This is a genomic window from Aminobacterium sp. (genome assembly GCF_034926885.1).
In the GTDB taxonomy this organism is placed as follows: domain Bacteria; phylum Synergistota; class Synergistia; order Synergistales; family Aminobacteriaceae; genus Aminobacterium.
The window spans coordinates 172,259-258,781 of sequence record NZ_JAYFQR010000004.1; the positions used below are offsets into that span (position 1 = coordinate 172,259).

Annotated in this window: 76 protein-coding genes and 9 tRNA genes (1 of these 85 running past the window's edge); 68 read left to right on the forward strand and 17 right to left on the reverse strand. The window is 40.1% G+C overall.

Going from position 1 to position 86,523, the window contains the following annotated elements; genetic code table 11:
- From VB083_RS03425 to ribF, 21 genes are all read left to right on the forward strand, one after another.
- Nucleotides 1-198, forward strand: the final stretch of a protein-coding gene (locus VB083_RS03425; protein ID WP_213695628.1) for a V-type ATP synthase subunit A. It extends 1,569 nt beyond the left edge of the window; 198 of the gene's 1,767 nt are visible here — the last part of the coding sequence; its start codon lies beyond the left edge, outside the window; the stop codon is at nucleotides 196-198.
- Entirely contained in the window at nucleotides 195-1,574 is a 1,380-nt protein-coding gene (locus tag VB083_RS03430) for a V-type ATP synthase subunit B (protein WP_213690136.1), read from the forward strand. Before VB083_RS03425 ends, VB083_RS03430 begins: the two co-directional genes overlap by 4 nt.
- Entirely contained in the window at nucleotides 1,567-2,220 is a 654-nt protein-coding gene (locus VB083_RS03435; protein WP_307880032.1) for a V-type ATP synthase subunit D, read from the forward strand. The genes VB083_RS03430 and VB083_RS03435 overlap by 8 nt, the downstream gene beginning before the upstream one ends.
- Nucleotides 2,221-2,225: 5 nt before the next feature.
- Nucleotides 2,226-2,690, forward strand: a complete 465-nt coding sequence (locus VB083_RS03440) for a 23S rRNA (pseudouridine(1915)-N(3))-methyltransferase RlmH (protein ID WP_213690135.1) — start codon at nucleotides 2,226-2,228, stop codon at nucleotides 2,688-2,690.
- On the forward strand, nucleotides 2,665-3,027 hold the full coding sequence (locus tag VB083_RS03445; protein WP_213690134.1) for a YbaB/EbfC family nucleoid-associated protein: 363 nt from the start codon (nucleotides 2,665-2,667) through the stop codon (nucleotides 3,025-3,027). Before VB083_RS03440 ends, VB083_RS03445 begins: the two co-directional genes overlap by 26 nt.
- A 1-nt stretch (nucleotide 3,028) precedes the next feature.
- The gene (recR, locus tag VB083_RS03450) at nucleotides 3,029-3,649 is read left to right on the forward strand and encodes a recombination mediator RecR (RefSeq protein ID WP_213690133.1); all 621 of its coding nucleotides are present in this window, start codon (nucleotides 3,029-3,031) and stop codon (nucleotides 3,647-3,649) included.
- Between the two features lie 8 nt (nucleotides 3,650-3,657).
- Nucleotides 3,658-4,830, forward strand: coding sequence for a PIN/TRAM domain-containing protein (locus tag VB083_RS03455; RefSeq protein WP_213695627.1), 1,173 nt, complete (start codon nucleotides 3,658-3,660; stop codon nucleotides 4,828-4,830).
- Nucleotides 4,827-6,032, forward strand: a complete 1,206-nt coding sequence (gene ispF, locus VB083_RS03460; RefSeq protein WP_213695626.1) for a 2-C-methyl-D-erythritol 2,4-cyclodiphosphate synthase — start codon at nucleotides 4,827-4,829, stop codon at nucleotides 6,030-6,032. The genes VB083_RS03455 and ispF overlap by 4 nt, the downstream gene beginning before the upstream one ends.
- Nucleotides 6,032-7,441, forward strand: coding sequence for a glutamate--tRNA ligase (gene gltX / locus VB083_RS03465; protein ID WP_213695625.1), 1,410 nt, complete (start codon nucleotides 6,032-6,034; stop codon nucleotides 7,439-7,441). The genes ispF and gltX overlap by 1 nt, the downstream gene beginning before the upstream one ends.
- Before the next feature lie 25 nt (nucleotides 7,442-7,466).
- Complete coding sequence (guaB, locus tag VB083_RS03470; protein ID WP_213695624.1) at nucleotides 7,467-8,942, forward strand: IMP dehydrogenase; 1,476 nt, start codon at nucleotides 7,467-7,469, stop codon at nucleotides 8,940-8,942.
- Between the two features lie 12 nt (nucleotides 8,943-8,954).
- A complete protein-coding gene (locus VB083_RS03475) occupies nucleotides 8,955-9,143 on the forward strand; it encodes a hypothetical protein (protein ID WP_213690128.1) in 189 nt (62 codons plus the stop codon).
- 149 nt (nucleotides 9,144-9,292) lie between these two features.
- Complete coding sequence (rimP, locus tag VB083_RS03480) at nucleotides 9,293-9,775, forward strand: ribosome maturation factor RimP (RefSeq protein ID WP_213690127.1); 483 nt, start codon at nucleotides 9,293-9,295, stop codon at nucleotides 9,773-9,775.
- A gap of 43 nt (nucleotides 9,776-9,818) precedes the next feature.
- Nucleotides 9,819-10,907: a transcription termination factor NusA gene (gene nusA, locus VB083_RS03485; protein WP_213690126.1), complete on the forward strand. Its 1,089-nt coding sequence runs from the start codon at nucleotides 9,819-9,821 to the stop codon at nucleotides 10,905-10,907.
- Nucleotides 10,908-10,922: 15 nt separating this feature from the next.
- Nucleotides 10,923-11,198, forward strand: coding sequence for an RNase P modulator RnpM (gene rnpM, locus VB083_RS03490; RefSeq protein ID WP_213690125.1), 276 nt, complete (start codon nucleotides 10,923-10,925; stop codon nucleotides 11,196-11,198).
- Nucleotides 11,195-11,527 carry a L7Ae/L30e/S12e/Gadd45 family ribosomal protein gene (locus VB083_RS03495; protein WP_213690124.1) on the forward strand — a complete coding sequence of 111 codons (333 nt, stop codon included), beginning with the start codon at nucleotides 11,195-11,197 and terminating at the stop codon, nucleotides 11,525-11,527. The genes rnpM and VB083_RS03495 overlap by 4 nt, the downstream gene beginning before the upstream one ends.
- Nucleotides 11,514-13,514, forward strand: a complete 2,001-nt coding sequence (gene infB, locus VB083_RS03500) for a translation initiation factor IF-2 (RefSeq protein ID WP_307880033.1) — start codon at nucleotides 11,514-11,516, stop codon at nucleotides 13,512-13,514. Before VB083_RS03495 ends, infB begins: the two co-directional genes overlap by 14 nt.
- Nucleotides 13,514-13,861, forward strand: a complete 348-nt coding sequence (locus VB083_RS03505; protein WP_213690122.1) for a DUF503 domain-containing protein — start codon at nucleotides 13,514-13,516, stop codon at nucleotides 13,859-13,861. Before infB ends, VB083_RS03505 begins: the two co-directional genes overlap by 1 nt.
- Entirely contained in the window at nucleotides 13,830-14,210 is a 381-nt protein-coding gene (rbfA, locus tag VB083_RS03510) for a 30S ribosome-binding factor RbfA (RefSeq protein ID WP_213690121.1), read from the forward strand. The genes VB083_RS03505 and rbfA overlap by 32 nt, the downstream gene beginning before the upstream one ends.
- Nucleotides 14,194-15,183: a bifunctional oligoribonuclease/PAP phosphatase NrnA gene (locus tag VB083_RS03515; protein ID WP_323401740.1), complete on the forward strand. Its 990-nt coding sequence runs from the start codon at nucleotides 14,194-14,196 to the stop codon at nucleotides 15,181-15,183. Before rbfA ends, VB083_RS03515 begins: the two co-directional genes overlap by 17 nt.
- Nucleotides 15,180-16,097: a tRNA pseudouridine(55) synthase TruB gene (gene truB / locus VB083_RS03520; RefSeq protein WP_323401741.1), complete on the forward strand. Its 918-nt coding sequence runs from the start codon at nucleotides 15,180-15,182 to the stop codon at nucleotides 16,095-16,097. Before VB083_RS03515 ends, truB begins: the two co-directional genes overlap by 4 nt.
- Nucleotides 16,098-16,115: 18 nt before the next feature.
- The gene (gene ribF, locus VB083_RS03525; protein WP_213690118.1) at nucleotides 16,116-17,039 is read left to right on the forward strand and encodes a riboflavin biosynthesis protein RibF; all 924 of its coding nucleotides are present in this window, start codon (nucleotides 16,116-16,118) and stop codon (nucleotides 17,037-17,039) included.
- Here the strand turns inward: ribF and VB083_RS03530 are convergent.
- The 3 genes from VB083_RS03530 to VB083_RS03540 are packed head-to-tail and all read right to left on the reverse strand — an operon-like array spanning nucleotide 17,023 to nucleotide 19,313.
- A complete protein-coding gene (locus VB083_RS03530) occupies nucleotides 17,023-18,312 on the reverse strand; it encodes a Y-family DNA polymerase (protein ID WP_213690117.1) in 1,290 nt (429 codons plus the stop codon). The genes ribF and VB083_RS03530 overlap by 17 nt on opposite strands.
- Entirely contained in the window at nucleotides 18,290-18,580 is a 291-nt protein-coding gene (locus VB083_RS03535) for a hypothetical protein (protein WP_213690116.1), read from the reverse strand. The genes VB083_RS03530 and VB083_RS03535 overlap by 23 nt, the downstream gene beginning before the upstream one ends.
- Before the next feature lie 25 nt (nucleotides 18,581-18,605).
- Nucleotides 18,606-19,313: a LexA family protein gene (locus VB083_RS03540; protein WP_213699363.1), complete on the reverse strand. Its 708-nt coding sequence runs from the start codon at nucleotides 19,311-19,313 to the stop codon at nucleotides 18,606-18,608.
- A gap of 121 nt (nucleotides 19,314-19,434) precedes the next feature.
- Between VB083_RS03540 and VB083_RS03545 the strand changes: the two genes are divergently transcribed.
- From VB083_RS03545 to VB083_RS03565, 5 genes are all read left to right on the forward strand, one after another.
- Nucleotides 19,435-19,510: transfer RNA gene (locus VB083_RS03545), tRNA-Arg, on the forward strand.
- A 195-nt stretch (nucleotides 19,511-19,705) separates the two neighbouring features.
- Entirely contained in the window at nucleotides 19,706-20,119 is a 414-nt protein-coding gene (locus VB083_RS03550) for a DUF1850 domain-containing protein (protein ID WP_213690114.1), read from the forward strand.
- 31 nt (nucleotides 20,120-20,150) lie between these two features.
- Entirely contained in the window at nucleotides 20,151-22,121 is a 1,971-nt protein-coding gene (locus VB083_RS03555) for a TRAP transporter permease (RefSeq protein ID WP_213690113.1), read from the forward strand.
- A gap of 103 nt (nucleotides 22,122-22,224) precedes the next feature.
- On the forward strand, nucleotides 22,225-25,005 hold the full coding sequence (ileS, locus tag VB083_RS03560; RefSeq protein WP_213690112.1) for an isoleucine--tRNA ligase: 2,781 nt from the start codon (nucleotides 22,225-22,227) through the stop codon (nucleotides 25,003-25,005).
- Nucleotides 25,006-25,075: 70 nt separating this feature from the next.
- Entirely contained in the window at nucleotides 25,076-26,077 is a 1,002-nt protein-coding gene (locus tag VB083_RS03565; RefSeq protein WP_213690111.1) for an RluA family pseudouridine synthase, read from the forward strand.
- Here VB083_RS03565 and VB083_RS03570 read toward each other — a convergent pair.
- The gene (locus VB083_RS03570) at nucleotides 26,007-27,719 is read right to left on the reverse strand and encodes an Rqc2 family fibronectin-binding protein (protein WP_213699607.1); all 1,713 of its coding nucleotides are present in this window, start codon (nucleotides 27,717-27,719) and stop codon (nucleotides 26,007-26,009) included. The genes VB083_RS03565 and VB083_RS03570 overlap by 71 nt on opposite strands.
- Before the next feature lie 151 nt (nucleotides 27,720-27,870).
- Between VB083_RS03570 and VB083_RS03575 the strand changes: the two genes are divergently transcribed.
- From VB083_RS03575 to VB083_RS03605, 7 genes are all read left to right on the forward strand, one after another.
- Nucleotides 27,871-27,945 (forward strand) — tRNA-Ala (locus VB083_RS03575).
- 10 nt (nucleotides 27,946-27,955) lie between these two features.
- Nucleotides 27,956-28,033 (forward strand) — tRNA-Pro (locus tag VB083_RS03580).
- 12 nt (nucleotides 28,034-28,045) lie between these two features.
- A tRNA-Gly gene (locus tag VB083_RS03585) sits at nucleotides 28,046-28,122 on the forward strand.
- Between the two features lie 21 nt (nucleotides 28,123-28,143).
- A tRNA-Arg gene (locus VB083_RS03590) sits at nucleotides 28,144-28,220 on the forward strand.
- Between the two features lie 22 nt (nucleotides 28,221-28,242).
- Nucleotides 28,243-28,319, forward strand: a tRNA-His gene (locus tag VB083_RS03595).
- An 18-nt stretch (nucleotides 28,320-28,337) separates the two neighbouring features.
- Nucleotides 28,338-28,414, forward strand: a tRNA-Arg gene (locus tag VB083_RS03600).
- A 36-nt stretch (nucleotides 28,415-28,450) separates the two neighbouring features.
- Nucleotides 28,451-28,526: transfer RNA gene (locus VB083_RS03605), tRNA-Lys, on the forward strand.
- On the opposite strand, the gene VB083_RS03610 is transcribed toward VB083_RS03605, so the two are convergent.
- Both VB083_RS03610 and cls read right to left on the reverse strand, forming a co-directional pair.
- Nucleotides 28,497-29,657, reverse strand: coding sequence for a metallophosphoesterase (locus VB083_RS03610; protein ID WP_323401742.1), 1,161 nt, complete (start codon nucleotides 29,655-29,657; stop codon nucleotides 28,497-28,499). The two genes, VB083_RS03605 and VB083_RS03610, sit on opposite strands and share 30 nt — an antisense overlap.
- A 12-nt stretch (nucleotides 29,658-29,669) precedes the next feature.
- A complete protein-coding gene (cls, locus tag VB083_RS03615; RefSeq protein ID WP_213701096.1) occupies nucleotides 29,670-31,256 on the reverse strand; it encodes a cardiolipin synthase in 1,587 nt (528 codons plus the stop codon).
- A gap of 147 nt (nucleotides 31,257-31,403) precedes the next feature.
- On the opposite strand from cls, the gene VB083_RS03620 reads away from it, so the two are divergent.
- Nucleotides 31,404-31,488, forward strand: a tRNA-Leu gene (locus tag VB083_RS03620).
- 74 nt (nucleotides 31,489-31,562) lie between these two features.
- On the opposite strand, the gene VB083_RS03625 is transcribed toward VB083_RS03620, so the two are convergent.
- Both VB083_RS03625 and VB083_RS03630 read right to left on the reverse strand, forming a co-directional pair.
- Entirely contained in the window at nucleotides 31,563-33,437 is a 1,875-nt protein-coding gene (locus tag VB083_RS03625) for a TRAP transporter fused permease subunit (RefSeq protein WP_323401743.1), read from the reverse strand.
- Nucleotides 33,438-33,574: 137 nt separating this feature from the next.
- Nucleotides 33,575-34,561 (reverse strand): TAXI family TRAP transporter solute-binding subunit, encoded by a 987-nt coding sequence (locus tag VB083_RS03630; protein ID WP_213691082.1) that lies wholly within the window; start codon nucleotides 34,559-34,561, stop codon nucleotides 33,575-33,577.
- A gap of 450 nt (nucleotides 34,562-35,011) precedes the next feature.
- On the opposite strand from VB083_RS03630, the gene VB083_RS03635 reads away from it, so the two are divergent.
- The 6 genes from VB083_RS03635 (at nucleotide 35,012) to VB083_RS03660 (ending at nucleotide 40,114) form a co-directional block, all read left to right on the forward strand.
- Nucleotides 35,012-35,671 carry a GntR family transcriptional regulator gene (locus VB083_RS03635; RefSeq protein WP_213699611.1) on the forward strand — a complete coding sequence of 220 codons (660 nt, stop codon included), beginning with the start codon at nucleotides 35,012-35,014 and terminating at the stop codon, nucleotides 35,669-35,671.
- A gap of 40 nt (nucleotides 35,672-35,711) precedes the next feature.
- Nucleotides 35,712-36,407 carry a DUF2848 family protein gene (locus tag VB083_RS03640; protein WP_213699612.1) on the forward strand — a complete coding sequence of 232 codons (696 nt, stop codon included), beginning with the start codon at nucleotides 35,712-35,714 and terminating at the stop codon, nucleotides 36,405-36,407.
- Between the two features lie 13 nt (nucleotides 36,408-36,420).
- The gene (locus tag VB083_RS03645) at nucleotides 36,421-37,221 is read left to right on the forward strand and encodes a carbon-nitrogen family hydrolase (protein ID WP_213699613.1); all 801 of its coding nucleotides are present in this window, start codon (nucleotides 36,421-36,423) and stop codon (nucleotides 37,219-37,221) included.
- A 61-nt stretch (nucleotides 37,222-37,282) separates the two neighbouring features.
- Nucleotides 37,283-38,269 carry a DctP family TRAP transporter solute-binding subunit gene (locus tag VB083_RS03650; protein WP_323401744.1) on the forward strand — a complete coding sequence of 329 codons (987 nt, stop codon included), beginning with the start codon at nucleotides 37,283-37,285 and terminating at the stop codon, nucleotides 38,267-38,269.
- Between the two features lie 88 nt (nucleotides 38,270-38,357).
- Nucleotides 38,358-38,831: a TRAP transporter small permease gene (locus tag VB083_RS03655; protein ID WP_213699615.1), complete on the forward strand. Its 474-nt coding sequence runs from the start codon at nucleotides 38,358-38,360 to the stop codon at nucleotides 38,829-38,831.
- A gap of 11 nt (nucleotides 38,832-38,842) precedes the next feature.
- Nucleotides 38,843-40,114 (forward strand): TRAP transporter large permease, encoded by a 1,272-nt coding sequence (locus VB083_RS03660; RefSeq protein WP_213699616.1) that lies wholly within the window; start codon nucleotides 38,843-38,845, stop codon nucleotides 40,112-40,114.
- A 270-nt stretch (nucleotides 40,115-40,384) separates the two neighbouring features.
- Here VB083_RS03660 and VB083_RS03665 read toward each other — a convergent pair whose 3' ends face one another.
- From VB083_RS03665 to VB083_RS03690, 6 genes are all read right to left on the reverse strand, one after another.
- Nucleotides 40,385-41,890 (reverse strand): glutamate synthase-related protein, encoded by a 1,506-nt coding sequence (locus VB083_RS03665; RefSeq protein ID WP_323401745.1) that lies wholly within the window; start codon nucleotides 41,888-41,890, stop codon nucleotides 40,385-40,387.
- A gap of 108 nt (nucleotides 41,891-41,998) precedes the next feature.
- Complete coding sequence (gene pgsW / locus VB083_RS03670; RefSeq protein WP_213690732.1) at nucleotides 41,999-42,964, reverse strand: poly-gamma-glutamate system protein; 966 nt, start codon at nucleotides 42,962-42,964, stop codon at nucleotides 41,999-42,001.
- Between the two features lie 106 nt (nucleotides 42,965-43,070).
- Nucleotides 43,071-44,648: a dipeptidase gene (locus VB083_RS03675; protein ID WP_213690731.1), complete on the reverse strand. Its 1,578-nt coding sequence runs from the start codon at nucleotides 44,646-44,648 to the stop codon at nucleotides 43,071-43,073.
- A gap of 44 nt (nucleotides 44,649-44,692) precedes the next feature.
- Nucleotides 44,693-45,901 carry a deacylase gene (locus VB083_RS03680; RefSeq protein WP_307880044.1) on the reverse strand — a complete coding sequence of 403 codons (1,209 nt, stop codon included), beginning with the start codon at nucleotides 45,899-45,901 and terminating at the stop codon, nucleotides 44,693-44,695.
- Nucleotides 45,902-46,099: 198 nt separating this feature from the next.
- Nucleotides 46,100-47,401 (reverse strand): citrate transporter, encoded by a 1,302-nt coding sequence (locus tag VB083_RS03685; RefSeq protein ID WP_323401746.1) that lies wholly within the window; start codon nucleotides 47,399-47,401, stop codon nucleotides 46,100-46,102.
- A gap of 21 nt (nucleotides 47,402-47,422) precedes the next feature.
- Entirely contained in the window at nucleotides 47,423-48,013 is a 591-nt protein-coding gene (locus VB083_RS03690) for a DUF6305 family protein (protein WP_323401747.1), read from the reverse strand.
- A 230-nt stretch (nucleotides 48,014-48,243) separates the two neighbouring features.
- Here VB083_RS03690 and VB083_RS03695 point away from each other — a divergent pair, with 230 nt between their 5' ends.
- From VB083_RS03695 to VB083_RS03705, 3 genes are read left to right on the forward strand one after another with little or no spacing between them, the layout of a single operon-like run.
- Nucleotides 48,244-49,257 (forward strand): ABC transporter substrate-binding protein, encoded by a 1,014-nt coding sequence (locus VB083_RS03695; RefSeq protein WP_213690729.1) that lies wholly within the window; start codon nucleotides 48,244-48,246, stop codon nucleotides 49,255-49,257.
- Nucleotides 49,241-50,911 (forward strand): iron ABC transporter permease, encoded by a 1,671-nt coding sequence (locus tag VB083_RS03700; protein WP_323401748.1) that lies wholly within the window; start codon nucleotides 49,241-49,243, stop codon nucleotides 50,909-50,911. Before VB083_RS03695 ends, VB083_RS03700 begins: the two co-directional genes overlap by 17 nt.
- A gap of 14 nt (nucleotides 50,912-50,925) precedes the next feature.
- Nucleotides 50,926-52,008 carry an ABC transporter ATP-binding protein gene (locus VB083_RS03705; RefSeq protein WP_213690727.1) on the forward strand — a complete coding sequence of 361 codons (1,083 nt, stop codon included), beginning with the start codon at nucleotides 50,926-50,928 and terminating at the stop codon, nucleotides 52,006-52,008.
- A 75-nt stretch (nucleotides 52,009-52,083) separates the two neighbouring features.
- Here VB083_RS03705 and VB083_RS03710 read toward each other — a convergent pair whose 3' ends face one another.
- Nucleotides 52,084-52,980 carry a LysR family transcriptional regulator gene (locus VB083_RS03710; protein WP_323401749.1) on the reverse strand — a complete coding sequence of 299 codons (897 nt, stop codon included), beginning with the start codon at nucleotides 52,978-52,980 and terminating at the stop codon, nucleotides 52,084-52,086.
- 132 nt (nucleotides 52,981-53,112) lie between these two features.
- Between VB083_RS03710 and speB the strand changes: the two genes are divergently transcribed.
- On the forward strand, nucleotides 53,113-54,063 hold the full coding sequence (gene speB, locus VB083_RS03715) for an agmatinase (RefSeq protein ID WP_213690714.1): 951 nt from the start codon (nucleotides 53,113-53,115) through the stop codon (nucleotides 54,061-54,063).
- 59 nt (nucleotides 54,064-54,122) lie between these two features.
- On the opposite strand, the gene VB083_RS03720 is transcribed toward speB, so the two are convergent.
- Nucleotides 54,123-56,135, reverse strand: coding sequence for a DUF2207 domain-containing protein (locus VB083_RS03720; RefSeq protein ID WP_323401750.1), 2,013 nt, complete (start codon nucleotides 56,133-56,135; stop codon nucleotides 54,123-54,125).
- Nucleotides 56,089-56,637 (reverse strand): LemA family protein, encoded by a 549-nt coding sequence (locus VB083_RS03725; protein WP_213690712.1) that lies wholly within the window; start codon nucleotides 56,635-56,637, stop codon nucleotides 56,089-56,091. The genes VB083_RS03720 and VB083_RS03725 overlap by 47 nt, the downstream gene beginning before the upstream one ends.
- 172 nt (nucleotides 56,638-56,809) lie before the next feature.
- On the opposite strand from VB083_RS03725, the gene VB083_RS03730 reads away from it, so the two are divergent.
- The 24 genes from VB083_RS03730 to meaB all read left to right on the forward strand — a co-directional run bounded on the left by VB083_RS03730 (nucleotide 56,810) and on the right by meaB (nucleotide 86,322).
- Nucleotides 56,810-57,910 carry a DVU_1551 family NTP transferase gene (locus VB083_RS03730; protein WP_323401751.1) on the forward strand — a complete coding sequence of 367 codons (1,101 nt, stop codon included), beginning with the start codon at nucleotides 56,810-56,812 and terminating at the stop codon, nucleotides 57,908-57,910.
- Nucleotides 57,911-57,913: 3 nt separating this feature from the next.
- Nucleotides 57,914-58,747 (forward strand): XdhC family protein, encoded by an 834-nt coding sequence (locus tag VB083_RS03735; protein ID WP_323401752.1) that lies wholly within the window; start codon nucleotides 57,914-57,916, stop codon nucleotides 58,745-58,747.
- 8 nt (nucleotides 58,748-58,755) lie between these two features.
- A complete protein-coding gene (locus VB083_RS03740; protein ID WP_213701108.1) occupies nucleotides 58,756-59,568 on the forward strand; it encodes an FAD binding domain-containing protein in 813 nt (270 codons plus the stop codon).
- A complete protein-coding gene (locus VB083_RS03745; RefSeq protein WP_213690708.1) occupies nucleotides 59,565-60,032 on the forward strand; it encodes a (2Fe-2S)-binding protein in 468 nt (155 codons plus the stop codon). The genes VB083_RS03740 and VB083_RS03745 overlap by 4 nt, the downstream gene beginning before the upstream one ends.
- Nucleotides 60,025-62,352, forward strand: coding sequence for a xanthine dehydrogenase family protein molybdopterin-binding subunit (locus VB083_RS03750; RefSeq protein ID WP_323401753.1), 2,328 nt, complete (start codon nucleotides 60,025-60,027; stop codon nucleotides 62,350-62,352). The genes VB083_RS03745 and VB083_RS03750 overlap by 8 nt, the downstream gene beginning before the upstream one ends.
- 4 nt (nucleotides 62,353-62,356) lie before the next feature.
- Nucleotides 62,357-63,679, forward strand: a complete 1,323-nt coding sequence (locus VB083_RS03755; protein ID WP_323401754.1) for an amidohydrolase family protein — start codon at nucleotides 62,357-62,359, stop codon at nucleotides 63,677-63,679.
- Complete coding sequence (locus VB083_RS03760) at nucleotides 63,667-64,575, forward strand: diguanylate cyclase (protein WP_323401755.1); 909 nt, start codon at nucleotides 63,667-63,669, stop codon at nucleotides 64,573-64,575. Before VB083_RS03755 ends, VB083_RS03760 begins: the two co-directional genes overlap by 13 nt.
- A gap of 16 nt (nucleotides 64,576-64,591) precedes the next feature.
- The gene (locus VB083_RS03765) at nucleotides 64,592-66,892 is read left to right on the forward strand and encodes a xanthine dehydrogenase family protein molybdopterin-binding subunit (RefSeq protein ID WP_323401756.1); all 2,301 of its coding nucleotides are present in this window, start codon (nucleotides 64,592-64,594) and stop codon (nucleotides 66,890-66,892) included.
- Complete coding sequence (locus VB083_RS03770) at nucleotides 66,882-68,249, forward strand: FAD binding domain-containing protein (RefSeq protein ID WP_213691377.1); 1,368 nt, start codon at nucleotides 66,882-66,884, stop codon at nucleotides 68,247-68,249. The genes VB083_RS03765 and VB083_RS03770 overlap by 11 nt, the downstream gene beginning before the upstream one ends.
- A 105-nt stretch (nucleotides 68,250-68,354) precedes the next feature.
- The gene (locus VB083_RS03775; RefSeq protein ID WP_323401757.1) at nucleotides 68,355-68,558 is read left to right on the forward strand and encodes a cold-shock protein; all 204 of its coding nucleotides are present in this window, start codon (nucleotides 68,355-68,357) and stop codon (nucleotides 68,556-68,558) included.
- Between the two features lie 237 nt (nucleotides 68,559-68,795).
- Nucleotides 68,796-70,151: a trigger factor gene (gene tig, locus VB083_RS03780; protein ID WP_213691830.1), complete on the forward strand. Its 1,356-nt coding sequence runs from the start codon at nucleotides 68,796-68,798 to the stop codon at nucleotides 70,149-70,151.
- A gap of 49 nt (nucleotides 70,152-70,200) precedes the next feature.
- Nucleotides 70,201-70,782 (forward strand): ATP-dependent Clp endopeptidase proteolytic subunit ClpP, encoded by a 582-nt coding sequence (gene clpP, locus VB083_RS03785; protein ID WP_213691831.1) that lies wholly within the window; start codon nucleotides 70,201-70,203, stop codon nucleotides 70,780-70,782.
- A gap of 101 nt (nucleotides 70,783-70,883) precedes the next feature.
- Nucleotides 70,884-72,173, forward strand: a complete 1,290-nt coding sequence (gene clpX / locus VB083_RS03790) for an ATP-dependent Clp protease ATP-binding subunit ClpX (protein ID WP_213691832.1) — start codon at nucleotides 70,884-70,886, stop codon at nucleotides 72,171-72,173.
- Nucleotides 72,174-74,513 carry an endopeptidase La gene (lon, locus tag VB083_RS03795; protein WP_213691833.1) on the forward strand — a complete coding sequence of 780 codons (2,340 nt, stop codon included), beginning with the start codon at nucleotides 72,174-72,176 and terminating at the stop codon, nucleotides 74,511-74,513.
- A 2-nt stretch (nucleotides 74,514-74,515) separates the two neighbouring features.
- Nucleotides 74,516-75,109: a ribosome biogenesis GTP-binding protein YihA/YsxC gene (gene yihA / locus VB083_RS03800; protein WP_213691834.1), complete on the forward strand. Its 594-nt coding sequence runs from the start codon at nucleotides 74,516-74,518 to the stop codon at nucleotides 75,107-75,109.
- A gap of 49 nt (nucleotides 75,110-75,158) precedes the next feature.
- On the forward strand, nucleotides 75,159-77,825 hold the full coding sequence (locus VB083_RS03805) for a valine--tRNA ligase (RefSeq protein ID WP_213699629.1): 2,667 nt from the start codon (nucleotides 75,159-75,161) through the stop codon (nucleotides 77,823-77,825).
- Nucleotides 77,826-77,827: 2 nt separating this feature from the next.
- Entirely contained in the window at nucleotides 77,828-79,168 is a 1,341-nt protein-coding gene (locus VB083_RS03810; RefSeq protein ID WP_213691836.1) for a bifunctional folylpolyglutamate synthase/dihydrofolate synthase, read from the forward strand.
- Complete coding sequence (locus tag VB083_RS03815) at nucleotides 79,158-79,979, forward strand: polyphenol oxidase family protein (RefSeq protein ID WP_323401758.1); 822 nt, start codon at nucleotides 79,158-79,160, stop codon at nucleotides 79,977-79,979. Before VB083_RS03810 ends, VB083_RS03815 begins: the two co-directional genes overlap by 11 nt.
- 36 nt (nucleotides 79,980-80,015) lie before the next feature.
- Entirely contained in the window at nucleotides 80,016-80,984 is a 969-nt protein-coding gene (locus VB083_RS03820) for a Gfo/Idh/MocA family protein (RefSeq protein ID WP_213696140.1), read from the forward strand.
- Between the two features lie 187 nt (nucleotides 80,985-81,171).
- Complete coding sequence (locus VB083_RS03825) at nucleotides 81,172-81,372, forward strand: flagellar biosynthesis protein FliR (RefSeq protein WP_213690895.1); 201 nt, start codon at nucleotides 81,172-81,174, stop codon at nucleotides 81,370-81,372.
- A gap of 4 nt (nucleotides 81,373-81,376) precedes the next feature.
- Nucleotides 81,377-83,194, forward strand: a complete 1,818-nt coding sequence (locus VB083_RS03830) for a hypothetical protein (RefSeq protein WP_213690894.1) — start codon at nucleotides 81,377-81,379, stop codon at nucleotides 83,192-83,194.
- 93 nt (nucleotides 83,195-83,287) lie between these two features.
- Complete coding sequence (locus VB083_RS03835) at nucleotides 83,288-84,940, forward strand: acyl-CoA mutase large subunit family protein (protein ID WP_213690897.1); 1,653 nt, start codon at nucleotides 83,288-83,290, stop codon at nucleotides 84,938-84,940.
- A gap of 15 nt (nucleotides 84,941-84,955) precedes the next feature.
- Entirely contained in the window at nucleotides 84,956-85,375 is a 420-nt protein-coding gene (locus tag VB083_RS03840; RefSeq protein ID WP_213690893.1) for a cobalamin B12-binding domain-containing protein, read from the forward strand.
- A gap of 2 nt (nucleotides 85,376-85,377) precedes the next feature.
- Nucleotides 85,378-86,322 (forward strand): methylmalonyl Co-A mutase-associated GTPase MeaB, encoded by a 945-nt coding sequence (gene meaB, locus VB083_RS03845; RefSeq protein WP_213690892.1) that lies wholly within the window; start codon nucleotides 85,378-85,380, stop codon nucleotides 86,320-86,322.
- The last annotated feature ends 201 nt before the right edge of the window (nucleotides 86,323-86,523 follow it).

An 86,523-nucleotide genomic window follows, 5' to 3' on the forward strand; every position in this document is an offset into this window, starting at 1 on the left:
TTATTACACAGTCTTGATGATATGGTTCAAGGGAGAATAGAATCAGGTTTGCTCTATGATCAAATAACAGATTTTCCCTTGAGAGTAGAACTTTTACGATTGCGAGAAGTTTCTGAAAAAGATATGGAACAACGATATGAATTATGGTTGAAAAACTTTGATGCAAAGCTCAATAGTTTGGTGGTGGTTCCTGAATGAAGCTCTTTTTAGAAGGTTATCGTTCCATTTCAGAAATAGCAGGACCGCTTATTTTTGTCTCTGGCATACGTGAAGCAGGTTATGCTGAACTTGTTCGTATAGAAACACCAACAGGTGTTCGATCTGGCCAAATATTACAAATACAAGATGATATTTGTGTTGTTCAGGTTTTTGATGGGACAATGGGACTCAATGCAGGACAAACTACAGTATGGCTTGATCGTGATGTTGTTAAAATGCCAGTGGGACTATCGCTTATCGGGCAAGTCCTTAACGGGAGAGGTCGTCCTATGGATGGCACATCTCTTACATTCGTCGACAAAGAACTCCCCATAACAGGTATGCCTATTAATCCCGTTCGCAGAACAAGTCCGAATGCTTATGTTGAAACAGGCATATCGACAATAGATATTATGAACACGTTAGTGAGAGGACAAAAGTTGCCAATTTTCTCTGGTTCGGGACTTCCTGCCAATGAGATTGCTGCTCAAATTGTGCAACAAGCACGTGTTCCCGGACGCGAATCTGAATTTCTTGTTATCTTTGCAGCAATGGGAATCACAAGAAGAGAAGCACGTTACTTTATAGATACTTTTGAAGCAACTGGCGCCATAAATAATGGTATTTTCTTTATGAACCTTGCAAGTGACTCAGCTGTTGAAAGATTATTGACGCCTCGTATGGCCTTAACAGCCGCTGAATATTTTGCTTTTGAAAAAGGCTACGATGTTCTCGTTGTTATGACAGATATGCTGTATTATTGCGAATCTCTTCGAGAAATAAGTGCTGCGCGAGAAGAAGTTCCTGGACGACGCGGTTACCCAGGATATATGTACTCAGATTTGGCTGAAATTTATGAAAGAGCCGGCTGTGTTGAAAATTGTTCGGGAAGTGTTACGCAAATTCCTATTATTACGATGCCTGATGATGATATGACCCATCCTGTTGTTGACCTGTCAGGCTATATAACAGAAGGACAGATTGTTCTTGATAGAGGACTTCATGACAGAGGTGCATATCCTCCCATCAATGTTCTTCCCAGTTTGAGTCGATTAATGAATAAAGGGATTGGTAAGGGAAAGACATTCGATTATCATAGATCTCTTGCAGATCAGTTATACGCTTCATATGCCAAGGCACAAGAGCTTTCGCGCCTTCGATTAATAGTAGGCGACGACGGACTTACTGAAACAGAACACCTCTATTTGAAATTTGGAGAAAAATTTGAGAAAAGTTTTGTCGATCAGAGGGTGACCCATCGGACAATAGCAGAATCAGTTGAAATAGCTTGGCAATGTCTTGCTGAACTGCCTCCAAGGGAACTCTATCGACTTCCAGAACACTATATAACAGAAAAGCTGGGAACCCATGAGTAAGGGGATTCGACCACCAACAAGAGAACAGTTGCTGGATATTCGTCGTCAAATGACTACGGTTCAATATGGGAAGCAGCTTTTAGAGAAAAAAAGAGATGCATTGCTACGTGCTTTAGAAGAAGATCGTCGAAATTTTAAAAAGCTTGATGCCCTTTTCAGAGAACATATAAAGCGTATTTCCTTTGTTTATACTTTAGTCCGAATGTACGAGGGGCAATCTGTTATGCAACTGTTGAAACCTGATGTTGGAAGTTTGAGAGTAACTTCAGAGCGGCATACTCTCATGGGATGCCGTTTTGCTCAATTTAAGCGAATTGAAGACCGTCGTTTTTCCTTATCAGGCTTAACATATGATCCGGCGATGACATCTCTCTATCTTGACGAACTTCTCGACGAAATGAAAAAAGTAGAAAATAAAATATGGACATACATTAATTTAAAGGCTAAACTAACTTCTTTAGAAAAAGAACTATCTAAAACTATGATGAAGATAAATACTCTTCAATACAATCTGCTTCCTGAACTGCAAGAAGAAGAGAGCAGAATTCGTGATATTTTGTCAGAAAGAGAACGCCAAGAGCGTTATGCAATAAAAAAATTATCTAAAAAGAAAAAAAATAAAGTTTATTCTCTTCCACAGAAGTGATTCAAATGAAAGTTGTTATAATAGTGGTGAGCCAACCAAAAAACCGGAACATTGCAGATTTAATATCCGGATATATGAAGCGTTGTCGTCCGTATATTCCTCTGGAGCTAGAATATGTACCAGAGGCTCGTGGTGTCTCTTTGGCAGAGAAAGCTAGAGAACAGGAATCAGATGCTCTTTTAAAACGGATAAAAGAACGCGACTATCTTGTCTTATTAGATGAAAAAGGGCAAGAGTTTACCAGTCCCACCTTTTCTCAATGGTTCTATAAACGAGTAGGGGAAGTAAGGGGGAGACTGGTATTTGTTATTGGCGGTGCATATGGAGTGTCAGAGAGAGTGAAAGAACGTAGCCAAGAGAAAATATCACTTTCTCAATTGACGTTTCCTCATGAATTGTGTTTACTTTTTCTTACGGAACAGGTATATCGGGCTATCGCTATTCATGAGAGAATGTCGTATCATCATTAATCATTTTGATAAAGGGGAGTTATGTGTTATGAAAATGGATAAAATTATGAAGCAAGCTCAGAAAATGCAGGCTCAAATGATGAGAATACAAGAAGAACTTGCCCAGGAAAGAGTAGAAGGTAATGCAGGGGGCGGAATGGTCACAGTAGTCGCCAATGGGCAAGGGGATATTGTCTCTGTAAAAATTGAAAAGGAAGTTGTCAATCCTGATGATATTGAGATGCTTGAAGATCTTGTTCTTGCGGCAGTTTCTGATGCTCTTAAAAATAGCAGAGAGTTAGCAAACGCAAGGATGGGGCAAGTATCTGGTGCACTTGGAGCATTGGGGTTAATGTAACGTGGCACTTCCAGAGTCACTGTTACAACTTGTTACGCTTTTAAAACGCTTGCCGGGAGTTGGAGAAAAAAGTGCCCGGAGGATGGCTTTTTATATTATTCAGCAGCCAGCTTCTTTCTCTGAGGAACTGGCTGCTTCTCTCCATGGTTTAAAAGACCGCTTATATGAGTGTTCCCAGTGTGGAAATATTACTGACGTCGACCCGTGCGCTATTTGTACAGATCCGTTTCGTGAAAAAAATATTCTCTGCGTAGTTGAATCTGCTGAAGATTTGTTAAGTATGGAGCAAGCTGGAATTTACAATGGTTTATACCATGTATTAAGAGGGAAGATATCTCCTCTTGACGGAGAAGACTTACCCCCTTCGGAGTATGAACGTTTAAGAGAGCGTATTATACGTACTCGAGTTCAAGAAGTCATAATAGCAACTAACCCTCGAGTTGAAGGTGATTTGACATTCTATTCCCTTCTCTCGGAACTTGAAAATCTTGACATTAAAATCAGTCGCTTAGCCTATGGACTTCCCGTAGGCGGCAGTATAGAATTTGCCGACAGGATTACATTGCATGCAGCCTTTGAATCTCGTGTGGATGTGAAGAAGAGTATAAATAAGAGGAGGTGAGAGGATTCATGGCTGATGGTTTTGGAAGTGTTATACGAAGAGCATGTAGAATTCTTGTAATGTTGTTTTTTGGGATAGCTGGATATCAACTTGCAATGTTATTTATCCCATTTATTCCAGCACCCTTATCTGAGTCTGTTCGTGCATGGCTACCAGTTTGGCTAGCAAAACAGATGTTTTTCGTTATGGGGTGTGTCGCAGTATTTGCCCTCATAGGATGGGCTATTACGCCTTTACTTCTTAAAGGACTTGGCTTTATAGGGGCCTTATTTGAATTTCACCTTAAAAATTTGAGTTGGCAAGATATTTCTTCTGCTATTTTAGGCCTTATCGTCGGTTTGCTGATCGCAAATCTCATAGCGGTTCCTTTTTTTGATCTGCCTGTAGGAAGTTATATCGCTGTGGTTCTCAATATTGTTCTTGGATATCTTGGAGCAAGAATTTTTTGGAAGAGGCAAGAAGATATCCGAGGTGTTTTTAATTTAGGAGCCCTTAAGGAGCGCCTTTCAACTAAGAAATTTCGTAATAAAAAAGGGTTACCAACTGAAGAAATTGAAGAAGAATGGTGCGCTCCGAGAAAAATACTCGATACAAGTGTCATTATTGATGGGCGAATTCTCGACATTGCAAGAACAGGATTTATGGAAGGAGTCCTAGTTTTACCGCGTTTTGTACTGTTAGAGCTTCAAGCCGTTGCAGACTCCACAGATCCAGCTCGTAGAACTCGTGGGCGAAGAGGACTAGATGTGGTAAATGAATTGCAAAAACTTTCTACCCTTGAAGTAGAGATAATGGAAACTACTTTAAAACAATTAAAGGTTGATACCGTAGATAGTGGCCTTGTTGCGTTAGCCCAGCAAATAAGCGGAGAAATCTTAACAACGGATTATAACCTTAATAAGATTGCTCAGATTCAGGGAGTAATCGTTTTGAACGTCAATGATCTCGCGAATGCCTTAAAACCGATGCTTTTACCAGGCGAATCCATTATTGTCGATGTAATTAGAGAAGGGAAAGAGCCTCATCAAGGAGTCGGCTATCTTGACGATGGAACAATGCTTGTTGTTGAAGATGGAGAAGATTATGTTGGTAAACGTGTAGAAGTTGTTGTTACTTCTATGCTTCAGACGTCTGCAGGACGTATGGTCTTTGGACGAATACGCCGTGAGGTTCGGGCATGAGCGCAATAAAAGAGAAAAAAATAAAACGATTTTCTTTTATTATAGCGGCAGCAGGTTTGGGAGAGCGCATGGGTGGCTCTCCCAAACAATTTCGTAATCTTGGAGAAAAACCTCTTTGGCAATGGAGCCTTTCCGTTACAGAAGAACTTTTAGAAGAGAAAAAAATAAATGAAGTTATTGTTGTTGTTCCTGGTTTTGCCGTAGAAAGAGTAAAAAAAGAAGTAGCAAAAATTACTCGGTTCCCGTTATGTTATGTTGTAATAGCCGGAGGAACAACACGAACAGAATCTGTTAAAAAAGCCTTGAAATCGGCTCATGAAGAGTTTGTTCTTATACATGATGCTGCAAGACCCTTTCTATCCGTCAAATTATGCGAAAGAATAATGGACACTGTTTCTTCAGAACATGGTGTCATTCCGGTTCTTCCTGTAACAGATGCTCTGAAAAAAATAGAGAGACTTGAAAAAAATATTATGGTATCTTCTGTATCTAGAGATAAAATGTATCGGACACAAACCCCTCAAGCCTTTCCTCGAGCGACTTTACTGGAAATGTTGAAAGACAATGTGTCATATAAAGATGAAGCTGAGGTGTGGGTAAAGTCAAAGTGTTTGTTAGAAACAGTGGAAGGTGATTCACTGAATATGAAAATGACATATCCTGATGATTTTAAAATTGCAGAAATTCTTGTTGAAAGAAAAAAAGAATACCGAACAGGTCATGGTTTTGACATCCATCCTCTCGTGCCTTCAAGAATTTTGATTTTAGGAGGGGTTCCTATTGATTCTCCTTTAGGGCTTGACGGATATTCTGATGGGGATGTTTTAACTCATACAGTAATGGATGCTTTATTAGGTGCAGCTGGACTTCCTGATATAGGCAGAATCTTCCCTGCAAATGATCCTATATATAAAGATGCTTATTCGTTTGAGCTGCTCCAAGAAGTTCTCGCCCTTCTTCAAAAAGAAAACTGGAAAATTGAATGGATAGACGTTACCCTACAAGCCCAAGTTCCACATTTAGCTCCGTATATTGACGTCATTATCCAGAAACTTGAAAGTGCTTTTGCGCAAATTCAAGAACAAAAGAATATAATACATATCAAAATAAAATCAGGAGAACATATTGGGCCGGTTGGACGCGCTGAATGTATGATGTGTTCGGCAGTTGCAACTCTTTCTCGTAACGGGAGGTTACATTAATGATTCGAACTCGATTTGCACCTTCTCCGACAGGATTACTCCATATAGGGGGAGCAAGAACAGCTCTCTTTAATTGGTTGTTTGCGAAAAAAAATGGAGGAGAATTTATTTTACGAATAGAAGATACTGACCAAGAACGATCTCGGCAAGAATATACCGATATGATTTATGAAGATATGTCATGGTTGGGATTAGTTCCTGACGAAAGCCCCTGGAATGGCGGCGAATGTGGGCCTTATATTCAAAGTGAACGAAGAGATATTTATGAACATTATCTTGCAATCTTAAAAGAAACTGGAGCTGTATATCCCTGTTTCTGCTCCCCGGAACAACTGGAAGAGGATCGTAAGATACAGCTGCAAAATGGAAACCCTCCTCGATATAATGGCCGTTGCAGATCTCTTACAACAGAAGAAATTGACAAGAGAATTTCTAGTGGAGAGCGCCCGTGTTGGCGTTTCGCTGTTCCTGATTCAGGAACTTTTATTTTAAAAGATATAGTTCATGGTGACATTTCCTTTAACTATTCCGAAATAGGTGATTTTATAGTAGAAAGGTCAGATGGTTGGCCTACATATCTTTTTACAGCAGCTCTAGATGACGCCCTTATGCATATTACTCATGTCATACGGGGCGACGAACATATAAAAAATGCTGTTCTTCAGACGCTGATACAAGAAAATTTAGGGTTGGGTTCTCCATTATATGGACATGTTCCGATGATAATAAGCATTGATAGACAAAAGTTAAGTAAACGAACTGGAGCCCAATCTGTTAGAGAGTTTAGAGAAAAAGGTTTTTTACCAGAAGCACTCATTGCCTATCTTTCTACTCTGAGTTGGTCTGCAGATGCTTCCGTAAATCTTCTATCGCAAAAAGAAATAATTGATGCATTCTCTATAGATCATGTTTCATCATCTTCGCCAGTTCATGATGAAACACATTTAAACTATTGGCAAACTGAAGCTTTGCGTGCAAGAGGAGCACAGTGGATGTTTAATGAACTTGTAAGATTAAACCCTTCAATTCCTTCTCTTGTTGAAGGAATGAATAAAAATTTCGTTATTTTGTTGCTTGAAGATATTTCTGGGGGTTGCCTTACGCCTCATGACGTTTTAGAATCTTCCAAATGGCTTTTTGCCTCGCCAGATTCGTTTCATGAGAATAAAAGTATTTCACCTGATTGGATGCCAGAGATTATTAATGTCCTTCGCGAAATAACTGAATGGGAACCAAGTGTCCTCGATAAAACTCTTAGAAGCTGGCAAAAAGAAAAGGGGCTAAAAGGGAAAGAATTTTTCCATCCATTGAGACTTCTTCTCTCAGGAGAAGAAAAGGGGCCAGCTATCCCCTTGGAAATGGCAGCGTTGGGTAAAGAGAATACTATCCAACGACTAGGAAAAGCATAGAGAAATAGAAAGAGGAGGTTCTTTAATGTCTATTGAAACCAAATTTGTACCCTATGAGGGTTTTACTTTTGATGATGTGTTGCTTGTCCCTGGATATAGTGAAGTCGTTCCTGCTAACGTAGATGTAAAATCATACATCACGCCGGATATCCAGGTTAATGCTCCTATTTGTAGTGCTGCTATGGACACAGTTACAGATGGTAGGCTTGCTATAGCTATAGCACGTGAAGGTGGCGTAGGTATTGTTCATAGAAATATGCCCTTTGATAGGCAGGCAAAAGAAGTAGACATGGTCAAAAGATCAGAAGCAGGAGTTATTGTTGATCCTTTCTTTCTTCACCCAGAGGATAAAGTCAAAGAAGCATTGGAATTGATGGAGCATTATCACATTTCTGGAGTTCCAATAGTAGACAATAACCAAAAGCTCGTAGGAATTATCACAAACAGAGACCTCCGTTTCGTAACAAATTATGAACAGGATATTTCTGCTATCATGACTCATGAGCATTTAGTAACAGCTCCCGAAGGAACCACTCTTGAAGAAGCTAAAGATATTCTTATGAAACATAAAATTGAGAAATTACCCCTCGTCGATAAAGAACAGAAATTAAAAGGACTCATCACAATAAAAGATATCCAAAAGGTAAAGGATTTTCCAAACGCATGTAAAGATCTTCACGGACGTCTTCGTGTAGGAGCAGCTGTAGGTTCCAGCAGAGATGTTTTCGATAGGGTAGAAGCTCTCGTTAGAAGTGGAGTAGATATTATCGTTGTTGATACAGCGCACGGACATTCTTCAAAAGTTCTTCAGACAGTAAGAGATATACGAAAAAAATATAAAGACTTGCCTCTTATCGGTGGTAACATTGCTACTGCAGAAGCAGCAGAAGCTTTAATTGACGCTGGAGTTGATGCAGTAAAGGTTGGAGTAGGACCTGGTTCCATATGTACCACCCGTGTTATTGCTGGCATTGGTGTTCCACAGCTTTCTGCTGTCTTTAACGTTTCTCAGGTAGCCCACGCCCGAGGAAGAAAAGTAATAGCAGATGGTGGAATTCGTTATTCAGGAGACATTGTAAAAGCTTTAGCTGGTGGCGCAGATACTGTAATGATAGGATCTCTGTTTGCAGGAACAGAGGAAAGCCCCGGCGAGGTTGTAATTTATAGAGGACGCTCATTTAAAGGCTATCGCGGAATGGGATCATTGGGTGCAATGAAAAATGGATGCAGCAAAGATCGCTATTTCCAAGAATCAGCAACAAGTGAGAAGCTGGTTCCAGAAGGAATTGAAGGTCTTGCCCCTCATAAAGGTCCTATAGCTGGCGTTGTTTACCAACTTGTTGGTGGATTGCGTGCCGGAATGGGATATGTTGGAGCAAAAACAATAGAGGATTTACATAAAATTGCTCGATTTGTTAAAATAACACCAGCGGCTGTAAAAGAAAGCCACCCTCACGATGTAGTCGTGACCAAGGAGGCCCCTAATTACTGGATTGAATAGAAGGTGTCTATTATGTATGTTTGCAGGATTTTAGATCGTGATAAGAAAGCTTTAACTACATATTGGGAAGGTGTTCTTGAGCTTCCAAATTTGATCGAAGAAGTCCTTGCAGATAGACTGCTAAAAGATAACAACATTGAAGAATATGAAGCTTCCCTCCCTGATTGGTGGGGAACATTCATAGGCGAAAATTATTTATAGAGTTGTAAGAAAACCATAAAACATGTTATACTAAGCAGGAGTACATGGTGAGAGGGAAGTTATGCGTGGTTATTACCAAAGAGTGGGTTTGTCCCACTCTTTGTTTTTTGTGTAACTCTCGGCCTCTAGCTCTAAAAGGAGGAAAGGTTATGGCAGAGCCTGCGTTTAAAAAAGAAGATTTATCCATTTCTCTTCGCCATATTGTAGAAAATCTAGGATATGAATGCGTCGGCATTGTTTTCGCAAAAGAATCAAATAATCTTTACATCAAAGTCTATCTCGACGTTCTCGGTGGAATAACGGTAAAAGATTGTGAAACAGTTTCTCGTAGTCTAAGCCACTTTCTTGATGAACATGATTCTGCTCTTCCTAATCGTTATTTCTTAGAAGTGGGTTCAGCAGGTTTAGACAGGCCGCTTTTCACACTCGACGACTACGCGCGTTTTGAAGGGAAAAAAGCAAAAATTCGTTGCCTTCCAATAAAAGAAGGGCGAAAGCGCTTTAAGGGAATAATAAGTTCCGTAAACAAGGAGAAACAGAGTATATTGATCCAACTTGATGATTCAACAGAAGAAGAGGAAATACAGTTTGATCTTATTCAAAAAGGGAACCTTGTTTACGAAGGAGAGTAATAAATAACAACAGATGGGGAATTGTTAGAGGAGGAGGAGAAATATGCAGCTTGGGCGTGATTTCGTCCGTGCATTAAAACAGCTAACTGCGGAACGGGGATTGACTGCTGAGGTAATAGCATCTAGCCTCGAAGCAGCACTTATTTCTGCGTACAAAAAATATCAGGGCGGAGACCAAAATGTCGAGGTTCATATAGACCTTGATAGCGGAAACGTTTCCATCTGTGAAGTACGGCTCATAGTTGACGATGTCGTTAATCCTGACACCGAAATATCAATTGAAAAAGTTCGTGAACTTGGTTATACAGATGTAGAAGTTAACGAATATATTAGAATCGAAAGAAATCCCGAGAATTTTGGCCGCATAGCTGCCCAAACGGCACGGCAGGTAATCATACAAAAATTAAAAGACGCAGAACGTCAGATTATTTTCGAAGAATTTTCTGGCAAGGTTGGAGATCTTGTTAACGGAATTATTTTTAAATCGGAAAATGATCAGGTACTTGTTCGTCTTAATGATCGCACAGAAGCTATTTTACCGCGCGAAGAGCGCATTATAAACGAACGCTATATACCTGGCGAACGACTTAAATTTTACCTGCTTGATGTTAGACAGACAACTCGTGGACCGAGAATAGTAGTTTCACGAACACACCCGGGGTTGCTCAGAACATTACTCGAACTTGAAGTGCCTGAAATACAGGAAGGCATTATTGAAATTAAGGGTATTGTACGGGAAGCAGGTACGAGAGCTAAAGTGGCAGTTCAAACGCTTGATAGCAATGTCGATCCTGTGGGCGCATGTGTCGGGAGCAATGGTGCTCGAATCAAGTCTATCAGTCAGGAGCTTTCAGGTGAAAAGATTGATGTTATTATATGGAACAGCGATCCGTTAATCTTCATACGTAATTCGCTTTCACCTGCAAAAATAGTCAAGATTGAGCCTGTTCTTGAGCAGGATAAGGCAGTTACAGTCTATGCTCGACCTGATCAACTCTCTCTTGCTATTGGAAAAGCTGGCCAAAATGTTCGGTTAGCAGCACGATTAACAAGCTGGAAAATCGATATTAAGGCACTTGAACCGGAACGTATGCCTACGCTTCAAGATATTTTTCAGGATATTATAGATTAAGAGGTGTTGCCCTTAATGACTGAAGCGAAGCGCAAGAGACCGAGAACTTGTATTGGATGTCACTCTGAAAGTCCTAAGAGAACTCTTGTTCGTGTTGTCCGTTCTCCAGATGGTATAGTTACTATCGATCAAAGTGGGAAAAAACCTGGCCGAGGGGCCTACCTCTGTTTAAACAGAGAGTGTATAGAACTAGCTCGAAAAAAGAAGGCACTATCGAGAGCTTTACGGTGTGAAGTGGATGAAAAAATCTACGATGAACTGCTCTCGTTGATTTTGGAGCAAGAACTATGATAGAGGAGAAGATCTCTTCTTTTTTAGGCCTAGCTCGTCGGTCAGGGCAGCTTGTAATAGGAGCAGACGAGATTAACAAAAAACTAAAAGGAAATAAAGAGGGGCTACTCGTTCTTTTGGCGTCAGATGCTTCCGTTGCAGTAAGGCGAAGCGTCATAGCGAAAGCTAAGCGGGGGCAATGTGATTTGAGAGACATACCCCTCACTTGCGGAGAGGTATCAAGGGCCATAGGAACCACAAGTACGCAAGTTGTGGCTTTGCCACTACATAGCGGCCTTGGGGAGAAAATACAAGCCCTGCTAGCGGAAGGGGGAAATGTGCTTGAGTAAAATAAGAGTATATGAATTAGCCAAGATGTTAGGAATAAGTAATAAAGATTTGTTGACAATGCTAGAGGATCTTGGCATTGAAGCTAAAACACATATGAGCTCTATTGATAACGATGTTGCTCAACTTATTGAAGAAGCGATTCACGACAAAAAAACTCAACAACCACCTATAGCAGAGAAAGAGGAAACAAAGGTGAAGGAAAAACTGATCATAAGCGTTCGAGAGACCGCAACAGTAAAAGATGTAGCAACACAGATGGGTATTCCTGTAGCAGAAGCTGTCAAAGCTTTAGTAGATGAAGGTATTATGGCTCCCGCAGGGACTCAAGTTAACGAGTCTATTCTCGTTGTACTCGGCGAAGCTTACGATGTAGATTTTGAGTTTGAGGAAAGCACTTCAACATCGAAAGAAACAGCGGCTGAAGAAGGTCAGAGTGTTTCTCGTGGTAAGCCAATTTTCCATGGTGATCACATGGAGCTTCGCCCGCCTATCGTAACTGTTATGGGACATGTTGACCATGGGAAAACAACGTTACTCGACTATATACGTAAAACGAATATTACTGCACGTGAGGCAGGCGGTATTACTCAGCATATCGGTGCTTCCACTGTTATGTATGAAGATAAGAAAATAGTGTTTCTTGACACTCCTGGACACGAAGCTTTTACAGCAATGAGAGCTCGTGGGGCTCAGGCTACTGATATCGCGATCCTTGTAGTCGCTGCTGACGACGGTCTTATGCCACAAACCAGAGAGGCTATTAACCACGCTCAAGCAGCGGGTGTTCCTATTGTTGTCGCCGTAAATAAAATTGATAAACCCGCAGCACGCCCAGACCGCGTAAGACAGCAGTTGTCAGATGTTGGGCTGGTTCCGGAAGAGTGGGGCGGAGATACAATTATGGTCGATGTTTCGGCTAAGTCAGGAGAGGGTGTTCCCCAACTCTTAGAGATGGTTCTTCTTGTTGCAGAAATGGGCGAACTTAAAGCTGATCCTACAGTTACTCCTGAGGGCATTGTCATAGAAGCGAATCTTGATAAAGGTAAAGGACCTGTTGCAACAGTAATTGTGCAGCAAGGAACGCTTCGTAAAGGAGATATCATCCTTCTTGATACGACATGGGGAAAAATAAGAGCTATGCTTGATGCTCGTGGTCGGCAGCTAGCAAAAGCTGGTCCTAGCACCCCAGTAGAAGTCTTGGGCCTTACATCTGTTCCGCAACCTGGTGAGCATTTCATTCTTGTGGATAGTGAAAAAACAGCCCGAGATGAAATATCGAAACGCGAGCAGGAAAAACGTGATTCCGAAGGCACAGCCGCAAAACGTCTTACCCTTGAAGAACTCTATTCCCAAATGAAAGAGGGAGAAATTCCACAACTTAACTTGTTGGTAAAAAGTGACGTCCAGGGAACAAATGAAGCTCTGTGCGCTGCTTTAGAAAAAATGGGCACTAATGAGGTCGGAATTAATATTATTCATAGAGGCGTTGGACGAATTGCTGAGTCTGATATTATGCTCGCTACAGCTTCTAATGCAGTTGTCATCGGATTTAACGTGAGACCAGATAAGAATGCTCAAAAAATAGCTGAAACAGAGGGCGTGCAGATTCGTCTTTACGATGTAATTTATGATGTAATTGATGACATTAAAGCAGCTCTTGAAGGAATGCTCGCACCTACAATACGTGAAGAGGTAATAGGCCAAGCTGAGATAAGACAAGTTATCAAAGTCCCCAAAGCTGGTAAAATTGCGGGTTGTTACGTAACTGAAGGTACTATAAAACGAAATGCCAAAGTTAGGATTATCCGCGATGGAGTCGTTCTTTGGGCTGGAGCACTTGCTAATTTAAAGCGCTTTAAAGATGAAGCCAAAGAAGTAAATGCAGGCTATGAATGTGGAGTAAACTTCACTAATTATCAGGACTTTAGAGAAGGGGACATTATCGAAGCTTTTGAAATAGTGGAGGAAAAACGGCATCTTGAATAATGAAAAATAACGAGAAAATAGTACCTTATATCGGTTTTTTTCAAATTCAAATAGATATTCCTGCATGCCGAAGCGTAAAAGAACGCCGACAAGTAATTCGTTCGCTTATTGATAAAATTCGTCGACGCTGGAACGTATCTGCTCTTGATCTTGGCCCAGAAAATCGATGGGATCAAGCATATATAGCATTTTCACTTGTAGGAAATTCGTACGGAATGTGCAAAGACCGTATAGAGATAATAAAGAATTTTATTGAGCGAGAAGAAGATATGGCGGCGTTTACAATTATACATTTTTGGCAAGAGGTAGATGCATATGACGAGTTATCGAATGCAGAGAGTGAATAAGCAACTTCAACGAGAAATCAGTTTGCTTCTAGAGTATAAAATAAAAAACGATGTAGCTAAAGAAGCTATCATTACAGAGGTTTCGTGTACTAAAGACCTTGAAATGGCAACTGTTTTCTTTATCACCCTCGATAAACAACAGCGAAAAACGGTCCTCAAGGCGTTACAGAGTGTTGCTGGTCCTATACGTTCTCTCTTAGGGAAACGTTTACGTCTTCGACAGATACCAGAAATACGATTTGAAGTAGATCCTTCTGTAGATTATGGACGGCATATTGATGCGCTGTTAGACAGTATTAAAGAGGATTCATTGCCTGAGGATGAAGAAAGAGATGGAATCGAAGAATAACGTTACACTAGAAAAAGTTTTTTCTTTATTATGTGCTTCGCCATCATGGGTCATTCTTACCCATCAAAAGCCTGATGGAGATGCGGTAGGTTCAGCATCGTCTCTCGCTGCATATGGTATGGAAAATGGGAAAAAGATTCGTTGGGGAGGGGGTAATCCTCTCCCACCAACGTATTCTTTTTTGCCATTAAGTGAAACTTATGAGGTTTTTAACCGCGCAGAAGACCTTTTACCCCTTTCTAAAGATACTCTTATTATCTCTTTAGATACGAGTAACATTGAACGTTCTATTCCCGAACTTGAAAAAATTCATAATGACGCTCAAATTATAAATATAGACCATCATGGAGATAACACTCTTTATGGTGATTATAATTACATAGATGAAAATGCCTCTTCACTAGGAGAAATACTTTGGCATATGTTCCATCTTTGTAATGCATCGTACAGTTGCAATTCTGCAATTGGTCTTTATACAGCTATTGTCACGGATAGCGGGAAATTCTCTTTTTCTTCAACATCGCCTCGTACTCATGAAGCTGCTGCTGAATTAATCAAAAAAGGCGTTTTACCCGCAGAAATCAGCCATAAAATTTTCTACAATCAGCCTATTGAAAGCATGAAACTTTGGGGGAAAGCCTTTGAAAGAGTGGAACTTGCTGGTCACTCGAAAATTTCCGTTTCTTGGCTTACATTAGAAGATTTTTTACAACTCAATTCTTCTCCTGCCGATACAGAAGGCCTTGTTAATGAACTTCTTAGAGTTAAAGACGTAGAATTTGCAATTCTCCTCGTTGAGGAAGAAGATCAGATTCGAATTAGTTTACGTTCTCGTGGCGTTATTTCTGCCCGTGATATTGCCCATCGTTTCGAAGGCGGTGGTCATATGCAAGCAGCAGGATGTCGAATAGAGGTTCCTCTTTCTCAAGCAATTCAAATCATAATTAAAGCAGTTGAAGAGGCTATGCAATGATTAGTGGGCTTATCCTTATCAATAAACCTAGAGGGATACGTAGCACTCATTGCGTTTCCACCCTTCACAATATTTTGAAAAATAAGATAAAAGTGGGGCATGGAGGCACTCTTGACTCTACTGCAGACGGCCTTCTTGTACTTCTAGTGGGAAGCGCAACGAAACTATCTAATTACGTTATGATGTTACCTAAAGAATACTCTGTTACAATCCAACTTGGAACAATAACAGATACCTTAGATTATGGGGGAGAGGTGCTTGCAAGAAATTATTTCAAGCATATTTCCGAAAAGGATATAGATGTATTGTTACCAGCCTTTCTTGGAACAAGAATGCAAAAACCACCGGTAATTTCTGCTCTCAAACTTCAAGGGAAAAGAGCTTCTGATTTAAAACGTAGCGGCCTTGAGCCAGAAATGCTTCCTCGTCCTGTTACGATTACATCTATTTGTCGCATATCAAGCTTAAATACAGAAGGTCAGGTTTCCCTTTATATAAAATGCCACAAAGGAACCTATGTTCGGAGTATTGTAAGAGATATAGGGACGATGTTAGGATGTGGCGCGTCTGTCCTCAAACTTACCCGTGTAAAAACAGGTTTTATGTCGTTAGATCAAGCTCTTCCTTTTGATGAAATGATTAAAATCAATGAAAAAAATATTAGTGAAACGATATTACCAATACAAAATTTCATAAAGCATTTTACTCTTTACGATATTGCAGAACCTCTGGAAGTAGAACTTAAAAACGGAAAGATTATTCCACTTACAGAGTTACAGTGTATATCGAGAGGAATGGTTTTTGCCCAAGATGCAGTATGTGCAGCTGGCAAAAACTTGGTTTCTCTGGGAATATTAAGATATCGTAATAATAAGGCTTTTTTTAAGCCACAAACTAATCTCTTCTTAGAATAACATAAAGAGGTATATGTAATGATTCAGGTCTTAGGAGCTTTTGATGGTTTTCATAAAGGACATCAGTTACTTCTTAAAGAGGCTGAACGTCTCTCTAAAGAAATAAATGACGCGTGGGGAGTTGTTACTTTTTCCCCACATCCTCAATATATTTTTAATCCAGAGCGTCTGTTTCTTCTCTTTAGCGAAATAGAAAAAAGACATATAGCATCAGCACTTCAAATACCAAATATCCTTTGGGTACCTTTTGATGAATATTTAGCAACACTAAACCCTCAAGATTTCTTGGAGCGTCTGGAAAGTCTAACATCGGTATCGGGTATTGTAATCGGTGAAAATTTCCGTTTCGGTGCTGGTCGAAAAGGTGATATTGCTTTTTTACGCCAATATTGCCATGAAAAAAACATTCTGTTTTCTCCTGTTCCTACTTTGGAAATAGACGGTCTTGCCGTAAGTAGTACCGTTATACGAAGTGAAGTTCTTTCTGGACGAATGCAAATGGCCAAGTACCTGCTTGGATACCCATTTTTTATATATGAAACAGTTATAGAGGGACATCATCGAGGAAGAGAATTAGGCTTTCCTACAGCTAACCTAGCCGTTCCTACCCGTAAAATTATTCCCCCTAGCGGGGTCTATGCAGCTACAGTTGTTCTAGACAGTACTTTTTATCCAGGAGCACTCAATATAGGTTCAAATCCTACTTTTACTGATGTAAAAGGTCTCAGGATAGAAGTCCATATTCCAGGCTTTACAGGGGACCTCTACGGCAAAAAAATAATGGTGTTCATAGAAGAATATTTACGGGGAGAACAACGTTTTGCAAATCGTCAGGCATTATCAAAACAGCTTGCTCGTGATGCAGAACTTTCAACTGAATATTTTGAGAAAAACACAGTAAAAGACGAACCACTCTACAGACGTTTCAGTTGCCAGCTTTAAGAGATGGAATATCTTCCCAACGAGTAGTATATGAAGGGGACTTTCGATCGGACCGGGGAACCCAATTTTTCTCCGGTTCCGAATAAAAAATAGCAGGTGTAATAATGTTTTTCCTAAAATTCATATTAATTCTATCGATAACTTTCATTAAGGTTTGCTTTTTCTTCTGGCTTACTTTCGATAGATCTTCAAAAAGATACTCCTGTCTATAATTTTGCGATATTAATTTCGCTAGAATTACTCCAGCTTTTACATAACAAAGTCCGTCTTTGTAAATTTGAGCTAAGCCTGTAAGGGCAAGTTTTATAAGATCGGGCGTGTAATTTGTAGGATATGGGGCAGCAATCTCAATAGAATTAGAATAAAAAGAGGGGAGAAAACGATTGGTAGCAATAAAAATATTTATTTCACTTGCCAAAGCTCCTTCTTGCCGAAGGCGGATTCCTGCAGAAGAGACAAAGTAGGTTATGGCTGTTTCTAAATCATTATAATTTCGTACCTCCCTGCCAAAAGAGCGCGAAACTTGTATGCTTTTTTGCATTACTTCTGTTTCTTTTATCTTTATACAAGGAATCCCACGAAGTTCCCATACTGTCTTTAAACCGGAAACACCTGTAATTTTTAGGATGCGTTCATCATGTATATCCCGCATATCTTTTGCCGTTCTAATTCTGTTTTTTATTAATCGCTCTGCAAACTTTTTCCCTACTCCCCAAATATCATTTATAGAGACATTTGCCAAAAACATATCTTTTTCCGCAGAAGATAGAGATAAAAGGTTATACCATCCTTTCGTTTCCTCATGTCTTTTAGCATATTCAGCGGCGAGTTTAGCAAGAGTTTTCGATGTAGCTGCACCTATGGAAATAGGGATTCCGACCCATCGGTAGACTTGATCGCGTATATAAGCTAACGTTTTCGATAACTGAGAGCGACTCGACAAATCTAACGTTAAAAAGGCTTCATCTATAGAGTATTTCTCTAAAAAGGGTGTATTCTGACCCAAGATAGCCATCACCCTTTCAGAAATATCATGATAAAGTTCGAAATTACTTGAAAAAACTGTAATCCCATAATGACGACAAGCATTTTCTATTTGAAAGAAAGGAACTCCCATAGAAATACCCAGCGCTTTAGCTTCATTAGAACGGGAAACAACACATCCATCATTACTAGAAAGCACTATAACTGGTCTATTTTGTAGATCTGGTCTGTAAAGCCTTTCACATGAAACAAAAAAATTATTACAATCACAGAGAATTATTGGCTTCATATGTTCCTGCTTCATGACAAAACCACGTCACAACCCCCCAAATATCTTCTTCTTTTATATTCTTAAAAGAAATTCGTTTAAAACCCTGATTCTCATCATAGACAACAACTTGATCCCCCGAAGAAGGCCGAATAGAACGATCAACGATACATATTGTTGTGTCTTCTCTAAACAAAAAAGTAGCAGGAGGTGTGGGAATAAGAATATTTAATAGCTCTTCATGTATAGACGGTGGTTTCTTATCCGTTCGAGTAAATTGTATTCCCATGTTAGTATCCCTCCCTCCATGTTTATTAAATTCCTCTTTTAGGTATGACGCTTACTGACATAACCTTTCCACAAATTCTAAAAAAATCCATATTCCCGGCATCCATTTCTTCTGCAATCTCTTCTTTGGAAATAATAATTGGCGGATACTTGCCAGGATTAGAAGAACGCAATTCGATATGATCTTTATATTCGTAATACCATTTAACTGCCAAATCTCCACGACGTCCCCATTTAACTAGAATAGAATCACCGTTATAGACAGGCTCTTCAGGGTTAATGGTGATACGAGCTCCATCTGGGATTCCAGCCTCCTGCATGCTGTCTCCCTCAACTTTAACGGCATAGGGGCGTTGTTCTCCTATTCGTCCAAGATCATCTTTCGCAACAAATAGAGAAGTGGAGGATTCAGGAATAACGTCGTCCATATCTCCAAACCCCCACCCCGCACAAGCAACAAGGGAAGAATCCAATAGAGGAACCGCTACGACAGCTTCTTTTTCAAAATTCCAAAGTGAACCATCAGCGTTATCACATGTTTCTTCTCCCATCAGATAACCTACAGTTGTATCTAGTGTCTCGGCAAGTGCCGACAAATGAGAGGCGTCTGGCAAACGTCTTTCTTTTTCCCAACGAAGAATAGTATGAAAAGAAACGTGTATCATTTTAGCAAGTTCAATTTGAGTAAACCCTCTCTTTACTCTTAATTCAGCAAGTTTATCTCCGGAAAACATCTAATCACCCTCTTTATATTCTTTATATACTATCCAAATAGCTATAAAAAACAAGGGGGAATCTCAAAAAGATGTGTTGCACTAAAAAGTAGCACGTGATAACATAATCGCCGTCCTGAGCGGGCCTGTAGCTCAGTGGATAGAGCGACGGCCTCCTAAGCCGTAGGTCAGGCGTTCGAATCGCCTCAGGCTCGCCATTATAAACAAAATCAATTTTTAGAGTTGTCAAATAACGATGAAAGCGGGTATAATCCTCACGGGGTCACGTTAATAAAAGGCGCATCCGGGAGGGGGGGAAAGCGACGTTTGATTGGCGTGCTTTAAAAATTTTCACTCTTTTAATTTTTCTATCTATTTTCTATCTACTTTTCGTTCCTGTTCACTTCTTATCTTTGCGAACTCAAGATCAAAAAATTTGGTCAGCACCAGTTCCTTCTGGAACTAAAATAGTAACCGGATTCGTTCACTCCGTTGAAAAAACTCCTGTTGAGGATGTTTATATTGTGTCAGGTGGTCGTATTTGGCTTTGGGAGGAGCGTTTTCGATCTCATAACGCAGGGCTTCCAACCGAACCTCCTAAACATGGGCGATTTTTATTGCACAAAGATTGGATGATTGTCCAAGGAAGTTCTTATGAGTGGGAAACATTACGAGTTCGCATAGGCGATAGCCAAATAGGGAAAAACTGGTTTTCGTCTACTATGACTGGTAAACTTGACCTTTTCCAAACAATACCTAATAGCCTTCTCTACGTTGAAATGAAACAGGTTCCTCTATTTTTTAAAAAGATGCCTTTTACTTTTTAATTAAGTTCATCACGACTGGAGGTGGAGATATTTGGGTGAAGTAAACAACAAGCAAAACGTAAACACCGAAACAGCTCAGAATTCAGAAATTAACCTTGATGAACTCCGACGCCAGTTTGACACGGAAGCTCGCTATCGTGACCTTTTCGGTTGGCAGGGCCTCGTAATAACAGCTTTAGCCGTAGGTATGTCTCTTTTCCATTTTTACACATCCGGTTTCGGGCTCCTCTTAGCAATGAAACAACGTTCTTTACACTTAGCTTTTGTTCTTGTTCTCGTCTATCTTTTGTACCCAGCTCGTGAAACAAGCAAGAAAGATGGCATTCCATGGTATGATTTCATACTTGCAGCAATGGCAGCTTTCTCAACTCTTTATCTCTTCGTTGAATTTGAAGAAATGGTAAATAGAGCAGGGTTGCCAACAACCATGGATATTATTGTTGGTTTTATGGGTATTATTCTGCTATTAGAAGCAACGCGCAGAGTGTCGAGTCCCATTTTGCCATGTATAGCCATATTCTTTCTTTTCTACTGTTATTTTGGACGCTATTTCCCTCAAATGTTCCAACACAGAGGTTTCAACATCCAAAGAATTATTAACCATATGTATTTAGGTACAGAGGGTGTATTTGGCATTCCTCTTGGTGTTTCTGCTACCTTTGTGTTCATGTTTATTCTTTTTGGTTCCGTTCTGGAACAAACGGGAATGGGCCGTTTTATTATTGACTTGGCTATGGCCCTTGCTGGAGGCGCAACAGGGGGCCCAGCTAAAGTTGCTGTGTTGAGTTCCGGTTTTATGGGCTCAATATCAGGGTCATCAGTCGCCAATGTATGTACTACGGGGATGTTTACCATTCCTCTTATGAAAAGTGTAGGATATAAACCTCATTTTGCAGGTGCCGTTGAAGCAGTAGCATCAACAGGAGGACAAATTATGCCTCCTGTTATGGGCGCAGCCGCCTTTATAATGGCCCAGTTCATGGGAGTTCCTTATGTTCATGTTGCTTTGGCCGCTGTGGTACCAGCCCTGTTATATTACTTTGCAGTTATGGTACAGGTACACCTTGAGGCTACACGTCTGGGTTTAACTGGATTACCTAGAGAAAAACTTCCTAAGCTTTTCAAATTGTTAAAAGCAAAGGGACATCTTTTATTGCCTCTTATAGCTATCGTCTATTTCTTGCTGTCAGGCTACACGCCTTTAAAGGCAGCGTATTATGGAATCATAATCAGTATTGCTGTTTCTTTCTTAAATAAAGAGACACGCCTTACGCCGCAAAAGCTCAAACTTGCTCTTGAAAGCGGAGCAAAAGGAGCACTGGGCGTAGCATGTGCTTGCGCTACAGTGGGAATTATTGTAGGAACAGCAACGTTAACTGGTTTGGGATTGCGAATAGCAAGTGCAATTGTAGCCATAGCCGGAGGAAAACTTCTTCCCACGTTGTTGCTAACCATGATTGCGTGTATCTTGCTTGGTGCAGGGCTTCCTACAACGGCAAACTTCATTGTTACAAGTACAATGGCTGCTCCAGCTCTTTTCCAGTTAGGTGTTCCTCCAATGGCAGCGTACATGTTTGTTCTCTACTTTGGTATTGCTGCGGATCTTAGCCCCCCTGTCGCACTCGCAGCTTATGCAGGTGCTGGAATTGCAGGAGCTGAACCAATGCGTACAGGAGTTACAGCTGTAAAACTGGCCTTAGCGGGTTTTATAGTTCCTTATATTTATGTGTTCAATCCAATGCTTGTGCTTGTCAATTTCAGCCCATTACCGTTTACTATGGCCATAATAACCGCTATTTTGGGCGTATTTTTACTTGGAATGAGCACTATTGGATATTACAAGGCTCCTATGGCTTGGTGGAAACGCATTATAGCGTTGGGTGGAGCTCTTGGGTTACTAATCCCGGGGTGGCAAACTGACTTGATAGGATTGATAATCCTCATCGGAATCCATATTTTACAAAAAATGGAAGTCAAGAAAAAAACCGGGATGGTGTCGTAATATTTTACAAGTTTTCAAGTTGTGCTAAAATCAACAAGTTACGAATTTGCCGTCTCTGTTTTTTAGAGACGGCCTTTTCCTATTTGAAAGGAGGTAAATAACATTGGCTACAGATTATAAGGACACACTCAAGTTGCCCAAGACATCTTTCCCAATGAGAGCAAACCTGGCCAAACGAGAGCCTGAATATCTCAAGTTCTGGAAGGATATCGACGTTTATCACGAAATGTTAAAACAACAGGAAGGGAAAGAGTCCTTCATTCTACATGACGGACCTCCCTATGCAAATGGGAATATACATATAGGAACAGCATTCAACAAAATCCTCAAGGATTTTATTCCCAAATACAAAGTAATGAAAGGTTACTATGCTCCCTACGTTCCTGGGTGGGATACACACGGACTTCCTATAGAACTTCATGTTCTTAAAACCCATGGGATTACAAAAGACGCCATTGATCCTGTTGAACTCAGAGAAAAATGTACAAAATATGCGCACGAATTTCTTGATATTCAGAGAAATGATTTTATACGCCTTGGTGTAATAGGTGATTGGGAAAATCCATATATTACACTTAACCCAGAGTATGAAGCCGCTCAATTGAGCACTTTTGCAGATCTCGTTGAGAAAGGCCTCGTTTATAAAGGTCACAAACCTGTTTATTGGTGTATAGATTGCCAAACAGCTCTAGCTGCCGCAGAGATAGAGTATTGGGATGAAGTGTCTCCATCTGTCTTTATCGCTTACTCTATGCCTGAAATTGGCAACAAAATCGATGTGTTAAAAAATCGTGATGTTAATGTTATCGTTTGGACAACCACACCGTGGACACTCCCTGCAAGTATGGCAGTAGCCCTTGGGCCCGGCTATGACTATGTATTTGTTGAGAGTGGAGATAAGGTTTATCTTTTAGCGGAAGCTCTTCTCGATTCTGTTGCGAAAGAAACAGGTCTTCAGTTTGGTGAAATTCTTTATCGTTGCAAGGGAAGGGAACTAGAAAAAGAGAAAGCAATTCATCCTTTCTATTCCGATAGAGTTACTCCATTGCTTCTTGCTGATTACATCTTGCTCGATACTGGTACTGGTTGTGTTCATACGGCACCAGGTCATGGTGTTGAAGACTATGAGACTGGCGTTCGATATGGAATAGAAATTTACAACCCAGTCGATGGTAGCGGTCACTTCTTAGAAGAAACACCAATCGTTGGCGGTCTTTCCCTTGACGAAGGCGCCAAAAAAGTTCTTTCTATACTTACAGATAACGGTCGTCTTCTTGGTGAAGGTAAGATTATGCACTCTTATCCTCACTGCTGGAGATGTAAAAAACCTGTTATTTTCAGATCGACAGAGCAGTGGTTTATAGCTGTTTCCCAGTTTAGAAAAGAAGCCCTTGATATTATCGATAAAGGGGTACAGTGGATTCCAGATTGGGGAAAAGATCGCATTTATAACATGGTTCGTGACCGTTCTGATTGGTGTATCAGCCGTCAGAGAGTTTGGGGAGTTCCAATTCCCGCCTTCTATTGCGAGGATTGCGGTGAACTTATTTTAAAACCTGAGCTTATCAGAGCCGTACAGGAAAAAGTCAAGAAAGAGGGTTCAACTATTTGGTGGAAACTTACACCGGAAGAACTGCTTGGCGATTTAGCTGTATGTCCAGCCTGTGGAAGCCATCATCTGGTAAAAGATTCGAATATTATGGACGTTTGGTTCGACTCAGGTGTCAGCCATTTCTCAGTTCTCGAAACACGTCCAGAGTTGAGATGGCCTGCCGATTTATATCTTGAAGGTAGTGACCAGCACAGAGGATGGTTCCAAACCTCGTTGCTTACTTCTGTTGCCACTCGTCATCAAGCTCCTTATAAGAGTGTTCTCACTCACGGTTTCATTGTTGACGGAGAAGGCAAAAAGATGTCTAAATCTATTGGTAATGTTATAAGACCGCAAGAAGTCATCGATAAATATGGCGCCGATATCTTGAGATTGTGGGTTGCTTCTACAGACTATAGAAACGACATTCGTATTTCTGATGGCATTATCAAGAGCTTAACGGAATCTTATCGACGTATTCGAAACACTGCCAGATACTTATTGGGGAACCTTTCCGACTTCAATCCTCATAAAGATTCTGTAGCTTACGATGAACTTATGGAAATAGATAAGTGGATCTTGTCAAAGCTCAATGAGGTTATCGAACGTGCAACTCAGGGCTTTGAAGATTATGAATTCCATGTACCGACTTTTGTCATTCATCAGTTCTGTGTAACCGAGCTGAGCTCATTCTTCCTTGATGTAAGCAAAGATCGGCTTTACGCTGATGAAACCGATTCGATTTCCAGACGTGGCTGTCAGACTGTAATGTGGCAAATACTTGATACTCTAACTCGCTTACTGGCTCCTATTCTGAGCTTTACTGCTGAAGAAATTTGGCAGGAAATGAAAAATATGGATCCTGACTTGCCTAAGAGTGTATTTTTATCCTCTTGGCCAGAAGTAAATTCTTCTGAAATAAATGCTCAACTTGACGAAAAGTGGGATCGAGTTCTAACCATGCGAGGAGCTATTAGCCGAGCATTGGAATCTGCCAGAACAACTGGTGTCATCGGTCACTCACTGGAAGCTCGTGTTGAAGCTCAAATATCCAAAGAGTATGAGCATTCACAATTTACTGATGAAGAGTGGTCTATGTTCGCTATTGTTTCAGACTTTAAGTGGGTAGAAAAACCTTCTGATTTAGCCATAATGTGGCAAGATGAAGAAACTGGATTAACGATTGCTGTCGATAAAGCCAAAGGCGAAAAATGCCCACGATGCTGGAAATACTCAGAAGAAGTTGATGAAAGAGGATTATGTCCTCGCTGCGCACGAGTGTTAAAAGATTAGTTTCATACTAATAGAACAAAACAGAGGCGAGATCCTTTTCTCGCCTCTGTTTTTAGTAAGGCAGGTTACCATGTCTGAAAAAGAAAATAAAGAGCTTTGGGAAGGCAATGAAAATAGCGAGGAAGTTCAAGAAAATAGTAACGAAGGGAAAATTCTAACCTCTCCTCAAGAGAAAGATGCAAATCTGCGTCTTGATCTCTTTCTTGCCAATGAATTAGGGCTGACCCGCAATTATATTCAAAAGCTTATTCATATGGGAAATGTTGAGATTTTAAATCTTCAGCGTAAGCTCAAGGCGGCGTTGAAAGTGTCGCCTGAAATGCAGATTGTCGTAACTTTGCCACCCATAGAAACATTGGAAGTCGAGCCTGAACCTGTCTCTTTTGAAGTCGCATATGAGGATTCGTCTCTTCTCGTTATAAACAAACCTTCTGGACTCGTAGTACATCCAGCGCCAGGAAATTGGCATGGGACGTTGGTTCATGGTTTACTTTATGCCTACCCTGATATGAGAAAATTTGACGAAGAGGTTCGTCCAGGTATTGTTCATCGCCTTGATGGAGGAACATCCGGTCTTCTTGTTGTTGCCAGAAACCGCAATGTTCTTTTACTTCTTCAGGAACAATTTCGTTCTCGCTCTGTTGAGAAAAAATATCTCGCTTTATGTCGCGGAACTCCACATAGGAAAACAGGTCTTATAGACGCGCCTATAGGCCGTAGCCATCGCAACAGAGTTATGATGGCTGTTACTGAGTCAGGTCGGCCGTCACTAACGGAATATAGAGTGCTTTGGAGCCAAAAAAACTATAGCCTTATAGAATGTACCCTCCATACGGGGCGTACCCATCAAATTCGCGTACATCTCAAACATATTGGATGCCCACTTGTTGGTGATGAACTCTATGGAACTAAAGAGTGTCTTCAAAAGACGCCAGGCAGAATTTTTCTTCATGCCTGGAAACTTACGTTTACACATCCGATAACTGGCCGAGAAATGAAATTCAGGGCCGAACTTCCCCAAGAGCTATCTCTTTTTCTGAAAAATATTCTTTCCAGCGATCGGGCTCGATAAGAATTGTTTCCGGATGAGTATAAGTAACGTGAGCTATGCCGCTTCCGGGAATATGTCGCACATGTTTCCGTTCCGTATAATCTACTTGTACTTTGGTAGAATGGCGAGCTTTACTGAAAAAGGCGGCCAATGAAGCAGCTAGTACCAATAAATCGGTCCCTTCAAGATTTTCCTTTCGTGCTTCTGGATGTTTAATAATGACATGCGAACCTGGAATTTCATGCACATGAAGCCATATATCTCCAGCAGTTGCTTCTTGAAAAGTAACATGTCGGTTTCCTCGAGCATTCAGACCAACAAGAATAAGAGCTTCCTCATAAGAGAGACGAAGATGAGGTGGAGTTGAAGACTCTTTTTTCGAACGTTTCCTCTTTTTATTTTTATTAGGAACAAGCCACTCTTTTATATCCCGGCACACGGAATCAATCATTGATGGAACCTCAAGTTCTTCAATAATATCTATCTGATCTTGAAGCTCCGATATTTTATCTGTCAGTTCAGAGATTTCACGCTCGATTTTTTCAAGATCTCCCTTTGCTTTTTTGTACTTTTTAAAGTAAACAGCAGCATTATCAGAAGCGTTTTTTTTGGGATCTAAAGGGATCTGTAGTGTAATTTCCCCATCTTCTGTCCAACCTGTAAGAGAAATGTTTTCTGTTCGAGGTGGAATTTTATATAGATTGGCTAGCAGCAATTCACCACAATTTTTATACCACGGTGCTTTTTCTGATTCTGAACGTTGCTTCTCTATGCCCTTACGATGTCGCTCAAGAGATTTTATCTCTTTCTTTATAACCTTCAGCGTATCTTTCTTAAGCCTGTTGCTTTTATCCCAAAGTAAAGGATCGACCACAAAGTCTTTAGACACAATAAGGGCCTTATTTTCGTTCACAGGTATCATATCTTCCAACAAAAGGGGAAAGATCGTAACATAGTTCTTCCACGTCTGTATAAGGCTATTTTTGAGGGTCTCTTCGTTGTAAAGTTTTGCAATATTGCCTATCCATTCGCCTGATGTAAAAAGAGATTGATGAGCTTTTATAAATTGTCTAAGCCCTTTACCAATTCCCTTCATCATAGCGATATCTTCATAAGCAGAGTCTTCCGGTTGAATATCAAAAGGAGATGGCCCTTGAAGTGGAGGAGGAGTAATGTAGGGATGAGAGGGCACAACCGTTCTGTACCTGTTAATTTCTGGATGGATATGTTTAACACAATCAATGATAGTGTTATTTTCGTCAAGAAGAATAAGATTACTATTCCTTTCCATGCATTCAAAAACAAGAGAATTTTCTACATCAAAACCTGCTCCTACCTTGCGAGAAAATTTTAATATTAAAAGTCTGTCAAAATCTATTTGTTCAACAGCAGTTAGCTCGCCTTTTACAAGATGGCTTTTAAGGGCATCTGCAAAGCGAAGTTTCCCCGATGAAAAACGCTTCATTAAATCAAGATCTTCTTCATCGATAAGACAACATCCGAAATGCTGAGGATGCCAACTTATCAAAAGAGAAAGAGTCTGAGAAGAGAAGCGAAGTGCTAACCATGTATCTCCGCCCTCCACACGAAAAAGCCGTTGCCCAAGAAACATTTCTTTCATTTCTATAATCCATTTAGAGACAAATTCTGCACCATATATCATTTTAAAATTCCTTTCTTACGCTTTATGTATTAGAATATATAGATAAACACTCTAAGGGAAAGAAGTCAATGAGAGACAACTTCTCATAATATCCAGAAATAAGCTTGACAACTTCCCTTTCGATTATTACAATATTCGCCGTTGATTGCTTGGGGCTGTAGCGCAGGGGGAGCGCGCTTCCTTCGCACGGAAGAGGCCGGGGGTTCAAATCCCCCCAGCTCCACCAGTGCTTATCACGGGGCGTAGCGCAGTCTGGTTAGCGCACCTGCTTTGGGAGCAGGGGGTCGAAGGTTCAAATCCTTTCGCCCCGACCAAGACGCAAAGGTGCGGGAATAGCTCAGTTGGCTAGAGCGATGGCCTTCCAAGCCGTAGGTCGCGGGTTCGAATCCCGTTTCCCGCTCCAGTTTTATTGTAACATTCGCAGGCGCCTGTAGCTCAGGTGGATAGAGCAACGGCCTTCTAAGCCGTGGGTCGCGGGTTCGAATCCTGCCGGGCGCGCCACTTGAATCTTGATATGGATATGGTGAGCGTAGCTCAATTGGTTAGAGTACTGGACTGTGGCTCCAGATGTTGGGGGTTCAAGTCCCCTCGCTCACCCCATTTTTTAAAATGCGGTACGCGCCCGTAGCTCAGCTGGATAGAGCGACGGACTTCGGATCCGTAGGTCGCGGGTTCGACTCCTGCCGGGCGCGCCATTAGTATTCGCATAAAATAAATGAATAGCTCTTCGTGGACCGTTAGCTCAATTGGCAGAGCACCTGACTCTTAATCAGGGGGTTACAGGTTCGATTCCTGTACGGTCCACCATTTTTTGTCTGAAACCAAATCTATTATTGTCAGCTCGGGAAAAGCCAAGATTCGCACAGGAGGCCCCCATGTACCGGTCCCTCGACTTACATAAAGCCAAGACCCCTTTCCAAGATCCAGCATTCCAACAGTGTGTTTATAGAAAAGCCAAGTAAATACCATAAAAGGGAAGAGTTGGCCATGGTGTACGTGCCCTGAAAGTTGTAAATCAAATTTTCCTACAGCATCACGATGTACTAATGGGCGATGTTTAAGTAACAATGTAAAACGAGATGTGTCAGCTTCCTGTAATAGCTCGCTTTCGTCTATCTCTGTTTGTCCTAAAATAAAATGCCCACCCGGATCATCTACCCCTGCAATAGAAATGGGACCTACAGGAACTATTGCCCCTCTTAACACTTCAAAGCCAGCGCGCCCTGTAAAATCAAGAGCATGTTCTATACCTGCATAAAACTCATGATTTCCAGTAACAGCAAATTTTCCATAAGGCGGATTAAAGTGGAGCATCATTTCAGAAATTGTTTCTATATCTTCAATTTCACCATCAAGAAGATCTCCCGTCGAAACAATTACATCTGGATTTTCTTCTTGTATTTGTTGCATAATCTGTTGCAACATTTTTTTGTTTATAAGCACGCCAAGATGCAAGTCTGATATTTGCAGAATTCGAAAACGTTCAATACCTTCAGGTAATTTCTTGGTTGGAAATTCAATGTTGATACTTCGTATTTTCATGCTCTCTTTATAACCATAATAAGTTAGGAGTAATGCTATTAAAGCAGCCAGGAAAAGCTCCCAAAAAGGGAATGGGAAAGAAATCGGTAAAATAACAAGTAATATATCGAAGAGAACAGAGATAAGGATGAAATAGAAACCAAAGGCTATCCCTGTAAGGCTTATCCAAGCTAAAACAGTATGAACCTTGTAGAGCAGTGGAGAAGACCAGCGAGCTGGAATTACTGAAACTACGATAAATGCTGTTCCTAAGCCCCAGGCAATAGCAAGAGTTTTCCACGAAAAGGGGGGAAGCCCTTTCAATTGAAAGTAAAAGTAGAGAAAAAAAGAAAGGGCTGCATATAAACCAATATAGGCAGCGATAAAACCGCCTTCAGATCGTTTAATTCTAGGCAAAGTCATGCTCCTTTATAATAGCGCCGACCAAAGCCTTCCTAGTGATTCCCGAACTCGCTCGTGAAGAGGCCGCTCAGATCGGGAACGTAAATCAAGTTCAGTGCAAACCTTAAGATCTTCAAGGAATTGTTTTTCAAACTCTTTTGTCTTCATCCTGTTATAAATGAAAACTTGCACTTCAAAATTTATATCGAGGCTTCGGTTATCGAGATTTGTGGTTCCTACAGAAACCCACTTACCATCAACCATCATAAGTTTTGAATGGATAAAACCATTGTCATAAGTAAATATACGAACACCCGCTCGAAGTAAATCGTCTATATTCGATCGAGTTGCCCAAAAAACTACCTTATGGTCAGGTCGAGAAGGAATAATAATTCGTACATCTACACCACTTAGAGCAGCTGTCGTAAGGGCTGTTTTCAGGCTATCATCAGGGACAAGGTAGGGTGTTGTAATCCAGACGCGTTTTCGTGCTGCTGTAATAAAATAAAAGTATCCTTGCAATATTGCACGCCAATCTGAATCAGGACCGCTTGCTGCCACTTGAATCGGCATTGTTGTTTCTGGAAGTGCGCTACCATTTAAATACGTTTCTGTTTCAGGCAAGCTATGTCCTGTACAGAAAAACCAATCGTTTAGAAAGACTTCGTGAAGAGAAGCAACAGCCTCGCCATGAATGCGAATGTGCGTATCTCTCCAAAATCCCATCTTGGGATTTAAACCACGATATGTGTCTCCTATGTTAAGGCCTCCCGTAAAAGCCACCTTGCCATCAACAACAATAATTTTTCGGTGGTTACGAAAGTTCAAATCACGACGAACCATCGGGAAGGAAACGGGTAAAAACGGTTGAGCATCTATACCTTGTTCCCTAAGTTTTTTTACGAAACGACGCCCTAAACGCCAACTACCGACACTATCATATATAACTCGAACACTAACACCTTCAGCAGCTTTCTGTTGAAGAATTTCAAGAAGTTTTTCTCCAGTTTTGTCATTAGCTATCGAGAAATACTCTAAATGAATATAGTGCTTTGCCTCTTGTAAAGCTTCAGCTATAGCAGGAAAAACTTCATCACCATTAAGCAGCATATCGACCGAATTTCGATAGGTTAGGCGACTATGAGATGTTTGCTCTAGTAAAGAAACAAGTCGACATGGAATATCTTCACTATAGAGATCAAGGGCAGGAGCAGGACATTCCCTAAAAATAGAGCGATAAAACCGTTTTTTCTTATAACGCTTAAAAACCGCTCTTCGTTTGGGATCCGGGCCTAAAAGAAAATAAAACAAAAAACCTATGACGGGGACAAGGATTAAAGCCAAAAGCCAGGCAATAGTACGGTCTGGGTTTTTTTCTTCCATAAAAATAACGCCGGCAGCTGCAATAATATAAAGTGTAAAAATGTAGGGAATGTAGTCGAGAAAAAGCAGCCATCCCATATGAACAAGTTTGAAGAAAGTAGGAGCTACTGCAATTTCTCCTTCGATTGTCATGACAGCGAGTGATTCTATATTGATCCATACCCATGGGATAGAGAAGAGGATAGCAAGAATAAAAATCGTTACGAGCAATGCTTTTAAGGAAAAACGCAATGGAAGTTCCTCCTTCCTTCTGCTTTTAACTTTGAACATTATGATTATAGCTGAAAGAAGGGATATACCAACAGCCTCTTCACATCTCTATAAATTGATGGTATTATTCCACAGGCATTACAGTAATTGAAACACTTCATTCTATGTGCGAGAGTGGCGGAACTGGTAGACGCGCTGGACTTAGGATCCAGTGGATTCCTCCATAGGGGTTCGAGTCCCCTCTCTCGCACCATTCTGGGAATAAAAATAGGCGGCTTTAAAGCCGCCTATTTTTTATCTCTTTCAATCTGAATAAACTCTATACGTTTAAGATATCTTTAGTTTTTTCTGCTCTGAAAAGAAAAAGAGCAAGAAAGTCAGTCCAACACTGACTAAAGATATGATTGGCTGGCTATGAAGAGCCGCTAAGGCAGTGAGCACAAAAAGCCCTCTGTACCACTTTGGCAAAGGAGCACGTGCAAAACCTGTCAGGGCAAAGGCCATGCCCGTAAGAGCACCTATTCCACTAATTATAGCTAACAAATTTTCTGTTAATGTCCCCTGAAGTATCAACCCGGGATCATAACAAAACGCAAAAGGAACAACAAAAGCTAATATGCCAAGTTTACTGGCAGTGAAGCCTGTTTTATTCGGTGGTGATCCCGCAATAGAAGCTGCGGCATAGGCAGCTAATGCTACAGGAGGAGTGATGTTAGACACGATGGCATAGTAAAATACAAAAAGATGCGCCGCGATAGGAAGGAATCCTATCTTTGCAAGGGCTGGAACGCCTAATGCAGCCCCAAGAATATAAGCACTGGTAGTAGGCAATCCCATACCAAGAATAAGAGAGACTAATGCTATCAAGACCAATGCCAAGAATGAATTACCACGGGCAAGTTGAAGAACAGCGCCTACAAATTTAAACCCAATACCAGATAGAGCTACTGAACCAACAACTAAACCAGCCGATGCACATGCAGTACAGATAATAGGGATATTTTGTGATCCATCGTGAATGGCCGCAAGTATTTGTTTTGGCCCCATACGACGAGCAGGGTTAGGAAGTGAAATGGCCCAAGCAAGAATAATGCCAGCAATAGCTCCGTACATAGGGGTATATCCAGCAAGAAGCATATAGACAAGCAATACAATGGGTGACATCATATATAAACGTTTGATAACGACTTTTTTTGAAGGCAATTCGCTGGCCGGTAGCCCTTTAAGTCCATCTCTGATAGCAGTAAGGTGTACCATCAAAAGCACAGCCCCGTAGTAGAAGAGAGATGGGAGAATCGCCGCTATTATTATCTTGTTAAATGGAACCCCTAAAAGAGCAGCCATAACAAATGCGCCGGCTCCCATAATCGGAGGCATGAGCTGCCCTCCAGCACTCGCAACAGCTTCTACTGCTCCGGCAAAATGAGGTTGATATCCAATACGTTTCATTAAAGGAATTGTAAAAGATCCTGTGCCATAGACATTTGCTACTGCAGATCCTGAAATTGATCCAAATAGAGCAGAACTCACGACCGCAATTTTTGCCGGTCCCCCAGCGGCAGTACCTGTGAAGGCTTGTGCAAATTCCATAAAATATTCACCTACACCACTTTTTTCTAGAAAGCCGCCAAAAATAAGAAAAATCATAACGAACGTCGCTGAAACACCCAACGACGAAGAAAAGATTCCTTCATCAGTAAGAAACATTCCTTCAATAATTCTTTCAAATTCTGTGGGTACACCACGAAGAGCTGCAGGAAGAAAGCTAGCGTCGCATACGTATGTATAGACTGTAAAAGCCACAGCTACGATAACGAGAGGAAGCCCCACAATGCGGCGAGTTGCTTCTAAAAGCAATATAATCAACAATGTACCGAGTACAAGTTGAATCATTGTCAACTCGTCAACCCCCTGCATACGCATCATAATTTGATCATAATTAAGCATAATATAGAGTCCAGGAGTTGCTGAGACTGCTGCAAGAATCCAATCGTACCAAGGAACTCTCGTTTCTGGATTTAAAACTTTTTTCGAAGAAATGGGGTAAAGGACAAAGGTCATCGGCAAAACCCAAGTTAGGTGGATTGCCCTTTGTAGATATGCCTCAAAGGAACCAAAAACAGCTGTGTAGAGATGAAAAATTCCCATCGCTAGAATATAGACATAAAGTACCTTTGCGACATTACCGTCAAGTTTTCTCATTACATAAAAAACCTCCTTGGCTAAAAATCGGGATATCGTTCTCCCTACAAGGAATAAAGGAAAAAAGAAAACAGAAAAGAACCTAGAAAGCGAAAATTTCGCTTTCTAGGTGTTTAGTTTACGTGGATATTACTGCATTACTTGGCGGCAACCTCATCCCAATATTTAACAGCCCCAGGGTGACTCTTAATAGGAGCAGTAGGAACTGCCGTAGCAGGATTCAGTTCTTTCATATCAACTACAGCTTTTGCAAGAGTATCCTGGTTTTCATACATAGTTTTACAAAGGTCATAAACAACCTGCTCGTCAAGATCGCTGCGAACAACTATACATGTATAGTCACCGACAACTTTAACAGGAGTATCTGTCACTGACTTATAAATACCAGGGTCAACGGTGAAAGTTACCGTACCATAGTCAGCGCCGATTTTATCAAGAGTCTTCTGCTCCATCCCGAGAATAACGATGTCCGTCTGGCTTTCAATCTGCATAACGATTGAAGCAACTTTACCGACAGAGAAGGCAAAAACGTCAAGATGGTTATCTGCAATTAGGTCTGCTCCACCAGAGTAAGAGGCATACTCCACAGAACCGCCCCATTCTTTCAAAGTTTCGCGATAATCGACTCCAAAACCAGACTTAAATATACCGTTAACGATAAACTCGGAACCTGTTCCTGTCTTAAGAGTGGCAAAGCGCGTTGGAATTTTACGTGCAACCAAATCGTCAAGAGACTTAATATCATTCTTTTCAACAAAATCTTTGCGAGCTATAAAATAAGTATACTGAGTATAGAGATTGGCAAGAATCGATGCATTCCCTACAGCGTCTTTGAAAGGTGCCATTCCACCTTTTTGAGCCACTGCTACCATTGAAGTATTAGAGAACCCCAAGTCTCCCTTCCCTTTGTCCGCATTGATAATGTTGGCAACTGCACCCCCGGTAATACTTGTCGTGGGGATTGTTTTCTGAGACCAGAGTTCTGCAAGAGCTCCACCTAACGCAAACCAGTTCCCGCCAGGAGGCCCCGCCATAAAGCGAAGCTGCGATGGGGTGTCCGCAGCAACGACAGATGCTGTAAACACACAGGTTAAGGTAAGAAGAAAAATGATGAACTTTTTCAAACAAAAACCCTCCCTTTCAAATACTTAATTAAGATAGAACAAATTCGAAAACTTTTATTTCTATCTTTTGAAAAGTAATATATATACCTATGAGGGCATTGTCAATTCCAGTATTTTAGATATTAAATTCCAAGTTTTATGTTATATCCTGCTGACCTTTTTAGGCACTCGAATTATTGATTGCGATAGTTTAATAATAATTTTTAATATTATTCCCCTTTTATCTTGCTTTAAATTATCAATAAGTCTATTAGACTGTTCATTTTTATTACAGGTATACTAGATATCAATAAATAAAAGATAAAAACTATTTTATTTAAAATTAGCATTTAAAAATATTTCTTATGCTTTATAATTCTTTTATCAAGCTTTGCAATTACTGTTTTTCACCAAAATTAACATTTTTTTATTTTAGTTTCAAAATATAATAAAAATATGGTGGTATGCCAGATGAAAAATAAAACTCTTGCGCAATCTGTATATCAAAAGATAAAAACATCAATTCTTTCTCTTGAATATCCTCCTGAAGCTATTTTGCAAGAACGTGACCTCGCAGAATCTTTAGGAGTAAGTAGAACTCCCATTCGAGAAGCTATTCATCGTTTATCTCAAGAAGGATGGCTAAGAACTCACGCCCGAAAAAATATTCAGGTTCGTTCTGTTTCTGTTGAAGATCTTAAAGAAGTGTTTGAAGTTCGACGGACTCTTGAAGTATCAATGCTAAGCCTTGTTTTCAATGCAAAGTGTCATCGTCATGCAGCTGATATTATGAGTGATCATATTTCTCATATGAAGAATTCAGTTGATAATCTTTATTCCTTTATTACATCTGACCAAGATTTCCATTCCGCTAATTTTATGGCTTTTGGTAATTTCCGCTTTCAAAAAATTTGGAACGCAATCAGTGAAGAAATGATCTGGCTAGGGGTTATTGCTATGACAGTAGGGGAAGAACGTTTCTACAGAGTCCTCTCTGATCATTCAGCTTTTTGTGATGCAGTTCGAAGCGGACAACGAAGAGAGGCTAAAAATGCACTCCTTAGACATCTTAACGATACTGAACAACTTCTTTACAAACGGATGATAGCAATGAATCAGGTAATTCGCTAAAAACAACGTTCGAATTTCAAGAAGGGAGAAATGTGCAACTATGAAATTACAAAGTATAGCCTTAACTGCTGATAACAAACTTGAAAAAATTAACCTGGAGTGGGATCTGTGTGTAGCTATTGGATATGCTGGTCGTAATCAAGAAAGTGTCAAAGCACATGTAAACGAATTGAGAAAAATTGGTGTACCCGTACCAGAAAAAACCCCAAGCATGTATTGGATTGATCCAGAACGTATTTCAAATAATAACACGCTTTGGGTTATAGGTAATAGCTGTTCTGGCGAAATTGAATTTTTTGCTGCTTCTGACTGTAACGGTGACCAGTTTCTTACTATTGCAAGTGATCATACAGATAGAGCATTGGAAACTGTGTCTGTATCGAAGGCAAAACAAACTTGCAGCAAAATTATTGGGAATGTCTTTTGGAAAATGAGTGATGTTCGTCCGCATTGGGATCAAATAGAGATCAGATCTTGGGTGAAGAAGAACACCAAAGAAGAAGAGCAACTCTATCAAGACGGCACTCTTGCAAGCCTGCTTATCCCAGAAAAGCTTCTTGAACTTGCTACAGAAGATAAGCCTTATCCGGGAATGCTTTCTTACTTTAGCGGAACTCTCCCTTTGAAGGGCGATATGTGTTATGAAGGGGAATTTCGAATGGAATTAAGAGACCCAGTTCTTAATCGTTCAATTAATCATACCTACACTGTTTGTACTCTGCCCGACAGAAATTAAGGAGGAGATGCTGATGCTCAGAGTAGGGTTATTACAACTTGACATAAAAATAGGGGATAGAGTAGCCAATCGCAACAATGTAGAAAAATGGCTCGAAAGAGTTATGACCCCATCAGAAATACCGACAGCCATTGTCTTACCTGAAATTTGGGACGTAGGTTACGCTTTAGAGCAAACAAGCGAACTAGCAGACCCAGAGGGCGAAAATTCAGTCCATTTTCTTGGAGATTTAGCCCAAAAGTACAATATCTGGTTTGTTGGTGGTTCTGTTTTAGCCAAAAGTGGTGAAAATTTTGTAAATCGAGCCCAAGTCATTTCTCCTAACGGAAAGCTTGTTACCTATTATGACAAAGTTCATCTCATTGGACTTATGGATGAAGACAAGTATTTAGTATCTGGTAAAAAACCATGTTATTTTTCTATAGAAGGAGCAAAAGCGGGATGTGTAATCTGTTACGACATTCGTTTTTGTGAATGGCTCCGTACTTATGCCATTAATGGTTCTGAGATACTCTTTGTCAGTGCAGAATGGCCAACTGCACGAATAGATCATTGGAAAAATATTCTCAAAACAAGAGCTATCGAAAACCAAATGTATATCGTTGCATGCAACAGAGTTGGCACATCAAAAGAAACGCTTTTTGGTGGTGCCTCTATGGTTGTTGATCCATGGGGAAAAATTTTGTATCAAGCCGGATGTGGAGAAGAATCAGGATTTATAACAATTGATACTGAAAAAGTGAAGGAAATACGAAGCTATATGCCAATCTTCAAAGATAGAGTTCCTGAGCTTTATTTGAAGCAAAAGGAATAATAGGGGGTAAACATACGCCTGTTATTAAATACACATCAATCTTACAAAGGGGGTACCAAAAGTGAAAAAACTCGCAGCATTATTATCAGTAGTGTTCTTGTTTGTTTTCTCAAGTACTTCTATAGCGGCAGTTGAATTGAAGTTTGCTCATGGTGGAAGTCTTGAACATCAGTATCAAATTGGTGCTGAACAGTTTAAAAAATTAGTGGAAGAAAGATCTAATGGCGAGATTAAAGTTAATATATTTCCGCAGGGACAATTAGGTGGAAGTGAACGAGAGCTCCTCGAAGGAGTTCGTATGGGAACAATAGAGATAATTTCTGTAGCAGCAGGAGGAGCCCTTCCTAGTTTTGTTCCAGAATTCCAGGTTATGGGAATTCCTTACCTTTTCCAGACAAGAAAGCAAGTTTATACCGTTCTTGATGGCAAGGTAGGAAAGGAACTAAGTAATCTTATGCTAACTAAAGGTTTCCAGAACCTTGCTTTCTGGGAGGTTGGATTCAGAAATTTTACGAACAACATTAAACCAATAGTAAAACCAGAAGATATTAAAGGTTTAAAGATTCGTGTGCAGGAATCAAAGAGCTGGATGGAGTTTATAAAGATGCTCGGTGGAATTCCTACTCCTATTTCTTTTGGCGAACTTTATAGTGCTTTGCAACAGAAAATGGTTGATGGTCAGGAAAACCCAATAGCAACAATTTACTCCATGAAATATTATGAAGTACAAAAATATCTCACTCTCGATGGACACACTTATGAAGCTGCAGTTGTAGTTGCCAATCCAAAATGGTTTAAATCTCTTTCTCTAGAACATCAGGACATAATTAGACAAGCGGCACAAGACGCAGCCCAATATCAAAGAGATAAACTATTTGAAATGGACCAACAGCGGCTAGATTTCATACGCAAAGCTGGGGTAGAGGTTGTAGAAAATCCTGACAAAGAGGCTTTCGCCGAAGCAACGTCGGGTCTTTATAAAGTTCTCGATAATGTTCCAGTAGAACTTATTAAAAAAATAAAAGAGGCAGTAGCGGAAGTAAATTAAATGTTTCTATAACAAATTAGCGAAGTGGGAAGAAGTTCCCACTTCGTTAAGATATAGATTTCTCGCCGTATTAGAGAGGTGACTTGTATTGAAAAAGATAGAACAGCTCTTTTCTACTCTAACCGGTCTAAGCCTTACGATACTTTTTATCGTCACCTTCGGACAGGTTATTCAAAGATACGTATTTCAAATGCCGATGCCATGGGCCACAGATGTTATTCGTATTTTTTTTGTCTATTCAGTTTTCTTCGGAATGGCCGTAGGACTTTTTAAGAAATCACATCTCAACATAGACGTTCTTTTACAGGTTTTTCCTAAAAAAGCTCGCCCATACTTTGATATGATTTCAAATATTGTAATCTTTATTTTTTTATCATGTCTACTTCGCTATAGTATTCCATTTATGCAAGCAAACGCCGATCAGTATACACCGTATCTCATGTTTCCTATGAGCTATGTTTATGCAGTTATTCCAGTCACAGTCTTTTGTATGCTCATTTTTCTCATTTTTGATACTTTTAAAATTATAAGCGGCTTACTCAAGCACGCTACTCAAGCTTAGGAGGAGTAATTATGGGCTGGATTCTTGGACTTTTTGCCATATTTCTAGTGGGAATCCCTATCTCCTTCTCGCTAGGTTTTGTCACTCTTGTCGGCCTTTTTGGAACATCCTTGCCCTTAGAAGTTATTGTGCAAAGGATGTTTACTGGCGTAGATAATTTTGCTTTTATAGCTATCCCCCTTTTTATTCTGGCGGGAGACTTAATGGCTGCCGGTGGAATATCAAAAAGGCTTACCGCTTTCTCAGAATCGCTCGTAGGACATTGGCCCGGTGGTCTTGGAATGGTCACGATTGTGGCATCTATGATTTTCGCAGCTGTTACTGGATCAGCTATCGCAGCTACAGCCGCTATAGGTGGAATTTTGATTGCCGAAATGGTAAAGAAAAATTATTCTCCTGCATATTCAGCAGCTCTTGTTGCTACGGCAGGCTCAATTGGCCCCATCATACCCCCAAGTATTCCCCTAGTTGTTTATGGTGTTATAGTTAGTGCATCTATCGCAAAATTGTTTATGGGAGGGATTGTTCCCGGCCTTCTAATGGGTGCCTTTCTTATGCTCTCTAACTGGATTATCAGTAAAAAAAGAGGCTATCAAGGACAATCGAAAAAAGCAACAGCTGCTGAACGTCGAGCTGGACTTAAAGATGCTATTTTAGCTCTATTTATGCCGATTATTATTATTGGTGGAATCATTGGAGGGATCTTCACACCAACAGAATCAGCAGCAGTAGCAGTTGCATATGCACTTTTTGTAGGAGGCTTAGTTTATAAAGAGCTTTCATGGAAAAAGATATGGCAAGCTTTTGTAAATGCAGCCATCATGAACGGCATTATCTTAACCGTTCTTATGACAGCAAATCTTTTTATATGGTTTATGACTGTAAAAATGGTCCCACAAGAAGTCGCTTCAGCTCTTATGTCACTTGTACATAGTAAATGGGCGGCTCTTTTTGTTATTAATATAGTTTTGCTTATTGCCGGAACATTTATAGACACTACAAGCGCTTTGACTATATTTGTACCTCTATTTCTACCCGTAGTAAAAGCTTTCAATATCGACCTTATTCATTTCGGTGTCGTTGTAGCTGTAAACTTAACAATTGGCATGTGCACACCGCCTTTAGGTGTATGTATTTTTGTGGCATGCGGCATTGCAAAAATATCGATACGAGAAATGATTAAAGATCTTTGTATTTTACTTATTCCACTCTTGATTCTTTTAGCTTTAATCACCTACGTCCCAGCTACTATAACCTGGCTTCCTGAGCTATTAGGGTTATAAATAATTATTCTTGGGGGAAAATTTCCCCCAATATTTTCTTTTAAATACCTACAATGTTCCAATTTTAGGAAAAGTAATCGAATCATAAAGGAATTCTATCGATGAACTCAGCGTTTCGACGTGCTCTCTCTTAGCCATGGTACGCGCTCGCCAAGCCCTATTCAGACTTTCACAGTAGAGATAACGCCTATGCTGGGCACAAAACCAAAAGCAGCCAGCAGAAAAATCTCTGCTAGCTGCTTTGCAATCGCTCTCTTTACATAAATCTAATTAACCCATAAGATCGCTTGCATAGTAAGTAAGCGGAATTAGGTCGCTTTTGTCCAGATATTTTACGTCAAACTTACGATTCAAAGCCGCAAAATGCCTCAGACCAAATGCCAATTTATTGAGATAGGAGAAAACTCCAATTGCTCCTGTAGAAAAGCTATCGGCGTCCTTGCCATATATTCCCCTGAGATCTGCCAGATCATGAAAAACCTCATCTATCGTATTGCCAAATTTCTTGAAAAATTCAGGCGTTCTACCTGCCTCTATCTCGTCTCCGATTGTCTTCCCTGTCATGGCAGCTGCCATTGAGGCACGGCAGACACCTATAGCGTTAATAAATCCGTCTCCGTATGCAAGAGACTTGAATATCTGATCTTCACTAGCAAAACCACCAGTCATCACCATTGCAGGAAGAACCTTGCCCTGTTTTTGTAGTTTTGCACAAATATCCACAACAACTTTTTCAAGCAGTATCGTTGGGAGAGACCATTCATTCATCATCTTCGATGGGCTATAGCCTGAACCGCCACCTGCACCATCAAACGTTATCATGTCAACTCCGTTTTCTACCGCCATATTGATTACACGTTCCACATCAGACGGATCGAAACCAGCCATCTTGAAGTAGACGTTTTTCATTCCCATCGCACGTAGTTCAGAAATGCGTTTTGCCATTGATTCTTCCGTCCACATCGGAAGTCTTCCATAAGTGTAAAAATTAGGACAACAACCTTTTTCCTTAAGTTCTATTATTTTAGGATCAAATGGATTGGGGAACACAAGAGCTCCGCACTCAACTTTTTTTACGGCTTCGTCATAATCCTTAATCCTGTTAACCGGTTGAGTTCCCTTGGCCCCCTGACCGAACTTAAATTCCAGAGCCTCAAAGCCATATTTATTCAAAGCTATCTCAGGAACCCCCATAAGATGGTCATCGACGTTGCATTGAAGCACCATCTGTCCTATACCTCGGTAATATTTATAAAAACTATCATGTATTTTTTGAAGCATAGGGAATGACGTAATTTTACCGTTCTCTATTTTTAGTTCAGGGTCTTTATTCCTTGCATCTTCTCCTACCATGCAGGTAACTCCTGCCATAGCAGCACCACCAAAATAATCAATCCAGTTCATTTTCACCAAAGCAGGCAAAATAATAGGCAAATCAAGCTTTATTTTATTGTCATTACCATATTCAGAAGCCAGATTAACGTTAAATATCTCTGCATGTTCATAATCGCCCTCCGTTCCTATAGCACCAAAAGCACGACCGTTTATGTTGAAATGAGAGAAATCTATCGGATAGTCCTTTTCCGAAGCAATCTGATTAGGACCTGTGGTTGTAGGGTAAACTGACATCTTTCCAAGAACTGCTGCCTGACCAATCTCGCAAGTTCCCGGGCATTTTTCGGTACACAAAGAGCACATTCCTGACTGAGGAGAAATATACGTACTTCTGTTTTTCGCTGCGGTAAAGCCTGAACTTAAACTTGGTGAAAATGACATAGAAAGACCTCCTTTAAAAATTTTTACCCCCTACATGTACTTTGTTTTGTTAGAATTATTTTACCACTTGATTTATACGACATGTTTCTTAGAGTCACCATCATATTCTTATCTAAAGACCTGCGAGGTTCCAATTTTGGGAAAAGGAACCGGGTCATAAGGGATTCCGTTCATTTGTGCTAATTTCTTTACATTTAGAAGATGAATTACAGGTATGCCTTTGTCTATAAAGTAAAAAATAAGCCCCTTACGCGGCCCATTGGGTAGAGAAGGAATATCTTGTACAAGTCCATTCGGAAATGATACCGAATCGTCACCATCTCCAAAATTAGCTGACGCGCCGCCTATATTTACAAAACATTGAATAGTTTCCCCTTTCGAAGCCTCTTTATAAATAGAAAGTCTCCTCTTTATGCTTTCATCCATTTTTTGCTCACTAATAAGATAGAGCCTTGATCGCTTAGCTATTTCCAGTATTTCTTTTTGAGCTTCAGGGAAGAACATTCCTTCAGCCAGATCATTATGCCCCCCCATAGAGACAGCAACAATACTAAAAGGAAGTATTCCCCGTTTCGATATCTCTTTTAACATATCTAAAAATGTGAACTGTGGGAGGTTGGCTCCATACATTGAAGCCCCTATAGAATATATAACTAATGGATGAAGATCCAGCGCCTGCGCAGCAGAAAGAGTTGCGAGTATAAGTGCGGGGAATGAGCCACTAGCACCAATACAAACAATATCTCCCTTTTTTAAGCCTGCTTGATTTAAGTATGTTACCATCATAGCGGCGAAATCAGGATTAGCAGAGCTGCGCTTATCTTCAACTTCCCCAAGAGTCGTTGTAAGGGGCGTAAATTCTTCCCCTATAATGCCTGTCATATTAGGATCTAAAACATGATCTATAGGAATATTCATTGAAAGACGCTTTTCTTTGATAACAGACAAAGAATTTTTCATAATTTCAGCTGCTTCAATCTGTTTATTGTGCAATCCTGGCTTAAAAAACCCTTGAAGGGCAACAAAAAGTAAAATAAAAGCAAGAATATGAAAACGCACGTCTAGTTTTTTCATATATACCCATTCTTCCTTGATAAAAAATAAAGTATAAAATTGGCTGCAGCATAATCGCCGCAGCCATAAGGATACAAACTGTTAACAAAATGTACGTATTTTAGGCCTATCTCTTAAGAGGACCATACCCAATGAAGTTGTTCCATTCTTCAGGATATCCAGTTGTTTTAAAGTTACGATATCCAAGGGCATAGTTTCCAAGTAAATGATCACCAAGTTTAAGCCAATCCTGGTTCCAGCGAACAGCCCTATTATAAGCAAAATCTGTTATATGCTGTATTGCTTGTGTCTTTTTGCCAGCATTCCAAAGTTTTGCCGCATCTCTTTGAACTTGTGCAGTTTCACTATATTGATACTTAAGTTTAGGATCACGGAAATCATAAATTTCTTTAATTGCTTCGCAATAACGAAGTGTTGCCATTTCCTGAACGTAGGAATTAACCCACCAGCCAGAATCTCTTCGGAAATCCTCAAATCTAGAACCTACTTCATAAAATTTGGGGAGTTTTGTCATAATGGGCCAAAGTGGGGTAATGTACGTCGTATCAGGAGCACCGTATCCAAACCAGCTAATGCCCTTTAATCTACTTGGCATTCCAGGATGAACCTGTCCTATATGGATGTAGCACGTTCTATGCATGTTAATTGATCGTTCCCAATCACCTTTTCCCTTATTAGCATGGCGAATAGGGTTCCCCCAGGGACCAGCTGCCGGCCCTTTTGTAAGATCATATTTTGTTCCCTGATAATAGTCGCCCTTAAGTTTAAAGATATCGTGAACAGAGAGCTTCTTGTCGGGTTTTACAAAGAGAGGGTAATTGTGCTCGCTTGGACTCTGTTTCAGAGAAGGAGTTACAAGTTCCTGGGCTCTCCATACTCTTCGTGTGGAGTAGAGTCGTTCCCAATAAGGAGCATATACTTCAGCTGGGCTGAATTTTTTTACATTGACTTCCGTAGGCTTAATCCATTTCATCTTTACGCCAAAAGATACGATATTGGGGGAGTGCATGACATTTTTCTTATCGGTAATGTCTATGTCACGAAGACGAGCACGGTTAGCAGCAACAAAGAACATATCATCTGGCATACGAACTGCGCACCAAACATCGCGTCCGTAAAATTCTGCAATCCATACCTCATCGCCATCAGTTATATTAATCGTTTCACCAGGGCCAGCCCATCCATATTTTTCAACAAGGTCGCCCATAATTCTGACAGCTTCTCGCGCTGTTTTAGCTCGTTCAAGGGCAATATCCTGAGCAAACCAGCAGTCGATTATTCCGTCGCTTTCAGTCTCCATAACTCTTTCAACTTCTGGGTTATCTGTTCCAAATGTTGATTCTCCCATAGCTAAACCCATTTCGTTCATGAAAGAATAACGAGATTTGAAATAACGATAAGTATGTTTAGCCTGTGGCATTTCTCCCATAACTTCGCCTGGCTCATATCCATGATCGTTCATAATTATTTTACGAACAGATCCTGCGGGCCAGTCTTTTTCAGGAATAATCCAAAGTTTGAAGTTGGCACTTGTCGAGTCATCGTTGTGAGTGATCATTGCCGTTCCATCAATAGATGCCTTATTACCTACAGCAACAATGGTACACGCGAAGGAAACAGATGCCACGAGAAGAACGAGAGCAAAAGCTACAAAAACCGATAGTAATCTTTTTCTTTTCTCCATTCTTTTACCTCCCCTTTGTTATGAGCCACTTTTATTTGATTTTGTTAATTTAAAAACACCTTTTGTGGATCCGCTCTTGAAGGGTCGTGATAGTAATGTCCAACATCATTTTCCATAAGATCGTTAAAATCTGGCCAACTTAGAATAATTTCTTTTTCTGGATAGAAATCATTCATTTGTCGAACGAGTTCTAAAATACTTGACAGATGTCTTCCAACTCTGTATTTCATCGGAGCTCCTCGCTCAATGTCATATTCAGGAGCACAGAAAAGCAGCCCGTGTTCTGAAGCAGTCTGCAAAAACTCATCTTTTCCTTCAAGCATGAGTTCTTCAGTTATTTTGCCTGCAACACGATCAATAAAAGGTTCCTGTGTTTCCATCAGTACGGCAAGAACCCCTTCGTAATTTTCTTCTGGTACTGGAGAAAAATCTCCAACCTCTCTATGGGTAAGCCCACGAAGTTTCTTAGGACTTGCCTCGCATTTCATAGGAAAATCTCTGGCACTCAATTCCATAGAGGCCATCATTGCAATATCCATTGCGTTGTCATGAGCAACATAGGTGCTCACAACTGGATACATGAGAGATGCTTCGTGTGTATCACAAAAGAGATCTGCTTTTTCCTTTCGTATAAGCTCCATAATGGCGAAAGCAAGTTTTTCAGTTAGATTGCCGTCTGGTCTGCCAGGGAAGGTTCTGTTGAGGTTCCTGGCATCTGTATAGGCTAAATTTTGCTTTGAAGGATAGTGTACGTACGTAAAAGGATCTGGCCATTGATGGAGAGGGTCCGTTGAACGATCTCCTATTCGAAATCTTTTGGGACCAAATGCCGTTTCAATATGGAAAAACTTAGGGTATGCATTACCAAGCATTCCCACATATGATGCACTCATATTTGCATGAGGAATGATAAAAGCTCTCCCTTTTTCAATTTCAATGTTTTCCATAGCTACATAAGCAGATTGTGTTGTTGCTGGTTCGTAAGGATGGGTTCCTCCCAAAAAGACGAGGGTCCCACCAGAAACTCCAGAATCGAAAATGTAAACCGGAGTATCTACAGGGGTATCTTTAATTCCTTCAAAATAATCGCTCAACATTACTTTTTTTGTAAAATCATTTGACACTACGATGGTTTCTTGGAAATTTCGTAGATCAAGAAATTCTCTCGCGCCGAGAAAAGCAACAAGAAGAGCGACACCGAGTATTATTATTTTTTTGATAATTTCTTTTTGAGATAACTTTTCTATACTCACGATGCCCACCTACTTTATATGTAAAACCCTTAGGAGAAAGGGTATCAAGGTGTAAGCATAAACGATGTCATAAATAATGCTTCTCCGTGTCTTTCTGAAAAAAAGACTTCTAAGTAGTAACAATCCGAGGAAAGCTGCAATGAGGTAATAAATGGAATGTATTATGGAATTTAAAAAAGTTAGCAAATCAATCCCTCCTTATCTCATTACAAGGAAGCTAAAAAAGTTAGCATTCATTAGAATTATGAGAGCGGTAATTCCCATGAAAAGAGCAGGGATGGCAATAGCCCGTAGGAAAGACATATAGCTTCCCTCATAACCTGAAACCTCAATAGCAACTCTTCCCGAAATTCTGGAGGGAGGCATACAATCCCCCAGAGGAAATATTAAGCTAAGAGCGGCAGCAACAATTGTTACATTGAATCCGATAGAATTGAAAAGGAAAATAAGAGGTGTTCCTAAAATAATGGCGCTTCCATAACTTAGTGAACCTTGTGCCATCGGCAAGAAAAATATAGCAGTAAGATATATAAAGGTAACTGGCAAAGTTACAAAAGTTATGGCAATAAGGCCTCTCACACCAGTTGCTGTCATTATATTAACCAAAACCCCGACGCTAATAACTGTTGCCAAAAGGGGGAAGACCTGTTCGATTGTATTAACAAGGACTTCATACCAATGGGAAAATGGCTTTTTCTGAGGATCGCAAAGGATAGAAATTCCACCACATATAAGAAAATTTAAAGGCAATCCTACTGTTGGCATATTAAAAGCAGCATATTTTGATAAAAGGACAATAACAAGGAAAGTCCCCATGGGGAAAATTATTCTGAACCAGTTCATTCCGTCAACTATAGGAGGTAATTCAGAAAGCACCTTAGCTTTAGGTTGAGGAGTTCCTCCACGAAGAAGAAAAATAACGGCAAAGGCAGTAATAAATAGTATGGGAACCAATAGGGGAATCGTAAAACCTACATAGGGCATATTAGCTTGGGCCGCCATGAGCATGGCCCATAAATTAATGGGAGGAGCTACAGCTGCCAGCATTGATGTTACGTAAATAAATGCAGTAGTTTTAACAGAAGTGATCCCCATATAATGGAGAACAGTAGCTATCATCCCGCCGACAACAAACATAGAAACACTTCCAGCACCAGTTAAAGCGCCTGGAATGAGCATGATCACTGCTAGAATAGAGAAAAGAACCCACTTGGTATCGTAAAATCGATCGACCATTTTTCTGACCAGAGCATTCATCGCACCAGTATCAGAATAAAAGTTAACAAAAATAGACGCTGTTACGAAGATAAGACCTACATCAAAATAAGTGAAGGTTCCTTCTACAAGAAGGCGAACTGGAAAGCCTAATTTCCCAGCAAAAGCCCCTGCAATAGCAGTGATAACCATAGAAATTTCAGGCGACTTCAACTTCCAGCTGCACAGGGCAAACACAACAACCATGACAGCCAGTACAATGGATGTTTCAGCATACATAGACATATTATAGATGCCTACTATTGTTTACTGATACATTTCCTGGACAACTTTCATAAAATCCAGGGTTTCGTCAATAATTGTTAAAGGAACTCCGTTTGTTTTGGCTAATTCAGTAAAACGACCGTCTTCGTTACTATCTTTCTTTACAATAAATGCATGTGCAAAAGGAGCTATTGCATCTATAGATCGCTCATCAGCACTTCCAGGCTTACCTCTTCGAGTGTTTCCCTCAATGTGGCAAGCTATGATTTGAAGTCCATCGGCCTTTGCTGATTCCATTATTTTATCAAGTCTGGTTATTTCCTCATCAATTGTTATACCAGAAGCGCCCAATCCCTTAGCCGAAGAACCTATAATCACCATTATCGTTTTAAATCCGCCAGCCTTAATATCTTCTGGCCATGGTTCAGAGAGATATTTAAAATCTGTAACAGCTTTAGACCTTGTTACTAAAAGCCTTCCCATTTTTCCGCCAGGACCCTGCCCAGCATTAGTAATTAAAAGAGGAACATTTCCCTTCATTGGAGCGTCACCAGTAACAGCTGCATTCGATGAAATGGGGGATAGAGAGAGGAAGAGAGAAAGAATACAAAGGCAGATTATAACTTTTTTCATCCAGATTTTCTCCCCTTTCAAAATTTAAAATATTTCGATTTAACTGCTTCTGTTTCAGTGTATGAAAACTTAATAACCGTGTCAAGCTGTATACTACATTCTTTTCAATAGGGCCAGATTACATACGATTTAGAGCCAATCTGGTTATAGTTATAACTACAAATAACGAGTATATTTAATTTGTTCGGCGAGATAATTCGGTGAAATAATAAAGAGGGAGTGTGCAAAATATGACTACGTTTAAATTCGGGAGTAAAGTTTTGTTTCTTACTCTATTAAGTTCCATCCTTTTAGGGGGCATTTCTTTTGCTGCTCAACCTGAACTTAATGCATATACAATATGGTCAGAGCGTTATGCGAATGCTGTTTTTAGCGCCTTTACCGAAGAAACTGGCATCAAAGTAAATTGGATGAGATTTTCTTCAGGAGAAGTACAAGCACGTCTTGAAGCAGAAAAAAAGAACCCTCAAGTTGACGTTGTATTTGGAAATATGGCTGAGGCTTTCATTAATGGAATCCCCAAAGGGCTTTTCGAACCATATATGCCAGAAGGAAGCAATCAGATACCAGAAAAGTTCAGAGATAAAAATGGTTATTGGACAGGAGTAGCTATTGATCCTATCTGTTTTATGTTCAACGCTAAATTTTTAAAAGATCATGGTCTGGAAGCTCCAACATCGTGGAAAGATTTGTTGAATCCAGCCTATAAGAGTCAATTGCAAATGGCCGATGCACGAACGTCGGGAACAGCAATGTATCGTATTCTCAGTCTTGTTGAAGCCATGGGAGAAGATGAGGCATATTCCTATCAAAGAGACTTAAACAAAAATGTTCAAGTCTACACCAAAAGTGGGGCAGGCGGCGCTTTACCAATAGCAAGAGGACAAGCAGCAGGAGGAATCTTCTTTCTCGTTGATGCGCTGGAGATGCAGCAAAAAGGATATGACATAGTAATTAGTTATCCCGTAGATGGTGTTGTTGCAGGTATTGAAGCTATGGCTTTGGTTTCTGGAGCTAAACATCCGGATCTTGCTAAAAAGTTTTTAGATTGGGCATCTACTGAACGAATGCAACGAATTTACGAAGAGAGCCAAATAAATCTAATTCCTAGTAATCCTAATGTAAAGATTTCTAACCCTGGGCTCGACATGTCTAAGGTCAATGTATTACCACTGGACATTAAATGGGCTGGAGAAAATCGTGAACGCTTAGTAGAACGTTGGATCAATGAAGTACTTAAGTAGCAACAACACGAAAAGGCTTGATAGATCGCTCATAGCTGTCTTAGTTGTATTATGGGCCCTATTGGGCCTTTTCGTTTTGTATCCGCTTATGCGGCTTCTTTATATCGTTTTTATTGTCGAAGGAAGTTTTACACTAAGCAATTTAAGTGAAGTTTTCACAAATTGGTATAACAGGAAAGCACTTTTGGATAGCCTTATTTTGGCAACATCAGTTGCTATTAGTGGAACCTTCTTGGGTTTTATTTTTGCTTTTGCGGAAACACGGATATCTTTGCCACGAATTGTGAAGTGGTTTATTGGAGCCATAGTCGTTTTACCCTTTGTTTCACCTCCATTTACCAGTAGTATCGCTTTAACTTTGGCAATAGGCCCCAATGGGCTACTTTTAAAGCTATTAGGGATTCCAGATTTCAATATTTACGGATTTTGGGGAACATGGCTTGCGGAAACCCTCACATATTTTCCTATAGCCTTTCTGACACTTGCCGCTGTTCTTAACGCAATCGATCAAAATCTTGAAGATGCAGCTATGAGTATGGGAAGCTCTAGATGGCGTACATTTCATACCATTACATTGCCGTTGAGCGCACCTGGTATTGCTAATGCTTTTTTACTTCTTTTTGGCTGTTCTCTAGCAGATTTTGCTACACCCCTTGTTATGGCGGGGCACACATTTCCCGTTCTTACAACGCAAGCTTATCTTCAAATTACTGGGATGTATGATCTTCAAGGAGGAGCAACTCTTTCATTTATCTTGCTCATACCTGCACTTTTAGTCTATCTTCTTCAACATTACTGGATTGAAAAACGCAGCTATGTAACAGTAACAGGCAAATCAGGAGGTCGGGGATCTGCACGAGGAGCAGGAACTGTACTTGAAACGCTCATCTTACTTCTTATATCTATTATTTCGCTCTTTATAATTTTCCTCTACTCAATGATTTTCTTCGGATCCCTCGTAAAGGTATGGGGAGTTGATAATTCATTTACTCTTGAAAACTATGTCTACGTTTTTACTGTTGGGAAAGAAGCAATAAAAGACACACTACTCATAGCAGTAACTTCAACCTTTTTGGGCAGTGTAATAGGCATATGTATAGGCTATTTAGTCAGTCGCCCAGACCTTCCATGGCGTAAAACTCTAGAATTTACTTCTCTGCTAAACTATGTTTTGCCAGGGACAGTCGTAGGTATAGCATATGTTGTTGCTTTCAATTCAGGACCTCTCGTACTCACAGGCACTATGTTTATTATTGTTGCACTTTGTGCTTTTCGTTACGATGCCGCGGGGATACGGGCAATAGTTGCGTCAATGCAACAAATAGATACGTCTATTGAAGAAGCTTCACTTAGCTTGGGAGCCTCTCGCGCAACAACATTTTTCAGAGTGACACTTCCTCTTATTGCTCCTGCCGTAACAACTGGCATGCGATATCTTTTTGTTGTTTCTATGACAGCTGTAAGTGCTATCATCTTTTTAGTCTCTGTGCGATGGAGTTTATTGACAGTACGTATTTTGGAGTGCATTACAGAACTCCTTTTTGCGCAGGCCGCTGCTTTTTCGGTTGTTTTGGTTTTGATCGTTTTTGCAGCGATGGGGATTATAGCCCTTATGTTCCGATTGATATACCCTAATTACATGCGAGCTAGATAGAGGAGGCCATAAAGATGTCTCTATCCATATCACTACAGCACCTAACTAAGATTTTCACAAAAGGGAAAGAAAGCTTTAAAGCTGTCGATAACATTCATTTAGACATTAATGCGGGAGAACTCGTTACTTTCTTGGGGCCATCTGGTTGCGGGAAGACAACAATTCTACGAATGATAGCTGGCTTTGAGACTCCAACAGAGGGACACATATACTTTGATGGGAAAAATGTCACGTCTATAGACGCAAACAAACGAGATATTGGTTTCGTTTTTCAAAATTATGCTCTTTTCCCTCATATGAATGTTTTTGATAATGTAAGCTATGGTCTCAAAGTACGAGGTGCTACTCACAGGAAAATAACCGATAAGGTAGCTGAAGTTCTGGCTCTGGTAGGGCTAAAAAACGTTGAAAATCGTTTTCCGAATCAACTCTCAGGGGGAGAGCAGCAACGAGTAGCTTTAGCCCGAGTTTTTGCCATTAACCCTAATCTTCTTCTCATGGACGAGCCACTTTCCAACCTTGACGCTAAACTTCGCACCTATATGCGAACTGAAATTAGGCGCCTACAAAAGCAATTGGGAATAACGTGTATTTACGTTACTCACGACCAAAAAGAAGCACTGACTATTGCAGATCGTATTGTCGTACTTAACAAAGGTCGAATAGAACAGGTAGCAACACCTTTTGATCTTTATGCTCATCCCCAAACTTTGTTTGTAGCTGATTTTATAGGGCAAGCCAACATCTTTAATAGCAAAGTACAAAGTTTTCATGATGAAAGTTTGGATGTTCTTACATATGGGAATTACCTTACCATACAGAATCCTATGCATACGCATTTTAGTATCGGAGAAGAGATTGCACTCGTTGTACGACCAGAATCTATACGTTTGGAACCGACTGCAAATTCAACTGTTCACGGAATTGTTCGGAGTTGTGTATTTGTAGGAGATAAGATGGAATATGAAATAGAGTTGGAACCGGGGCATCTTATTCATGCTTTTATCCCTTACTCCCACGAAACAAAAGCTTTTTCCGAAGGAGACCGTGTTGGTATTTATATTGATCCGAGAGACATTACAGCTTTGCCGTTTTAAATTTCCTTATTTTTAGCATAGCTAGCTTCTTTTACAAGATATAATAAGAAGCTACTTTATTTCCGAAATAGAAAATCAAATTTTGATCATGAACTGGATTGATCTTTTGAGGTGTTTTATCAGTTGTTTTTCTCTTAAATTAAGCTGATACGATTTAGGAGATAATAGATACACTCCAAGTTTTAAATCAGTCCCGACTATAGGAAGATAGGCACATCCATTTGGGAGGACTCCAGGAATTACAATGGAAATATAATTACTGTTTCTCACTGTATCCACAAGACCACCACGGTCGAAAACAAACAATATATTGCCACTGTTTTGAATGCCCAAAGGGCCTAACCAATCGTCAAAATCAAAATTTTCATATGTAGCAAAAGGAAAATGCTGGAGTTCATCTATATTAATATTTTCCTTTTTTGATAAAGGGTTTCGGCAAGAAACTATGGCTACTACAGGAATATCTTTTCCTATAAGCTCCATCTTAAGATTATATTTGTTTGCATCTATTTTATGTTTGGAATACATACTATTAAAACAATACATAATAGATAGACGATATTTTTGTTCCACCACATCTCGCATTGTTTGTATTAATCCTGTTTCTTTAAAAGCATCCTGTATTTTTCCAGCGGGACTATTTTTTTTAAAATCAAGAAAACTTTGCATCAAAGCAGAAGAATATGTGCAAGAAACGGAAAGATTACGATTCTCTAAAAAAGCGTTTGGGATTCGTTTTATCTTTTCGACTTCACTTAAAATTAATTCAGCGCTAAGCAACAACATCCTGCCTTCAGGCGTAATCTCTATTCCTGAATTCTTTCGCATAAAAATTTGAAATCCTAGTTCGCTTTCAAAATTCCGAATCACGGTACTCAAATTCGGTTGAGACATACATAGATTTTGTGCTGCTTTATTAATCGAGCCGCAACGATAAATTTCTACCACATAAGCAAGGTATTGAAGGTTCATTTACTATCTCCTCCTTCATATGTGATTATATGAAAATACATATAGGGTATCAAGTATTTAAATAACTACCCACACGTGCTTCATAGTATGATGCAAACAATGAATCTATATGGATTATAGGAGGGATAATAAATGCTAGAAAACAATCAACCAGACAGTGCTTTATCGTCTCCTCGCTTTTGCAATACGGGAACTTTTATGCGTATGCCAAAGGTAGAGACAGCTAAAGGATTGGATTTTGTAATAGCGGGTGCCCCCTTCGATACTGCTAGCTCATATCGATCAGGAGCACGCTTTGGACCTTCGGGAATCCGTGCAATTTCGGCCATGATGAAACCTAACAATGTAATATTACAGGTTAATATTATGAATAGCCTTAAAGGTGGCGATATTGGTGACTTTAATATCGTACCAGGATATATTCACCCTACATATATGCAGATAGAGAAAGGTGTTCAGAACATCATCAATGATAATGCTATGCCAGTAGTTCTGGGCGGTGACCATTCCATAACATTAGCAGAACTACGTGCGGTGGCAAAAAAACATGGACCTGTAGCAATCATCCATTTTGATTCCCATTCTGATTTATGCGACACGGTATTCGGTGAAAAATATAATCATGGAACCCCTTTTCGTCGAGCTTTGGAAGAAGGGCTTATTGACGCCGCACACTCTATCCAGCTGGGAATGAGAGGATCGCTCTATGACCCCAACGAGCACAAAATTGCCGCTGAACTTGGTATGAAATTGATTCCTGCCCATAAAATACGAGAAATCGGAATTGATAAAGTGATAGAAATAGCCTTAGAACGGATTGGGGATACTCCTGTATTTCTTACTTTCGATATTGATTTTGTAGACCCTGCCTATGCACCTGGAACTGGCACACCAGAGGTTGGTGGTTTCACTTCGTATGAATCGTTACATATGGTACGGCAATTAAAAGACTTGAATTTTGTGGGAATGGACCTTGTGGAAGTAGCACCATGTTATGACTTTGGTGAATTAACTACTTATATGGCGGCCAATGTTGTATATGAATTCTTATCAATTCTGGCATATCAAAAAGAAACAAAATAATATAGACCATCCGGTGCTGTAATAACACTGGATGGTCTTACTTTACTTCTAGCTGAACGTCACCATCCGCCTCCACCACCGCCACCGCCTCCGCCTCCAGAGGAACCGCTGCCACCTCTTCCACTCGACGATCCTGGAGCAGTTGACGCAGAGGCTATTGAATCAGAAATAGAAGAGGTTATTCCTGTCAAGGCATCTCCAGAGTAAAAACTAAAAGCATTTTTCCCTGAATACCATACTGGGTGGTAATCATTTTCGGCTAAAATATCTGCAAATTTATTCGCCCAGGTTTCAGCGGTATCCAAAGCAAAAGCATAGGGGAGTAGACTCTCAAATACTTCAGGTGTCTCTTCTGGAGGATTAAACATCTCCAAACGATGTCGTTCCGCTGTTTTCATATACATGGCAAGTCCTTCTGCCTCAGAAAGAACAATGTTACCCTTTTCTGTTCTCACCTTCATAAGTTTACGGAAAACAATTACAAGTACAGCAGTCATCAAGGGAGGGAGAAGCATATACCATTCACACACAGACATTCCTATAACAAAACTGCCAACAAAACCTATCCCGAATATAACAACAAAAATAAAAGAAAATATTTTCTTCAGAATCCTGCCACTTTCTCGGGAAGCCCTCCAAATAGAAAGGAAAAAGGTGCCCAAAAATAAGACTAGACCCGTCATAATCAATAAGAAAAGAGACATGTCAATTTGCCCTCCCCATCGCAGAAGCAGGCATATAAATATGGGGATCAAAAGTCCACTTGCCCATGGCAGCGTGTTTTTGGAAAAGAGAGGTTTCGCTTTTTGCCGATAATGTTTCTCTAACTTGTCCTTAGCATTACTAAGAATTTTATGATTATCCTGACGCAATAATAATTCATCTCTTCCATTATCAAAAAGAGTAGACATAAGAATCTCTTCTTCTTCGGTTTTATAGGGAATCTTCCCATCGGTCTCGCTATACATTCGCTTTAAACAATATTTTATCCCTGCCAACCTAGAAGAAAAAGAAACAACTCCCCTTAGAAGAGCATTTTCTTGAAGTTGTCCGAGACGTTCCATTGCTTCTTCTAGCGTCAATTCCTCAATAACAATAAATTTTTTTACAGCGAGGTTAAGTATTTCAGCAGTAAAACAAACATTATCCATTCCCATACGTTCTACATACCGTAAGAAACCTGGGCTTACGTCTTTTGAAGGGTAAAATAGAGGAATAACAGGTTTACGATAAGGATCTTTTCCCCAACGGGACCAAATCATCACATAATAAATCAAGAGGAGAAAAGGAGTACCGAAAAGGAACCACATACCAAACTTTTCAAAAAACGTATATCTCAGTGGGTTTTCAGGCTGATTTATAATCCCTTTCGGCCACGTATAGGCCACAGTGAGGCCTTCTTTTGGAGCAAGAGGTTTTGTTGTTTCTACTGTACTATCGGAAAATACTTGGGCATTTCTTCCCTTTGCTCCCTGCAACCCCGTATAAATATCTATTGACAAAAAAGGGCTTTTCTCAGGAATAGAAACAGAGAATTTCACCTTCTCTATTGGGAAGTCCCAGGCATTACCTGTAACATTCCAATACAATTCGTCATGTTCTTCAAAAAAACCTATCTGCCCTGTAGTTATATAGACTAAAGTATATGTTTGCTCTCCTAAAGAAACGAACTTTTCTGGATCTCCAAGATAGATACGAACCCCATTAGAGCGAGACTCTACCTTGTAAGGAATCTTTCTACCATTAAGTAAAGCTTCTTGTACCGAAAAACCTACCTGTACAGTTCGTCCTGAAGAGTCTTTGTATATCGTGGGGAAATCGCGAAAAATCCCCCTGCGTATTTGTTCGCCTTCAACATTCACGGTAATGTCTTCTCTCACTTCAAGGGAAGAATCAACATTCACTTTAGCTTGAGAAGAGAACATAATAATTTTTTCTTCCGCTTGCACATAAGAAGGAAGGATGAAGATCAAAATTGGCAATACGAAAAGAAGAAAAGAAAGTTTTTTTCGATATAGCATAAAGTTAAAAAGAGACATGTGGTGTCGTACGTGCTTCTTCTGTTGCTTCAAAGTAGTCTGCCTTCTCATAACCAAAATTTCGGGCTATGAGCACAGCCGGAAAAGTCGATATGGCAATATTAAAATCTCTCGCAGCGCCGTTATAGTAGCGACGAGACATTTGTATGTCATTCTCAAGAGAGGAAAGCTCTTCCTGAAGTTGAAGAAAATTAGAATTAGCCTGTAACGCCGGGTAATTTTCAGCTACAGCAAAGAGAGATTTCAAAGCGCCAGATAGCATATTTTCAGAATCGGCACGCTCTTGTAAAGAGTGTGCTTTCGTAATTGCTGAACGAGCCTCGGTAACACGTTGAAAAACCTCTTTTTCATGAGCAGCATAACCTTTTACAGTTTCGACAAGATTAGGAATGAGATCAAATCTACGTTTGAGCTGAACGTCAATACCACTCCAAGCCTCATCTTTCAAATTAACCATACGAACAAGATGGTTATAAATCGATATAGCCCAGAAAATTAATGCAGCAATAACAGCAAGAATAATAAATATGGGCATTGTCTTTATTCCTCCTCTGTCGCTGAAATGTATTTATTTTACCTCAAAAATTTTTTCTTATAACATCCTCTTACAAGATGCAATTTAATAAAAAGGCAGAATTGTGCTATTGAGTTCCCCCTAATGGCTACGTATAATGATAAGTAAATTTAAACCTTTCAGGAGGGGATGCATGCCTAAGAAAGTCCCTGTATTTGCAGCGATTATTTTAGCAGCAGGATCTTCAACTCGAATGGGGCAATGTAAACCTTTACTCTCTATAAATAAGCAAAGCTTGTTAAGCCATCTTGTTACAACATATATAAATGCTGGTGTTTCTCATATTATTGTTGTTACAGGAGCCTATAGAGAGCTAGTTGAACGTGAGTGCCGGTATCTGCATTGTAAAATAGCATATAACAAAAATCACGACACCGGCGGCATGTTCAGTTCCGTTATTTGTGGCGTACAGACTCTTCCTTCTGAAGTATCCGCTTTTTTTGTTCATCCATGCGATATTCCTCTTGTACGATCTAGTACAATTCACTCTCTCTTACACCATTGGGACACGTCTATGCCTGTCTTAACTCCTGTCTTTAAAGGGAAGAAAGGACATCCGCCCCTCTTATCAAAGCATCTTCTTCCGTATATCTTGTCATGGTCAGGCGAAGACGGACTGGCTGGATTTTTAAGAAGATATACTTCTACTTCGTTGCTTTCTGTTCCTGATCAATTTATTCTTTATGATATAGACACTCCTGAAGATTATCGTAAAGCTCTTCATGCTTGGAATACGCACACCATACCTACAGAAGAAGAGTGTGAAGAACTCTTCTCCATTGCACGAACTCCCGAGAAAGTCATTCGCCATTGCCGCGTCGTTCAGAAAGTAGCCCGTCATATAGCGCTTTCCGTCTCTTCCTTTCATCCGTGTCATTTCCTTTTGGTAGATAAAGCAGCTCTTTTGCATGACATCTGCAGAACATCGCCACATCACGCCAATGCAGGCTATTTTTTCCTTAAAAATTGGGGATTTGATGCCGTAGCAGAGTTAGTAAAAAACCATATGGACATTCCTGAAGATGCCACAACTGAAACTAAAATTCTCTATCTGGCCGATAAGATAGTAAAAGATTTCAATATTGTATCTCTTCAAGAAAGGATCGACGACGTATTGAGCAAATGGAAGGGAGGACAGGCATCAAAACAGGGCTTAAGGCGTCTCCATAAAGCTCTCGATATACAAAATGAATTCGAGAAACTGACAGATGGAAATCTTGATGTAGGAGAATAAAGAATGACTGCCTATATATTAAAAGAGATCTACGAACAAATAGAGCGGGGCGAAGAGGGCGTTTTATGCACCATCATAGAAAGCAAAGGATCAACACCACAAAAACCAGGAACTCGCATGTTTGTCTTTCCAAATGGGAATATTTTAGGAACTATCGGAGGAGGAATATTTGAACATAGAGTTATAAAAAGAGCGCTGGTTCTATTTAATGAAACTGAAAAAACAGCCCTCTACTCTGAAAAATTTGAAGCGAAAAATCCTGACGATGCTATATGCGGCGGAGAAGCAACCGTCTTTATGGAGTACCTGACAGGAAAACCTCATCTCATTATTTTAGGTGCTGGCCATGTAGGAAAAGCATTGGCACAAATAGCTACCTTTTGTGGATTTAAAGTGACATTATGGGACGATAGATTAGAATTTTTGCCACAAACGGAAAATTCAGAAATACAAATTGTCTGTTCTTCTCTCGACGATGCTATTCATAAACGGCTTCCGTTTTTACCTCCTCCCTTTGTTGTAGTTGTAACGAGAGGTCACGCTCTTGATGGTGAAGCAATCAAGTTACTCGAAAATCAAAACACAGCATATCTAGGAGTAATAGGATCGACCAAAAAGGTAACGCAGCTGCGACAAGAATTAGTTGCACAGGGAATATCACCTTCGTATCTTGACTCAATATATACGCCAATTGGCCTTTCTATCAAAGCAGAGACCCCATCGGAGATAGCGATCTCCATCATGGCTGAAATTATTGCAATTTACAGAAACGCCCCTATTAATAAGCTGCGTTTATGGCATAAGGAAACTGAGATAAACGAAGTAAAAAGGAGATGATGGCAGCCATGAAATGGTTTTATCCAACTTCTATTGAAGAAGCTATGCAACTGCTATCTCAAGAAGAAGTTTTTCTTCATGGAGGAGGAACGGGACTTCTTCGACGTGGCTTACAAGGAATCAACGGTTTGATCGATATGTCTTCTCTCCCATTTAATACTATTAAAAGAGAGGATAGTACAGTTATTATTGGTTCACAATGTACATATGCTCAAGCAAGCGATGCTTTGCTTCAAATTGATCCTGAAAATGTATTGGGAAAAGCACTTGCTCTTGCTGCATCCACGCCTCTCAGAAATAGAATAACAATAGGAGGAAGTCTTGCTTTTTTACCACCGTGGTCAGATTTACTTGGCCCACTCGTAGCTCTTGATGCCAGAATAGCTGTAGCATGGCCACAAAAACGGACTTTTTCCTTATCTGAATTTATATCTACCTTTTCACAACAAAATAAATGCCTTATTACACATATTATTGTACCTGCGATAAAAACTCTGAATTTCTATTATAGGGAAACGCGTGTTTCCTTTGACTATCCTTCGTTCACATTAACAATCATCCTCAAAATTTCTGAAGGCTCTATAGAAAAAGCTCGCATCATCTTTACTGGAAACAAAACTCGTTTTTATGAAGCAAAAGAGATAGAAGAAAAACTTCTGGGGCTCCATATCAATACAATAACGCCTGAAGACTACGCTCAAGAATTACCAGAAATAGACTTTATCGATAAACAGTCAGGCTCGGCTCACTACCTCAATGAAATATCAAAGGTCTGGCTAGAGAGAGGTCTCCGTTCTTTAAAGGAGGGGGAGAGCCAATGAAAAAATTTTTCGTTATCAACGGCAAAGAAAGAGAACTTGAATTTGAAGAAGACGCTCTTCTTTTAGACCTTTTACGGTCTTCTGGTTATACGGAAGTACACTGTGGCTGCAAAGAGGGGAGTTGTGGATGTTGCACAATTCTTCTTGACGAAGTTCCGGTAAACTCATGTCAGATATTGGCAGCGACAGTTAACAATAAAAAAATAACTACGGTTTCTGGGCTAGGAACTATCCATTCGCCTCATCCCATACAGGAAGCTTTTGTTGAAGCAGGCGCTGTTCAATGCGGTTTCTGCACACCTGGTATGGTTTTAGCAACATATGCCCTTTTGGAAAAAAATCCTTCTCCCTCAGACGAAGAAATTATACACGCCCTTGACGGTAATTACTGTAGATGTACGGGGTATGTAAAGATTTTGAAAGCAGTACATCTAGCTGCAAAGAAGGTGAAAAATAATGTCTGAATATAATGTCATCGGGAAATCTTTTGATAAAGTTGATGGAATATCTTTGGCAACTGGCTCAGCCCTTTACACGGATGATTGGAAAGTCAACAACCCCCTCTTCATTCGGTTACTTTATTCTACTGAAGCTTTTGCTGAAATAATCGACATTGATATTGAAGAAGCTTCTAAGATGCCAGGTATTGTAGATATTCTTTCATTTATGAACACACCAGACACTTTATTTACAACGGCAGGGCAAGGATTTCCAGAACCTTCCCCTTATGATTGTCGCATTTTCGATAAAACAGTAAGATATGTTGGAGATAGAGTAGCAGCAGTTGTTGCAGAATCAGAAAAGCAAGCCGAAGATGCTTTAAAAAAAATAAGAGTAACGTATCGTAGCCTCCAAACAAATTTTGATGCAGAAAAAGCCATGGATGAAAATATGCCTCATATTCACGGGAAAGAAGCGTTTTCTCCTATATTGGCTCCTTATAACCCAGAAAAAAATCTGGCTGGACAATCTGACTTTTCCTATGGGGATATTGAAAAAGGATACGCAGAATCTGCCCATGTCATAGAGCATACATATACAACCCAATATGTGAGTCATTGCGCCATGGAACCCCATTCGGCACAAGCCTCATTCGATGAAAAAGGGCGTCTTATCATCGTTTCGTCTACCCAGGTTCCTTTCCATGCACGCCGTATAGTCAGTCACGTAACTGGCCTACCCATACGCCGAATCCGAGTAATAAAGCCCCGAATTGGAGGGGGATTTGGCACAAAACAGGAAGTTTTTCTCGAACCTCTTGTCGCTTTGGTAACTTTGCGAACCAAGAGATCTTCAAAACTGATTTTGAGCCGTAAAGAAGTTTTTGTTTCTTCCCGAACGCGACATCCCTTTAGACTGAAACTACGTACTGGATTTAAAGAAGATGGACAAATTATGGCATTAGAAATGGATGCCCTAATGAATGCGGGAGCGTATGGCCCCCACGCACTCACTGTTCTATCAAATGCAGGGTCAAAGGTGCTTCCTCTTCTGAACAAAATACCGAACATGAAATTTTCGGGCAAATCTGTTTACACAAACCTCCCCATCGCAGGTGCATATAGAGGATATGGAGCTACTCAGGGCTATTTTGCTCTCAATCAACATCTAGACATAATTTGTAGAGAAACTAATCAAGATATTCTTGAGTATATAAAAAAATGGCATATTAAAGAACAAGAAACATCTGCTGTCTTCGAAGCACTTGGTGAAGGAAAAGAAGGAGTTGCACAAGTAGTAAAAAGTTGCAAACTCTCTGAGTGTATCGATAAGGGAGCTAAAGCCATAGGTTGGTATCAGAAACGGGATAAAAAAATAGAGACTCAAAAAGATGTTGTTAGAGGAGTAGGAGTTGCTGTCGCAATGCAAGGTTCCGGCATCCCTCTCATAGATATGGGAAGCGCATATATGAAAATGAATGATGACGGATCCTTCTTCCTCTTTGTGGGAGCTACCGATATTGGCACTGGCTCTGATACAGTATTATCTCAAATAGCAGCAGAAACACTTCAAGTTCCTCTCGACTATATTCATATTCTTTCGTCAGACACTGATATGACACCTTTCGATGTAGGAGCTTATGCATCTTCAACTACATATATTTCTGGTGGAGCTGTGCTTCGTTGCGCACAAGACATTGTCAAACAGATTATTGAACACGGAGCACTAATGCTAGATTGTCCCAAAGAAGAACTCTCTCTTCACGAAGCTTGCGTTATCAATGAAAAGACAGGAAAGAGCATCTCTTTCGAACAAATTGGCCAACATTCTTTTTATACTAGTAAACAAATACAGATTCAATCAGGCGCATCTCATGTTTCCCCTCAATCGCCGCCTCCATTTATTGCTCAATTTGCGGAAGTAGAAGTAGATAAAAAAACTGGCAAAGTTCATGTTGTTAAATTTGTTTCAGCTATCGATTGTGGACAGCCGCTAAATCCCAAATTAGTGGAAGGACAAATTGAAGGTGCTGTTGTGAACGGCATAAGTTTTGCACTTACAGAGGAACTTCGTTTTGATAAAAGCGGAAGAGCTCTAAATTCCACCTTCTGGGATTACAAAATTTTCACTGCTGCAGATATTCCTGAAATGCAAACTATTATTGTGAATTCCTCAGATGAAGATGGCCCTTACGGAGCCAAGTCAGTAGCGGAAATTGGAATCAATGGTCCTGCTCCAGCTATTGCCAATGCTATTTATGATGCGGTAAACATTCGACTTTTCGACCTCCCCTTTACCCCCCCTAAAATTATGAATGCCCTCAAAGCCACAGGAAGAGGGTGATATCGTGACAAAACAAATTATAGCGAACGGCCCTTTAACCGATGGCGATATTTTTTATCCGTGTGGTGCAATTCTTATAGAAGACAGGAAAATTATGGAAGTAGGCTCCTGCGAGACCTTGCGTCGCAAGTGGCCTGATACTCCTGTGGTTGATGTGGAAGGGCGCTTAATAATACCTGGACTGACAAACTTTCATCATCATCTTTATTCATCATTAGCAACAGGGCTTACACCTCGTGGAGAAACAATATCGTTCTCTGATATTTTAAAAAATTTATGGTGGCCTCTTGACTTTCTGCTCGACGAGGAATCAATATATTTTTCAGCCCTATATGGCATTATACGTTCCGTACAATGTGGCGTTACATCTATATTTGATCACCATGCCTCACTGGGTTCTGATAAAGGAAGCCTTGAACTTATAGCTCATGCATTCAAAGAAGTTGGAATTCGCGGCGTTCTATGTTTTGAAGTTTCTGATCGAGCAGGAGAAGAAAAGGTCAATGAGCAAATTGAAGAAAATATCAGGTTCTGGCAAGAACACCAACGAGATGCCTTCATTCACGGAATGCTAGGCCTCCATGCTAATTTTACACTTTCAGAAAAGACACTTTATAAAATACGAGAGCTAAAACCTAAAAATCTTCCCATACATATTCATTGTGGAGAAGGAGAAGATGATCTTATCTATTGCCAGAAATTAGGATATAAGGGACCCGTTCATCGTCTTGATTCCTTTGGCCTATTAAATAAAGACTCCTTTCTTATTCACTGTATTCATTTATCTGAAAAAGACTACAAGATTCTTTCAAATAAATCTCCATGGGTTGTAACAAATCCCGAATCAAACGCTAATAACAGGGTTGGGCAAATGGATCGTCAAAGAATTACTAAATTCGTCATAGGAACTGATGGCATGTCTTCCGACATTATTGCCTCTCTAAGAAATTATGCCATTACTTCAAAAGAGTTTCCTGAACCATTTGAACGTCTTGAACGAACATTTTGGGGATGGCCCCGACTCATAAGAAGAAATACGTGGGGGTTTCAGGGAATATTCGCATTTGGTGAACCTGCTGATATTACAGTTCTAGACTATAAACCAGTCACCCCAATTCATGAATCAAATATTATGGGACATTTGATTTTTGGGGCACGGCAAGGCAATGCTTTTCTTACAATGTGCAATGGGAAAATTATATGGCAAAATGGCTCATTTGTTTCCCTGCATGAAGAAGCAGTCTTTCACGATATACGAAGAGTTGCAGGTAAGCTACACAAACGTTTTTCCTCGGGAAAAAAGGAGGGATTTCCATGGTCGGATTAGCAAGAACCATATGCGGAGTAACCTTTAAAAGCCCAGTTCTTACTGCTGCCGGACCTAACGTAGCCACAAAAGATCATGTACTAGCAGCTATTTCAGGAGGAGCAGGAGGCATTGTTACCAAAACCATTTCTGTCTCTCCAGCTCAAGACCCCAGGCCAACAATACGAAAGGGACCTCTTGGAAGTTTAATTAACTGCGAAACATGGTCTGAAAAACCCGTTGAAGATTCGTTGCCGATTTTTAATGCTATAAAAGAAAAAGGGTTACCCCTTATTGTTTCAATAGGTTACAAACCTCAAGAAGTGACGTTTCTCGGAAAACTTTTAGAACGTGATGTACATCCTGACATTATTGAATTCTCAACGCATTATGTGGGACACGAAATCAGCCCACTTATAGATGTAGCAAAAATTTTGAGAGATGTTGTATCTGTTCCCATCTGGATGAAAATTTCTCCAAACATCCTTGACGTTCAAAATCTTGCAAAAGCCGCATCTCAATTTGTTGATGGCTTCGTAGCTATTAACTCTCTGGGGCCTGTTTTAGATTTTGATGTTGAAAAACCGTCACCTTTATTAGGTTCAACTTTTGGACAAGGATGGATGTCAGGCCCTCCAATTCTTCCAATAGCTCTACGTATTGTCTATGAAACATCAATAAGTCAACCCAAACCTGTTATAGGCGTCGGCGGAATAGAAAAGGGCGAAGATGCCATTAAGTTTTTCATGACAGGAGCCTCTCTTGTGCAAATTTGTAGTGGTGCTCTCAAAAAAGGTTCAGCAATATATGGGACAGTCTCTCAAGAAATTGAAGAGTGGCTTGAGAAACATGGCTATTCATCTATAGATGATGTACAAAATAAATATATCGACGCAGTAAAACACCTTCGCCATTAAGGAGGTGCCTTAATTAATGACCATCGTTGGGAAAACATTCTCCAGAAAAGATGGAGTCGATAAAGTTACTGGGAAAGCTCTTTATGTCAATGACATATCTATCCCTGGAATGTGGGTTGGGGGAACCCTCCGCTCTTCAGAAGTTCGAGGAGTTATTAATAAGATAACATTCAGTTCTTCTTTTGATTGGACACAAGTAGTTGTTGTTCAAGCAACAGACCTTCCAGGGCCGAATTTTGTTGCTATGGTTAGAAATGATTTTCCTATTCTTGCGGAAAAAGAAATTTCTTACTGGAAGCAACCTATACTTCTCATTGCCGCTCCAGATAGTAACATTCTACAACAAGCGCTTACCTCAGTAGTCGTAGATATTACGCCTCTTCATCCGGTCCTTACAATTGAAGAAGCTCTACAAAAAGACACGATTATTCATGGTGACACAAACATTATTGAAAAATATCGCATTCAAACAGGCGATACGAAAAAAGGATTTGAAAAGGCTGACTTCATAGTGGAAGGCTGTTACAGAACTGGATACCAGGAACACGTCTATCTAGAACCTCAGGGAATGATCGCACGCCCATGTGGTGAAAACTGTGTGGAAGTCATTGGTTCTCTTCAATGCCCTTATTATGTTCATAATGCTTTATGCAAGGGACTCAATCTTACTCATGAAAAAGTCATTGTAAAACAAGCTGTTACAGGAGGCGCTTTTGGAGGAAAAGAGGACTACCCTTCAGTGCTTGCTCTTCACGCCTCTCTTCTTGCATTAAAAGCTCAACGACCAATCAAGATAATCTACGATAGAGAGGAAGATATTTTAGGAACAACAAAACGTCATCCGTCATTGATCTATCATAGGACAGGGGTCAAAAAAGACGGAACCATAGTAGCTTCCGAAGTAGATCTCTCCCTTGATGGAGGAGCTTTTACCACTCTGAGCATCGTTGTTTTGCAACGTTCTATACTGCATGCTATGGGGCCATACAGAATGGATAATTTTGCATTGGAGGGTCGAGTAGTTGCAACAAATACTCCTCCTAACGGAGCATTTAGAGGATTTGGCGTTCCTCAAAGTGCTTTTGCCATTGAGCGTCACATGGATCGTATAGCAAAGACACTTCAATTATCTCCCGTAGAAATTCGGAGAAAAAATATCATGAAAGATGGAGATACTTTCCCTTTCGGCCAAAAAGTGGACTCTATTCATGCATCCCTCGTTTTAGAAGAGGCGCTAAAACAATCTCATTTCTTCAAGAAAGAAAAAGAATACGCCTATTACAATAAAATAAATGATAACGGTATTAAAAAGGGTATTGGCGTAGCTCTTGCATTTCATGGCGGAGGTTTTACTGGATCTGGAGAAGAAAAAATTGCGGGAAAAGTCAAAATTTCTTATGAACCAAATGAAAAAATTGGAATATACGTCAGTAGCGTAGAGATGGGGCAAGGAGCAGCAACGGTTTTGCCCATGATTGCTGCAGAAACGTTGGAATTACCTTTCGAAAAGGTAATTCATCACCAACCGAATACGGCATACACCCCTGATAGCGGACCAACTGTTGCTTCTCGTACAACCATGTTTGTAGGGAGTGTAGTAAAAAAAACATGCCAAATGCTACTCAGGAAGCTGGAAGAATATCTTGCTCTGTGGCACAACACTTCCACCTCTTCAATTCATTACAACAATGGAGTTTTTTCTCTTCCTGATAATCATAAATTTTATTTTGACGAAATAGCACATCGATACGTTCAAGAACATGGGAAGTTAGAAATCCAAGGAGAATATACACCTCCACCTAATCTCTTATGGGATGAAGAAACATATAGAGGAGCCGCGTATAAAGATTATTCGTGGATCGCTTATGTAGTAGAAACTAACGTTAATATGGACACATACGAAATACAGCCGACACTCTGCACAGTAGTAGCAGAAGTTGGTAAAGCTATTCATCCTGTCTTAGCTCGCGGACAAATAGAGGGAGGAGCGCTGCAAGCTCTCGGTTATAGTTACCTCGAAAATTTACAAATTGAAGATGGCCGATATGTTTCAGGACATCTTAACGCGTATCTTATCCCTACTTCTATGGATACACCTGCATTTAATACACACATTGCTGAAGTTGAGAGTCCTATGGGGCCCTATGGAGCTAAAGGCCTTGGAGAATTGCCTATGGATGGAGGTGCTCCTGCACTTGCTTCTGCAGTATGGAATGCAACTTCTCTTTTTACCTCACAAATACCAATAACCGGTGAAATGCTTTTTGAACTTGAGAACAACCTTATTCAGAAAGGCGTGGAGAAGAATGATTATTGATATTATCGTTAATCATAAAAAGTATATATTAAATGTCCACCCTTTAAAAAGGCTACTCGATATTATACGAGAGGATTTAAAACTCACTGGGACAAAAGAAGGATGTGGAGAAGGCGAGTGTGGGGCTTGTGCAGTGCTCATGGATGGAGAACTCATAAACTCATGCATGCTGCCGGCGATACAAGCCCATGGGCACCACTTCACGACAATAGAAGGATTAGATGATCAACATGGTGAACCGGATATTCTTCAACAAGCTTTTATTGACAAAAATGGAGTTCAATGTGGATTTTGCACACCTGGTATGATCTTAGCTGCTCGAGCTTTGCTTATAAAAAATCACCATCCCAATAGGGAGAAAATAAAAGAAGCACTCGCAGGCAACTTATGTCGTTGCACTGGATATGAAGCTATCTTCAGAGCAGTGGAGAGAGCCTCCGCACAATACTACGGCGAATCTATAAAGGAAGAGATCACCTATGATAACTTTCTCTCACCATCTTTATCGGAGAGGGAAAAAGAGTGGGTTTTTATTCCTCAACATATTGAAGACGCACTTCATTTTCTTACACAGCATGAAGATATAACAATATTGGCAGGAATGACAGATATTGCCCCTGATATGAAAAATAAAAAAACGCACCCTCGAAAGATCTTAGATATCAATTCAATTCAAGAGCTACGTTCTATCCTCCTTAGCGAGGACGAAAAGAGCTTATCCATAGGTGCTACGTGTACGAACACACAACTTATGTATCATCCCTTAATCTTAAGATACTTACCATCCCTTAGTTATGCTGCTTCTCAATGTGGAGCAGTAGCTATTCAAAACAGAGCCACAATAGGGGGAAATATTATTACAGCTTCGGGAGCAGCAGATTTGCCTGTTATTCTACTGGCATTAGGAGCAGAGCTTGTATTAAGAAGTCATAAGGGAAGTAGAGTTATTTCTCTCGAAAAGTTTTTTACCGGTTATAGAAAAACCCTTCGCCAAAGTAATGAACTTCTTACAACAATAAAAGTGCCTCTTCCAGATCCACATGCCATACAGAAATTTTATAAAAGAGGTTCAAGAGCTATGCTTACTCTTTCCCGAATATCTTTAGGTTGTTATCTATCATATGAAAATCACAAAATTACGAAAATCAGATTTGCTGCTGGAAGTATGTCTGCGTTCCCAGAACGATTGTATAACGTAGAAAAGTCCCTGTTAGGATACCCCCTTTCTGAAGAATACATAAAAAAAGCAGCAGATGAAGCGGTAAAGAATCTACATCCGAGGAAATCCCCTGCATTCAGAAAAGAGGTTACACGTCGCCTTATAGAACGTTTTTTAAAAAATGTTAATGTCACGTGAAAACTGTATCGATCGCTACTTGACAGCAATTTGTAAATACTTTATTGTTGTTTTGCTGATAGGCGCCATCAGTAATACATGCAAAAGATTCTAGGAGGCAGTATTTTGACAACTCAGGGAACAGTCAAATGGTTTAATGCGTCAAAAGGTTATGGCTTCATCACAACTGACGAAGGCAAAGACATTTTTGTTCATTTCAGCGCTATTCAGAGCGATGGTTTTAAAACCCTCGACGAAGGCCAGAAAGTTTCTTTTGATATTGTAGAAGGACCTAAAGGGGAACAGGCCGCTAACGTTGTAAAGCTTTAGTTTTTGTCTTCACAATTCTGAAGCGAATAAAGGCAGCACAAAATGTGCTGCCTTTTTATTTTATTTATAAATTATATTTTTCTTCTACCTTTACAATTTATAAAAAAAGCATGTACAATGCTTAGCGGTTTAAGAAGGCAGACCTAAAAATAAAGAGAGGTCTGCCCTTATGTATTTGCATATATTGATATGTTATACTACGGAATGTTGTCCGCCAGTTGAAAGGGGTTGCTAAGTATGAGATCCGAGCTTGTATCTCAAGAAAAGAATTTTGTAACTATAAAGGTAGAAATAGAAGCCGATGAGTTTCAAAAGGAAGTTAATAAGGCTGTAAGGAATTTATCACAAAAAGCAAATATTCCCGGCTTCAGAAAAGGGAGAGTTCCTCGCAAAATCTTGGAGATGAGACTTGGTAAAGAGGGACTTCTTTTTGAAGCTCTTGAATCATATATGCCTGCAGCAATAGATCAAATTGTACAAGATTACGAATTAGATCTTATTGACCAGCCAGAGTTAAAAGTTGACAAAATGGAAGAAGGAAGCGACGTTTTAGTCACTTTGATATTTGAGGTTACACCTGAAGTAGAATTGCCTGATTTAGAAACAATAGAGATAGAAAAATTGAAAGTTAATGTTACAGACGAAATGGTTGATGAAGCCATTAAAAATATGCAAAAACAGAATGCTGAGCTAGAAAATGTTGATAGAGCCTCTGAGGATGAGGATGTTGTCGAAGTCGAATATGTAACAAGTGTTCTTGACGAAGATGGCTCTGTCCTTAAATCTCACGACCCTGCCACTGCAGACGTAGACCTTGGTCTCCAGGAATTAAGAGCAGAGGTAAAAGAAGCATTGAAAGGTCATGTAAGTGGTGACAGCGTCTCTGCTACTGTTAATGTTGAGAAAGATTATTCTGATCCCGAAGTTGCAGGGAAACAGGTTCGGTATGATATGACTGTCAAACAGGTTAAAGTCAAGAAGTATCCTGAACTTGATGCTGCTTTCTTTGAGAAGATGCTCGGGAAAGCCGTTGATAACGAGGCAGACTTCCGTGAAGAAGTTAAGAACCGTTTAATTGATCGTATGACACAAGAAAGCGACTCTATGGCAGAGAGTGCCGCTGTTGTTAAAGTAGCTGAGCTTGCCACAGTAGAACTCCCTGAAACATTGGTCAAACGGCAAATTGAGCACATACAGAAAGAAGACGCAGAAAATGCTCAAAAAAGATTCCAGAAAAACATGGATGATGTTTTAGCTGAATCAGGAATGACTCAGGAAGAGTATGATAATAGAGTAAAAGAACAAGCTGAAAAAACAGTTCGACAGTATCTTGTGCTTGATGCGTTATCAGAAGACTTCGAAGTTTCTATTGAAAAAGCCGACTTCGAGTCTGAAGTAGCACCTCTTGCAACAGCATACAACGTAAGCTCTGATAATATTTTAAAGGCTATCTTTAAAGATCAGAATAGAGTTATGGAGATGGGCAATAGAATCCGCTACAAAAAGACAACAAAGGCCTTGCTCGAAAAAATAAAAATTAATGAAGTAGATAAATTAACACCGGCTAAAGCTGAAGAAGAAAAAGCAGAGTAAACACATTATTCTTTCTTAAGGCATTAGCGAAGACAGGTGGTGAAGAATTATGTTAGTGCCAATGGTTATAGAACAAACTGGCAGAGGAGAACGAGCATATGACATTTATAGTCGTCTTCTCAAAGATAGAATTGTCTTTCTAGGAACAGAAATTGACGATACAGTAGCTAATACTGTGGTCGCACAGTTACTTTTTCTTGAAAGTGAAGATCCTGACAAAGATATACATCTTTATATAAACAGCCCGGGGGGAGTCGTCTCTAGCGGTCTCGCTATATATGATACGATGCAATACATAAAGTGCCCTGTTTCCACCATATGTATAGGACAAGCCGCTAGTATGGCTGCCGTGCTTCTTGCGGGAGGAAATGCAGGAAAACGTATAGCATTACCCAACGCAAGAGTCATGCTTCATCAACCTCTTGGTGGGACGCAAGGGCAAGCTACAGACATTGAAATTCACACAAAAGAAATTCTAAAGATACGTGAAAAAATCAATGATATACTTGTCAAGCACACGGGGCAGACACGGAAAAAAATAAAGGCTGATACAGACAGAGACTTTTTTATGTCAGCGGAAGAAGCTCTTGCTTATAATGTAATTGACAAGGTTATTCAATCTAGAGCCTAGAATTTCCCAGAACTGTTGGCCTAAAAATTTTGCTAAGGGAGCCCTTGCGTTGGTGCTCCCTTCTTTCTGTTTCATACCCCCAGTTATAAGGAGGTCTGTGTATGTTTACATACGACGACAAAGAAAAAGGAGAAAACAAAGGGAATTTACGTTGTTCCTTTTGTGGCAAAGGGCAAGATGAAGTTCGAAAACTTATAGCTGGCCCAGGTGTCTATATATGTGACGAATGCGTACATTTATGCAATCTTATTCTTAACGAAGAAGTCAGTGATGAACTCGTTAAAGAGAATAAGTCTTTTACTCTTTCATTAAAAGATACACCTAAACCGGCTGAAGTTAAAACATTTCTTGATCAATATGTTATCGGACAAGATGATGCCAAGAAAACGCTCTCTGTAGCCGTATACAATCACTACAAACGTATCAGTGCACGTCAAGAAGAGGATAGCGACATAGAGCTGCAAAAAAGTAATGTTTTGCTCATCGGACCTACAGGCTCGGGTAAAACACTGTTAGCGCAAAGTCTTGCCAGAAAGCTTAATGTGCCTTTTGCCATGGCTGATGCAACAACATTGACCGAAGCAGGCTATGTTGGAGAGGACGTCGAAAATATTCTTGTGCGGTTACTTCAAGCTGCGGATTATGACGTTCAGGCTGCTGAACGAGGCATTATCTATATAGACGAGCTTGATAAGATAACGCGCAAGTCTGAATCTGCATCGATAACACGCGACGTCTCTGGTGAAGGTGTTCAGCAGGCTCTTTTAAAAATTCTTGAAGGAACTCTTTCAAACGTTCCACCTAAGGGTGGGCGTAAACATCCCTATCAGGACTTTATACAAATCGACACGACAAATATTCTCTTTATTTGTGGCGGAGCATTTGATGGCATAGAAGAAATTATAGGACAGCGCGTCAATAAAAAGAAGATAGGTTTTGGTGGAGAAGTCCTAAGCGTCAAAGATCGACGCAAATACGAACTCATGCGCCAAGTACAGCCCGAAGATCTTATGTCTTTTGGCTTTATCCCAGAACTTATTGGCCGTCTTCCTATTGTTGTTCCTTTAGAGGAACTTGATGAAGACGCATTGGCTCGTATCCTTGTTGAACCTAAAAATGCTCTCATTCGGCAATATCAAAAAACGTTCGAGATAGAAGGCGTTAAGCTTCTTTTTGAACAAGACGCCATTCGTGCCATAGCAGGTCAAGCTCGTAAGAAGAACACTGGAGCACGAGGTTTACGTTCCATAATGGAATACCTTATGCTTGATCTGATGTATGAAATTCCCTCTCGATCGGAAGAAGTTGAGAAAATTATTATAACTAAAGACGTAGTAGAGAAGGGAGCCTCTCCCATTATCAAAATAAAAGGGCAAGAGGAGGTCGCCTAAGTGACGACGAAGGAACCAACGAACGCAGAACATAGCTATATACTTCCTGTTCGAGATCTGGTCCTCTTTCCTGGGGTGATTGTTCCCCTCTATATTGGAAGGCCACGATCTTTGAAAACTGTTGAAAAGGCAAGTCTTGAAGAAAAACCTATATTCGTTGTTACTCAAAAAGATCATTTGACAGAAAACCCCAAATTTGAGGATCTTTACTCAGTGGGAACAATTTGTCATATCCTTCAGATGATACGCATACCTGATGGAACTGTGAAGATTCTTGTAGAGGGAAAGCAACGTGGTTTTTTCAACGAGAGTTTAGAAGAAAAAGAAACTTTCGAAGGACTCGTTTCGACACTATCATGGGATTCAGCTCTTCCAGAAAATATGGAAGCCCTGAAGAGAAGTGTTCTTGAACTTTTTGAAAAATATGTTTCTCTTCATACGAAGATCCCTAAGGAAATAATTGTTTCTATTTCAAATATAGAACACCCTTGTGAAGTAGCAGATATAGTAGCATCGCACCTTCGAATTCAAACCGAGAAAAAGCAGGATTTGCTTGGCATTACCAATCCTGAAAAATATATGAAGGTACTTATAAAGACCTTAATGGAAGAGATTGAGCTTCTTCAGCTAGAGCAATCGATACAGGAACAAGTTCGCCAAAAAATGGAGAAGGGGCATCGCGAATATTATCTTCGAGAGCAATTAAAGATTATCCAAACAGAACTTGGTGAAGAAGACTTCTCTTCTGAAACTGAAAACTTACTAAAAAAAATAGACGCTTCAGATATGCCTAAAGAAGTTCGGGAAAAAGCAAAGCGAGAGGTCGACAGACTTTCTAAGATGCCGCCAATTTCATCGGAAGCCAGTGTTTCAAGAACATACATTGACTGGCTTCTTGCTTTGCCATGGAATACAGTAACAGAAGAGAACCTGGATATATCCAAAGCAAAGAAGATACTTGACGAAGATCACTATGGTCTTGTTAAAGTTAAAGAACGTATACTTGAATTTCTAGCTGTCCGTCAAATGGCAGGAAAAGATGCAAAAGGACAGGTTCTTTGTTTTGTTGGCCCCCCTGGAGTGGGTAAAACTTCTTTGGCAAAATCAATAGCACGAGCTCTTGGCCGCCGTTTTGTCAACTTCTCTCTTGGTGGAATGCGAGACGAAGCTGAAATTCGTGGACACAGAAGAACTTATGTTGGAGCCAGGCCGGGAAGAATTATCCAAAAGATAAAACAGGCAGGCACGAAAAATCCTGTTATGCTCATGGATGAAATTGATAAACTCGGTCAGGATTTTCGAGGCGACCCGGCATCAGCATTGTTAGAGGTGCTAGACCCTGCACAAAATAGTGAATTTACAGACCACTATTTAGAGGCAGCTTTTGATTTGAGTAATGTCATCTTTATTACAACTGCTAACGTTATCCATACTATCCCTGCCCCGTTGTTAGATAGAATGGAAGTTATTAGACTTCCTGGATATGTTGCAGAAGAAAAAGTACATATAGCAAAAAAACATTTATTGCCTCGTTTATTCTCTGAGCATGGCTTAACAGAAGATATGATTCAAATAACACCTAAAGCCATCGAGAAAACAGTTCGAGACTATACTCGGGAAGCTGGGGTTAGGGGCCTGCAAAGAAATTTGGCAACATTGTGCAGAAAAACAACCCTCCATATTATTGAAGAGGGAAAAGATAATTTCCAAGAAAAGATAAAAATTGGCGTTAACGATCTAAAAGACTATTTGGGAGCACCGCGGCTTTATGACGTGCATGTTCCAAAGGAAAAACAGATAGGTACAGTTGTTGGACTCGCCTGGACTGAAAGTGGTGGTGATGTTCTAGTAATCGAAACGGTAAGCATGAGAGGAAAGGGAGACATCATCCTTACTGGCAATTTAGGGAACATTATGCAGGAATCCGCTCAAACCGCTTTAGGTTTTTTAAGGGCGCATAGTACTTCTTTGGGAATAGATCACATCAACTGGAAAAATATCGATATCCACATTCATGTTCCAGAAGGAGCGATTCCAAAAGATGGCCCATCAGCTGGAGTCACAATGGCTGTAGCCATGCTTTCTGTTTTAAGTGGAAGAAAGATTCTTCCAGGTGTTGCTATGACAGGTGAAATATCCCTACAAGGGAAGGTTCTTCCAGTTGGAGGAATACGAGAAAAGATACTGGCGGCAAAACGACAAAAAGTTTTTCAGATCATACTGCCAAGTGCAAATAAAATCGATATAGAAGAAATGGAGCAGTGGGTAACTCAAGATCTGACATTCCATTTTGCTGACTGTGCTTCTGATGTGTTCGACATTGCTTTAGAACGGAGATAAGAATGAACATAAGATGGAAAGCAGAGTTGTCAACTACAGCCTTTAATCAAAAACAATTTCCGCCAGAAAGCCTCCCCGAAATAGCTTTTGCGGGACGATCTAATGTAGGGAAATCGATGTTGCTTAATGTCCTTATGGAGCGTAAACTCGCACATGTCGGAGGGACTCCAGGAAAAACTCGAAGTGTTAATTTTTATAAAATCAAGGCTGATAAAGAATTTTTTCTTGTAGATTTACCTGGTTATGGTTATGCTGCTAGGGGTTATAAAGAAAAGGAACAATGGGCAGCGCTTATTGGACAATATATAACGCAAAGAGCTAGTCTACGTTTACTTGTTCATCTTGTAGATTTTCGCCACGGTTTGCTAAAAAAAGACAGAGAACTGCAAGATTGGGTTTCTCAAACAGAAGTCCCAGTGCTCGTTGTTTTCACGAAAGCAGATAAAATATCGAAGGGGCGTCATACAGGCCTGTTGCATACTTATATTAGGCAGGGGCTTAAATCTATTGAAGTTCCTTTTATTGTTTCAGCTCAATCTAAGTCAGGAATAATAGAATTGCGACAGTTCTTGACAAATTATCTCAATAGAGAGTAAATACTTTAAATTCCGAGTACGTAAAAGATCTAACGGAGGGGGACTTTCAATGGCAACTCGTACAAAAGAAATTGCAAAAAATTACGATCCAACGCCCATTGAGGATAAATGGTATTCATGGTGGCTAAAAACGGGACTTTTTCATGCTGAAGTAGATCCATCTAAAGAGGCTTTTTCAATTGTTATACCTCCTCCTAATGTTACTGGCTCTCTTCACATGGGACATGCTTTCAACAACACATTCCAAGACATTGTTTGTCGATATAAAAGAATGAATGGTTATAACGTTTTATGGCTGCCTGGAACAGACCATGCTGGAATCGCCACTCAGAATGTGGTAGAACGAAATCTTGCCAAAGATGGCATATCAAGACACGATCTCGGCCGTGAAGAATTTGTAAATAAAGTTTGGGAATGGAAAGAGGAGTACGGCAATAGGATCCTTGAACAAATGAAAAAGCTTGGGAACTCTTGCGATTGGGACAGAGAAAGATTTACCCTTGATGAAGGTCTCTCTCGTGCTGTTCGCACTGTTTTCGTTCGTCTTTACAAAAAAGGTCTTATATATAAGGGTCGTTATATTATTAACTGGTGCCCTCGCTGTCACACCGCTCTTTCTGATATCGAAGTGGAACACGAAGATGTTAAAGGACATTTTTACTATGTAAAATATCCCTTTGTTGAGGGAGAAGGCGCTCTTATTGTAGCTACAACACGCCCAGAAACCATACTGGGAGATGTAGCAATAGCTGTCCATCCAAGAGCAGAAAAATATAGTCATCTTATTGGCAAAAAAGTCCGTGTTCCTCTTACAGATCGAGAAATACCTATTATTGAAGATATTATGGTTGATCCAGAATTTGGAACAGGATGCGTAAAGATTACTCCTGCCCACGATCCTAACGACTTCCTTGTTGGACAACGCCATAATCTTGAGCAGATTCAGGTAATCGATGCTGATGGTTTTATGAATGAAAATGCACCTTCCTATAAGGGGCTTTCAGTACTGGAAGCTAGAGAACGTGTTGTAGAAGACCTTAAATCGCAAGGATTTATAGAGAAAATTGAGGAAATGGATCATTCTGTAGGTCACTGCTATCGCTGCCATACAGTGGTAGAACCATACCTTTCAGAGCAATGGTTCGTTAAAGCAAAACCTTTAGCCGATGCAGGAATAAAAGCTGTAGAAAATGGAGACATAAAATGGATTCCCGAGCAATGGCAAAAGATTTATTACCAGTGGATGGAAAATATCCGTGATTGGTGTATTTCAAGGCAGTTGTGGTGGGGACATCGTATTCCCGCATGGACTTGCGATGATTGCGGACATATTACAGTGGCTGAGGAAGATCCTTCAGTTTGCGAAAAATGTGGAAGTTCTCATATCCATCAGGATGAGGATGTTCTTGATACTTGGTTCAGTAGTGCTTTATGGCCTTTCTCAACACTAGGATGGCCTGACAACACTGAAGAACTTAAATATTTCTATCCTACATCTCTGCTCGTAACTGCATTCGATATTATTTTCTTCTGGGTTGCAAGAATGATTATGATGGGCCTTGAATTCCAAGAAAAGGAGCCTTTCAAGGAAGTATATATTCATGCTCTTATAAGAGATGAAGACGGTCATAAAATGAGCAAATCTAAGGGCAATGTTATTGATCCTCTTACCATGATCGACAAATATGGAGCAGATGCCCTCCGTCTCACCCTCGCAGCACTGACTGTACAGGGACGCGATATACTATTAAGCACAAACAAAATCGAAACATATCGTCTCTTCATGAATAAACTTTGGAATGCGAGCCGCTTTGCTCTCATGAATCTCGAAGATGATTGTGCAGTTAAGCCGCTTCCAAAGAAAGAAAACATGAGACTTCATGATCAGTGGATTCTAACACGGACACAAAACGTCATCGAAGAAATCAGTAAGCTTCTTGACGGGTATTTCGTCGGAGAAGCAGCGAGAATGATGTACGATTTCATTTGGGGAGACCTTTGTGACTGGTATCTTGAAATGTCTAAACCTGCTCTTAGGGGAGACGAAGGAGAATCGAGAGTAAGGGATACTCAAGCCATTGTTGAATATGTATTCCAAACAGTATTAAAGCTCATCCACCCCTTCATTCCCTTCGCCACTGAAGAGCTATGGCATACCTTTGGTTTCAGCGACGAATCTATAGAACGTTCTGATTGGCCTAAAGCTTCGGATGATATGAAATTTGATAACTCTCTGGTAGAAATGGCGACTCTTCAAGAGGTTATACGCATTATCAGAAACTTGAGGGCAGAAGCTCATGTTGCTCCCCAGCAGAGAGTAGAGCGCGTTATCCTTCAAACAAATAATGAACCGTTAACGGTTCTCGTTAAAGATAATATGGATATGATCTCTCTCTTGGCCAAAGTTGAACGAGTCGACATTATTTCAGATAATGAAGAGAAACCACACGGATGTCTTGCATCTGTTATGAGCTCTGGAGAAGTTAGTTTAGAAGTGGGAAGCCTTCTTGACATAGATGCTGAAATTTTACGTCTGGAGCAAGAACTTAAAAATCTGGAAAAAGACATGCAGAAGATGGAGAAAAAGTTAGCTAATAAAAACTTCACATCTAAGGCTCCCGAAGAAGTAGTAGAAAAAGAAAGAACTCGTTTAGAAGAAAACAAAAATCACTATCAGAGAATTTTAGATAATATAGCGAGTTTAAAAAGGTCATAATAATGAACGAACGATCACGTTACATTGAAATAGAAAATCAACTGGAACAAATTTCAAGCCCGGGTATTCACCCGGGCTTGGAGCGTATTTCGAGATTGTTTGAATGCTTGGGGCACCCAGAAAAAAGTTTTCCTGCTATACATATAGTAGGAACAAATGGGAAAGGATCCACTTCAGCATACATAGAATCTATTTTGCGGGAATCCGGTATGCGAACAGCGATGTATACCAGTCCGCATCTTGTTCATATGGGGGAGCGGCTCCTTATAAACGGTCATGCACTTTCATGTGAAAAATGGGAAGAAGCTGCCCAAAAAGTAATAAGCACTGTTAAAGAAAATGCCCAATTAGCTTTAGATCCTCCTACATATTTTGAAATTTTCACTGCAACAGCTTTTCTTTTAATCGCATCTTTTGATGTTGATATAGCCGTTATAGAAGCTGGAATGGGGGGAAGACTCGATGCAACCAATACCCTTGGCAACGTCCTTCTGACAATAATAACCCCTATCTCAAAAGATCATATGGAATATTTAGGAGATACTCTTGAAGCTATAGCTATGGAAAAATTTGCTGTTATCCGTAAAGGCGTTCCAGCTCTTTTTGCAGGAGGATCACACACTCTCTGTAGTCTTTTCAAAACTGAATGCCTAAAAAAAGAAACTCAAGGAGTAATTGTTCCTGAAACATATACAGTCTCAACAAAAAATGTATCGCTTCAAGGAGCAACGTTTACGTTGACACATAACAACGGAAACGTTTACGCAGACATTCATACTCCATTAATTGGGACTCATCAAATAGCCAATAGTGCAGTAGCGCTTGCATCTATGGACATATTGAGAAACAAGATGGATAAGATAACGGAACAATCCATACGAAGGGGATTGGCTAAAACTTGTTGGCCTGGAAGAATGGAACTTATAAAACATACGCCGCCAATCATACTTGATGGAGCACACAATGATGACGGAATCACAAAACTCGTAGAAAGTTTAAAGACACTTGGCATAAATAATGACAAAGAAAAACTTGCTATAGTATATGCCTCTATGAAAGACAAGGAACATGATATCGCTTTAAAAAAATTAAGTGGACTCAAACCTCATCTTTTCTGCACTGAAGTCCCAGAGATGGAACGTTCCGCTAAAGCAGAATTCTTAAGAAAAGAGGCATTGCAGTATACTTGGGCTTCCACACCTAAAGGTATTTCAGACCCACGTGAAGCCATTTATAATGCTTGTCAAGATAGCTCCATCGTCGTTTGTTGCGGCAGCCTTTACCTTATCGGATATATAAAGTCTTTTATTCTTCAGGAAGCTACTTTTTGCAATGAGCTCTAAAGGATTTATTCTACAAGAAAAAGAAGGACATTATATCCTTGAATATCTATGCCCGAAAGAAAACGTATTTTTCTCTGCGCGTCTTTTTATGAGGGGAAATGGCATAACTAAAGCAATGGGAGATCCTGCGCTTTCTCGAGAAGCTGTTTATTCCCTTTTAAAAGAAAATAGCGATAAAAAATTTATAGCTCCCCAACAAGTACACGGAATCAATATCCTCACAGAGGAAGACTCTTTTTGCATTCCCAATAGACCTGCGGCCGATGGCCTGTTTTTAACAAATTCCTGTTACGAAGGAAGCCTTCGTTTTGCAGATTGTGTACCTGTCATACTTGCATCGCCGCTTCCTCGTCCGTGGGTGTTACTTCTTCATTCAGGGTATAAGGGAACCGTTCAAAACATCGCAGGAAACGGACTAGACTACGTTGCTCAAAAGATGGATCTTGACTTGAAACGTGTTTATGCATGGATAGGACCTGGAATAAGTAAAGAATTTTATTATCGTAGTCAAAATGATGATTGGACGACTTTAGGTCAGAGAGAAATTTCATCTAACCATTGGCAAAAGGTAGATGAGCGTGTATATTTTGATCTGCCTGGAGCCATAGAAACTCAGCTAAGAGAAAAGAAGCTCTTGGAAGCAAATATAACAATGATACCTTTCTGTTCATATAGAGACAGTAAATATTGTTATTCTTATCGAAAAAATGATAAGCGCGAGCGAATGTTTCTCTTGGCATCGTTGTCAGAAAAAGAATGTTCATGCCATTTTCACCATTCTTCATGTGACAATATAAAAGAAGGCTTATAGAGTAACACTGAAAAAGTTGCGAGGAGTGATCCCAAAATGGACCTACAACGTGTAGGCGTAATAGGTGTGGGGCATCTGGGGCAACACCATGCTAGAGTATATACCGAGCTTCTCGGCACACAACTGGTGGGAGTTGTTGATGAGAATGAAGCCCGAGCTGTTGCTATAGGAGATAACCTTGGTGTTCCATATTATTCAGATTTCGACGAATTTATCGAAAAAGCACGACCAGACGCTATAAGTGTAGTGGTACCCACATGTCTTCATTATGAAATAGCGAAAAAAGCGTTAGAAAATGGTATTCATGTTCTTATTGAAAAACCAGTTACTACTACTGTCAGTGAAGCTGAAGACCTTCTTAATGTCGCAGCAAAAAGAGATTTAGTTCTTCAGGTTGGACACATAGAAAGATTTAACAGCGCCGTTCAATATACATCTAAAATTGTCCATGAACCTCTTTTTCTCCAATCGCGTCGTTTAGGTCCCTTTTCTTCGCGAATTAGTGATGTAGGCGTTGTACTTGATCTAATGATTCACGATATTGATATTATTTTGTCTATGGTTCATTCTGAAATTGCCAATATTTCAGCAACAGGACGCTGTATTCGTACGAACCATGAAGATATAGCCTCAGCTCAAATTTCTTTTACTAATGGAGCAATGGCACATATCTTAGTAAGTCGAGTTTCAGAACGCCGTCTTAGACAGCTTGAAATCATGGAACCGGAGCGATATTTAACGATTAACTATGAAACTCAAGATGTATCAATTAACAGATGCGTGCGACATGAAAACGGGAACCTCGTAGAAGTAATAGAGCATCCTGTATTTCCTAAGAGTGAGCCTCTTAAATTAGAACTTCAACATTTTGTAACCTGCGTAAGAGAAGGGAAACAGCCTCTGGTAGGAATAATGGACGGTAAAAGAGCTTTAGAAGTAGCTGTCTCCGTTCTCAAACAAATTCATCAAAGTACGGAACAAGAAGAATTGACTATACGTGGCTAGTAAAAATATCCTCGGGCCGAAGGTTTTTCCTTCGGCCTTTTCTTTTTTCTATTTTTATCATTTTTATTTTATAGTTAAAATTATCACAATATATTTTATTGGCGATTTTGTGGTTTCATATGAGTTACACTTTACTTGTTTTTGATAAAATATCTTTATTCAATATTTTTATTAAAGAGGGATTCTAATGCCAACTGAAAATATAAATGCACTTATGGCTCTTGGAATGTTTATTGGGGCTCTCCTTGTCGCTAGGCTCGTTGTCAAAATAGGAAGAGGGGAACTTCCTGGCGGCAAACTATGGATCTTCTATCTCCGCATGCTCTTGGGTTTTCTGCTTGCAGGTGCGATAATGTTAGGTTTCTATTCTTTCGTGGGGGTGAAGTAGAGTAATGAACAAACTATCAAAATATCTTACACTTTTTTTTCTCTTTTTTGCATCGTTCTTTTTTTTATCTTTACCAGCTTCTGCACTTACCACGGCTAAACGCCAGGAAGCGGAAAAATATTTTTTTGATGCATATCTATCCTATGTGCATTCAGACTATTGGAAGTCATGTATCGCCCTTGATAAAGCCTTAAATTTAAACACATATATGGTTGATTACTATTTCCTTAAGGGATTAAATCTTCAGCGAATGGGTCTTCTCGAAGAAGCAAAACGCTCTTTTCGTTACTATCTTGAAGTAAGACCTCAAGATCAAGTTGCACATCGGCTTGTTGAAGACATTACGAATGAAACAAAATACCTCGAAACGTACCTAAATGGGAAACATGAAGAAAATCAGTGGATTATTACTTCTCAAAATATAAAAGAGTCTTTCAATCTTCCTGTCTTTGAGATTTTAAATATAAAAGGTCTTGGAAAAACAATATCTTTTAACAACACTATCCTATTGACTGATCAAATAGGTAACACTCTATCAATAGTAAACGTATCTAATGGGACAAAAGAATCTGTATCTTTGGATGAACCCGTTACATCATTATTTGCTACCCCTGACTCTTTTTTAGTTTTTAGTCGTAAGGGGGAAATTGATCAAATTACACGCAACAATAATGAAATAAAAGTTAACAAAGTTTATCAATTGTCACATATGATATCTGATGCTACTTGGATTTCTGAAAGGGAAATTGCAATTACAGATGCAAGTAACCGTCAAATTATCTTTTTAAGCTATCCTGACTTTAAAATAAGAAAGACGTGGCAACCTTCTTTAGAGGGCCTTTTTGAGCCTGTTGCCATTGACGTTTATGGACAATTCTTAGCTATAGCAGATAGAAATAATGAGCGCATTATCATATATAATACTGAAACAGGTGAAAATACCTGCTTTTCATCACGCCAGCCTCGAGATATTCAGTGGGGCATTGATGGAAGTCTGTTTGTCATATCTGATGAAGGTCAATTATCCAATAACATTATTGATTTTAATCGTCTCGACCTTTCCCAAGCAACAGAATGTGGAATTTTCCCTGGAGCATGGACCTTATTCAGAATGAGAGATAAAATTGGTATACTTGACGTTGCCGGTTATTCATATTGGGAAACATATCCGGTGCCTCTTGTTTCTGCTGCTTCTGGCTTTTTCTCTGTTTCGCACCCTGATGTCCTTCAAAGCGATGACTCTACCGTGTTAACCCTACAGGGAACATTCTTGACGCCCTTTACCAGTTATGTAAAAAACAATGTATTTGTCGCTTCTGCTATTTGGAATGAGCAGACATTAAAACCGGTAGTCTCATATCCACTTCCTGTAGAATATGACAATATAGCAATGATTGAAGCTCCCTTGGAGCAAGACCTCGATCAAAAATTGAATTTAATCTGGAATGATAAAAAACCTTTCCTTCGACATATTGTAGTATCGAATGCTTTTACTCTCTCTAAAGAGGATGCTTTAACACTTACATCTTTCTGCATACATAATGGCGTTACTCTTTCTTTCTTTATCTCCGATAAAAATGCAACTTTATGGATGGAGCGCGCCGCTAGCTTGACAGGTGGAATAGTAGCGCCTTCTTTGGAACTTGCACAAAGTTTTGAACCTCAAAACGATTTTCTTCAATTATCGCTAGTCTTACCACAGAGTCCGGAAATATCTGGATATCCTGATCAATCGATGCTTGCTCTTTATATGGATGTCGGCTTACTGCAAACTCGAGATTGGTTACCGCTTTGTCCAAATTTAATTCAAAATAAAAAATAAGAACCGTAAAGGAATAAGCTTTTCGGGAGAGAGATTTTTATTTATGGGAGGCGAGTTATCGTGACTGATGATAAGAAAAATATCCCCGAAATAATGGAACAAAGAAAAAAATATGAAGCAAAAGTAGAAAAAGTATTGGAAAAACGGCCAGAACGCCGAAAGGAATTCCACACAGGTGGAAATTTACATTTGAAGAGGGTTTATGACCCCTCTGATCTTAAAGATTTTAACTATGTACAAGATCTCAACTATCCTGGCGAATATCCTTTTACACGAGGTGTTCAGCCCACGTTATACCGAGGACGCCTTTGGACAATGCGTCAGTATGCCGGTTTTGGAAATGCTGAAGAATCAAATGAAAGATATCGGTATCTTCTTTCACAGGGAACAACAGGACTTTCAGTAGCTTTTGATTTGCCCACACAGATCGGCTATGATTCTGACCATCCTATGGCTCAGGGAGAATGCGGAAAAGTAGGAGTGGCCATTGATAGCCTTGCCGATATGGAAGTTTTATTCAATGAAATTCCTTTAGACAAAGTGTCTACTTCCATGACAATCAACGCTCCAGCAAGCGTGCTTCTTGCTATGTATATTTGCGTTGGGGAAAAACAAGGAGTTCCTGCAAACCAATTAGCTGGAACCATTCAAAATGATATTTTGAAGGAGTATATAGCTAGAGGAACATATATATTCCCACCTAAGCCATCCATGCGTCTTATTACGGACATCTTCGAATTCTGCAGTAAAAATGTTCCTAAATGGAATACTATTTCAATTTCCGGGTATCACATCCGAGAAGCAGGTAGTACAGCAGCACAAGAAATAGCCTTTACGTTGGCAGACGGTATTGCCTATGTTGAGGCAGCAAAGAAAAAGGGACTTGATCCTAACGTATTCGGAAAACGTCTTTCCTTCTTCTTCAACGCTCATAATGATTTCCTCGAAGAAGTGGCAAAATACCGAGCTGCACGGAGAATGTGGGCTCAAATTATGAAAGAACGTTTTGGCGTTACTGATCAAAAAGCTCAGACCCTTCGTTTCCATACTCAAACAGGTGGGTCAACCCTTACAGCACAACAGCCCGAAAACAACATAGTACGAGTAACGTTACAGGCTCTTGCTGCAGTATTAGGTGGTACCCAGTCGCTACATACCAATAGTATGGATGAAGCATTGGCACTGCCCTCTGAAAAGAGCGTAGGCATAGCATTGAAAACACAGCAAATCATTGCCTATGAATCAGGCGTGGCCAATACTATTGATCCTCTTGCAGGCAGCTATGTCATTGAAAGTCTGACAAATGAAATTCAACAGAAAGCTGAAGAATATATTAATCAAATTGATGATATGGGTGGAATGCTTGTTGCCATAGAAAAAGGATATGTGCAAAAACATATACAGGATGCAGCATATGCATATCAAAGAGCTATCGAAACAAACGACGCTATTGTCGTAGGTGTAAACAAGTTCCAGATTGAAGAAAACAACAAAGATATGAAACTTCTCAAAGTCGACGAAACTGTGGGAGAGCGCCAAATTAAAAATCTGAAGAAAATGAAAGAAAATCGCGATAATATCAAAGTTCATGACACATTAGAAGCTATACGTAAAGCCGCACGCGATGAATCTCAAAATATGATGCCCCTTATTATTGATGCTGTTCGAAATTATGCTACTGAGGGTGAAATTTGCGGGATTCTGAGGGAAGAATTTGGAGAATATACGGAAAATATCATTTTGTAACTGGAGGAATGAGTTATGGCTGAGAAAAAAATCCGAGTTGTAATAGCAAAACCAGGCCTTGATGGTCATGATAGGGGCGCAAAAGTAGTTGCAAGAGCCCTTCGTGATGCCGGCATGGAAGTTATCTATACAGGCCTCCGCCAAACCCCTGAACAGATTGTCGATACGGCAATCCAGGAAGACGCTGACGCTATAGGTATTAGCATTCTCTCAGGAGCACATAGTTTCTATTTCTCAAAGATTATTAGCCTCTTAAAAGATAATAACGCTAGTGACATTATTGTTTTTGGAGGAGGCGTCATACCTGAAAGTGATATCCCATCTCTTTTGGAAATGGGGGCCGGAGCAATTTTTGGACCTGGCACTCCAACTTCTGTGTGTGCTAAATGGCTTGAAAAAGCTGTAGCTGAAAAAAGGCAGAAAGAGACTGTTTAGCTGTGAGCTTGCTTGCAGAAAAAGCTTTACATGGTGATATCAGGGCTTTAGCCAGAATAATCTCTCTCGTTGAAAACGAAGCACCAGAAACCGAAGAGATTATGAAGTATCTATATCCCCATACAGGCAAGGCGCTTGTCATAGGGATAACGGGCAGTCCAGGTGCAGGGAAAAGCACTTTAGTTGACAAACTAATATCCGAATTTAGGAAAAAGGACAAGTCAGTTGGAATTATTGCAGTTGATCCATCAAGTCCCTTTAGCGGGGGAGCCATACTTGCAGACCGAATTCGTATGCAACGCCATGCCAATGATAAAGATGTTTTTATCCGCAGCATGGGAACACGTGGTTCTCTTGGTGGTGTCAGCCGCAGTACAAGGGAAGCTGTTAAAATTCTTGATGCCTGTGGGAAAGATGTTATTCTGATAGAAACAGTAGGTGTGGGACAATCAGAAATAGACATCGTCAAATTGGCAGATACTGTTTGTTTGGTACTTGTCCCCGGCATGGGTGATGATATTCAAATTATGAAAGCTGGCATTATGGAGATTGCTGATGTTTTTGTCGTTAATAAAGCAGATCGGCCAGGTGCCGAAAAGATAGTGGCAGAAGTCAAACTTATGCTTGATCTTATTGGTAAAACAGCGTGGTACCCACCTATCAATATGACCGTAGCTGAAAAGGGAGACGGGGTAGCTGAACTTGTAGAAGGCATCGAAAAACATCACGAATTCCTTAAAGAGAGTGCTCAAGGCTTAAGAAAACAAAAAAACAAAGTGGTTGAAGAAGTAAGAGAAATCCTCAGTCGTGATATTGCTAAAAAAGTTGAAAAAGCCTGGCAAAACCAAGGGACTAATGAACACATCGAAGCCATACTTGAAAAAGAGACAGACCCCTATACCGTTGCACATGCAATATTACACGACGTTGTAAAAAATGAAGGATAGAAAGAGAGGGGGCAACTAGAGTTATGACGAATCGGAGTATCGAAGAACTTTGTGCAGAATTGGATCGCAAGCGCGCCGAGGCCCAGCAGGGCGGTGGAGCGAAGGCCATAGAGAAGCAGCGATCGAAGGGGAAGGGGACAGCGCGCGATCGTATCGCGCAGCTTCTTGATGAAGGGACCTTTATCGAACTCGACGAGCTGG

Bases quoted from the DNA above. Each gene is read 5' to 3' on its own strand.
- VB083_RS03430 (WP_213690136.1), top strand. From the start codon at position 195: ATGAAGCTCTTTTTAGAAGGTTATCGTTCCATTTCAGAAATAGCAGGA.
- VB083_RS03435 (WP_307880032.1), top strand. From the start codon at position 1,567: ATGAGTAAGGGGATTCGACCACCAACAAGAGAACAGTTGCTGGATATT.
- VB083_RS03440 (WP_213690135.1), top strand. From the start codon at position 2,226: ATGAAAGTTGTTATAATAGTGGTGAGCCAACCAAAAAACCGGAACATT.
- VB083_RS03445 (WP_213690134.1), top strand. From the start codon at position 2,665: ATGAGAGAATGTCGTATCATCATTAATCATTTTGATAAAGGGGAGTTA.
- VB083_RS03455 (WP_213695627.1), top strand. From the start codon at position 3,658: ATGGCTGATGGTTTTGGAAGTGTTATACGAAGAGCATGTAGAATTCTT.
- ispF (WP_213695626.1), top strand. From the start codon at position 4,827: ATGAGCGCAATAAAAGAGAAAAAAATAAAACGATTTTCTTTTATTATA.
- gltX (WP_213695625.1), top strand. From the start codon at position 6,032: ATGATTCGAACTCGATTTGCACCTTCTCCGACAGGATTACTCCATATA.
- guaB (WP_213695624.1), top strand. From the start codon at position 7,467: ATGTCTATTGAAACCAAATTTGTACCCTATGAGGGTTTTACTTTTGAT.
- VB083_RS03475 (WP_213690128.1), top strand. From the start codon at position 8,955: ATGTATGTTTGCAGGATTTTAGATCGTGATAAGAAAGCTTTAACTACA.
- rimP (WP_213690127.1), top strand. From the start codon at position 9,293: ATGGCAGAGCCTGCGTTTAAAAAAGAAGATTTATCCATTTCTCTTCGC.
- nusA (WP_213690126.1), top strand. From the start codon at position 9,819: ATGCAGCTTGGGCGTGATTTCGTCCGTGCATTAAAACAGCTAACTGCG.
- rnpM (WP_213690125.1), top strand. From the start codon at position 10,923: ATGACTGAAGCGAAGCGCAAGAGACCGAGAACTTGTATTGGATGTCAC.
- VB083_RS03495 (WP_213690124.1), top strand. From the start codon at position 11,195: ATGATAGAGGAGAAGATCTCTTCTTTTTTAGGCCTAGCTCGTCGGTCA.
- infB (WP_307880033.1), top strand. From the start codon at position 11,514: ATGTGCTTGAGTAAAATAAGAGTATATGAATTAGCCAAGATGTTAGGA.
- VB083_RS03505 (WP_213690122.1), top strand. From the start codon at position 13,514: ATGAAAAATAACGAGAAAATAGTACCTTATATCGGTTTTTTTCAAATT.
- rbfA (WP_213690121.1), top strand. From the start codon at position 13,830: ATGACGAGTTATCGAATGCAGAGAGTGAATAAGCAACTTCAACGAGAA.
- VB083_RS03515 (WP_323401740.1), top strand. From the start codon at position 14,194: ATGGAATCGAAGAATAACGTTACACTAGAAAAAGTTTTTTCTTTATTA.
- truB (WP_323401741.1), top strand. From the start codon at position 15,180: ATGATTAGTGGGCTTATCCTTATCAATAAACCTAGAGGGATACGTAGC.
- ribF (WP_213690118.1), top strand. From the start codon at position 16,116: ATGATTCAGGTCTTAGGAGCTTTTGATGGTTTTCATAAAGGACATCAG.
- VB083_RS03530 (WP_213690117.1), bottom strand. From the start codon at position 18,312: ATGAAGCCAATAATTCTCTGTGATTGTAATAATTTTTTTGTTTCATGT.
- VB083_RS03535 (WP_213690116.1), bottom strand. From the start codon at position 18,580: ATGGGAATACAATTTACTCGAACGGATAAGAAACCACCGTCTATACAT.
- VB083_RS03540 (WP_213699363.1), bottom strand. From the start codon at position 19,313: ATGTTTTCCGGAGATAAACTTGCTGAATTAAGAGTAAAGAGAGGGTTT.
- VB083_RS03565 (WP_213690111.1), top strand. From the start codon at position 25,076: ATGTCTGAAAAAGAAAATAAAGAGCTTTGGGAAGGCAATGAAAATAGC.
- VB083_RS03570 (WP_213699607.1), bottom strand. From the start codon at position 27,719: ATGATATATGGTGCAGAATTTGTCTCTAAATGGATTATAGAAATGAAA.
- VB083_RS03625 (WP_323401743.1), bottom strand. From the start codon at position 33,437: ATGAGAAAACTTGACGGTAATGTCGCAAAGGTACTTTATGTCTATATT.
- VB083_RS03635 (WP_213699611.1), top strand. From the start codon at position 35,012: ATGAAAAATAAAACTCTTGCGCAATCTGTATATCAAAAGATAAAAACA.
- VB083_RS03640 (WP_213699612.1), top strand. From the start codon at position 35,712: ATGAAATTACAAAGTATAGCCTTAACTGCTGATAACAAACTTGAAAAA.
- VB083_RS03645 (WP_213699613.1), top strand. From the start codon at position 36,421: ATGCTCAGAGTAGGGTTATTACAACTTGACATAAAAATAGGGGATAGA.
- VB083_RS03660 (WP_213699616.1), top strand. From the start codon at position 38,843: ATGGGCTGGATTCTTGGACTTTTTGCCATATTTCTAGTGGGAATCCCT.
- VB083_RS03665 (WP_323401745.1), bottom strand. From the start codon at position 41,890: ATGTCATTTTCACCAAGTTTAAGTTCAGGCTTTACCGCAGCGAAAAAC.
- pgsW (WP_213690732.1), bottom strand. From the start codon at position 42,964: ATGAAAAAACTAGACGTGCGTTTTCATATTCTTGCTTTTATTTTACTT.
- VB083_RS03675 (WP_213690731.1), bottom strand. From the start codon at position 44,648: ATGGAGAAAAGAAAAAGATTACTATCGGTTTTTGTAGCTTTTGCTCTC.
- VB083_RS03685 (WP_323401746.1), bottom strand. From the start codon at position 47,401: ATGTCTATGTATGCTGAAACATCCATTGTACTGGCTGTCATGGTTGTT.
- VB083_RS03690 (WP_323401747.1), bottom strand. From the start codon at position 48,013: ATGAAAAAAGTTATAATCTGCCTTTGTATTCTTTCTCTCTTCCTCTCT.
- VB083_RS03695 (WP_213690729.1), top strand. From the start codon at position 48,244: ATGACTACGTTTAAATTCGGGAGTAAAGTTTTGTTTCTTACTCTATTA.
- VB083_RS03700 (WP_323401748.1), top strand. From the start codon at position 49,241: ATGAAGTACTTAAGTAGCAACAACACGAAAAGGCTTGATAGATCGCTC.
- VB083_RS03705 (WP_213690727.1), top strand. From the start codon at position 50,926: ATGTCTCTATCCATATCACTACAGCACCTAACTAAGATTTTCACAAAA.
- VB083_RS03710 (WP_323401749.1), bottom strand. From the start codon at position 52,980: ATGAACCTTCAATACCTTGCTTATGTGGTAGAAATTTATCGTTGCGGC.
- speB (WP_213690714.1), top strand. From the start codon at position 53,113: ATGCTAGAAAACAATCAACCAGACAGTGCTTTATCGTCTCCTCGCTTT.
- VB083_RS03725 (WP_213690712.1), bottom strand. From the start codon at position 56,637: ATGCCCATATTTATTATTCTTGCTGTTATTGCTGCATTAATTTTCTGG.
- VB083_RS03730 (WP_323401751.1), top strand. From the start codon at position 56,810: ATGCCTAAGAAAGTCCCTGTATTTGCAGCGATTATTTTAGCAGCAGGA.
- VB083_RS03735 (WP_323401752.1), top strand. From the start codon at position 57,914: ATGACTGCCTATATATTAAAAGAGATCTACGAACAAATAGAGCGGGGC.
- VB083_RS03740 (WP_213701108.1), top strand. From the start codon at position 58,756: ATGAAATGGTTTTATCCAACTTCTATTGAAGAAGCTATGCAACTGCTA.
- VB083_RS03745 (WP_213690708.1), top strand. From the start codon at position 59,565: ATGAAAAAATTTTTCGTTATCAACGGCAAAGAAAGAGAACTTGAATTT.
- VB083_RS03750 (WP_323401753.1), top strand. From the start codon at position 60,025: ATGTCTGAATATAATGTCATCGGGAAATCTTTTGATAAAGTTGATGGA.
- VB083_RS03760 (WP_323401755.1), top strand. From the start codon at position 63,667: ATGGTCGGATTAGCAAGAACCATATGCGGAGTAACCTTTAAAAGCCCA.
- VB083_RS03765 (WP_323401756.1), top strand. From the start codon at position 64,592: ATGACCATCGTTGGGAAAACATTCTCCAGAAAAGATGGAGTCGATAAA.
- VB083_RS03770 (WP_213691377.1), top strand. From the start codon at position 66,882: ATGATTATTGATATTATCGTTAATCATAAAAAGTATATATTAAATGTC.
- tig (WP_213691830.1), top strand. From the start codon at position 68,796: ATGAGATCCGAGCTTGTATCTCAAGAAAAGAATTTTGTAACTATAAAG.
- clpP (WP_213691831.1), top strand. From the start codon at position 70,201: ATGTTAGTGCCAATGGTTATAGAACAAACTGGCAGAGGAGAACGAGCA.
- clpX (WP_213691832.1), top strand. From the start codon at position 70,884: ATGTTTACATACGACGACAAAGAAAAAGGAGAAAACAAAGGGAATTTA.
- yihA (WP_213691834.1), top strand. From the start codon at position 74,516: ATGAACATAAGATGGAAAGCAGAGTTGTCAACTACAGCCTTTAATCAA.
- VB083_RS03805 (WP_213699629.1), top strand. From the start codon at position 75,159: ATGGCAACTCGTACAAAAGAAATTGCAAAAAATTACGATCCAACGCCC.
- VB083_RS03810 (WP_213691836.1), top strand. From the start codon at position 77,828: ATGAACGAACGATCACGTTACATTGAAATAGAAAATCAACTGGAACAA.
- VB083_RS03815 (WP_323401758.1), top strand. From the start codon at position 79,158: ATGAGCTCTAAAGGATTTATTCTACAAGAAAAAGAAGGACATTATATC.
- VB083_RS03820 (WP_213696140.1), top strand. From the start codon at position 80,016: ATGGACCTACAACGTGTAGGCGTAATAGGTGTGGGGCATCTGGGGCAA.
- VB083_RS03825 (WP_213690895.1), top strand. From the start codon at position 81,172: ATGCCAACTGAAAATATAAATGCACTTATGGCTCTTGGAATGTTTATT.
- VB083_RS03830 (WP_213690894.1), top strand. From the start codon at position 81,377: ATGAACAAACTATCAAAATATCTTACACTTTTTTTTCTCTTTTTTGCA.
- VB083_RS03835 (WP_213690897.1), top strand. From the start codon at position 83,288: ATGGAACAAAGAAAAAAATATGAAGCAAAAGTAGAAAAAGTATTGGAA.
- VB083_RS03840 (WP_213690893.1), top strand. From the start codon at position 84,956: ATGGCTGAGAAAAAAATCCGAGTTGTAATAGCAAAACCAGGCCTTGAT.